General features: G+C 60.8%; 106 protein-coding genes, 5 tRNA genes, 1 rRNA gene, 1 pseudogene and 1 riboswitch (1 of these 114 running past the window's edge). Of the genes and pseudogenes, 82 read left to right on the top strand and 31 right to left on the bottom strand.

What is annotated here, in order from left to right; translation table 11 throughout:
• Positions 1–87 precede the first annotated feature (87 nt).
• The 51 genes from rrf (at position 88) to bfr (ending at position 36,930) form a co-directional block, all read left to right on the top strand.
• A 5S ribosomal RNA gene (rrf, locus tag PFU01S_RS13890) occupies positions 88–203 on the top strand.
• Between the two features lie 224 nt (positions 204–427).
• Positions 428–1,387 carry a bifunctional biotin--[acetyl-CoA-carboxylase] ligase/biotin operon repressor BirA gene (gene birA / locus PFU01S_RS13885; RefSeq protein ID WP_027915761.1) on the top strand — a complete coding sequence of 320 codons (960 nt, stop codon included), beginning with the start codon at positions 428–430 and terminating at the stop codon, positions 1,385–1,387.
• Complete coding sequence (locus PFU01S_RS13880) at positions 1,377–2,126, top strand: pantothenate kinase (protein ID WP_027915760.1); 750 nt, start codon at positions 1,377–1,379, stop codon at positions 2,124–2,126. Before birA ends, PFU01S_RS13880 begins: the two co-directional genes overlap by 11 nt.
• A gap of 7 nt (positions 2,127–2,133) precedes the next feature.
• Positions 2,134–2,559, top strand: a complete 426-nt coding sequence (locus tag PFU01S_RS13875) for a hypothetical protein (RefSeq protein ID WP_028687945.1) — start codon at positions 2,134–2,136, stop codon at positions 2,557–2,559.
• Positions 2,560–2,711: 152 nt separating this feature from the next.
• Positions 2,712–2,795 (top strand) — tRNA-Tyr (locus PFU01S_RS13870).
• A gap of 24 nt (positions 2,796–2,819) precedes the next feature.
• Positions 2,820–2,893: transfer RNA gene (locus tag PFU01S_RS13865), tRNA-Gly, on the top strand.
• A 29-nt stretch (positions 2,894–2,922) separates the two neighbouring features.
• A tRNA-Thr gene (locus PFU01S_RS13860) sits at positions 2,923–2,998 on the top strand.
• A 78-nt stretch (positions 2,999–3,076) separates the two neighbouring features.
• Complete coding sequence (gene tuf / locus PFU01S_RS13855) at positions 3,077–4,270, top strand: elongation factor Tu (RefSeq protein WP_038411791.1); 1,194 nt, start codon at positions 3,077–3,079, stop codon at positions 4,268–4,270.
• A gap of 54 nt (positions 4,271–4,324) precedes the next feature.
• Positions 4,325–4,400 (top strand) — tRNA-Trp (locus PFU01S_RS13850).
• A gap of 44 nt (positions 4,401–4,444) precedes the next feature.
• The gene (gene secE, locus PFU01S_RS13845; protein WP_028687922.1) at positions 4,445–4,813 is read left to right on the top strand and encodes a preprotein translocase subunit SecE; all 369 of its coding nucleotides are present in this window, start codon (positions 4,445–4,447) and stop codon (positions 4,811–4,813) included.
• A 9-nt stretch (positions 4,814–4,822) separates the two neighbouring features.
• Complete coding sequence (gene nusG / locus PFU01S_RS13840; RefSeq protein ID WP_003255501.1) at positions 4,823–5,356, top strand: transcription termination/antitermination protein NusG; 534 nt, start codon at positions 4,823–4,825, stop codon at positions 5,354–5,356.
• Positions 5,357–5,475: 119 nt separating this feature from the next.
• Positions 5,476–5,907, top strand: coding sequence for a 50S ribosomal protein L11 (rplK, locus tag PFU01S_RS13835; protein ID WP_027915748.1), 432 nt, complete (start codon positions 5,476–5,478; stop codon positions 5,905–5,907).
• Positions 5,907–6,602, top strand: a complete 696-nt coding sequence (gene rplA / locus PFU01S_RS13830) for a 50S ribosomal protein L1 (protein WP_027915749.1) — start codon at positions 5,907–5,909, stop codon at positions 6,600–6,602. The genes rplK and rplA overlap by 1 nt, the downstream gene beginning before the upstream one ends.
• A 197-nt stretch (positions 6,603–6,799) precedes the next feature.
• The gene (rplJ, locus tag PFU01S_RS13825) at positions 6,800–7,300 is read left to right on the top strand and encodes a 50S ribosomal protein L10 (protein WP_016715872.1); all 501 of its coding nucleotides are present in this window, start codon (positions 6,800–6,802) and stop codon (positions 7,298–7,300) included.
• 78 nt (positions 7,301–7,378) lie between these two features.
• On the top strand, positions 7,379–7,744 hold the full coding sequence (rplL, locus tag PFU01S_RS13820; RefSeq protein WP_003255496.1) for a 50S ribosomal protein L7/L12: 366 nt from the start codon (positions 7,379–7,381) through the stop codon (positions 7,742–7,744).
• A gap of 219 nt (positions 7,745–7,963) precedes the next feature.
• The gene (gene rpoB, locus PFU01S_RS13815) at positions 7,964–12,037 is read left to right on the top strand and encodes a DNA-directed RNA polymerase subunit beta (RefSeq protein WP_023535525.1); all 4,074 of its coding nucleotides are present in this window, start codon (positions 7,964–7,966) and stop codon (positions 12,035–12,037) included.
• Positions 12,038–12,101: 64 nt separating this feature from the next.
• On the top strand, positions 12,102–16,301 hold the full coding sequence (rpoC, locus tag PFU01S_RS13810; RefSeq protein ID WP_023535526.1) for a DNA-directed RNA polymerase subunit beta': 4,200 nt from the start codon (positions 12,102–12,104) through the stop codon (positions 16,299–16,301).
• A gap of 211 nt (positions 16,302–16,512) precedes the next feature.
• Entirely contained in the window at positions 16,513–16,884 is a 372-nt protein-coding gene (gene rpsL, locus PFU01S_RS13805; RefSeq protein WP_003255492.1) for a 30S ribosomal protein S12, read from the top strand.
• 106 nt (positions 16,885–16,990) lie between these two features.
• Positions 16,991–17,461 (top strand): 30S ribosomal protein S7, encoded by a 471-nt coding sequence (gene rpsG / locus PFU01S_RS13800; RefSeq protein WP_003246741.1) that lies wholly within the window; start codon positions 16,991–16,993, stop codon positions 17,459–17,461.
• Positions 17,462–17,491: 30 nt separating this feature from the next.
• Positions 17,492–19,636 carry an elongation factor G gene (fusA, locus tag PFU01S_RS13795; protein WP_023535524.1) on the top strand — a complete coding sequence of 715 codons (2,145 nt, stop codon included), beginning with the start codon at positions 17,492–17,494 and terminating at the stop codon, positions 19,634–19,636.
• A gap of 31 nt (positions 19,637–19,667) precedes the next feature.
• Entirely contained in the window at positions 19,668–20,861 is a 1,194-nt protein-coding gene (gene tuf / locus PFU01S_RS13790) for an elongation factor Tu (RefSeq protein WP_038411791.1), read from the top strand.
• Positions 20,862–21,002: 141 nt separating this feature from the next.
• Positions 21,003–21,314, top strand: a complete 312-nt coding sequence (gene rpsJ / locus PFU01S_RS13785) for a 30S ribosomal protein S10 (protein ID WP_003186070.1) — start codon at positions 21,003–21,005, stop codon at positions 21,312–21,314.
• 80 nt (positions 21,315–21,394) lie between these two features.
• Positions 21,395–22,030, top strand: coding sequence for a 50S ribosomal protein L3 (gene rplC / locus PFU01S_RS13780; protein WP_003257089.1), 636 nt, complete (start codon positions 21,395–21,397; stop codon positions 22,028–22,030).
• A gap of 12 nt (positions 22,031–22,042) precedes the next feature.
• A complete protein-coding gene (gene rplD, locus PFU01S_RS13775; RefSeq protein WP_003255485.1) occupies positions 22,043–22,645 on the top strand; it encodes a 50S ribosomal protein L4 in 603 nt (200 codons plus the stop codon).
• Positions 22,642–22,941 carry a 50S ribosomal protein L23 gene (gene rplW, locus PFU01S_RS13770; RefSeq protein ID WP_003255484.1) on the top strand — a complete coding sequence of 100 codons (300 nt, stop codon included), beginning with the start codon at positions 22,642–22,644 and terminating at the stop codon, positions 22,939–22,941. The genes rplD and rplW overlap by 4 nt, the downstream gene beginning before the upstream one ends.
• A gap of 14 nt (positions 22,942–22,955) precedes the next feature.
• Positions 22,956–23,780 carry a 50S ribosomal protein L2 gene (rplB, locus tag PFU01S_RS13765; RefSeq protein WP_027915105.1) on the top strand — a complete coding sequence of 275 codons (825 nt, stop codon included), beginning with the start codon at positions 22,956–22,958 and terminating at the stop codon, positions 23,778–23,780.
• 16 nt (positions 23,781–23,796) lie between these two features.
• Positions 23,797–24,072, top strand: a complete 276-nt coding sequence (gene rpsS / locus PFU01S_RS13760; protein ID WP_003255482.1) for a 30S ribosomal protein S19 — start codon at positions 23,797–23,799, stop codon at positions 24,070–24,072.
• Between the two features lie 11 nt (positions 24,073–24,083).
• Positions 24,084–24,416 carry a 50S ribosomal protein L22 gene (gene rplV, locus PFU01S_RS13755; RefSeq protein WP_003103908.1) on the top strand — a complete coding sequence of 111 codons (333 nt, stop codon included), beginning with the start codon at positions 24,084–24,086 and terminating at the stop codon, positions 24,414–24,416.
• Positions 24,417–24,429: 13 nt separating this feature from the next.
• Positions 24,430–25,116, top strand: coding sequence for a 30S ribosomal protein S3 (gene rpsC, locus PFU01S_RS13750; RefSeq protein WP_023535026.1), 687 nt, complete (start codon positions 24,430–24,432; stop codon positions 25,114–25,116).
• A 12-nt stretch (positions 25,117–25,128) separates the two neighbouring features.
• A complete protein-coding gene (rplP, locus tag PFU01S_RS13745; protein ID WP_003255479.1) occupies positions 25,129–25,542 on the top strand; it encodes a 50S ribosomal protein L16 in 414 nt (137 codons plus the stop codon).
• Positions 25,542–25,733, top strand: a complete 192-nt coding sequence (gene rpmC / locus PFU01S_RS13740; protein ID WP_002555481.1) for a 50S ribosomal protein L29 — start codon at positions 25,542–25,544, stop codon at positions 25,731–25,733. Before rplP ends, rpmC begins: the two co-directional genes overlap by 1 nt.
• A gap of 2 nt (positions 25,734–25,735) precedes the next feature.
• On the top strand, positions 25,736–26,002 hold the full coding sequence (gene rpsQ, locus PFU01S_RS13735; RefSeq protein ID WP_023534981.1) for a 30S ribosomal protein S17: 267 nt from the start codon (positions 25,736–25,738) through the stop codon (positions 26,000–26,002).
• Positions 26,003–26,025: 23 nt separating this feature from the next.
• Positions 26,026–26,394, top strand: a complete 369-nt coding sequence (gene rplN / locus PFU01S_RS13730; RefSeq protein WP_002555479.1) for a 50S ribosomal protein L14 — start codon at positions 26,026–26,028, stop codon at positions 26,392–26,394.
• A gap of 11 nt (positions 26,395–26,405) precedes the next feature.
• The gene (gene rplX, locus PFU01S_RS13725) at positions 26,406–26,720 is read left to right on the top strand and encodes a 50S ribosomal protein L24 (protein WP_003255476.1); all 315 of its coding nucleotides are present in this window, start codon (positions 26,406–26,408) and stop codon (positions 26,718–26,720) included.
• 20 nt (positions 26,721–26,740) lie between these two features.
• Positions 26,741–27,280 (top strand): 50S ribosomal protein L5, encoded by a 540-nt coding sequence (rplE, locus tag PFU01S_RS13720; RefSeq protein ID WP_023535025.1) that lies wholly within the window; start codon positions 26,741–26,743, stop codon positions 27,278–27,280.
• A gap of 13 nt (positions 27,281–27,293) precedes the next feature.
• Positions 27,294–27,599 carry a 30S ribosomal protein S14 gene (rpsN, locus tag PFU01S_RS13715; protein WP_023534988.1) on the top strand — a complete coding sequence of 102 codons (306 nt, stop codon included), beginning with the start codon at positions 27,294–27,296 and terminating at the stop codon, positions 27,597–27,599.
• Between the two features lie 209 nt (positions 27,600–27,808).
• Positions 27,809–28,201, top strand: a complete 393-nt coding sequence (gene rpsH / locus PFU01S_RS13710; RefSeq protein ID WP_008089805.1) for a 30S ribosomal protein S8 — start codon at positions 27,809–27,811, stop codon at positions 28,199–28,201.
• A gap of 12 nt (positions 28,202–28,213) precedes the next feature.
• Complete coding sequence (gene rplF / locus PFU01S_RS13705; protein WP_009681972.1) at positions 28,214–28,747, top strand: 50S ribosomal protein L6; 534 nt, start codon at positions 28,214–28,216, stop codon at positions 28,745–28,747.
• Between the two features lie 10 nt (positions 28,748–28,757).
• Positions 28,758–29,108 carry a 50S ribosomal protein L18 gene (rplR, locus tag PFU01S_RS13700; RefSeq protein ID WP_008089801.1) on the top strand — a complete coding sequence of 117 codons (351 nt, stop codon included), beginning with the start codon at positions 28,758–28,760 and terminating at the stop codon, positions 29,106–29,108.
• A 3-nt stretch (positions 29,109–29,111) separates the two neighbouring features.
• Entirely contained in the window at positions 29,112–29,612 is a 501-nt protein-coding gene (rpsE, locus tag PFU01S_RS13695) for a 30S ribosomal protein S5 (protein ID WP_003255465.1), read from the top strand.
• Positions 29,613–29,614: 2 nt separating this feature from the next.
• A complete protein-coding gene (rpmD, locus tag PFU01S_RS13690) occupies positions 29,615–29,791 on the top strand; it encodes a 50S ribosomal protein L30 (protein WP_023535007.1) in 177 nt (58 codons plus the stop codon).
• 3 nt (positions 29,792–29,794) lie between these two features.
• Entirely contained in the window at positions 29,795–30,229 is a 435-nt protein-coding gene (gene rplO / locus PFU01S_RS13685) for a 50S ribosomal protein L15 (protein WP_023535012.1), read from the top strand.
• Positions 30,230–31,561, top strand: a complete 1,332-nt coding sequence (gene secY, locus PFU01S_RS13680) for a preprotein translocase subunit SecY (protein WP_003257108.1) — start codon at positions 30,230–30,232, stop codon at positions 31,559–31,561.
• Positions 31,562–31,589: 28 nt separating this feature from the next.
• Entirely contained in the window at positions 31,590–31,706 is a 117-nt protein-coding gene (gene rpmJ, locus PFU01S_RS13675) for a 50S ribosomal protein L36 (protein WP_002555468.1), read from the top strand.
• Positions 31,707–31,837: 131 nt separating this feature from the next.
• Complete coding sequence (gene rpsM / locus PFU01S_RS13670) at positions 31,838–32,194, top strand: 30S ribosomal protein S13 (protein WP_009681976.1); 357 nt, start codon at positions 31,838–31,840, stop codon at positions 32,192–32,194.
• Positions 32,195–32,212: 18 nt separating this feature from the next.
• Positions 32,213–32,602: a 30S ribosomal protein S11 gene (gene rpsK, locus PFU01S_RS13665; protein ID WP_003255454.1), complete on the top strand. Its 390-nt coding sequence runs from the start codon at positions 32,213–32,215 to the stop codon at positions 32,600–32,602.
• A gap of 15 nt (positions 32,603–32,617) precedes the next feature.
• Entirely contained in the window at positions 32,618–33,238 is a 621-nt protein-coding gene (rpsD, locus tag PFU01S_RS13660; protein ID WP_003257114.1) for a 30S ribosomal protein S4, read from the top strand.
• A 22-nt stretch (positions 33,239–33,260) separates the two neighbouring features.
• Positions 33,261–34,262 (top strand): DNA-directed RNA polymerase subunit alpha, encoded by a 1,002-nt coding sequence (locus tag PFU01S_RS13655; RefSeq protein ID WP_003255452.1) that lies wholly within the window; start codon positions 33,261–33,263, stop codon positions 34,260–34,262.
• A gap of 42 nt (positions 34,263–34,304) precedes the next feature.
• Positions 34,305–34,691, top strand: coding sequence for a 50S ribosomal protein L17 (gene rplQ, locus PFU01S_RS13650; protein ID WP_003255451.1), 387 nt, complete (start codon positions 34,305–34,307; stop codon positions 34,689–34,691).
• A 171-nt stretch (positions 34,692–34,862) separates the two neighbouring features.
• The gene (locus PFU01S_RS13645; protein ID WP_027915106.1) at positions 34,863–36,302 is read left to right on the top strand and encodes a catalase; all 1,440 of its coding nucleotides are present in this window, start codon (positions 34,863–34,865) and stop codon (positions 36,300–36,302) included.
• 163 nt (positions 36,303–36,465) lie between these two features.
• Positions 36,466–36,930 carry a bacterioferritin gene (bfr, locus tag PFU01S_RS13640; RefSeq protein ID WP_023534970.1) on the top strand — a complete coding sequence of 155 codons (465 nt, stop codon included), beginning with the start codon at positions 36,466–36,468 and terminating at the stop codon, positions 36,928–36,930.
• A 95-nt stretch (positions 36,931–37,025) separates the two neighbouring features.
• On the opposite strand, the gene uvrA is transcribed toward bfr, so the two are convergent.
• On the bottom strand, positions 37,026–39,860 hold the full coding sequence (gene uvrA / locus PFU01S_RS13635; RefSeq protein WP_028687678.1) for an excinuclease ABC subunit UvrA: 2,835 nt from the start codon (positions 39,858–39,860) through the stop codon (positions 37,026–37,028).
• Between the two features lie 129 nt (positions 39,861–39,989).
• Here uvrA and PFU01S_RS13630 point away from each other — a divergent pair, with 129 nt between their 5' ends.
• From PFU01S_RS13630 to PFU01S_RS13620, 3 genes are all read left to right on the top strand, one after another.
• Positions 39,990–41,384: an MFS transporter gene (locus PFU01S_RS13630; RefSeq protein ID WP_023534992.1), complete on the top strand. Its 1,395-nt coding sequence runs from the start codon at positions 39,990–39,992 to the stop codon at positions 41,382–41,384.
• A gap of 9 nt (positions 41,385–41,393) precedes the next feature.
• Complete coding sequence (locus PFU01S_RS13625; protein WP_023534972.1) at positions 41,394–41,945, top strand: single-stranded DNA-binding protein; 552 nt, start codon at positions 41,394–41,396, stop codon at positions 41,943–41,945.
• Between the two features lie 217 nt (positions 41,946–42,162).
• Positions 42,163–42,609 carry a hypothetical protein gene (locus PFU01S_RS13620; RefSeq protein ID WP_050438003.1) on the top strand — a complete coding sequence of 149 codons (447 nt, stop codon included), beginning with the start codon at positions 42,163–42,165 and terminating at the stop codon, positions 42,607–42,609.
• A 4-nt stretch (positions 42,610–42,613) separates the two neighbouring features.
• Here the strand turns inward: PFU01S_RS13620 and PFU01S_RS21800 are convergent.
• Positions 42,614–42,967 (bottom strand): annotated as a pseudogene (locus tag PFU01S_RS21800) (transposase); the annotation flags it as partial.
• 165 nt (positions 42,968–43,132) lie between these two features.
• On the opposite strand from PFU01S_RS21800, the gene fdnG reads away from it, so the two are divergent.
• The 7 genes from fdnG (at position 43,133) to PFU01S_RS13580 (ending at position 52,333) form a co-directional block, all read left to right on the top strand.
• Complete coding sequence (gene fdnG, locus PFU01S_RS13610; RefSeq protein ID WP_140174981.1) at positions 43,133–46,201, top strand: formate dehydrogenase-N subunit alpha; 3,069 nt, start codon at positions 43,133–43,135, stop codon at positions 46,199–46,201.
• On the top strand, positions 46,201–47,151 hold the full coding sequence (gene fdxH / locus PFU01S_RS13605; RefSeq protein WP_028687677.1) for a formate dehydrogenase subunit beta: 951 nt from the start codon (positions 46,201–46,203) through the stop codon (positions 47,149–47,151). The genes fdnG and fdxH overlap by 1 nt, the downstream gene beginning before the upstream one ends.
• A complete protein-coding gene (locus PFU01S_RS13600) occupies positions 47,148–47,804 on the top strand; it encodes a formate dehydrogenase subunit gamma (protein WP_027915110.1) in 657 nt (218 codons plus the stop codon). Before fdxH ends, PFU01S_RS13600 begins: the two co-directional genes overlap by 4 nt.
• A gap of 4 nt (positions 47,805–47,808) precedes the next feature.
• Positions 47,809–48,729 (top strand): formate dehydrogenase accessory protein FdhE, encoded by a 921-nt coding sequence (gene fdhE, locus PFU01S_RS13595; RefSeq protein ID WP_028687676.1) that lies wholly within the window; start codon positions 47,809–47,811, stop codon positions 48,727–48,729.
• 155 nt (positions 48,730–48,884) lie between these two features.
• On the top strand, positions 48,885–50,312 hold the full coding sequence (selA, locus tag PFU01S_RS13590) for an L-seryl-tRNA(Sec) selenium transferase (protein WP_028687675.1): 1,428 nt from the start codon (positions 48,885–48,887) through the stop codon (positions 50,310–50,312).
• Entirely contained in the window at positions 50,309–52,216 is a 1,908-nt protein-coding gene (selB, locus tag PFU01S_RS13585; RefSeq protein ID WP_027915113.1) for a selenocysteine-specific translation elongation factor, read from the top strand. The genes selA and selB overlap by 4 nt, the downstream gene beginning before the upstream one ends.
• 21 nt (positions 52,217–52,237) lie before the next feature.
• Positions 52,238–52,333 (top strand) — tRNA-Sec (locus tag PFU01S_RS13580).
• A 3-nt stretch (positions 52,334–52,336) separates the two neighbouring features.
• Here the strand turns inward: PFU01S_RS13580 and PFU01S_RS13575 are convergent.
• Entirely contained in the window at positions 52,337–53,323 is a 987-nt protein-coding gene (locus PFU01S_RS13575; RefSeq protein WP_028687674.1) for an asparaginase, read from the bottom strand.
• Between the two features lie 134 nt (positions 53,324–53,457).
• Positions 53,458–54,900 (bottom strand): alanine/glycine:cation symporter family protein, encoded by a 1,443-nt coding sequence (locus tag PFU01S_RS13570; protein ID WP_028687673.1) that lies wholly within the window; start codon positions 54,898–54,900, stop codon positions 53,458–53,460.
• Between the two features lie 178 nt (positions 54,901–55,078).
• On the opposite strand from PFU01S_RS13570, the gene PFU01S_RS13565 reads away from it, so the two are divergent.
• The 3 genes from PFU01S_RS13565 to PFU01S_RS13555 all read left to right on the top strand — a co-directional run bounded on the left by PFU01S_RS13565 (position 55,079) and on the right by PFU01S_RS13555 (position 57,850).
• Positions 55,079–55,888: a helix-turn-helix domain-containing protein gene (locus PFU01S_RS13565; protein ID WP_028687672.1), complete on the top strand. Its 810-nt coding sequence runs from the start codon at positions 55,079–55,081 to the stop codon at positions 55,886–55,888.
• 149 nt (positions 55,889–56,037) lie between these two features.
• Positions 56,038–56,922, top strand: coding sequence for a sugar nucleotide-binding protein (locus PFU01S_RS13560; RefSeq protein ID WP_033695074.1), 885 nt, complete (start codon positions 56,038–56,040; stop codon positions 56,920–56,922).
• The gene (locus tag PFU01S_RS13555; protein ID WP_028687671.1) at positions 56,915–57,850 is read left to right on the top strand and encodes an NAD-dependent epimerase/dehydratase family protein; all 936 of its coding nucleotides are present in this window, start codon (positions 56,915–56,917) and stop codon (positions 57,848–57,850) included. Before PFU01S_RS13560 ends, PFU01S_RS13555 begins: the two co-directional genes overlap by 8 nt.
• An 88-nt stretch (positions 57,851–57,938) precedes the next feature.
• On the opposite strand, the gene PFU01S_RS13550 is transcribed toward PFU01S_RS13555, so the two are convergent.
• From PFU01S_RS13550 to PFU01S_RS13530, 5 genes are all read right to left on the bottom strand, one after another.
• Positions 57,939–58,622, bottom strand: coding sequence for an OmpW/AlkL family protein (locus PFU01S_RS13550; protein WP_023534960.1), 684 nt, complete (start codon positions 58,620–58,622; stop codon positions 57,939–57,941).
• A 108-nt stretch (positions 58,623–58,730) separates the two neighbouring features.
• The gene (locus tag PFU01S_RS13545; protein WP_033737060.1) at positions 58,731–59,216 is read right to left on the bottom strand and encodes a DUF3299 domain-containing protein; all 486 of its coding nucleotides are present in this window, start codon (positions 59,214–59,216) and stop codon (positions 58,731–58,733) included.
• A 135-nt stretch (positions 59,217–59,351) separates the two neighbouring features.
• Positions 59,352–60,617 carry an ABC transporter permease gene (locus PFU01S_RS13540; protein WP_027915120.1) on the bottom strand — a complete coding sequence of 422 codons (1,266 nt, stop codon included), beginning with the start codon at positions 60,615–60,617 and terminating at the stop codon, positions 59,352–59,354.
• Positions 60,617–61,327 (bottom strand): ABC transporter ATP-binding protein, encoded by a 711-nt coding sequence (locus PFU01S_RS13535; protein WP_028687669.1) that lies wholly within the window; start codon positions 61,325–61,327, stop codon positions 60,617–60,619. The genes PFU01S_RS13540 and PFU01S_RS13535 overlap by 1 nt, the downstream gene beginning before the upstream one ends.
• Positions 61,328–61,906: a DUF2796 domain-containing protein gene (locus PFU01S_RS13530; RefSeq protein ID WP_027915122.1), complete on the bottom strand. Its 579-nt coding sequence runs from the start codon at positions 61,904–61,906 to the stop codon at positions 61,328–61,330.
• A gap of 127 nt (positions 61,907–62,033) precedes the next feature.
• Between PFU01S_RS13530 and PFU01S_RS13525 the strand changes: the two genes are divergently transcribed.
• Positions 62,034–62,393: a hypothetical protein gene (locus PFU01S_RS13525; RefSeq protein ID WP_028687668.1), complete on the top strand. Its 360-nt coding sequence runs from the start codon at positions 62,034–62,036 to the stop codon at positions 62,391–62,393.
• A gap of 187 nt (positions 62,394–62,580) precedes the next feature.
• On the opposite strand, the gene trxA is transcribed toward PFU01S_RS13525, so the two are convergent.
• The 3 genes from trxA to PFU01S_RS13510 are packed head-to-tail and all read right to left on the bottom strand — an operon-like array spanning position 62,581 to position 64,597.
• The gene (trxA, locus tag PFU01S_RS13520; RefSeq protein ID WP_027915124.1) at positions 62,581–63,453 is read right to left on the bottom strand and encodes a thioredoxin; all 873 of its coding nucleotides are present in this window, start codon (positions 63,451–63,453) and stop codon (positions 62,581–62,583) included.
• A gap of 31 nt (positions 63,454–63,484) precedes the next feature.
• Positions 63,485–64,144 (bottom strand): class I SAM-dependent methyltransferase, encoded by a 660-nt coding sequence (locus PFU01S_RS13515; protein ID WP_027915125.1) that lies wholly within the window; start codon positions 64,142–64,144, stop codon positions 63,485–63,487.
• Complete coding sequence (locus PFU01S_RS13510; protein ID WP_028687667.1) at positions 64,145–64,597, bottom strand: YbaY family lipoprotein; 453 nt, start codon at positions 64,595–64,597, stop codon at positions 64,145–64,147.
• A 105-nt stretch (positions 64,598–64,702) separates the two neighbouring features.
• On the opposite strand from PFU01S_RS13510, the gene nrdR reads away from it, so the two are divergent.
• The 12 genes from nrdR (at position 64,703) to PFU01S_RS13450 (ending at position 73,414) form a co-directional block, all read left to right on the top strand.
• Positions 64,703–65,167, top strand: a complete 465-nt coding sequence (gene nrdR / locus PFU01S_RS13505; protein WP_027915127.1) for a transcriptional regulator NrdR — start codon at positions 64,703–64,705, stop codon at positions 65,165–65,167.
• A gap of 2 nt (positions 65,168–65,169) precedes the next feature.
• Complete coding sequence (gene ribD, locus PFU01S_RS13500; protein WP_028687666.1) at positions 65,170–66,300, top strand: bifunctional diaminohydroxyphosphoribosylaminopyrimidine deaminase/5-amino-6-(5-phosphoribosylamino)uracil reductase RibD; 1,131 nt, start codon at positions 65,170–65,172, stop codon at positions 66,298–66,300.
• Between the two features lie 40 nt (positions 66,301–66,340).
• Positions 66,341–67,006: a riboflavin synthase gene (locus PFU01S_RS13495; protein WP_023534964.1), complete on the top strand. Its 666-nt coding sequence runs from the start codon at positions 66,341–66,343 to the stop codon at positions 67,004–67,006.
• Positions 67,007–67,024: 18 nt separating this feature from the next.
• Complete coding sequence (ribBA, locus tag PFU01S_RS13490) at positions 67,025–68,116, top strand: bifunctional 3,4-dihydroxy-2-butanone-4-phosphate synthase/GTP cyclohydrolase II (protein ID WP_027915129.1); 1,092 nt, start codon at positions 67,025–67,027, stop codon at positions 68,114–68,116.
• A 92-nt stretch (positions 68,117–68,208) separates the two neighbouring features.
• On the top strand, positions 68,209–68,685 hold the full coding sequence (gene ribH / locus PFU01S_RS13485; protein WP_023534949.1) for a 6,7-dimethyl-8-ribityllumazine synthase: 477 nt from the start codon (positions 68,209–68,211) through the stop codon (positions 68,683–68,685).
• Positions 68,682–69,182, top strand: a complete 501-nt coding sequence (nusB, locus tag PFU01S_RS13480) for a transcription antitermination factor NusB (RefSeq protein WP_027915130.1) — start codon at positions 68,682–68,684, stop codon at positions 69,180–69,182. The genes ribH and nusB overlap by 4 nt, the downstream gene beginning before the upstream one ends.
• Positions 69,183–69,200: 18 nt before the next feature.
• Complete coding sequence (gene thiL, locus PFU01S_RS13475) at positions 69,201–70,175, top strand: thiamine-phosphate kinase (RefSeq protein WP_027915131.1); 975 nt, start codon at positions 69,201–69,203, stop codon at positions 70,173–70,175.
• A complete protein-coding gene (locus PFU01S_RS13470; RefSeq protein ID WP_023535011.1) occupies positions 70,172–70,675 on the top strand; it encodes a phosphatidylglycerophosphatase A family protein in 504 nt (167 codons plus the stop codon). Before thiL ends, PFU01S_RS13470 begins: the two co-directional genes overlap by 4 nt.
• 13 nt (positions 70,676–70,688) lie before the next feature.
• Positions 70,689–71,429: a substrate-binding periplasmic protein gene (locus PFU01S_RS13465; protein ID WP_028687665.1), complete on the top strand. Its 741-nt coding sequence runs from the start codon at positions 70,689–70,691 to the stop codon at positions 71,427–71,429.
• 133 nt (positions 71,430–71,562) lie between these two features.
• Positions 71,563–72,180: a GTP cyclohydrolase II gene (gene ribA / locus PFU01S_RS13460; RefSeq protein ID WP_023534989.1), complete on the top strand. Its 618-nt coding sequence runs from the start codon at positions 71,563–71,565 to the stop codon at positions 72,178–72,180.
• Complete coding sequence (locus PFU01S_RS13455) at positions 72,177–72,596, top strand: hypothetical protein (RefSeq protein ID WP_027915133.1); 420 nt, start codon at positions 72,177–72,179, stop codon at positions 72,594–72,596. Before ribA ends, PFU01S_RS13455 begins: the two co-directional genes overlap by 4 nt.
• Entirely contained in the window at positions 72,596–73,414 is an 819-nt protein-coding gene (locus PFU01S_RS13450) for a cobalamin-binding protein (protein ID WP_028687664.1), read from the top strand. Before PFU01S_RS13455 ends, PFU01S_RS13450 begins: the two co-directional genes overlap by 1 nt.
• Here the strand turns inward: PFU01S_RS13450 and PFU01S_RS13445 are convergent.
• The 8 genes from PFU01S_RS13445 to PFU01S_RS13410 form a co-directional block, all read right to left on the bottom strand.
• Entirely contained in the window at positions 73,386–75,257 is a 1,872-nt protein-coding gene (locus PFU01S_RS13445; RefSeq protein ID WP_028687663.1) for a TonB-dependent receptor domain-containing protein, read from the bottom strand. The two genes, PFU01S_RS13450 and PFU01S_RS13445, sit on opposite strands and share 29 nt — an antisense overlap.
• A 176-nt stretch (positions 75,258–75,433) precedes the next feature.
• Positions 75,434–77,329, bottom strand: a complete 1,896-nt coding sequence (gene dxs, locus PFU01S_RS13440) for a 1-deoxy-D-xylulose-5-phosphate synthase (protein ID WP_028687662.1) — start codon at positions 77,327–77,329, stop codon at positions 75,434–75,436.
• A gap of 118 nt (positions 77,330–77,447) precedes the next feature.
• Positions 77,448–78,335, bottom strand: coding sequence for a farnesyl diphosphate synthase (locus tag PFU01S_RS13435; protein WP_028687661.1), 888 nt, complete (start codon positions 78,333–78,335; stop codon positions 77,448–77,450).
• Positions 78,332–78,574: an exodeoxyribonuclease VII small subunit gene (locus tag PFU01S_RS13430; RefSeq protein WP_023534977.1), complete on the bottom strand. Its 243-nt coding sequence runs from the start codon at positions 78,572–78,574 to the stop codon at positions 78,332–78,334. Before PFU01S_RS13430 ends, PFU01S_RS13435 begins: the two co-directional genes overlap by 4 nt.
• A gap of 126 nt (positions 78,575–78,700) precedes the next feature.
• Positions 78,701–79,351 carry a 3,4-dihydroxy-2-butanone-4-phosphate synthase gene (gene ribB / locus PFU01S_RS13425; RefSeq protein ID WP_023534985.1) on the bottom strand — a complete coding sequence of 217 codons (651 nt, stop codon included), beginning with the start codon at positions 79,349–79,351 and terminating at the stop codon, positions 78,701–78,703.
• Positions 79,352–79,431: 80 nt separating this feature from the next.
• A riboswitch (FMN riboswitch) is annotated at positions 79,432–79,573 on the bottom strand.
• Positions 79,574–79,631: 58 nt separating this feature from the next.
• Positions 79,632–80,552 (bottom strand): alpha/beta hydrolase, encoded by a 921-nt coding sequence (locus tag PFU01S_RS13420; RefSeq protein WP_028687660.1) that lies wholly within the window; start codon positions 80,550–80,552, stop codon positions 79,632–79,634.
• Positions 80,553–80,632: 80 nt separating this feature from the next.
• Positions 80,633–81,979, bottom strand: coding sequence for a HAMP domain-containing sensor histidine kinase (locus PFU01S_RS13415; protein ID WP_028687659.1), 1,347 nt, complete (start codon positions 81,977–81,979; stop codon positions 80,633–80,635).
• Positions 81,979–82,671 carry a response regulator transcription factor gene (locus PFU01S_RS13410; RefSeq protein WP_027915140.1) on the bottom strand — a complete coding sequence of 231 codons (693 nt, stop codon included), beginning with the start codon at positions 82,669–82,671 and terminating at the stop codon, positions 81,979–81,981. The genes PFU01S_RS13415 and PFU01S_RS13410 overlap by 1 nt, the downstream gene beginning before the upstream one ends.
• Before the next feature lie 183 nt (positions 82,672–82,854).
• Here PFU01S_RS13410 and PFU01S_RS13405 point away from each other — a divergent pair, with 183 nt between their 5' ends.
• On the top strand, positions 82,855–85,029 hold the full coding sequence (locus PFU01S_RS13405) for a TonB-dependent siderophore receptor (RefSeq protein ID WP_028687658.1): 2,175 nt from the start codon (positions 82,855–82,857) through the stop codon (positions 85,027–85,029).
• 298 nt (positions 85,030–85,327) lie between these two features.
• On the opposite strand, the gene PFU01S_RS13400 is transcribed toward PFU01S_RS13405, so the two are convergent.
• The 8 genes from PFU01S_RS13400 to exaC all read right to left on the bottom strand — a co-directional run bounded on the left by PFU01S_RS13400 (position 85,328) and on the right by exaC (position 94,012).
• Positions 85,328–86,029, bottom strand: a complete 702-nt coding sequence (locus tag PFU01S_RS13400; RefSeq protein WP_028687657.1) for a LexA family transcriptional regulator — start codon at positions 86,027–86,029, stop codon at positions 85,328–85,330.
• Between the two features lie 182 nt (positions 86,030–86,211).
• Positions 86,212–86,739, bottom strand: coding sequence for an inorganic diphosphatase (gene ppa / locus PFU01S_RS13395; RefSeq protein WP_023534987.1), 528 nt, complete (start codon positions 86,737–86,739; stop codon positions 86,212–86,214).
• A 92-nt stretch (positions 86,740–86,831) separates the two neighbouring features.
• A complete protein-coding gene (locus tag PFU01S_RS13390) occupies positions 86,832–87,647 on the bottom strand; it encodes a M90 family metallopeptidase (protein WP_028687656.1) in 816 nt (271 codons plus the stop codon).
• 15 nt (positions 87,648–87,662) lie between these two features.
• Positions 87,663–88,310, bottom strand: a complete 648-nt coding sequence (locus tag PFU01S_RS13385; RefSeq protein ID WP_023535016.1) for a DedA family protein — start codon at positions 88,308–88,310, stop codon at positions 87,663–87,665.
• Between the two features lie 295 nt (positions 88,311–88,605).
• Complete coding sequence (eutC, locus tag PFU01S_RS13380; protein ID WP_027915146.1) at positions 88,606–89,424, bottom strand: ethanolamine ammonia-lyase subunit EutC; 819 nt, start codon at positions 89,422–89,424, stop codon at positions 88,606–88,608.
• 12 nt (positions 89,425–89,436) lie between these two features.
• Positions 89,437–90,831 carry an ethanolamine ammonia-lyase subunit EutB gene (locus tag PFU01S_RS13375; RefSeq protein ID WP_027915147.1) on the bottom strand — a complete coding sequence of 465 codons (1,395 nt, stop codon included), beginning with the start codon at positions 90,829–90,831 and terminating at the stop codon, positions 89,437–89,439.
• Between the two features lie 46 nt (positions 90,832–90,877).
• Entirely contained in the window at positions 90,878–92,326 is a 1,449-nt protein-coding gene (gene eat / locus PFU01S_RS13370; RefSeq protein WP_027915148.1) for an ethanolamine permease, read from the bottom strand.
• 165 nt (positions 92,327–92,491) lie between these two features.
• Positions 92,492–94,012 carry an acetaldehyde dehydrogenase ExaC gene (exaC, locus tag PFU01S_RS13365; protein ID WP_028687655.1) on the bottom strand — a complete coding sequence of 507 codons (1,521 nt, stop codon included), beginning with the start codon at positions 94,010–94,012 and terminating at the stop codon, positions 92,492–92,494.
• Between the two features lie 254 nt (positions 94,013–94,266).
• Here exaC and PFU01S_RS13360 point away from each other — a divergent pair, with 254 nt between their 5' ends.
• From PFU01S_RS13360 to PFU01S_RS13345, 4 genes are all read left to right on the top strand, one after another.
• On the top strand, positions 94,267–96,213 hold the full coding sequence (locus PFU01S_RS13360) for a sigma-54-dependent Fis family transcriptional regulator (RefSeq protein WP_028687654.1): 1,947 nt from the start codon (positions 94,267–94,269) through the stop codon (positions 96,211–96,213).
• Between the two features lie 65 nt (positions 96,214–96,278).
• A complete protein-coding gene (mpl, locus tag PFU01S_RS13355; RefSeq protein ID WP_027915151.1) occupies positions 96,279–97,628 on the top strand; it encodes a UDP-N-acetylmuramate:L-alanyl-gamma-D-glutamyl-meso-diaminopimelate ligase in 1,350 nt (449 codons plus the stop codon).
• On the top strand, positions 97,625–98,254 hold the full coding sequence (gene ubiX, locus PFU01S_RS13350; protein ID WP_028687653.1) for a flavin prenyltransferase UbiX: 630 nt from the start codon (positions 97,625–97,627) through the stop codon (positions 98,252–98,254). Before mpl ends, ubiX begins: the two co-directional genes overlap by 4 nt.
• A complete protein-coding gene (locus tag PFU01S_RS13345) occupies positions 98,251–98,538 on the top strand; it encodes a YceK/YidQ family lipoprotein (RefSeq protein ID WP_027915153.1) in 288 nt (95 codons plus the stop codon). Before ubiX ends, PFU01S_RS13345 begins: the two co-directional genes overlap by 4 nt.
• A gap of 35 nt (positions 98,539–98,573) precedes the next feature.
• Here PFU01S_RS13345 and PFU01S_RS13340 read toward each other — a convergent pair whose 3' ends face one another.
• From PFU01S_RS13340 to PFU01S_RS13330, 3 genes are all read right to left on the bottom strand, one after another.
• Positions 98,574–99,218, bottom strand: a complete 645-nt coding sequence (locus tag PFU01S_RS13340) for an oxidoreductase (RefSeq protein ID WP_023534952.1) — start codon at positions 99,216–99,218, stop codon at positions 98,574–98,576.
• Between the two features lie 27 nt (positions 99,219–99,245).
• Positions 99,246–100,979, bottom strand: coding sequence for a C13 family peptidase (locus PFU01S_RS13335; protein WP_028687652.1), 1,734 nt, complete (start codon positions 100,977–100,979; stop codon positions 99,246–99,248).
• 186 nt (positions 100,980–101,165) lie between these two features.
• Positions 101,166–101,317: the 3' portion of a 2,3-butanediol dehydrogenase gene (locus PFU01S_RS13330; RefSeq protein ID WP_248694607.1), read on the bottom strand. Its footprint extends 916 nt past the window's final position; only the last 152 of its 1,068 coding nucleotides appear in the window; the start codon falls outside the window, past its right edge; its stop codon occupies positions 101,166–101,168.

Here is a 101,317-nt window from a genome sequence, read left to right as displayed (position 1 = left end):
GATGAACCGAAAGTTCGCAACGCATCACAAACATCACATATCCGAATTCGCTGGGCTGTCCAACAGGACATTCTGGCTACAGAATTTCTTGACGACCATAGAGCATTGGAACCACCTGATCCCATCCCGAACTCAGTAGTGAAACGATGCATCGCCGATGGTAGTGTGGGGTTTCCCCATGTGAGAGTAGGTCATCGTCAAGATTCATTTCGCAAAACCCCTATCTGCGTATGCAGGTAGGGGTTTTGTCTTTGCGTCTCAGACAAACCCGCCGGCATTGCTCCTGTGAAGGGCGCGAGGGCCGGCGGTCTGGTATCTGAGCGGGAGCTGTGCAGCGCACCCGGCTGCCCCCAATCGCAAGCCCTTGTCCTATGCAAGGCAATCCCCCATAGCTATCATGCCAGCCTCATTCGAAGTCGAGACGCGCATGCTGAAGTTGTTGAATCTCCTCAAGGATGGCCGATTCCATTCCGGAGAAGCTCTGGGGGCGGCTCTGGGCGTCAGTCGCAGTGCGGTGTGGAAGCAGCTGCAGCACTTGGAAAGCGAGCTGAACCTCAGTATCCACAAGGTACGTGGCCGTGGCTATCAGCTAGCTTCACCGTTGGTGCTGCTGGACGGTGCGGCGATCGCGGGCCATGCAGAGGCGGCGCCCTGGCCCACATTCATCCATGAGTCCATCGATTCGACCAATGCCGAAGGTATGCGCCTGGCGGCTAACGGGCAACTGGCGCCCTTCGTGGTATTGGCGGAGCAGCAGAGTGCCGGTCGCGGGCGACGCGGTCGGCAATGGATCAGCCCTTTCGCGCAAAACCTATACTTCAGTCTGGTGCTGCGCATTGACGGTGGCATGCGTCAGCTTGAGGGGCTGAGCCTTGTCGTGGGATTGGCGGTCATGCGCACATTGCAGACATTCGGGGTAAAGAATGTAGGCGTGAAGTGGCCTAACGACGTGCTGGTCGATGGTCAGAAGATAACGGGCATTTTGCTTGAGCTGATCGGTGATCCGGCAGACGTATGCCATGTGGTTCTGGGAATTGGCATAAACGTGAATATGCAGGCCAATACGCAGGTGGATCAACGATGGACCTCCATGCGTCGAGAATTAGGAGCGTCTGTAGACCGCAACCATTTAGTGGCGGTGCTGAGCCACCACTTGGAGCATGAGCTGGGGCGTCACCGCCGTTATGGGTTTGCGGCTTTTCAGGAAGAGTGGGAGCAAGCGCACCTCTGGCAGGGGCGCAATGTAACGCTCATTGCCGGAGCCACCCAGGTACAAGGAGTGGTCGCGGGCGTGGACGGGCAGGGCGGTTTGCGCATGCGCGTGGATGGCGTGGAGAAAGTCTTCAGCGGCGGCGAGCTTAGTTTGAGGTTGAGTGATGATTCTTGAGCTCGATTGCGGTAACAGCTTCATCAAATGGCGGGTAATTCATCTTCACGATGCAATGATTGTGGGTGGCGGGATCGTGGATTCCGACCAGACACTCATGGACCAGATCAGAGTGCTGGCAGGCGTTCAGATTACGGCTTGTCGTATCGTCAGCGTGCGCAGTGAGGAAGAAACCGACGCCTTGACGACCCTGATTGCCCAGGTATTTGCCGTCCAGGCTCAAGTCGCACAGTCAGCGCCGGAGATGGCGGGCGTGCGCAACGGCTATGCGGATTATCAGCGCCTCGGGATGGATCGTTGGCTGGCAACACTGGGCGCATTTCACCTGGCCAAGGGCGCTTGCCTCGTCATTGACCTGGGCACTGCGGCCAAAGCAGACTTCGTCGCCGCAAACGGCGAGCATCTAGGCGGCTATATCTGTCCAGGCATGCCGCTGATGCGTAGCCAACTGCGCACGCACACGCGCCGTATTCGCTATGACGATGCATCCGCCGAGCGTGCATTGGTCAGCTTGACCCCGGGTCGCTCGACGGTGGAGGCGGTCGAGCGAGGCTGCGTGCTGATGCTGCAAGGCTTCGTACGCACACAACTTGAGCAGGCGCGTGAAATATGGGGTGAGGATTTTACTGTTTTCCTGACGGGAGGGGACGCCCCGCTAGTCAAGGACTCGTTGCCTGACGCGCGCGTGGTGCCTGACTTGGTCTTTGTAGGCTTGGCCATGGCCTGCCCACTGAATTGAGGTGCCTATGCGCTGGTTGTTCTTGTTGCTGCTGATCCTTAACGGTGTGTACTACGTCTGGAATCAACAGGAGGCGCCGCTCAAGGTCAAGGATGTAACGCCGCTTTCGCTTTATAAAGGCAGTCAGCAGGACATTCGCCTATTGCGGGAAGCAGGCGTGGCGGCACCTGAGCGACGTCGCGAGGAGTGCCTCATAGTCGGAGGCGCAATGACGCCCGATACGCTTGAGTCGCTTCGTCAGCGGCTGACCAGCCTGGACATCGCCACGGCCCAGGTCCGAGGGCAGGTCGCAGGTGCCCAAGGGCGTTGGCTGAAAGTAGAGCCTGCAAGTGAGCGTTTGTTGGACCCAGCGACCCTCGACTCGCTTTCCAATGATTTCAAAGACTTAAAACATCAAATTATTTTCTGCCAGGGTATTGCAACTGGTGAATAGCTTGATAGAATGGCGCCCGCTTCGCAGGGAACACCACTCAGGTGGTTGAGTTGCAAGCAGTGTCACAGTAGCTAAGTTTCAGATTTGATTGAAAAAATTTGAAAAAGCGCTTGACACTAGGACGGCAGATGAATAAAATGCCGGCCACATCTGGAGGGATTCCCGAGCGGCCAAAGGGGACGGACTGTAAATCCGTTGCGAGAGCTTCGAAGGTTCGAATCCTTCTCCCTCCACCAGTTTTAGCGAGAGCCGCAAGCCTCGCGGGTATAGTTTAGTGGTAGAACCTCAGCCTTCCAAGCTGATGATGCGGGTTCGATTCCCGCTACCCGCTCCAAGTTTGCTGGTTATTGCACAATGTGTTTCGCTCTTGTAGCTCAGTTGGTAGAGCACACCCTTGGTAAGGGTGAGGTCAGCGGTTCAAGTCCGCTCAAGAGCTCCATATAAACAAGGCAGATATGAAAATATCTGCCTTTGTTTTATCAGCGCAAGACTATTTCTTCTGCGGAGGATTGTATCGATGGCTAAGGAAAAGTTTGATCGTTCCCTTCCCCACGTTAACGTCGGCACTATCGGCCACGTTGACCACGGTAAGACCACTCTGACCGCAGCTCTGACTCGCGTCTGCTCCGAAGTATTCGGTTCGGCAGTCGTTGAGTTCGACAAGATCGACTCGGCTCCGGAAGAAAAAGCGCGCGGTATCACCATCAACACCGCTCACGTTGAGTACAACTCGACAATTCGTCACTACGCTCACGTTGACTGCCCAGGTCACGCTGACTACGTGAAGAACATGATCACCGGTGCTGCCCAGATGGACGGCGCGATCCTGGTTTGCTCGGCCGCCGATGGTCCGATGCCACAAACCCGTGAGCACATCCTGCTGTCCCGTCAGGTTGGCGTTCCGTACATCGTGGTCTTCCTGAACAAGGCTGACCTGGTAGACGACGCTGAGCTGCTGGAACTGGTCGAGATGGAAGTTCGCGACCTGCTGTCCACCTACGACTTCCCAGGCGACGACACCCCGATCATCATCGGTTCGGCTCGTATGGCGCTGGAAGGCAAAGACGACAACGAAATGGGCACTACCGCTGTTAAGAAGCTGGTAGAAACTCTGGATTCCTACATCCCTGAGCCAGTTCGTGCCATCGACCAGCCTTTCCTGATGCCGATCGAAGACGTATTCTCGATCTCGGGTCGTGGTACCGTTGTAACCGGTCGTATCGAGCGTGGTATCGTCCGCGTGCAGGATCCGCTGGAAATCGTTGGCCTGCGTGACACCACCACCACCACCTGCACCGGTGTTGAGATGTTCCGCAAGCTGCTGGACGAAGGCCGTGCTGGCGAGAACTGCGGCGTTCTGCTGCGTGGTACCAAGCGTGACGACGTTGAGCGTGGCCAGGTTCTGGTCAAGCCAGGTTCGGTCAAGCCGCACACCAAGTTCACCGCAGAAGTCTACGTTCTGTCGAAAGAAGAAGGCGGTCGTCACACTCCGTTCTTCAAAGGCTACCGTCCTCAGTTCTACTTCCGTACCACTGACGTGACCGGTAACTGCGAACTGCCGGAAGGCGTTGAAATGGTAATGCCAGGTGACAACATTCAGATGACTGTTACCCTGATCAAGACCATCGCAATGGAAGACGGTCTGCGCTTCGCTATCCGTGAAGGCGGTCGTACCGTCGGCGCCGGCGTCGTAGCCAAAATTATTGAATAAGTAGTTGATTTACTTGATTGGGCCGGTATAATAGCCGGCCTGATACAGCGTTACAGGTCAGTAGCTCAATTGGCAGAGCGACGGTCTCCAAAACCGTAGGTTGGGGGTTCGATTCCCTCCTGACCTGCCATTTCACCTCGGTGTGATGGCTTTCTTCTTACAGGATCCTCCTCGATGACCCCCAAAACTGAAGCCCAAGAATCGCGTTTTGATCTGTTCAAGTGGCTGGCTGTAGTGGCTTTGGTGGTTGTTGGTGTAGTGGGTAATCAGTATTACTCCGCTGCTCCAATTCTGTACCGCGTACTCGCACTTCTTGCTCTGGCTGCTGTTGCAGGCTTCGTTGCCTTGCAGACCGCGAAGGGTAAGTCGTTCTTTATGCTGGCCAAGGAAGCGCGTACCGAGATTCGTAAAGTCGTATGGCCGACCCGCCAAGAAACCACCCAGACCACGCTGATTGTTGTGGCTGTCGTGCTGGTTATGGCTCTGCTGTTGTGGGGGCTCGATTCCCTGCTCGGCTGGGCGGTCTCCTTGATCGTAGGCTAAAGGTGCCCCGTGGCTAAGCGTTGGTATGTTGTGCATGCTTACTCGGGTTACGAGAAGCATGTGATGCGCTCCCTGATCGAGCGCGTCAAGCTGGCTGGCATGGAAGACGGTTTCGGCGAGATCCTGGTTCCGACCGAAGAAGTCGTTGAAATGCGTAATGGCCAGAAGCGCAAGAGTGAACGCAAGTTCTTCCCGGGCTACGTGTTGGTCCAGATGGAAATGAACGAAGGGACTTGGCACTTGGTCAAGGATACCCCGCGCGTGATGGGCTTTATCGGTGGTACGGCAGACAAGCCCGCACCCATCACTGATAAAGAAGCTGAGGCAATCCTGCGTCGCGTTGCCGACGGCAGTGACAAGCCGAAGCCTAAGACGCTGTTCGAGCCAGGTGAAGTGGTTCGAGTCATTGACGGTCCGTTCGCAGACTTCAATGGTAGTGTCGAAGAGGTTAACTACGAAAAGAGCCGCCTGCAGGTTGCAGTGCTTATTTTCGGTCGCTCTACGCCTGTGGAGCTCGAGTTCAGCCAGGTCGAAAAGGTCTAGGCGGACGAAGCATCCCATACCCCGCAGCCCTGTGTGCTGCGGGGTTTTGTCGTCACTGGGATAAAACGCAAGTCATCCGGGGAGCCAATAGGCGTTCGTACCCGATATTGGAGTAGCTCATGGCTAAGAAGATTCAGGCTTACATCAAGCTGCAAGTTAAGGCCGGCCAGGCCAACCCAAGCCCACCCGTTGGTCCAGCACTGGGCCAACATGGTGTGAACATCATGGAATTCTGCAAGGCCTTCAACGCCCGTACCCAGGGTCAAGAAGCCGGCCTGCCGACTCCAGTGATCATCACTGTATACAGCGACCGTAGCTTCACCTTCGAGACCAAGAGCACCCCTGCCTCGGTTCTGCTGAAGAAAGCTGCTGGCCTGACCAGTGGTTCGGCTCGCCCGAACACCGTTAAAGTCGGTACCGTTACCCGCGCTCAGCTGGAAGAAATCGCCAAGGCTAAACAAGCCGACCTGACTTCCGCTGACCTGGACGCAGCTGTACGCACCATCGCTGGCTCTGCCCGCAGCATGGGCTTGAACGTGGAGGGTGTGTAATGGCTAAGCTGACCAAGCGCCAAAAGGCAATCGCCGAAAAAATCGAAGCCGGCAAGGCCTACAACTTCGAAGAAGCGGCAACTCTGCTGGCTTCCCTGCCAGCCGCCAAGTTCGTCGAGTCTTACGACATCGCGGTAAACCTCGGTGTAGACCCACGTAAATCCGACCAGGTCGTTCGTAGCGCTACCGTGCTGCCACACGGCACTGGCAAGACTGTACGTGTTGCTGTCTTCACCCAGGGTCCAGCTGCTGAAGCCGCTCTGGCTGCCGGCGCTGACCGCGTAGGTATGGACGATCTGGCTGCTGAAATGAAAGGCGGCGACCTGAACTATGACGTCGTCATCGCATCGCCTGATGCCATGCGTGTCGTAGGTCAGCTGGGTCAGGTTCTGGGCCCACGTGGCCTGATGCCTAACCCGAAGGTTGGTACCGTAACTCCAGACGTAGCCACTGCCGTGAAAAACGCCAAGGCTGGTCAGGTTCGCTACCGTACCGACAAAAACGGTATCATTCACACTTCCGTTGGCAAAATCGGCTTCGAAGCCGGCAAGCTGAAGGAAAACGTTGAAGCACTGATCGCTGACCTCAAGCGTATCAAGCCAGCTTCTTCGAAAGGTATCTACGTCAAGCGCGTTACCCTGAGCACCACTATGGGCCCAGGTCTGGTCATCGATCAGAGCTCGCTGGACGTGTAAGAACATGGTGGTGTGACCTGTCACGCCACCAGCAAAAATTGGGGTCCCTGCCTGGCGGGGGCTATCCAAGACCGTAGGCGGCGCAAGCCTTAAAACACCAGCCCACGCAGATGGTGCTCCCGATTCGTTACCGAATCAGACACCAAAACGACATCCGGCTTCGGCCAGATGAAACGGTAAAAACCAGGAGTAAACCCGTGGCAATTAAACTCGAAGACAAGAAGGCCATCGTCGCTGAAGTCAACGAGGCTGCCAAAGTCGCTCTGTCCGCTGTCGTGGCCGATGCCCGTGGTGTGACTGTAAGCGCAATGACCGGACTCCGTAAAGAGGCCCGCGAAGCTGGCGTATACGTGCGTGTCGTACGTAACACCCTGCTCAAGCGCGCTGTTGAAGGCACCGAATTTTCGATCCTCAACGATGCGTTCAAAGGCCCGACCCTGATTGCTTTCTCCAACGAACACCCGGGCGCTGCTGCTCGTCTGTTCAAAGAGTTCGCCAAGGGTCAGGACAAGTTCGAGATCAAGGCAGCTGCGTTTGACGGCAATTTCATTGCAGCGAACCAGATCGACGTGTTGGCTACCCTGCCGACCCGCGACGAAGCTATTGCAAAACTGATGAGCGTGATCCAAGGCGCTACCAGCAAGCTGGCTCGTACTCTGGCAGCCATTCGCGACCAGAAAGAAGCTACCGCTGCCTAAGGCAAGCGAAACTCTTTCAAAATCATTCGTTTAATTTGATGGCTGCGTAGGCTGTCACCCCAATACAGGATTTAAGTCATGTCCCTGACTAACGAGCAAATCATCGAAGCAATCGGCCAGAAAACCGTTCTGGAAGTTGTTGAGCTGATCAAAGCTATGGAAGAAACCTTCGGCGTTACCGCTGCTGTTGCCGCTGCTGGCCCAGCTGCTGCTGCTGCCGTTGTTGAAGAGCAGACCGAGTTCAACGTTGTTCTGGTTGAAGCTGGCGACAAGAAAGTGAACGTGATCAAGGCCGTTCGCGAACTGACCGGTCTTGGCCTGAAAGAAGCCAAAGAGAAAGTCGATGGCGCTCCTCAGGTTGTAGCTGAAGGCGTTTCGAAAGAAGCCGCTGAAGACGCTAAGAAGAAGCTGGAAGAAGCAGGCGCTAAAGTCGAGCTGAAGTAATCTCGACCTTGCGACGCCAGTCCGAGCGTTGAGCAAAGGGCTGATGGCTGGTGGCTTATGCCACCGGCCTTTTTCCGTTATTGGCGGTCGGTCAGGCCGGCCCCGATAACAAGCTGCAAGACACCCATGTGGGTGGCGCAAACCAAGGGTTTGCACGATTTTCTGGCTGCTCCCGCCGGGAGAAGCCAAACAAGCAGGTGACCAAGCTGGGGAACGCTGATGGCTTACTCATACACTGAGAAAAAACGTATCCGCAAGGACTTTAGCAAGTTGCCGGACGTGATGGATGTGCCTTACCTCCTGGCCATCCAGCTGGATTCGTATCGCGAATTCCTGCAAGCGGGAGCATCCAAGGATCAGTTCCGCGACGTCGGTCTGCATGCGGCCTTCAAATCGGTATTCCCGATCATCAGCTACTCCGGCAATGCTGCCTTGGAGTACGTAGGCTATCGCCTGGGCGAACCCGCCTTCGATGTGAAGGAATGTGTCCTGCGTGGCGTGACCTTCGCGGTCCCACTGCGGGTCAAGGTGCGCCTGATCATCTTCGACAAGGAATCGTCGAACAAAGCGATCAAGGACATCAAAGAGCAAGAAGTCTACATGGGTGAAATTCCCCTGATGACTGAGAACGGTACCTTCGTAATCAACGGTACCGAGCGTGTGATCGTTTCCCAGCTGCACCGCTCGCCGGGTGTGTTCTTCGACCACGACCGTGGCAAGACTCACAGCTCGGGCAAGCTGCTGTACTCCGCTCGCATCATTCCTTACCGCGGTTCCTGGTTGGACTTCGAGTTCGACCCGAAGGACTGCGTATTCGTGCGTATCGACCGTCGCCGCAAACTGCCGGCTTCCGTCCTGCTGCGCGCGCTGGGCTACAGCACTGAAGAAGTGCTGAACACCTTCTACACCACCAACGTGTTCCATGTTTCCGGCGAGAACCTCAGCCTGGAACTGGTGCCACAGCGTCTGCGTGGTGAAGTCGCGGTCATGGACATCCATGACGAAAACGGCAAGGTCATCGTCGAGCAAGGCCGCCGCATCACCGCGCGCCATATCAATCAGCTCGAAAAAGCCGGTGTCAAACAGCTCGACGTGCCGATGGAATACGTCCTGGGCCGTACGACTGCCAAGGCCATCGTGCACCCTGCAACCGGCGAGATCATTGCCGAGTGCAACACCGAGCTGACGACCGAACTGCTGGTCAAAGTCGCCAAGGCACAGGTAGTCCGTATCGAGACCCTGTACACCAACGACATCGATTGCGGTCCGTTCATCTCCGATACCTTGAAGATCGACACCACCAGCAACCAACTGGAAGCTCTGGTCGAAATCTACCGCATGATGCGTCCAGGTGAGCCGCCGACCAAGGATGCTGCCGAGACCCTGTTCAACAACCTGTTCTTCAGTGCCGAGCGTTACGACCTGTCCGCCGTCGGCCGTATGAAGTTCAACCGTCGTATCGGTCGCACCGAAATCGAAGGTTCGGGCGTGCTGAGCAAGGAAGATATCGTCGAGGTTCTGAAGACCCTGGTCGATATCCGTAACGGCAAAGGCATCGTCGACGACATCGACCACCTGGGTAACCGTCGCGTACGTTGCGTCGGCGAAATGGCCGAGAACCAGTTCCGTGTAGGCCTGGTGCGTGTAGAGCGTGCGGTCAAGGAACGTCTGTCGATGGCTGAAAGCGAAGGCCTGATGCCTCAGGACCTGATCAACGCCAAGCCGGTTGCGGCGGCGGTGAAAGAGTTCTTCGGTTCCAGCCAGCTTTCGCAGTTCATGGACCAGAACAACCCGCTCTCCGAGATCACCCACAAGCGCCGTGTTTCCGCACTCGGCCCTGGCGGTCTGACCCGTGAGCGTGCTGGCTTCGAAGTTCGTGACGTACACCCGACCCACTACGGCCGCGTGTGCCCGATCGAAACCCCTGAAGGTCCGAACATCGGTCTGATCAACTCCCTGGCTGCGTATGCTCGCACCAACCAGTACGGCTTCCTGGAAAGCCCGTACCGTGTGGTGAAGGAAGGCGTTGTCAGCGACGACATCGTATTCCTGTCCGCCATCGAAGAGGCCGATCACGTGATCGCCCAGGCTTCGGCCGCGATGAACGACAAGAAGCAGCTGATCGATGAGCTGGTCGCTGTGCGTCACCTGAACGAATTCACCGTCAAGGCGCCGGAAGACGTCACCCTGATGGACGTTTCGCCCAAGCAGGTAGTCTCGGTCGCCGCGTCGCTGATTCCATTCCTCGAGCACGACGACGCCAACCGTGCGTTGATGGGCTCGAACATGCAGCGTCAGGCTGTACCGACCCTGCGTGCCGACAAGCCGCTGGTAGGTACCGGCATGGAGCGCAACGTTGCCCGTGACTCCGGTGTCTGCGTAGTTGCCCGCCGCGGTGGCGTGATCGACTCGGTCGACGCCAGCCGTATCGTGGTCCGTGTAGCGGATGACGAAGTGGAAACCGGCGAGGCAGGTGTAGATATCTACAACCTGACCAAGTACACCCGTTCGAACCAGAACACCTGCATCAACCAGCGTCCGCTGGTGAGCAAAGGTGACAAGGTGCAGCGCGGCGATATCATGGCCGATGGCCCGTCCACCGACATGGGTGAGCTGGCGCTGGGTCAGAACATGCGCATCGCGTTCATGGCGTGGAACGGCTTCAACTTCGAAGACTCCATCTGCCTTTCCGAGCGTGTGGTTCAGGAAGATCGCTTCACCACGATCCACATCCAGGAACTGACCTGTGTGGCCCGTGACACCAAGCTTGGCCCAGAAGAGATCACTGCAGACATCCCGAACGTGGGTGAGGCTGCACTGAACAAGCTGGACGAAGCCGGTATCGTTTATGTAGGTGCCGAAGTTGGCGCTGGTGACATCCTGGTCGGCAAGGTAACGCCAAAAGGCGAAACCCAGCTCACCCCTGAAGAAAAACTGCTGCGCGCGATCTTCGGCGAAAAAGCCAGCGACGTTAAAGACACTTCCCTGCGCGTGCCTACCGGCACCAAGGGTACTGTCATCGACGTTCAGGTCTTCACCCGTGATGGCGTCGAGCGTGACAGCCGTGCGCTGGCCATCGAGAAGATGCAGCTCGACGAGATCCGCAAGGACCTCAACGAGGAATTCCGCATCGTCGAAGGCGCGACCTTCGAGCGTCTGCGCTCTGCGCTGGATGGTCAGGTGGTCGACGGTGGTGCAGGCCTCAAAAAAGGCACTGTCATCACTGATGAAGTCCTCGCCGGTCTGGAGCACGGTCAGTGGTTCAAACTGCGCATGGCCGAGGATGCACTGAACGAGCAGCTGGAAAAAGCTCAGCAGTACATCGTCGACCGTCGCCGACTGCTGGACGACAAGTTCGAAGACAAGAAGCGCAAGCTGCAACAGGGCGATGACCTGGCACCAGGCGTTCTGAAAATCGTCAAGGTTTACCTGGCAATCCGCCGTCGCATCCAGCCGGGTGACAAGATGGCCGGTCGTCACGGTAACAAAGGTGTCGTCTCGGTGATCATGCCGGTCGAAGACATGCCGCATGACGCCAATGGCACACCGGTCGATGTCGTACTGAACCCGCTGGGTGTACCTTCGCGTATGAACGTGGGTCAGATTCTGGAAACCCACCTGGGCCTCGCGGCCAAGGGTCTGGGTGAAAAGATCGATCGCATGATCGAAGAACAGCGCAAGGCCGCAGAGCTGCGCGTGTTCCTGACCGAGGTCTACAACGAGATCGGTGGTCGTCAGGAAAGCCTCGACGAGTTCAGCGATGAAGAAATTCTCGCCCTGGCTCACAACCTGAAGAAAGGCGTGCCAATGGCAACGCCAGTATTCGACGGTGCGAAAGAGAGCGAGATCAAGGCCATGCTGAAGCTGGCCGATCTGCCTGAGAGCGGCCAGATGGTGCTGTTCGATGGCCGTACCGGCAACAAGTTCGAGCGTCCTGTGACCGTTGGTTACATGTACATGCTGAAGCTGAACCACTTGGTGGACGACAAGATGCACGCGCGTTCCACTGGTTCTTACAGCCTGGTTACCCAGCAGCCGCTGGGTGGTAAGGCGCAGTTCGGTGGTCAGCGTTTCGGGGAGATGGAAGTGTGGGCGCTGGAAGCATACGGCGCGGCATACACCCTGCAAGAAATGCTCACAGTGAAGTCGGACGACGTGAACGGCCGTACCAAGATGTACAAGAACATCGTGGATGGCGATCACCGTATGGAGCCGGGCATGCCCGAGTCCTTCAACGTGTTGATCAAAGAGATCCGTTCGCTCGGTATCGATATCGATCTGGAAACCGAATAACACGTGACGTGAAGGGGAGTGGGGCAGGCAGTGCCCGCTCCCTGCTCCGCCAGGAGGAAAGGCCTTGAAAGACCTACTGAATTTGCTGAAAAACCAGGGTCAAGTCGAAGAGTTCGACGCCATCCGCATCGGTCTGGCGTCACCAGAGATGATCCGTTCGTGGTCGTTCGGTGAAGTTAAGAAGCCGGAAACCATCAACTACCGTACGTTCAAACCAGAACGTGACGGCCTGTTCTGCGCCAAGATCTTTGGCCCAGTCAAGGACTACGAGTGCCTGTGCGGTAAGTACAAGCGCCTGAAGCATCGTGGCGTTATCTGCGAGAAGTGCGGCGTTGAAGTTGCCCTCGCCAAGGTCCGTCGTGAGCGCATGGCTCACATCGAGCTGGCTTCGCCTGTCGCACACATCTGGTTCCTGAAGTCGCTGCCGTCCCGTATCGGCTTGCTGATGGACATGACCCTGCGTGATATCGAGCGCGTGCTCTACTTCGAGAGCTACGTCGTTATCGATCCAGGCATGACTACGCTTGAAAAAGGCCAGCTGCTCAACGACGAGCAGTACTTCGAAGCGCTGGAAGAGTTCGGTGACGACTTCGACGCCCGCATGGGTGCCGAGGCTGTCCGCGAGCTGCTGCACGCTATCGACCTGGAGCACGAGATCGGTCGCCTGCGTGAAGAGATTCCGCAGACCAACTCGGAAACCAAGATCAAGAAGCTGTCCAAGCGCCTGAAGCTCATGGAAGCCTTCCAGGGCTCCGGCAACCTGCCTGAGTGGATGGTCCTGACCGTCCTGCCAGTGCTGCCGCCGGACCTGCGTCCGCTGGTACCGTTGGATGGCGGCCGCTTCGCGACCTCCGACCTGAACGACCTGTACCGTCGGGTGATCAACCGTAACAACCGTCTCAAGCGCCTGCTGGATCTATCGGCGCCGGACATCATCGTGCGCAACGAAAAGCGCATGCTGCAGGAAGCGGTCGACGCCCTGCTGGACAACGGCCGTCGCGGTCGCGCCATCACTGGCTCGAACAAGCGTCCGCTGAAGTCCCTGGCCGACATGATCAAAGGTAAGCAAGGTCGCTTCCGTCAGAACCTGCTCGGTAAGCGTGTGGACTACTCCGGTCGTTCGGTCATTACCGTAGGCCCGACCCTGCGTCTGCACCAGTGCGGTCTGCCGAAGAAAATGGCCCTGGAGCTGTTCAAGCCGTTCATTTTCGGCAAGCTGGAAATGCGTGGTCTGGCGACCACCATCAAGGCTGCCAAGAAGATGGTCGAGCGCGAGCTGCCAGAGGTGTGGGACGTTCTCGCCGAAGTGATTCGCGAACACCCCGTATTGCTGAACCGTGCACCGACCCTGCACCGTCTGGGTATCCAGGCATTCGAGCCGGTCCTGATCGAAGGCAAGGCCATCCAGCTCCACCCGCTGGTCTGCGCTGCGTACAACGCCGACTTCGACGGTGACCAGATGGCCGTTCACGTGCCGCTGACGCTGGAAGCTCAGCTCGAAGCGCGTGCGCTGATGATGTCGACCAACAACATCCTGTCGCCAGCCAACGGTGAGCCAATCATCGTTCCGTCGCAGGACGTCGTACTGGGTCTGTACTACATGACCCGTGAGGCCATCAACGCCAAGGGCGAGGGTCGTGTCTTTGCCGACCTGCAGGAAGTCGACCGCGTATTCCGCGCTGGCGAAGCTGCCCTGCACGCGAAAATCAAGGTTCGTATCAACGAGACCGTGAAAGACCGTGATGGCAGCGTCACCAAGAACACCCGCATCGTCGACACCACCGTTGGCCGTGCGCTGCTGTTCCAGGTTGTACCTGCTGGCCTGCCTTACGATGTCGTCAACCAGCCAATGAAGAAAAAGGCGATCTCCAAGCTGATCAACCAGTGCTACCGCGTGGTTGGTCTGAAAGAGACCGTCATCTTCGCTGACCAGCTGATGTACACCGGTTTCGCCTACTCGACCATCTCCGGTGTTTCCATCGGTGTGAACGACTTCGTCATTCCGGATGAGAAGGCGCGCATTATCGGTACGGCTACCGATGAAGTGAAGGAAATCGAAAGTCAGTACGCCTCCGGCCTGGTCACCCAGGGCGAGAAGTACAACAAGGTCATCGACTTGTGGTCCAAGGCGAACGACGAAGTGTCCAAGGCGATGATGGCCAACCTCTCGAAAGAGAAGGTCATCGACCGCGAGGGCAATGAAGTCGACCAGGAATCGTTCAACTCGATGTACATGATGGCTGACTCGGGTGCGCGTGGTTCTGCTGCCCAGATCCGTCAGCTGGCGGGTATGCGTGGTCTGATGGCCAAGCCGGACGGCTCCATCATCGAGACGCCGATCACCGCGAACTTCCGTGAAGGTCTGAGCGTACTCCAGTACTTCATCTCGACTCACGGTGCTCGTAAGGGTCTGGCGGATACCGCACTGAAGACCGCGAACTCCGGTTACCTGACCCGTCGTCTGGTAGACGTGGCGCAGGACCTGGTGGTGACCGAGATCGATTGCGGCACCGACCAAGGCCTGGTCATGACCCCGCACATCGAAGGCGGCGACGTTGTCGAGCCGCTGGGTGAGCGTGTTCTGGGTCGTGTCATCGCCCGTGACGTGTTCAAGCCGGGCACCGAGGACGTCATCGTTCCTGCCGGTACGCTGGTAGACGAGAAATGGGTCGAGTTCATCGAGCTGAACAGCATCGACGAAGTGGTCGTGCGCTCGCCGATCAGCTGCGAAACCCGCTTCGGTATTTGCGCCAAGTGCTACGGTCGTGACCTGGCGCGCGGTCACCAGGTGAACATCGGTGAAGCGGTCGGCGTCATCGCCGCCCAGTCCATCGGTGAGCCTGGTACCCAGCTGACCATGCGTACGTTCCACATCGGTGGTGCTGCAAGCCGGACCTCGGCTGCTGACAGCGTTCAGGTGAAGAATGGCGGTATGGTACGTCTGCATAACCTGAAGCAGGTTGAGCGCGCAGACGGTAACCTGGTTGCCGTATCGCGTTCGGGCGAGTTGGCCATTGCCGACGAATTTGGTCGTGAGCGTGAGCGTTACAAGCTGCCGTACGGCGCTGTGATTTCGGTCAAGGAAGGTGACAAGGTCGAAGCTGGCGCCATCGTCGCCAAGTGGGACCCGCACACCCACCCGATCGTGACTGAACTCAAAGGTACCGTGACCTTCGTGGGCATGGAAGAAAACATCACCATCAAGCGTCAGACCGATGAACTCACCGGCCTGACCAACATTGAAGTGTTGGACGTCAAGGATCGCCCTGCCGCAGGCAAGGAAATCCGTCCGGCCATCAAGATGGTGGATGCGTCTGGTAAGGACCTGTACCTGCCGGGTACCGATGTACCTGCCCAGTACTTCCTGCCGGCTAACGCCTTGGTTGGCGTGGCCGACGGTGCACAGATCGGTGTCGGTGACGTTATTGCGCGTATTCCGCAAGAAACGTCCAAAACCCGTGACATCACCGGTGGTCTGCCACGTGTTGCCGACTTGTTCGAAGCGCGTCGTCCGAAGGAAGCGTCGATTCTGGCTGAAGTCAGCGGTACCATCGCCTTCGGTAAAGAAACCAAGGGCAAGCGTCGCCTGGTGATCACTCCGACCGACGGTAGCGATCCTTACGAAGAGCTGATTCCGAAGTGGCGTCACCTGAACGTCTTCGAAGGTGAGCAGGTAAACCGCGGCGAAGTTATCTCCGACGGCCCAAGCGATCCGCACGACATCCTCCGTCTGCTGGGTGTCAGCGCACTCGCCAAGTACATCGTCAACGAGATTCAGGACGTTTATCGTCTACAAGGCGTTAAGATCAACGACAAGCACATCGAGACCATCCTGCGCCAGATGCTGCGCAAGGTCGAGATTTCCGAGTCGGGCGATTCCAGCTTCATCAAGGGCGACCAGATGGAACTGACTCAGGTACTGGTAGAGAACGAGCGTCTCGCCGGCGAGGACAAGTTCATCTCCAAGTTCACCCGTGTGCTGCTGGGTATCACCAAGGCGTCGCTGTCGACCGAGTCGTTCATTTCCGCGGCTTCCTTCCAGGAAACCACCCGCGTACTGACCGAAGCGGCCGTGACTGGCAAGCGCGACTACCTGCGTGGTCTGAAAGAGAACGTGGTCGTGGGTCGCCTGATCCCGGCTGGTACGGGTCTGGCTTACCACAGCGAGCGCAAGCGTCGCCGTGATGCAGACAAGCCGCTGCGTGTGAGCGCCAGTGAGGTGGAAGCCGCACTGACCGAAGCACTGAACTCCAGCGGTAACTGAGTACAGGGCAGGGCCCCGGTTTACCCCGGACGGTCGTCGGCGACATGAAATGTTGCCGATGATCGGGCGGGGAGGGCCGGGGCCTTGTCTTGACTGGGTGCAAGATCCTCTTTAGACTTTTGTACCCTTAAATTTGGTGAGGCTCCGTCTCGCCAATTTTTGGCTTTCTTGCAAGACAATAGAGTCGCAAGACAATCAGTGGAGCTAGTAGATGGCAACTATCAACCAGCTGGTACGTCAGCCGCGTAAGCGTTCGGTCGAGAAGTCCGACGTTCCTGCGCTGCAGAACTGCCCGCAACGTCGTGGCGTGTGCACCCGTGTGTACACCACCACGCCGAAAAAACCTAACTCGGCACTGCGTAAAGTATGCCGTGTGCGTCTGACCAACGGTTTCGAGGTTTCCTCGTACATCGGCGGTGAAGGCCACAACCTGCAAGAGCACAGCGTCGTCCTGATCCGTGGCGGCCGTGTAAAAGACTTGCCAGGTGTTCGTTACCACACCGTTCGCGGCTCTCTGGATACCTCGGGCGTTAAAGGCCGTAACCAGGGTCGTTCGAAGTACGGTACCAAGCGTCCGAAGTAATCGGCCGTTTGCAGACATCCATTTTTTTGAGTCGATAAGAGTAAGGTCGGGCGGGGGTCGTAGACCCAGGTCCCGGGCTAACCTGAAGACCGTTTGAGGGCTTATCATGCCAAGACGTCGTGTAGCAGCAAAACGTGAGATCCTTGACGATCCTAAGTACGGATCGCAGATTCTCGCCAAGTTCATGAACCACGTGATGGAAAGCGGCAAGAAGGCCGTAGCCGAGCGCATCGTTTATGGTGCCCTGGATACCGTCAAAGCACGCAAGAACAGCGACCCCCTGGAAATCTTCGAGAAAGCTCTCGACGCCATCGCTCCGCTGGTCGAAGTTAAGTCCCGTCGTGTCGGCGGTGCCACTTACCAGGTTCCGGTTGAAGTTCGTCCATCCCGTCGTAACGCTCTGGCAATGCGCTGGCTCGTAGACTACGCCCGTAAGCGCGGCGAGAAGTCGATGGCCCTGCGCCTGGCCGGTGAACTGCTGGATGCTGCCGAAGGCAAGGGTGCTGCAGTGAAGAAGCGTGAAGACGTTCACCGTATGGCTGAAGCCAACAAAGCGTTCTCGCACTACCGCTTCTAATTCAAGCATCAATCACTTTGCGAGGGCTTTATGGCTCGTACTACAGCAATTAACCGCTACCGTAACATTGGTATCTGTGCCCACGTTGACGCGGGCAAGACCACCACTACCGAGCGGATCCTGTTCTACACAGGTCTGAGCCACAAGATGGGCGAGGTGCACGACGGCGCCGCGACCACCGACTGGATGGTGCAGGAGCAGGAGCGCGGTATCACCATTACCTCCGCTGCCGTGACCACCTTCTGGAAAGGTTCTGTTGGTCAGTACGACAACTACCGCGTAAACGTCATCGATACCCCCGGCCACGTTGACTTCACCATTGAAGTAGAACGTTCGCTGCGCGTACTCGACGGCGCGGTCGTTGTGTTCTGCGGCACCTCCGGTGTCGAGCCTCAGTCCGAAACCGTATGGCGTCAAGCCAACAAGTACGGTGTTCCACGTGTTGTTTACGTGAACAAGATGGACCGTGCCGGTGCCAACTTCCTGCGCGTCGTAGGTCAGATCAAGAACCGTCTGGGTCACACCCCGGTTCCGGTTCAGCTGGCCATCGGTTCGGAAGATAACTTCCAGGGTCAGGTCGACCTGATCAAGATGAAGGCTATCTACTGGAACGACGACGACAAGGGCACCACCTACCGCGAGGAAGAAATTCCTGCGGACATGCTTGAGCTGGCTGAAGAGTGGCGCAACAACATGGTTGAAGCTGCCGCTGAAGCCAACGAAGAGCTGATGAACAAGTACCTGGAAGGCGGTGAGCTCACCGTTGACGAGATCAAGGCAGGCCTGCGCGCGCGCACCCTGGCCAGCGAAATCGTTCCAGCTGTTTGCGGTTCGTCGTTCAAGAACAAGGGTGTTCCCCTGGTTCTCGACGCCGTCATTGACTACCTGCCTGCTCCTACCGAGATTCCTGCCATCCAGGGTATCAACCCGGACGACAAGGATCTGGACAAGGAAGACCCGGCGGTTCGTAAAGACGAGCGTCACGCCGACGACAACGAGCCGTTCTCGGCTCTGGCGTTCAAGATCGCGACCGACCCGTTCGTAGGTACTCTGACCTTCGTTCGCGTCTACTCGGGTGTTCTGAGCTCCGGCGACTCCGTGATCAACTCGGTCAAAGGCAAGAAAGAGCGCGTTGGTCGTATGGTGCAGATGCACGCCAACCAGCGTGAAGAGATCAAGGAAGTGCGCGCTGGCGACATCGCCGCTCTGATCGGCATGAAAGACGTGACCACCGGTGAAACCCTGTGCAACGCCGATCATCCAATCATCCTTGAGCGTATGGACTTCCCGGAGCCGGTAATCTCCCTGTCCGTCGAGCCGAAAACCAAGGCCGACCAGGAGAAGATGGGTATCGCACTGGGCAAGCTGGCCCAGGAAGACCCGTCGTTCCGCGTCAAGACCGACGAAGAAACCGGCCAGACCATCATCTCCGGTATGGGTGAACTGCACCTGGACATCCTCGTTGACCGCATGAAGCGCGAATTCAACGTCGAAGCCAACATCGGTAAGCCTCAGGTTTCGTACCGCGAGAAGATCACCAAGTCCAACGTCGAGATCGAAGGCAAATTCGTTCGTCAGTCGGGTGGTCGTGGTCAGTTCGGTCACTGCTGGATCCGTTTCTCGGAGCCGGAAGTGGACGAGAAAGGCAACATCACCGAAGGTCTGGTGTTTACCAACGAAGTCGTTGGTGGTGTGATTCCGAAGGAATTCATCGCCCCGATCCAGAAGGGTATCGAAGAGCAGATGAAGAACGGCGTCGTTGCCGGCTATCCTCTGATCGGCCTGAAGGCCACGGTATTCGACGGTTCGTACCACGACGTCGACTCCAACGAAATGGCGTTCAAGATCGCTGCATCGATGGCAACCAAGCAGCTGGCCCAGAAGGGCGGCGGCGTGGTTCTCGAGCCGATCATGAAGGTCGAAGTTGTAACCCCGGAAGACTACCTGGGTGACGTGATGGGTGACCTGAACCGTCGTCGTGGTCTGGTACAGGGTATGGATGAGTCGGTCTCTGGCCGCGTCGTCCGCGCTGAAGTTCCGCTCGGGGAAATGTTCGGTTACGCGACCGACGTTCGTTCCATGTCTCAGGGTCGCGCAAGCTACTCCATGGAATTCTCCAAGTACGCTGAAGCTCCGTCGAACATCGTCGAAGCTCTCATTAAAAAACAAGGCTGATTCAGCCCCTTTAGGCTAGGAGTTCACTGTCGTGGCTAAAGAAAAATTTGATCGTTCCCTTCCCCACGTTAACGTCGGCACTATCGGCCACGTTGACCACGGTAAGACCACTCTGACCGCAGCTCTGACTCGCGTCTGCTCCGAAGTATTCGGTTCGGCAGTCGTTGAGTTCGACAAGATCGACTCGGCTCCGGAAGAAAAAGCGCGCGGTATCACCATCAACACCGCTCACGTTGAGTACAACTCGACCATTCGTCACTACGCTCACGTTGACTGCCCAGGTCACGCTGACTACGTGAAGAACATGATCACCGGTGCTGCCCAGATGGACGGCGCGATCCTGGTTTGCTCGGCCGCCGATGGTCCGATGCCACAAACCCGTGAGCACATCCTGCTGTCCCGTCAGGTTGGCGTTCCGTACATCGTGGTCTTCCTGAACAAGGCTGACCTGGTAGACGACGCTGAGCTGCTGGAACTGGTCGAGATGGAAGTTCGCGACCTGCTGTCCACCTACGACTTCCCAGGCGACGACACCCCGATCATCATCGGTTCGGCTCGTATGGCGCTGGAAGGCAAAGACGACAACGAAATGGGCACTACCGCTGTTAAGAAGCTGGTAGAAACTCTGGATTCCTACATCCCTGAGCCAGTTCGTGCCATCGACCAGCCTTTCCTGATGCCGATCGAAGACGTATTCTCGATCTCGGGTCGTGGTACCGTTGTAACCGGTCGTATCGAGCGTGGTATCGTCCGCGTTCAGGATCCGCTGGAAATCGTTGGTCTGCGTGACACCACCACCACCACCTGCACCGGTGTTGAGATGTTCCGCAAGCTGCTGGACGAAGGCCGTGCTGGCGAGAACTGCGGCGTTCTGCTGCGTGGTACCAAGCGTGACGACGTTGAGCGTGGCCAGGTTCTGGTCAAGCCAGGTTCGGTCAAGCCGCACACCAAGTTCACCGCAGAAGTCTACGTTCTGTCGAAAGAAGAAGGCGGTCGTCACACTCCGTTCTTCAAAGGCTACCGTCCTCAGTTCTACTTCCGTACCACTGACGTGACCGGTAACTGCGAACTGCCGGAAGGCGTTGAAATGGTAATGCCAGGTGACAACATTCAGATGACTGTTACCCTGATCAAGACCATCGCAATGGAAGACGGTCTGCGCTTCGCTATCCGTGAAGGCGGTCGTACCGTCGGCGCCGGCGTCGTAGCCAAAATCATCGAGTAATCACTCGACCGATTGAAAAGGCCCCCGCTCAGCGGGGGCTTTTTTTATTGGGTTGACACCAAATGGGGGCATCTATAGAATCACGCCTCCTTTTAGCGGGCGTAGTGCGTCCGTTGGGAACAGCCTGGAGTCTGAAATCCAATGCAAAATCAGCAAATCCGTATCAGGTTGAAGGCTTTCGACCATCGCCTGATCGACCAATCCACCCAGGAAATCGTGGAAACCGCGAAACGTACTGGTGCACAAGTGCGTGGTCCAATTCCACTGCCTACCCGCAAAGAGCGTTTCACCGTTCTGGTCTCCCCGCACGTCAACAAAGACGCGCGTGATCAGTACGAGATTCGCACTCATAAGCGTGTTCTGGACATCGTCCAGCCAACGGATAAAACCGTTGACGCGCTGATGAAGCTTGATCTGGCGGCAGGTGTGGAAGTACAGATCAGCCTCGGCTAAGACTTCGGTCTGGTCGTGTAACGCTCTGAAATGGGCGGCCATAGCGGGTGAAAGCCCCGTACACTCATGAGGTTTACAACATGACTATTGGTGTAATCGGTCGCAAGTGCGGTATGACCCGCATTTTCACCGAAGAAGGTGTCTCCATTCCGGTCACGGTCATTGAGATCGAGCCGAATCGCGTCACCCAGTTCAAAACTGAAGAAACCGATGGCTACCGTGCAGTGCAAGTCACTGTCGGCGAGCGTCGTGCTTCGCGCGTGACTGCCGCTCAGGCAGGCCACTTTGCCAAGGCCAACGTTGCTGCTGGTCGCGGTGTTTGGGAGTTCCGTCTTGAAGAAGGCGATTTCCAGGCTGGCGATCTGATCAAAGCTGAACTCTTCACTGCAGGCCAGCTGGTAGACGTTACTGGTCAGTCCAAAGGTAAAGGCTTCGCCGGTACCATCAAGCGCTGGAACTTCCGTGGCCAGGACAACACCCACGGTAACTCCGTGTCGCACCGTGTCCCAGGTTCCATCGGCCAGTGCCAGACTCCTGGTCGTGTGTTCAAGGGCAAGAAGATGTCCGGTCACATGGGCGCCGAGCGCGTGACTGTTCAGTCCCTGGAAGTTGTTCGCGTAGACGCTGAGCGCAACCTGTTGCTGGTCAAGGGTGCCGTTCCAGGCGCTACTGGCGGCGACGTGGTTGTACGTCCAGCTGTCAAGGCTCGCGGTTAAGGGGAAACTGACATGCAACTTAATGTAAATGACGCTCAGGCGATCGAAGTTTCCGAACTGACTTTCGGTGGCGAATTCAACGAGACGCTGGTACACCAAGCAGTCGTGGCCTACATGGCCGGCGGCCGTCAGGGCACCAAGCAGCAAAAGACCCGTTCCGACGTGGCTGGTGGCGGTAAGCGCCCATGGCGTCAGAAGGGTACTGGCCGTGCTCGTGCTGGTACCACTCGTGGTCCGATCTGGCGTGGCGGTGGTGTAACCTTCGCAGCTCGCCCTCAAGATCACTCGCAGAAGCTCAACAAGAAGATGTATCGCGCAGCTCTGCGCTCCATCCTCGCTGAGCTGGTGCGTAGCGACCGTCTGGTCGTGGTTCAGGACTTCGCTGTTGAAGCACCGAAAACCAAAGATCTGCTGAACAAGCTGAACGGCATGGGTCTGAGCGATGTGTTGATCGTTTCCGACGCTGTTGATCAGAACCTGTACCTGGCTGCTCGTAACCTGCCGCACGTCGACGTTCGTGACGTACAAGGTTCCGACCCGGTCAGTCTGATCGCATACGAGAAAGTGTTGATCACTGTCTCGGCCGTGAAGAAATTCGAGGAGCTGCTGGGATGAACCAGGAACGCGTATTCAAAGTCCTCCTTGGCCCGCACGTTTCCGAGAAGGCTACCGTTCTGGCTGAGAAGAAAGGCCAGTTCGTATTCAAGGTTGCTACTGACGCAACCAAGCTGGAAATCAAGAAAGCTGTCGAAGGCCTGTTCAACGTAAAAGTTGAAAACGTGTCGACCGTTAACGTTCTGGGTAAAACCAAGCGTACCGCACGTGGTCTGGGCAAGCGTAATGACTGGAAGAAGGCGATCGTCTCCCTTCAGCCAGGCCAAGATCTCGATTTCAGCAGCAGTGCTGAGTAAGGAAGGGGTGCATCATGGCAATCGTTAAATGCAAACCGACTTCCCCTGGCCGCCGTTTCGTGGTCAAGGTGGTCAACAAGGAGCTGCATAAAGGCGCTCCTCACGCACCGCTGCTCGAGAAAAAATCGAAGTCTGGTGGTCGTAACAACAATGGCCGCATCACTACGCGTCACGTAGGTGGTGGTCATAAGCAGCATTACCGTCTGGTCGACTTCCGTCGCAACGACAAAGATGGCATCCCAGCCACTGTCGAGCGTATCGAATACGATCCAAACCGTACTGCTCACATCGCCCTGCTGTGCTACGCAGACGGTGAGCGTCGCTACATCATCGCCCCTAAAGGCGTGAGCGCTGGCGACCAGCTGATCGCAGGTGCCCTGGCCCCAATCAAGGCCGGTAACTCCCTGCAGCTGCGCAACATTCCAGTAGGTAGCACCATTCACGGCATCGAACTGAAGCCGGGTAAAGGTGCACAGATCGCTCGTTCCGCTGGTGCTTCGGCTCAGCTGATCGCTCGTGAAGGTGTCTACGTGACCCTGCGTCTGCGCTCTGGTGAAATGCGTAAAGTCCTGGCTGAGTGCCGTGCGACCCTGGGCGAAGTCTCGAACTCCGAGCACAGCCTGCGTTCGCTGGGTAAAGCTGGTGCCAAACGCTGGCGCGGCGTTCGCCCAACCGTTCGTGGTGTTGCCATGAACCCGGTTGACCACCCACATGGTGGTGGTGAAGGTCGTACCTCCGGTGGTCGTCATCCGGTATCGCCATGGGGCTTCCCAACCAAGGGTGCTAAAACCCGTGGTAATAAGCGTACCGACAACATGATCGTCCGTCGTCGCAAGTAACTAGAGGGATACGACAGTGCCACGTTCTCTGAAAAAAGGTCCTTTTATCGATCTTCACCTCTTGAAGAAGGTCGAAGTGGCGGTGGAGAAGAACGATCGCAAACCAGTTAAAACCTGGTCGCGTCGCTCGATGATCCTGCCACAAATGGTCGGTCTGACCATCGCGGTTCACAACGGTCGCCAGCATGTTCCAGTTCTCGTGAACGAAGACATGGTCGGCCACAAACTGGGCGAGTTCGCCGGTACCCGCACCTATCGCGGGCACGTGGCTGACAAGAAAGCCAAGCGTTAAGGGGTAAGGAAATGGAAGTAGCCGCTAAGTTGTCGGGCGCTCGAATCTCCGCCCAGAAAGCCCGCTTGGTCGCCGACCAGATCCGCGGGAAGAAGGTGGGCGAAGCGCTCAACCTGTTGGCCTTCAGCAGCAAAAAAGCCGCTGAAATCATGAAGAAAGTCCTCGAGTCGGCCGTAGCCAACGCCGAACACAACGAAGGCGCAGACGTTGATGACCTGAAGGTCTCCACCGTCTTCGTCAACGAAGGGCGTTCGCTGAAGCGCATCATGCCACGTGCCAAAGGCCGTGCTGATCGCATCGTCAAGCGGTCTTGCCATATCACTGTCAAGGTTGCGGACAAGTAACGGAGTCGATCAGATGGGTCAGAAAGTACATCCCACTGGCATTCGCCTGGGAATCGTCAAGGAGCACACCTCCGTCTGGTACGCAGACGGTGCTACTTACGCAGATTACCTGTTGAAGGATCTGAAAACGCGTGAGTACCTCCACGACAAACTAAAAAGCGCGTCCGTAAGCCGTATCGATATTCATCGTCCGGCTCAAACTGCACGCATCACCATCCACACCGCTCGTCCAGGTATCGTTATCGGGAAGAAAGGTGAAGATGTCGAGAAGCTGCGCCAGGACCTGACCAAGCAGATGGGTGTGCCTGTGCACATCAACATCGAAGAGATCCGCAAGCCGGAACTCGACGCCATGCTGGTTGCGCAAAGCGTAGCTCAGCAGCTGGAACGCCGCGTTATGTTCCGTCGCGCCATGAAGCGCGCCGTACAGAACGCCATGCGTATTGGTGCCAAGGGCATCAAGATCCAGGTGAGCGGTCGTCTCGGCGGCGCTGAGATTGCTCGTACCGAGTGGTATCGCGAAGGTCGTGTGCCTCTGCACACCCTGCGTGCCGATATCGACTACAACACCTACGAAGCTCACACCACTTACGGTGTGATCGGTGTGAAGGTTTGGATTTTCAAAGGCGAAGTTATTGGTGGTCGCCAAGAAGAACTGAAACCACAAGCACCAGCGCCTCGTAAAAAAGCTGCTAAGTAAGGGGTACGCCAAATGTTGCAACCTAAGCGTACAAAATTCCGCAAGCAGATGACTGGCCACAACCGTGGTCTGGCACTGCGCGGTAGCAAAGTCAGCTTCGGCGAATTCGCCCTGAAAGCTGTTGCTCGCGGTCGCCTCACCGCCCGCCAGATCGAGTCCGCACGTCGTGCGCTGACCCGTCACGTAAAACGTGGCGGCAAGATCTGGATCCGTGTATTCCCGGACAAGCCGATCTCCAAGAAACCTCTCGAGGTTCGTATGGGTAAAGGTAAGGGTTCCGTTGAGTACTGGGTTGCCCAGATCCAGCCAGGCAAAGTCCTGTACGAGATCGAGGGTGTTTCTGAAGAGCTGGCGCGCGAAGCTTTCGCTCTGGCCGCTGCGAAGCTGCCTCTCGCCACCTCCTTTGTTAAGCGGACGGTGATGTGATGAAAGCGAATGAACTTCGTGAAAAATCCGCACAGCAACTGAACGAGCAACTGCTCGGCTTGCTGCGCGACCAGTTCAATCTGCGTATGCAGAAAGCAACTGGCCAGTTGGGGCAGTCGCACCTGCTCTCGCAAGTCAAGCGTGACATCGCTCGCGTGAAGACTGTGCTCAACCAGCAGGCAGGTAAGTGATCATGGCTGAAGCTGAAAAAACCGTCCGTACGCTGACTGGCCGTGTCGTCAGCGACAAAATGGACAAGACCATCACCGTTCTGATCGAGCGTCGCGTTAAGCACCCGATCTACGGTAAATACGTTAAGCGTTCGACTAAGCTGCACGCGCACGACGAAACCAATCAGTGCAAGATCGGCGACAAGGTTTCCATTACCGAAACCCGTCCGCTGGCCAAGACCAAGTCCTGGGCACTGGTTGAAGTCCTCGAACGCGCTGTTGAAGTCTAAGGGCTAGGGGTCGGAGAAATTTTATGATTCAGACTCAATCCATGCTCGATGTGGCCGATAACAGCGGCGCTCGTCGCGTCATGTGCATCAAGGTGCTCGGCGGTTCTCACCGCCGTTACGCCGGCATCGGTGACATCATCAAAGTTACCGTCAAGGAAGCAATTCCGCGCGGTAAGGTCAAAAAAGGCCAAGTGATGACTGCTGTTGTCGTGCGCACCCGTCACGGTGTTCGTCGCGCTGACGGTTCCATCATTCGTTTCGACGGCAACGCTGCTGTTCTGCTGAACAACAAGCAAGAGCCGATCGGCACTCGCATCTTCGGGCCAGTGACCCGTGAACTTCGTACTGAGAAGTTCATGAAGATCGTCTCGCTCGCCCCTGAAGTGCTGTAAGGAGATCCGACATGCAAAAGATTCGTCGTGACGACGAGATCATCGTGATCGCCGGCAAAGACAAAGGTAAGCGCGGTAAGGTGCTGAAGGTTCTCGCTGACGACCGTCTGGTCATCGGTGGTGTGAACCTGGTCAAGCGTCATACCAAGCCTAACCCGATGGCGGGCGTTCAGGGCGGTATCGTCGAAAAAGAAGCGCCTCTGCACGCTTCCAACGTTGCCATCTTCAACGGTGAAACCAACAAGGCTGACCGCGTTGGTTTCAAAGTAGAAGACGGTAAGAAAATTCGTGTCTTCAAGTCGACCCAAAAAGCGGTTGATGCTTGAACACTGCTAGGTAGAAGACCATGGCACGACTGAAAGAGATTTACCGGAACGAGATCGCTCCTAAGCTTAAGGATGAACTTAAGCTGTCGAACGTGATGGAAGTTCCGCGCGTTACCAAAATCACCCTGAACATGGGTCTGGGCGAAGCGATCGGTGACAAGAAGGTCATCGAGCACGCTGTTGCCGACCTGGAAAAGATCACCGGTCAAAAGCCGGTCGTGACTTTCGCTCGCAAATCCATCGCTGGCTTCAAAGTCCGCGAAGGCTGGCCGATCGGCGTCAAGGTGACCCTGCGTAGCGACAAGATGTACGAATTCCTGGACCGCCTGCTGGCGATCTCCCTGCCTCGGGTTCGCGACTTCCGCGGCCTGAATGCCAAGTCCTTCGACGGTCGTGGCAACTACAGCATGGGCGTGAAAGAGCAGATCATCTTCCCGGAAATCGACTACGACAAGATCGATGCTCTGCGCGGTTTGGACATCACCCTGACCACCACTGCTCGTTCGGACGACGAAGGCCGCGCTCTGCTGCGTGCTTTCAAGTTCCCGTTCCGCAACTGATTGGAGTAGGAAAATGGCCAAGAAGAGCATGAAAAACCGTGAGCTGAAGCGTCAGCAAACGGTAGCCAAGTACGCTAAAAAGCGCGCTGAGCTGAAAGCGACCATCGTCAATCTGAACGCCTCTCCTGAAGAGCGTTTCGCTGCCGTTGTCGCTCTGCAGAAGCAGCCTCGCGATGCTAGCGCTGCACGCCTGCGCAACCGTTGCCGCCTGACCGGTCGTCCTCACGGTGTATACCGTAAGTTCGGCCTGGGCCGTAACATGCTGCGTCAAGCGGCAATGCGTGGCGACGTACCAGGTCTGGTCAAGGCCTCCTGGTAATCGCTGCAGGTTGAGTCGTCGGCGTAGGGGGTTAATCTTCCGACCGCCGGTGACGCTTCCCACGAACAAGCCCCTACATGGGGCTTGTTTCGTTTCTGGCTTGTGTCTAGAATGACCGGCTCACCTGAGCCTGGGCTTCTTGCCCTGCCTGTTCAGGTGGTTGTGATAGCCGCAAGGCTAATAATTCTTGTATCAGGAGCATCTAGCCCATGAGTATGCAGGACCCGTTAGCGGACATGCTAACTCGCATCCGTAATGCCCAGATGGCTGAAAAGTCCGTCGTAAGCATGCCTTCCTCCACCCTGAAGGTCGCGGTTGCCAAAGTTCTGAAAGATGAAGGTTACATCGCTGGTTACCAGGTAACTGGTGAAGCCAAGCCTTCCCTGTCGATCGAACTCAAGTACTTCGAAGGCCGTCCGGTCATCGAGGAACTGAAGCGCTCCAGCCGTCCAGGCCTGCGCCAGTACAAGTCCGTCACAGATCTGCCGAAAGTACGTGGCGGCCTGGGCGTGTCTATCGTCTCCACCAACAAAGGTGTGATGACTGACCGCGCTGCGCGCGCTGCCGGTGTCGGCGGCGAAGTTCTGTGCACAGTGTTCTAAGGGGAGATAGGCATGTCTCGCGTCGCTAAGAACCCCGTTAAGCTGCCAGCAGGCGTCGAAGTAAAATTCGCCGGCCAGCAGCTTTCGGTGAAGGGTGCCAAGGGCACTCTCGAACTGAACGTTCACTCGTCTGTTGAAGTTACCGAAGAGTCCGGCGAACTGCGCTTCGTCGCTCGCAACGGTGATCAGCAAGCTCGCGCCATGGCCGGTACTACCCGCGCTCTGGTGAACAACATGGTCCAAGGCGTAAGCCAAGGCTTCGAGCGCAAGCTCCAGCTGGTCGGTGTTGGTTACAAGGCACAGGCAAAAGGCACCGTCCTGAACCTGGCTCTGGGCTTCTCGCATCCAGTGGACTACGAACTGCCAGCCGGTATCACCGCAGAAACCCCAAGCCAAACCGACATCCTGATCAAGGGTATCGATAAGCAGCTGGTGGGTCAGGTGGCCGCTGAAATCCGCGATTTCCGTCCGCCAGAGCCTTACAAAGGCAAGGGTGTGCGTTACGCGGACGAAGTAGTCCGTCGTAAAGAAGCCAAGAAGAAGTAGGGCCTAGCAAATGACCGACAAAAAAGTTACTCGACTGCGTCGCGCTCGCAAAGCACGTCTCAAGATGCACGAACTCGAAGTCGTGCGCCTGTGCGTGTTCCGCTCCTCGCAGCATATCTACGCCCAGGTCATTTCGGCCGACGGCAGCAAGGTTCTGGCAAGCGCCTCGACCTTGGACAAAGACCTGCGTGATGGCGCCACTGGCAACATCGACGCGGCCACTAAGGTTGGCAAGCTGGTAGCTGAGCGTGCGAAAGCCGCCGGTGTATCTCAAGTTGCCTTTGACCGTTCCGGCTTCAAGTACCATGGCCGCGTCAAAGCGCTGGCTGATGCTGCTCGTGAAGGCGGGCTGGAGTTCTAAGTTATGGCAAATAACGATCAAAAGCGCGACGAAGGCTACATCGAGAAGCTGGTTCAAGTTAACCGCGTTGCCAAAACCGTAAAAGGCGGCCGTATCTTCACCTTCACCGCGCTGACCGTGGTGGGTGATGGCAAGGGTCGTGTTGGCTTCGGCCGTGGCAAGTCGCGCGAAGTACCTGCCGCGATCCAGAAAGCCATGGAAGCTGCTCGTCGCAACATGATTCAGGTAGACCTGAAGGGCACCACTCTGCAGTACGCCACCAAGGCCGCCCACGGCGCCTCGAAGGTTTACATGCAGCCTGCCTCGGAAGGTACCGGTATCATCGCCGGTGGCGCAATGCGTGCTGTCCTGGAAGTTGCTGGTGTTCAGAACGTTCTGGCCAAGTGCTACGGTTCGACCAACCCAGTGAACGTGGTTTACGCCACCTTCAAGGGTCTGAAAGCCATGCAATCTCCTGAATCCATTGCTGCCAAGCGCGGCAAGAGCGTCGAGGAGATCTTCTGATCATGGCAACCGTTAAAGTAACGCTGATCAAAAGCACCGCCGGCCGTCTGCCTAACCACATTCTGTGCGTTAAAGGCCTGGGTCTGCGTCGCATCGGTCACACTGTAGAAGTCCAAGATACTCCCGAGAACCGCGGGATGATCAACAAGGCTTACTACATGCTGAAGGTCGAGGGTTAATCAATGAAACTCAATGATCTGAGTCCAGCGCCGGGTTCCCGTCGCGAGAAGCATCGTCCGGGCCGTGGTATCGGTAGCGGTTTGGGTAAGACTGGTGGCCGTGGTCACAAAGGTCAGACCTCCCGTTCCGGTGGCACCATCGCTCCGGGCTTCGAAGGCGGTCAACAGCCGCTGCACCGTCGTCTGCCGAAGTTCGGCTTCGTTTCCCTGAAAGCCATGGACCGCGCAGAAGTGCGTCTGTCCGAGTTGGCCAAAGTGGACGGCGACGTGATCTCCGTGCAATCCCTGAAGGATGCCAACGTGATCGGCCAGAACGTACAGCGTGTGAAAATCATGCTGTCTGGCGAAGTCACTCGCGCAGTCACCATCAAGGGTATCGCAGCCACCAAGGGTGCGCGTGCGGCTATCGAAGCAGCTGGCGGCAAGTTCGAGGAATAAATGGCTAAGCAAGGTGCTCTCTCTTCGCTCGGTAAGGGCGGGATGTCGGAACTCTGGGCTCGTCTGCGCTTTCTGTTCATGGCGATCATCGTCTATCGGATAGGTGCGCATATCCCGGTTCCCGGCATCAATCCGGACCGTCTGGCGGATCTGTTTCGGCAGAATGAGGGGACCATTCTTAGCTTGTTCAACATGTTTTCCGGTGGCGCGCTTGAGCGCATGAGCATCTTTGCATTGGGGATCATGCCGTACATTTCGGCATCGATCATCATGCAGCTGATGACCGCGGTCAGTCCGCAACTGGAGCAGTTGAAGAAGGAAGGTGAAGCTGGCCGTCGCAAGATCAGCCAGTACACCCGCTACGGCACCGTTATCCTGGCGCTGGTCCAAGCCATTGGCATGTCCATTGGCCTGGCCAACCAGGGCGTGGCGTTTTCTGTAGGCCTCGGCTTCCATGTCGTTGCCGTCTCCACCTTTGTGGCAGGCGCAATGTTCATGATGTGGCTGGGCGAGCAGATCACCGAGCGCGGTGTGGGCAACGGTATCTCGATGTTGATTTTCGCAGGTATCGTTGCCGGTCTTCCGAGAGCAATCGGGCAGTCTTTCGAGTCTGCACGCACGGGTGATATCAACATTTTCGCCCTGGTCGCTATCGGTTTGCTGGCAGTAGCGATCATCGGTTTCGTGGTGTTCATCGAGCGTGGTCAGCGGCGTATTGCCGTTCATTACGCCAAGCGCCAGCAGGGCCGCAAGGTCTTCGCTGCGCAGACCAGCCACTTGCCGCTGAAGGTGAACATGGCGGGGGTTATCCCGGCCATCTTCGCGAGCAGCATCTTGCTGTTTCCGGCTTCGCTGGGTGCCTGGTTCGGTCAGTCCGAAGGTATGGGCTGGCTGCAGGACATCTCGCAGTCGATCGCTCCTGGTCAGCCGTTGAACATTCTGCTGTTTAGTGCAGGGATCATTTTCTTCTGCTTCTTCTACACAGCATTGATGTTCAATCCGAAAGACGTAGCGGAAAACCTGAAGAAGTCCGGTGCCTTTATTCCGGGTATCCGTCCTGGTGAGCAGTCGGCGCGCTACATTGATGGCGTTCTGACTCGTCTGACCATGTTCGGTGCTCTTTACATGATGGCCGTCTGCCTTCTGCCCCAGTTCCTGGTGGTGGCAGCAAATGTGCCGTTCTACCTTGGCGGGACCTCGTTGCTGATTGTGGTAGTGGTTGTGATGGACTTCATGTCCCAAGTACAATCGCACCTCGTTTCGCACCAGTACGAATCCCTGATGAAGAAAGCCAACCTGAAAGGCTACGGTGGCAGCGGTTTGCTGCGCTGATAAGCCCCTAAGGTTCGAGGAGTCGGTAATGAAAGTTCGTGCATCGGTGAAAAAGCTGTGCCGCAACTGCAAGATCATCCGTCGCGAAGGCGTCGTACGAGTGATTTGCAGCGCGGAACCGCGTCACAAACAGCGCCAAGGCTGAGTGTGATTCGCGCTTCAAACCCAGCAGCTAGTGTGCTGCTGGGTTGATTATTTGTTTCTACAGCGATATTATCTCGCGCCCTATTTCTTGGCTTCCGGGGCGTAGGTAGCTGTCAATTGGAGTCCCACTGAATGGCCCGTATTGCAGGCGTTAACATTCCAGATAACAAGCATACTGTTATCTCGCTGACCTACATCTATGGTGTCGGTCGCACTACTGCACAGAAAATCTGTGTAGATGCTGGTGTAAATCCAGCCGCTAAGATCAAGGATCTGAGCGACGAGCAAATCGAAACCCTGCGTGGCGAAGTCGCGAAGTTCACCACCGAAGGTGACCTGCGCCGTGACGTAAACATGAAGATCAAGCGCTTGATGGACCTGGGTTGCTACCGCGGCCTGCGTCATCGTAAAGGTCTGCCGGTTCGCGGTCAGCGCACCAAGACCAACGCACGCACCCGTAAGGGCCCGCGTAAGCCGATCCGCAAGTAATCGCCCAGGAATATAGACATGGCAAAACCTGCTGCTCGTCCTCGTAAAAAAGTCAAAAAGACAGTGGTTGATGGCATCGCCCACATCCACGCTTCTTTTAACAACACCATCGTGACCATCACCGACCGTCAGGGCAATGCTTTGTCCTGGGCGACCTCCGGTGGTTCGGGTTTCCGTGGTTCGCGCAAATCCACCCCGTTCGCAGCCCAGATCGCTGCTGAGCGTGCTGGTCAAGCTGCGCTGGAATACGGTCTGAAGAACCTCGACGTAAACGTCAAGGGTCCAGGTCCAGGTCGTGAGTCCGCCGTTCGTGCATTGAACAGCTGCGGCTACAAGATCGCCAGCATCACCGACGTGACGCCAATCCCGCATAACGGGTGCCGTCCGCCGAAGAAGCGTCGCGTGTAATCAGGAGACAGATAAATGGCACGTTACATTGGTCCAAAATGCAAACTGTCTCGTCGTGAAGGCACCGATCTGTTCCTGAAGAGCGGCGTTCGCGCTCTGGAATCGAAGTGCAACATCGAAGCAGCCCCAGGTATCCACGGCCAGCGCCGTGGCCGTCAGTCCGACTACGGTACCCAGCTGCGCGAGAAACAAAAAGTCCGTCGTATCTACGGTGTTCTGGAGCGTCAGTTCCGCGGTTACTACCAGGCCGCTGCCTCGAAAAAAGGCGCAACCGGTGAGAACCTGCTGCAACTGCTCGAGTGCCGTCTGGATAACGTCGTTTACCGTATGGGCTTCGGCTCGACTCGTTCCGAGTCCCGTCAGCTGGTTTCGCACAAAGCGATCAGCGTCAACGGTAAGACTGTAAACATTCCATCCTACCAAGTTCGTCCGGGTGACGTGGTCGCGGTTCGTGAGAAGTCGCTGAACCAGCTGCGCATTGTTCAAGCCCTTGAACTGTGTGCCCAGCGTGGCCGCGTTGAGTGGGTTGACGTGGATGCTGCCAAAAAGTCGGGCGTTTTCAAGAACGTTCCTGCTCGCAGCGACCTGTCTGCCGACATCAACGAAAACCTGATTGTCGAGCTCTACTCCAAGTAAGGGCTAGAAAATAGGTGCATCCATGCAGATTTCGGTAAATGAGTTCCTGACTCCCCGCCACATTGATGTGCAGGTAGTCAGTCCGACCCGCGCCAAGATCACGCTCGAGCCTCTCGAGCGTGGCTTCGGCCATACCCTGGGCAACGCGCTGCGCCGCATCCTGTTGTCCTCCATGCCTGGCTGTGCAGTAGTCGAGGCCGAGATCGATGGCGTACTCCACGAGTACTCCGCGATCGAAGGTGTACAGGAAGATGTCATTGAAATCCTGTTGAACCTGAAAGGCCTGGCTATCAAACTGCACGGTCGTGACGAAGTTACGCTGACCTTGTCGAAAAAGGGTTCGGGGGTGGTTACCGCTGCCGATATTCAGCTGGATCACGATGTCGAGATCGTCAACCCCGATCACGTAATCGCGAACCTGGCGTCGAATGGCGCCCTGAACATGAAGCTCACTGTAGCTCGTGGTCGCGGTTACGAGCCGGCCGACTCCCGTCAGACCGACGAAGACGAAAGCCGTAGCATTGGCCGTCTGCAGTTGGACGCTTCGTTCAGCCCTGTGCGTCGTATCGCCTATGTGGTCGAAAACGCACGTGTTGAACAGCGTACCAACTTGGACAAGCTGGTCATTGATCTGGAAACCAACGGCACCCTGGATCCTGAAGAGGCTATCCGCCGCGCTGCGACCATCCTGCAACAGCAGTTGGCCGCGTTCGTCGACCTCAAAGGTGACAGTGAGCCTGTCGTAGTCGAGCAGGAAGACGAGATCGATCCGATCCTGCTACGTCCGGTTGACGACCTGGAACTGACTGTACGTTCGGCCAACTGCCTGAAGGCGGAGAACATCTACTACATCGGCGACCTGATTCAGCGTACCGAAGTAGAGCTGTTGAAGACTCCTAACCTTGGCAAGAAGTCCCTGACTGAAATCAAGGACGTCCTGGCCTCTCGTGGTCTGTCTCTCGGCATGCGCCTCGACAACTGGCCGCCTGCAAGTCTTAAGAAGGACGACAAGGCGACCGCCTGATCGTCGTAATCACCGAACGTAGTGTTTGGTAAGGAATGAATCATGCGTCATCGTAAAAGTGGACGTCACCTGAGCCGCACCAGCTCTCACCGCAAGGCTATGTTCCAGAACATGGCAGTGTCGTTGATCGAGCACGAGCTGATCAAAACCACCCTGCCGAAAGCCAAGGAACTGCGTCGCGTTGCCGAGCCGCTGATCACCCTGGCCAAGGAAGACAGCGTTGCCAACCGTCGTCTGGCTTTCGACCGTACCCGTTCGAAGTCCGCTGTTGGTAAACTGTTCAACGATCTGGGCAAGCGCTACGCCACCCGTCAGGGCGGCTACCTGCGCATCCTGAAGTGCGGTTTCCGCGCTGGCGACAACGCGCCAATGGCGTACGTCGAGCTGGTTGATCGTCCAGTCGGTGGTGCTGTAGAAGCTGCCGAGTAAGACGTTTTGTCTGCTACAAAGAACCGGGCCTAGTGCCCGGTTTTTTGTATTTCAGGTTATTAAAACTATCTATCACATTCAGTAATTCAATAAATTTCCAGGTGGGGCCAATTCTGCTGATAATCCTCTCAAGCCGATAAACAGGCATTTGAGACTGATCGAGGAGAGCCCATGAGCAAAACGCTTACTACCGCCAGCGGTGCCCCTGTAGCGGACAACCAGAACTCCCGTACCGCAGGTCAACGCGGTCCACTGCTGCTCGATGATTTCCACCTGATCGAGAAGCTGGCGCATTTCAACCGCGAAAACATCCCTGAGCGACGTGTGCATGCCAAAGGCTCTGGTGCCTACGGTACGTTCACGGTGACGCGCGACATTACTCACCTCACCAGTGCGAAACTGTTTGAGCAAATTGGCAAGCAGACCGAAACGTTTCTGCGATTTTCCACGGTAGGTGGGGAGCGTGGCTCGGCCGACACAGAGCGTGACCCACGAGGGTTTGCGGTCAAGTTCTATACGGAAGAAGGCAACTGGGACATCGTCGGCAATAACACGCCGGTGTTCTTCATCCGTGATCCACTGAAGTTTCCAGACTTCATTCACACGCAAAAACGCCATCCTCAGACCAATCTGAAAAATGCCCAGATGATGTGGGACTTCTGGTCTCATTCGCCGGAAGCGCTGCACCAGGTCACGATCTTGTTTTCGGACCGCGGTATCCCCGACGGTTATCGGCATATGCACGGCTTCGGCAGCCATACCTACAGCTTGATCAGCGCCGACGGTCAGCGTACGTGGGTCAAATGGCACTTCAAGACCCAGCAGGGCATCAAGAACCTGGCGCCTGCTGAAGCTGCGCGTCTGGCCGGCACCGATCCGGATTACGCCCAGCGCGACCTGTACGAGGCCATCGAGCGTGGCGACCACCCGCGCTGGACGGTGTGCATTCAGGTCATGGCTGAAGCAGAGGCCGCGAACCGTTCCGAAAATCCGTTCGACGTGACCAAGACCTGGTCGCAGAAAGATTACCCGCTGATCGAAGTGGGTGTACTGGAGCTCAACCGCAACCCACTGAACTACTTCGCCGAAGTCGAGCAGGCTGCATTCGGTCCGAGCAACATGGTGCCTGGGGTGGGGCTGTCACCTGATCGCATGCTGCAAGGCCGCGTGTTCGCCTATGCCGATGCGCACCGCTATCGGGTAGGCACCAACCATCAGCAATTGCCGGTGAATGCTCCCCGGTGTGCTGTCAACAGCTACCAGCGTGATGGCTCGATGGCGCTGGGTACCTACGGTGGGGCACCCAATTATGAGCCCAACAGCTACGCGGATGCTCCCAAGCAATCGCCGCGTCATGGTGAGCCTGGGCTTGCGCTGAATGGTTTGGCCGACCGGTATGATCATCGCGAGGACACCGATTACTTCAGCCACGCGGGCGCCCTGTTCCGGCTGATGAGCCAGGCGCAGCAGGAGCTACTGGTCAACAACATTGCGGGGGCCATGTCCGGAGTTACCGACGATGTCATCCAGCGTCAATTGCAATACTTCTTCAAAGCCGATCCCGCTTACGGGGCAGGTGTCGCAAAGGCGCTTGGGATGAATATCGCCTAAGTCGAAGTGATAAGAATAACCGCCCTCATTTGGGCGGTTTTTCAATGAATATCACTACCGTTTGCCCGATTTTTTCCAGTGAGTCGCGCGGTTTTCAGTGACCAAGCGCACAACGTGGTTCACACTATGCGGCATACACGCTTTCACATGGAGAACCCCGGCGATGCAAGGCCACCCAGACGTCATCAATTACCTCGTCATGCTGCTGAAGGGCGAACTGGCTGCACGTGACCAGTACTTCATTCACTCGCGCATGTACGAAGACTGGGGCCTGACCAAGCTCTACGAGCGCATCAACCATGAGATGGAAGAAGAGGCGCAGCACGCTGACGCTTTGATGCGCCGCATTCTCATGCTCGAGGGCACCCCGGACATGCGTGCGGACGATCTCGAAGTGGGAACCACTGTCCCTGAAATGATCGAAGCGGATTTGAAGCTCGAATACAAAGTGCGAGCGGCGCTTTGCAAGGGGATCGAGTTGTGCGAACTGCACAAGGATTATGTGAGCCGTGACATTCTGCGCGCGCAATTGGCCGATACCGAGGAAGATCACACCTATTGGCTCGAGAAGCAGCAAGGCTTGATCAAGGCGATCGGTCTGCAGAATTACCTGCAATCACAGATGTAATGCTTCGATTGCATTGTGCTTGGGCCTTGTAGTGGCTCTAGCATGAAAGCGATGAGCCGATAAGAAAGGGGCGCCTAGGCGCCCCTTCACGTTCATCACGCTCGGTCTCGCTCCAGCAGAGGCTTGAGGTAGTGCCCGGTGTAGGATTGTTTCATCTTGCTCAGTTCCTCGGGCGTACCGCATGCGATGATCTGCCCACCCTTTGAGCCGCCCTCTGGCCCGAGGTCCACCAGCCAATCGGCTGTCTTGATGACGTCCAGGTTGTGCTCGATGACCACCACGGTGTTGCCATGGTCACGAAGCCGGTGCAGAACGTCCAGCAGCTGCTGGATATCGGCGAAGTGCAGGCCCGTAGTAGGCTCGTCCAGGATATACAAGGTCTTACCGGTATCGCGCTTGGACAGCTCCCGTGACAGCTTCACGCGCTGGGCTTCGCCCCCCGAAAGCGTCGTCGCCGATTGACCTAGCTTGATGTAGGAAAGCCCTACGTCCATCAGGGTCTGGAGCTTGCGCGCCAATGCAGGCACCGCATCGAAGAACTCACGCGCATCCTCGATGGTCATTTCCAGCACCTCGTGGATGTTCTTGCCCTTGTACTTGATCTCCAGGGTTTCGCGGTTGTAGCGCTTGCTCTTGCACACATCGCAAGGCACGTAGATGTCCGGGAGGAAATGCATTTCCACCTTGATCAGGCCGTCGCCCTGGCACGCTTCGCAGCGCCCGCCTTTCACGTTGAACGAGAACCGGCCTGGGCCATACCCGCGCGAGCGTGATTCAGGCACCCCAGAGAACAGCTCGCGGATCGGCGTGAAGATCCCTGTGTAGGTGGCAGGGTTGGACCGGGGGGTGCGGCCAATGGGGCTCTGGTCGATATCCACCACCTTGTCCAGGTGCTGCAACCCGTCCATGCTGGCATGGGGCGCCGCTTCCAGGCTGCTCGCGCCGTTCAGGGCGGTGGCTGCGAGCGGGAACAGGGTGTTGTTGATGAGCGTGGACTTGCCGGAGCCTGAGACGCCGGTCACGCAGGTCAGCAGCCCGATGGGGATTTCCAGATCGACGTTCTGAAGGTTGTTGCCACGTGCGCCCTTGAGCTTGAGCTGCAGCTTTTTGTCGCGCGGTGTGCGCTTGGCAGGGACCACGATCTTTCTACGGCCGGACAGGTACTGGCCGGTTACGGAGTCCGGGTGGTCCATGACTTCCTGAGGCGTACCCTCAGCGACGATCTTGCCGCCATGCACGCCGGCCCCTGGCCCAATGTCCACCACGTAGTCCGCCAGGCGGATCGCATCCTCGTCATGCTCGACGACGATTACGGTGTTGCCCAGATCACGCAGGTGATTGAGGGTGGCGAGCAAGCGATCGTTGTCGCGCTGATGAAGGCCAATGGACGGCTCGTCCAGGATATACATCACCCCCACCAAGCCTGCGCCGATCTGGCTGGCGAGGCGGATGCGCTGAGCCTCACCACCGGACAGGGTTTCTGCGCTACGGTCAAGGGTGAGGTAGTCCAGGCCCACGTTCACCAGGAACTGCAACCGTTCGCAGATTTCCTTGAGAATCTTGGCCGCGATTTCGCCACGGCGACCGGTCAGGGTCAGCGTGCTGAAGTAGCCACTGGCGTCACCGATCGGCATGTTGGCGACCGCCGGCAGCGTCTTCTCACCGACCCACACATGACGCGCCTCGCGCCGCAGCCGCGTGCCACGGCAGTCCGGGCACGGCTGGGTGCCCAAGTACTTGGCCAGTTCCTCGCGTACGGTATTGGACTCGGTTTCGCGGTAGCGGCGTTCCAGGTTGGGGATGATCCCTTCGAACGGGTGCGAGCGCTTGACGATGTCACCCCGGTCGTTGAGGTACTTGAAGTCCACGCTGTGCTTGCCGCTGCCTTGCAGGATCACCTTCTGATGCTCCGGCGCAAGCTCGCCGAATGCTTCGTCCAGGCTGAAGTCATAATGCGCAGCCAGCGACCCCAGCATCTGGAAGTAGTAGACGTTACGGCGATCCCACCCGCGAATGGCGCCTTCGGCCAAGGTCAGTTCCGCATTGACCAGGCGCTTGGTATCGAAATACTGCTTAACGCCCAGGCCGTCACAGGTCGGGCAGGCACCGGCCGGGTTGTTGAACGAGAACAGCTTGGGTTCCAGTTCGCTGATCGCATGACCGCAAATGGGGCAGGCAAAGCGCGCCGAAAAAATGGTCTCTTCGCCTTTCTCGTCGTCCATGGGAGCGATCAGCGCGATACCATCCGCCAGCTTCAACGCGGTCTCGAACGACTCGGCCAATCGCTGCTGAAGATCGGCACGCACTTTGAAACGATCGACCACCACATCGATACTGTGCTTTTTCTGCTTGTCCAGCTTGGGCAACTCGTCCAGTTCGTAGAGTTTGCCGTTGACGCGGGCGCGGACGAAGCCTTGGGCGCGCAGCTCGTCGAACACCGCCAGGTGCTCACCCTTGCGCTCACGGATGACCGGGGCCAGGAGCATCAACTTGCTGCCTTCCGGGCGCTCCAGTACCAGGTCGACCATCTGGCTGACCGTTTGCGCTTCCAGTGGTATGTCATGGTCTGGGCAGCGGGGTGTCCCGACCCTGGCGTACAGCAGGCGCAAGTAGTCGTAGATCTCGGTGATGGTGCCGACGGTGGAGCGGGGGTTGTGTGAGGTGGATTTCTGTTCGATGGAAATGGCCGGTGACAGCCCTTCGATGGTATCGACGTCAGGCTTTTCCATCATCGAGAGGAACTGGCGGGCATACGCCGACAGCGATTCCACATAACGACGCTGGCCCTCGGCGTACAGCGTATCGAAGGCCAGGGATGACTTGCCCGAGCCCGACAGGCCGGTAATGACGATGAGCTTGTCCCGGGGCAGGGTCAGGTCGATGTTCTTCAGGTTGTGGGTACGTGCCCCACGAATCAGGATCTTGTCCACTGCGGCCTCGCTCGGCGGGCATAAACGAAGAATTATACGGCGCCCTGCCAGTACGCGGCAAAGCGTCGCGTAGATGCCGTCAAGCTGTCGGACTGATAGAATCGCCGCCGGTTCACACGAGATTAATCCATGCACGACACCCACAACGAGCGCATGAGCGGCAATGAAACCCGCGCCGCCGGCGGTCTGGCTCTGGTCTTCGCTTTTCGTATGCTGGGCATGTTCATGGTCTTGCCGGTCCTGGCCACCTATGGCATGGACCTGGCCGGCGCCACGCCCGCGCTGATTGGCCTGGCCATTGGCGCCTATGGCCTCACCCAGGCGGTGTTGCAGATTCCCTTCGGGATGATTTCAGACCGCATCGGCCGTCGACCCGTCATCTACCTGGGCTTGATCGTGTTTGCCCTGGGCAGCGTCCTGGCAGCCCAGGCCGATTCCATCTGGGGCATCATCGCAGGGCGCATCCTGCAAGGGGCCGGCGCCATTTCGGCGGCGGTGATGGCGCTGCTGTCGGACCTGACCCGGGAACAGCACCGCACCAAGGCCATGGCCATGATCGGGATGAGCATTGGTCTTTCCTTTGCAGTGGCAATGGTCGTCGGGCCTTTGCTGACAAGTGCCTTTGGCTTGTCAGGATTGTTCCTTGCAACGGCCGGCTTGGCCTTGGTTGGCATCGCGTTGATTGCCTTCGTGGTACCTGCCACGCACAACATTCTGCAGCATCGCGAATCGGGCGTTGCGCGTCAGGCCATCGGCCCGACCCTCCGTCACCCGGACCTTCTACGGCTGGATGTGAGCATCTTCATCCTGCATGCCATTCTCATGGCCAGCTTCGTCGCGCTGCCTCTGGCCTTCGTCGAGCGCGGCGGACTGCCCAAGGAACAACACTGGTGGGTCTACCTGACCGCGCTGTTCGTCTCATTTTTTGCAATGGTACCGTTCATCATCTACGGCGAAAAAAAGCGCAAGATGAAACGTGTGCTGGCCGGGGCCGTCAGCGTACTGCTGTTGGTCGAGCTATTCTTCTGGCAGTGGGCTGACGGTTTGCGCGGACTGGTGATCGGCACCGTGGTATTCTTCACCGCATTCAACCTGCTGGAGGCTTCGTTGCCTTCGCTGGTCAGCAAGGTGTCGCCAGCAGGTGGCAAGGGAACGGCGATGGGGGTGTACTCCACCAGCCAGTTTCTCGGTGCTGCGCTAGGGGGCATCCTGGGTGGCTGGCTGTTCCAGCATGGTGGGCTGAACACCGTGTTCCTTGGCTGCGCGATACTGTGTGCCATCTGGTTGGCCGTTGCCTTGAGCATGAACGAGCCACCGTATGTGACCAGCTTGCGCATGCCTTTGTCGCCGGAGGCCGCCAAGGATGCTGGCCTGGCTGCACGGTTGATGGCCGTGCCCGGCGTGACCGACGCCGTTGTGGTCTCGGAAGAATCAGCCGTCTATATCAAACTGGATACGAAAATTTTGGACCGTACGACCCTGGAGCGCCTGATCAATCCGGCCTCAGCGGCGTGCGAAGCCTAGGAGAACGTTATGGCCCGTGGGGTTAACAAAGTCATTCTGGTCGGTACCTGTGGCCAGGATCCCGAAGTCCGCTACCTGCCCAACGGTAATGCCGTGACCAACCTGAGCCTGGCAACCAGCGAGCAATGGACCGACAAGCAGTCGGGCCAGAAGGTCGAGCGTACCGAATGGCACCGTGTGTCGCTGTTCGGCAAGGTTGCCGAGATTGCCGGCGAGTACCTGCGCAAAGGTTCGCAGTGCTACATCGAAGGCAAGCTGCAGACCCGTGAGTGGGAAAAAGACGGCATCAAGCGCTACACCACTGAAATCATCGTTGACATCAACGGCACCATGCAGCTGCTGGGCGGCCGTCCGCAGAACCAGCAAGGCGGCGGCGACCCGTACAACCAGGGTGGTGGTAACAACTACAACCAAGGTGGCGGTCAGCAGCAACAGTACAACCAGCAACCTGCGCGCCAGCAGGCCCCGCGCCCGCAACAGCAACAGCGCCCGGCGCCGCAGCAGCCAGCGCCGCAACCGGCGGCTGACTTCGACAGCTTTGATGATGATATTCCGTTCTGATTTGAACGGTAGGGCATCGCGCTACAGTAAAAACCCGGGGCCATTGCTCCGGGTTTTTTTATACCTGGGGCAGGGTCAACTATTAAGTTTGTTGGCGAGTAAGAACAGTACTCAATGAACTTTCTCCTTCTGCCGTAGAGTCTTTCCCAAGTTTGCATGACACCGGCTATGCAGTGCCAATATTGCTTAGTATCTCAGCTTTAACAAGGAGAGGCTCATGCAATCAGGAACTGAACAGCGGGAGATAAAACTGACGGCGTCGACTGGGGACTATCACGTTTCGGGATTCAGCGAAGACTACGCGGCATTTCTCAAGGGTCGCGATAGAGGTGCTGAATATTCTGGCTCGTTCGTGATGGCGGTAGGTATCATCATCGCCTTGGTGGGCTTCGGTACGCTCGTTCTAGGCCCTGAAACGATTACGTACAACAGAGTGGCAGGCCCTACCTTGCTGCAGTACATACAGATGTACCCTGGGCCAATATTCAGTGTGGGTGGCGTCCTGTTTGCAATTGGTACCCGACTTCACGCCAGCAGCGAGGTCAGCCAGGAAGCGTTTCTACTGTCACGTTACAAGTTCATTGCTCCGGACGGCACATACGTCAATGACGACGTTAAACTTAGTTACTTGGGAGATGACAATTTTTCTATAACTACCCAATGATCTTTCAACTGACCACGCGGCCACTGCGGGGGCTACTGTCCGTCTCAATATCTGAGCGCCAGGTAGGGTACGGAGAAAGGCAACGTAAACACCGCATGGAGCAAGTCAGTGAGACCATCACGGCATGACTTCTGCGAGCTTGTCGAGACCCGTTCCAAGGGGGCGATCTTTTTTCAGCCAGCCGAACATGCGCTCGATGGACATGGTGTTGTCGGTATTTGCGCCGGTCGAACAACCTGGGCAAACCCGGCTTAGGCTTGCGCTTCATCGAGCGCTTCGGAATGACGGGCTGTATGCGGCACCGGTCGAAGTACTGACGCAACGCTTGTGCGTCATAGCCTTTGTCGGCGAGCAGCCACGTGCTGAGATGTATGATCTATCTTCAGCCTACCTGACCCACGTCATCGCACCTTTTCGATTCCTTGCTAGTCTTACCTGTTGGCGGTCATCAAACCGCCGTCACCGTGACTACCAAGAGGCGCCGGCCATGTTCCGTGCGTCCAAATCTGATCAGGAGTGCACGATGGATCTCAACCGTCGGCAATTCTTCAAGGTCGCCGCCGTCGGCCTTGGAGGCTCGAGCCTTGCGGCGCTGGGCATGGCCCCAACGCCTGCGTTCGCCGAGCAAGTGCGCCACTTCAAGCTGGCGCATACCAAAGAAACCCGTAACACCTGCCCCTACTGCTCGGTCGGCTGCGGCTTGATCCTGTACAGCCAGGGTGATGCAGGCAAGAACGTCAAGCAGAACATCATCCACATCGAAGGTGACGCCGACCATCCGGTGAACCGCGGCACCCTTTGCCCCAAAGGCGCAGGTTTGCTCGACTTCATCCACAGTCCAAGCCGTCTCAAGTACCCCGAGGTGCGCAAGCCGGGTAGCAACGAGTGGGTACGCGTCAGCTGGGACGAAGCGCTCGATCGCGTGGCCGCCTTGATGAAGGAAGATCGCGACGCGAACTTCATCGAGAAAAATGCCCAGGGGCAGACGGTCAACCGCTGGCTCACCACCGGTTTTCTTGCCGCTTCCGCCGCCTCCAGCGAGGCCGGCTACCTGACTCACAAGGTTGTTCGCGCAACAGGCATGCTGGGGTTCGATAACCAAGCACGTGTCTGACATGGCCCGACGGTGGCAAGTCTTGCCCCGACGTACGGCCGTGGCGCCATGACCAACCACTGGTCCGATATCGCCAACGCGAATCTGGTCCTTGTGATGGGTGGCAACGCAGCAGAAGCGCATCCGTGCGGCTTCAAATGGGTGACCGAGGCCAAGGCGCACAACAAGGCGCGGCTGATCGTGGTCGACCCAAGGTTTACCCGTACCGCTTCGGTGGCCGATTACTACGCGCCCATCCGCACCGGTACCGACATCGCGTTCATGGGCGGGTTGATCAATTACCTGCTGAGCAATGACAAGATCCAGCACGAATATGTGCGCAATTACACCGACGTATCCTTCATCGTCAAGGACACCTATGGCTTCGAGGATGGCCTGTTCAGCGGCTATGACGAGAGCAAGCGCATTTATGCCGACAAGTCGGGCTGGGGTTACGAGCTGGGCGAGGACGGTTTTGCCAAGGTAGACCCGACACTTCAGCACCCACGCTGTGTGTTCCAGCTGATGAAGCAGCACTACAGCCGCTACACCCCAGAATTGGCGAGCATGACCTGTGGCATGCCGCAGGACGCCATGATGAAGGTTTGGGAAGAGATCGCCACCTGCTCGGCGCCGGGCAAGACCATGACGATCCTGTATGCGCTGGGGTGGACGCAACATTCGATCGGCGCGCAGATCATCCGCAGCGCGGCGATGGTGCAGCTGTTGTTGGGCAACGTGGGCATGCCAGGTGGGGGCGTGAATGCCTTGCGGGGTCACTCCAACATTCAGGGCCTGACCGACCTGGGGTTGCTGTCCAACTCGCTGCCGGGTTACCTGACACTTGCCGGCGACGCCGAGCAGGACTACGCCGCGTTCATCGACAAGCGTGCGTCCAAGCCGCTGCGCCCGGGGCAGCTGTCCTACTGGCAGAACTACGGCAAGTTCCACGTCAGCCTCATGAAGGCCTGGTACGGCCCCAACGCCACCGCCGACAACAACTGGGGCTACGATTGGCTGCCCAAGCTCGACGTGCCTGCCTACGACGTGCTGCGCATGTTCGAGATGATGAGCCAAGGCAAGGTCAACGGCTACATGTGCCAAGGTTTCAACCCGATTGCCGCCCTCCCTGACAAGAACCGCGTGACCGCGGCACTGGCCAAGCTCAAGTGGTTGGTAGTCATGGACCCGCTGGCCACCGAGACGTCCGAGTTCTGGCGCAACGTGGGGCCGTTCAACGATGTGGACACGGCCGGTATCCAGACCGAGGTGATCCGCCTGCCCACCACCTGCTTCGCTGAAGAGGACGGCTCGCTGGTCAACAGCAGCCGCTGGCTGCAATGGCACTGGAAAGGCGCCGACGGCCCGGGTGAAACCCGCACTGACGTGCAGATCATGAGCGAGTTGTTCCTGCGCTTGCGTCAGCGTTACCAGAAGGAAGGGGGTACCTACCCCGATCCTCTGCTGAACATTCACTGGCCCTACAAGATCGCCGAAGAGCCGTCACCTGAGGAGCTGGCGAAGGAGATGAACGGCTGGGCCGTGACGGACTTCACCGACCCGACCGGTGCGACCGTCAAGTCCGGTCAGCAACTGTCGGGCTTCGGCCAGCTCAAGGATGACGGCAGCACGGCTTCGGGCTGCTGGATCTTCGCCGGCTGCTGGACCGAGCAGGGCAACCAGATGGCGCGCCGCGACAACAGCGACCCCTACGGCATGCATCAGGTCCAGAACTGGGCGTGGGCGTGGCCGGCCAACCGACGCATTCTCTATAACCGTGCTTCCAGCGACCCGCAGGGCAAGCCTTGGGATCCGGAGAAGAAGCGTCTGGTCTGGTGGAACGGCAAGGCGTGGGGCGGGACCGACGTGCCTGATTTCAAGGTCGATTCGCCGCCGGAAGCGGGCATGAACCCATTCATCATGAACCCCGAGGGTGTGGCGCGTTTCTTCGCCATCGACAAGATGGCCGAAGGGCCGTTCCCCGAGCATTACGAGCCTTTCGAAACACCGATTGGCATCAACCCCCTGCACCCGAACAACAAGAAGGTCGTCAGCAACCCGGCAGGCCGCATCTTCGATTCGGTGTGGGAAACCTTGGGCACACATGATGAATTCCCCTACGCGGCCACCACCTATCGCCTGACCGAGCATTTCCACTTCTGGAGCAAGCATTGCCGGCTCAACGCCATTGCCCAGCCTGAGCAGTTCGTCGAGATTGGTGAAGTCCTGGCCAATGAAAAAGGCATCAAGGCAGGCGACAGGGTGCGTGTATCGAGCAAGCGCGGGCATATCGATGCGGTTGCGGTAGTGACCAAGCGGATACGTCCGCTGCAGGTCAACAACCAGACGGTGCATCAGATCGGCATCCCGCTGCACTGGGGCTTCACCGGGTCCACGCGGCACGGGTACCTGACCAACACCCTGGTTCCGTTCCTGGGTGATGGTAATACCCAGACACCGGAGTCCAAGTCGTTCCTCGTCAAAGTGGAGAAACTCTGATGGCCAGCCAAGACATCATCGCCCGGTCGGCCACCACCACAGTGCCGCCTTCGGTACGCGAGCAGGAGCAGGTGGCCAAGCTGATCGACACCACCAAGTGCATCGGCTGCAAGGCCTGCCAGGTGGCGTGTTCGGAATGGAACGAGTTGCGTGACGAGGTTGGGCACAACCACGGGACTTACGACAACCCTCAGGACCTGAGCGCCGAAACCTGGACATTGATGCGCTTCACCGAGCACGAGCGCGACGACGGCAACCTGGAGTGGCTCATCCGCAAGGATGGCTGCATGCACTGCGCAGATCCCGGTTGCCTGAAGGCGTGTCCAAGCCCAGGTGCGATCATCAAGCACGCCAACGGCATCGTCGACTTCAACCAGGACCATTGCATAGGCTGCGGCTACTGCATCACCGGCTGCCCGTTCAATATCCCGCGCATTTCCCAGAAGGATCACAAGGCCTACAAGTGCACGCTGTGTTCCGACCGTGTCAGCGTAGGGCTGGAGCCAGCTTGCGTTAAAACCTGCCCGACCGGCGCCATCGTTTTCGGCAGCAAGGACGAGATGAAGGTGCATGCCGATGAACGCATCGTCGACCTCAAGTCCCGAGGCTACGAGAACGCTGGGCTGTATGACCCCGACGGGGTAGGGGGCACCCATGTGATGTACGTATTGCACCATGCCGACACACCTAAGCTGTATGCCGGGCTCCCGGACCAGCCGGTGATCAGCCCGCTGGTGGGGCTGTGGAAGGGCTTCACCAAGCCGCTGGCCTTGCTGGCCATGGGGGCGGCGGTGCTGGCCGGCTTCTTCCACTACGTACGGGTCGGGCCGCAACGTGTCGAGGAGGACGAGCAGCCTGTAGCGTCCGACACCAGCGTGCACCAAGTCGACCCGGCAGTGCATGTGTTCGATCCGAACAAGCCTGATGGGCAAGGGGAGCAGCGGCCATGAACGACAACAAGCCTATCCTGCGTTACACCGCCAACGAGCGCAGCAACCACTGGGTAGTGGCGATCCTGTTCTTTCTGGCGGGCCTGTCGGGGCTGGCGCTGTTTCATCCCGCCTTGTTCTGGCTAAGCAATCTGTTCGGCGGCGGTCCATGGACACGCATCCTGCACCCGTTCCTGGGTGTGGCGATGTTCGTTTTCTTCCTGGGCCTAGTGGTGCGTTTCTGGCGTGCCAACTTCATTACCGCCAACGACCGCCTGTGGTTGCGCAGAATCGATCGGGTCATGCGCAACCAGGAGGACGGTGTGCCTGCCATCGGCAAGTACAATGCCGGCCAGAAACTGCTGTTCTGGACGCTGCTAGTGTGCATGCTGATCCTGATGGTCAGTGGCGTGGTGATCTGGCGTGCTTACTTCAGTCACTACTTCGACATCGGCGCCATACGCCTGGCCACCTTGCTACACGCCTTCGCGGCGTTCGTGCTGGTGCTCAGCATCATCGTGCACATCTACGCCGGCATCTGGATCAAGGGGTCGGTAGGCGCCATGCTGCATGGCTGGGTCAGCCGGGCCTGGGCGCGCAAGCACCATGAACTGTGGTATCGCGACGTGACCGGTGACAAAACGCCGACCGAGCACCGACGAAAAGAAGGATGAACGCTTGAGTACCGTACTTGAACCTGGGCAGATCGAAGCGTCGGCCGTCATGCCGCCGTTTCTGCACCTGCCACCAGGCAACCTCTTCGACGTGCGAGCGGCTCGCCTGGAGCGCTTGGCCCAGGGCCATGCCATGGGCGACTACCTGCTGTTGATCGCGCGGCTTTGCCGCATCCAACAGCAGCTTGTGGATAACCCGCCGAGTGCGCTGCCTGTTGCCGAGGACCGTCAGCGTCTGTGCATAAGTCACGGGCTGCCGCCCCTGGCTGCTGACAGCCTTGTGCGCGAAGGCGCATGGCTGGCGTGGTTGCAGGCGCTGCTCGATCATATCGATGAGTCGGGCCAGGGGGCCCTGCAAGATGCACTGCACAGGCTGCGCATCAGTGACGATACCCAGCGCAAAGGTTGGGCAATTGCCCTGCTCAGCGGCCAGTACGATGCAGTGCCCCCTGCACTGGTGCCGTTCGTGGGCGCAGCCTTGCAGGCGGCCTGGTCAAGCTGGTTGCTGGCGCTGCCAAGCACCGAACTCAAGCCCGCTGCCAGCCTTGCCCAATGCCCGGCATGCGGCTCGCCGGCCATGGCGGGCGTGGTACGCAACCGTGGCAAGCACAACGGCTTGCGTTACCTTGCCTGTTCGTTGTGCGCCTGTGAGTGGCACGTGGTGCGGGTCAAGTGCGTGTACTGCGACTCCAGCAAAGACCTGCGCTACAGCGCGCTCGACGATGACCGTCACGGACCCGGCAAGGCACCGCTGCGTGCCGAGTGTTGCCCAGGGTGCAACAGCTACCTCAAGCAGCACTACCTGGAAAACGACGCAGCAGCCGAAGCGTTGGCCGACGACTTGGCCAGCCTGGCCCTGGACATGCGCCTGGACGAGGAGGGGTACCATCGTCTGGCACCCAACCTGATGGTCTCGCCCGGCTAGCGGTTGATTGTCTACACTGTGAGACCGAGTTGCCTTGCCCAGGCAAGCGTCCTTGACACGGGTTTCGAAGGTTCCCGGACCTGCGGATGCCTGCGTTACCGTCGCTTGCCTGCCACAAGGCCAGCAGACAATGGACCCGTCCAAGGTAGTACCGCATGCCCTCCAGCTTAGCCAGCGTCACGCCTCGCCTGCCTTCCATCGATACACTCCTGCGCCACACCGCCTGTCTTGCGCTCATCGAGCGTTACGGCCGTGAAGCTGTTCTGTCGACCTTGCGCCACTTGCTGAATGATCTGCGCGACCTTGTCCGCAATGGCCAGCTGAATGCTGCCGAGGTGGCGCCGGAGGTACTGCTGGGCCGCGCCGGCGAACGCCTCGACGTCCAGCAACGCAGCCAGGTTCGCCGCGTGTTCAACCTCACCGGCACGGTGTTGCACACCAATCTGGGCCGCGCCTTGCTGCCCGAAGAAGCCATCGAGGCCATGGAGTGCGCAGCGCGCTACCCGCTGAACCTCGAGTTCGACTTGAGCACGGGCAAGCGCGGTGATCGCGATGACCTGATCGAAGGGTTGATACGCGAACTGACAGGCGCCGAGGCCGTCACCGTGGTGAACAACAATGCAGCCGCTGTGTTGCTGGCGCTCAACAGCTTGGGCGCCCGCAAGGAAGGCATCATCTCCCGTGGCGAGCTGATCGAGATCGGGGGCGCCTTCCGCATACCCGACATCATGGCCCGGGCCGGCGTCAGGCTGCACGAGATCGGCACCACCAACCGCACCCACGCCCGCGACTACGAGGCGGCCATCAGCCCGCGCACTGGGTTGCTGATGCGCGTGCACTGCAGTAATTACAGCATCCAGGGCTTTACCACCCAGGTACCCACCCCGGAGCTGGCCCGCATTGCCCGCCAGCACACCCTGCCGCTACTCGAGGACCTGGGCAGTGGCAGCCTGCTGGACCTCACGCGCTGGGGGCTACCCGCCGAACCGACGGTGCGCCAGGCACTGAGCGATGGCGCCGACATTGTCACCTTCAGTGGCGACAAACTGCTGGGCGGTCCGCAGGCAGGGATCATCGTCGGGCGTAAGGACTTGATCGCCAGGATCAAGAAGAACCCGCTCAAGCGCGCCCTGCGCGTGGACAAGATCACCTTGGCCGCCCTGGAGGCCGTATTGGCGCTGTACCGCAACCCTGATCGCCTGGCCGAGCGCCTGCCCAGCCTGCGCCTGCTCACGCGTGCCCAGGCGGAGATTCACACCCAGGCCCTGCGCGTGGCGCCCGCGATGCAAGCCTGCCTGGGCGAGCAGTGGCGCGTCAGCGTAGAGCCGACGCTGGGCATGATCGGCAGCGGCAGCCAGCCTGTCGCCCGCTTGCCCAGCGCCGCCTTGTGCCTGCGTCCACAGGTGTCCAAGCGGCTGCGCGGGCGCAGCTTGCATGCTTTGGAGCGAGCGCTGCGTGAATTACCGGTGCCTGTGCTTGGGCGCATCGACGACGATGCGTTGTGGCTGGACTTGCGCCAGCTGGACGATGAACCCCAATGGCTGGCGCAGCTGCCAAGCCTGCAGTTGGGGGCCTTGCAGTGATCGTCGGTACCGCCGGGCACATCGATCACGGCAAGACGGCGCTGCTGCAGGCGCTCACCGGCCAAGCCGGGGACCAGCGTCAGGAGGAACAGGCCCGCGGCATGACCATCGACCTGGGTTATCGCTACGCGTCGCTGGCCGAGGAGGCGCCACTGACTGGCTTCATCGACGTGCCGGGCCACGAGCGGTTTGTCCACAACATGCTGGCCGGTGCCCACGGCATCGACCTGGTATTGCTGGTGGTGGCGGCAGACGATGGCGTCATGCCGCAGACCCGCGAGCACCTGGCGATCATCGAACTGTTGGGCATTCCCCAGGCGCTGGTGGCCATCAGCAAGTGCGACCGGGTCGAGCCCGCACGCGTGGAAGCGGTGAAGCAGCAAGTCAGCCAACTGCTGGCGCCTGGCCCGTATGCCGATGCGCTGCACTTTCCCGTATCCAGTACCGTTGGTACCGGCATCGACGCCTTGCGCCAGGCCCTGCTGGCGGCAGCGCCCCATGCCCGCCGTCGCAGTGTGGCCGGAGGCTTTCGTCTTGCCGTGGACCGGGCGTTCGCCGTTACGGGCGCGGGGGTAGTGGTGACCGGCACGGCGCTTGCGGGGCGGGTGACTGCTGGCGACACGTTGCTGCTGGGCAAGGCTGGCAAACCGGTGAGGGTGCGCGGGTTGCATGCTCAGAATCAGCCCGCGCTGGTGGCTGAGGCAGGGCAGCGTGTGGCGCTCAACATCGTCGCCGAGCGCCTGGCGGTGGACCAGATACGCCGCGGCGATTGGCTGGTGCCGCAGTGGTTGCACGCGCCTAGCACACGCATCGATATCACCTTGAGCCTGCTGCCTGGCCAAGCCCGTGCCTTAGAGCACTTCAGTGCAGTGCACGTGCACCTGGGTACTCAGGACGTGACAGCCAGGGTGGCTTTGCTCGAGGGGCAGAGCTTGGCGGCGGGGCAGCGCATGTTCGCACAGTTGCTGCTCAACGCGCCGTTGCAAGCGGTGCATGGCGACCGTCTGGTGCTGCGCGATCAGCGCGCTCAGTACACGCTGGGCGGCGGCACGGTCCTGGACCCGTTCGCCCCCAGTCGTCAACGCCGCAGCGTCGAAAGGCTGCAACAGTTGCAGGTGCTGCGCGACTGTACAGGTCTTGAGCAGGCCTTGCCGGGTTTGCTGGCCAGCGCACCGGGTGGGCTAGATCCACAGCGCCTGGAGCGGCAGTTCAATCGCCTGCGTGACAGCTGGCAGTTACCCGACGACGTACGCGTGATCGCCACCCGCCAAGGCCAGTTGTTGTTCGCTGCAAGCCAGTGGCAGGCGCTCAAGCAACGTGTGCTGGCCCAGCTGGCGGCCTTTCACGAGCAGGAGCCCGATCAATTGGGCCCGGACCGTGACAGGCTGCGCCGTTTCGCGGCGTTGCCACTGGACAGGCCGGGGTTCGTCAGTTTGCTCGAGCAGTTGCTGGCCGAAGGCGCCGTAGCCGGCAGCGGCCCCTGGCTGCATTTGCCTGATCATCAGGTTCAGCTCAGTGCCGCGGATGAGGCGCTCTGGGCGCGCCTGCAGCCAAGGTTGCAGGCTGGCGCTTACGATCCGCCTTGGGTAAGGACATTGGCGAGCGAGGAAAAATGCGCCGAGGCCGATGTACGCCTGCTGCTGCGCAAGCTGGCGCGACTGGGGTTGGTGCATCAGGTGGTGCGGGACCTGTTCTACCCAGAGTCGACCCTACGCCGCATGGCAGAGCTGCTACAGCATCACATAGGTGACACGCCGGTAGTGCAGGTTGCTGCATTTCGCGATATGTTGGGCATCGGTCGCAAGCGCAGTGTGCAGATTCTAGAGTATTTCGACCGCATCGGTCTGACCCGCAGGGTCGGCGATCAGCGGTACATTCGCAGTGACAGTGCCCTGGCCCGCTAGCAGGCCAGGCACCGATTTCAAGGAAGGCAATCGCGCCCGGTGGCGCGGCCGGGCTTCAAACCCGGTTGGGGACGGCATCCGTTCCCGGGCAGGTTCGACTCCCGCTGCCTTCCGCCACTTCTAGCGTTCGCCGCACAAGTCCAGGGCAAACCAGTGCTCGGCCTCTTTCACGTCCAGCCCGGCACCCAGTAGCGCGAACATCTTGCCAAGGGCCGCCTCCCGCGTCATGCCGCCCCCGCTGACCAGGCCTGCTGCCCGCAGGCGGCTACCGGCGGCATAGGTATCGAACACCACGTCGCCTTCCGGGCACTGGGAAATGGCCACCAACATGACGCCACGCTGGCGTGCAGCACGCAAGGTGTCGAGCAGCGCCTGATCATCTGACGGCCCAGTGCCGCTGCCATAGCATTCCAGCAACAAGCCCTGCACGCCGCTGCCGAGCAAGGCTTCCAGATGACCTGCCTGCAAGCCAGGGAACACCGGCACTACCGCAAGGTTCACGCGCTGACGGGGCTGCTGGTAACCCAAGTGCGCCGGCAAGGGGGCTACGTGCTCACTCTGGCGATGGCGCGGCAAGGCCGCAAAGGCATCGAACGCTTCGCTGCGCAGCTTCGAGGCGCGGCAACCGTGCAGCAGCTTGCCCGCGAAGTACAGTTGCACACCCGCTTCGAGGGGATGATCGAACTGGCGCAGTGCGCCGCACAGGTTGTCCCAGGCGTCGCTGCCAGGTGCCCCTGCCGGCAGCATCGAGCCGGTCAGCAGGATGGGAACCGGCAGCCCCAGCAACAGGAACGACAGTGCCGCTGCACTGTAGGCCAGGGTGTCGGTGCCATGCAGCACCAGTACCGCATCATGGCCACGGACACGCACGGCATCGACGATCGCATCACGCATCGCCAGCCAGTTGTGCTGCTGCATGTTGGCACTGTCGAGCAGTGGGTCCAGTTCCTGGAGTGTCCAGGTGACTTCGGGGGCGTCTGCCATCATGGCGAAGTGATCGCGCATGCGGGACTCGAAGCCGCCGGATGGGGCCAGGCCTTCCGGCGTTTCGAGCATGCCGATGGTGCCACCGGTGTAGAGCACGAGGAGGTTCTTTACTGCGCGCATGGAAAGCGTCCGTAGCGATGAACGGGAAAGAAGAGCCGCGCTTTGCAGGGAAGGCTAGTGGGGCCGCAATGCGGCCCCTGGTGACTCAACCGACTGGCACAACCCTCGCTGGGGCGGCTGGCGATGTCAGCCTATCAGCGCAGCGGCTGAGCCTGGCCGACAGCTTTGTCAGCGGCTGTTTCCACCTGCGGGTTGGCAGGCCATGCAGTGCGGTCCAGGTCCAGGTCGGCGAACTTGGCCGAATCGAACACAGGCTGCTTGATGCCAGCCTTGCGCTGGTCATCGTAGTCGCGCATCACACGCAGGCCGACCTTGAACAGCAGGGCCAAGGCCATCAGGTTGACGAAGGCCAGGCACGTCATGGTGATGTCAGCGAAGGCGAACACGGTGGTCAGGTCCTGCATGGAGCCCCACACGACCAGCGCCAGCACCAAGGCACGGAAGCCCATCAATACTGCCCGGTTACGGGTGAGGAACTGCAGGCTGTTCTCACCCAGGTAGTAGTTGTAGAGGATGCAGGTGAACACGAACAGCGACAGGGCCACGCTGACGAAGATACGGCCCCAGTCGCCTACCACGGCAGCCAGCGAGTTCTGGGTCAGGACAATGCCATCGCCCTCGAAGCCAGGGGTGTAGAAGCCCGACAGCAGGATCAGCAGCGCGGTGCAGGTGCAGATCACGAACGTATCGAGGAACACGCTGAACGCCTGTACCACACCCTGGGCACCTGGGTGCTTCACGGCTGCGACGGCGGCCACGTTCGGTGCGCTGCCAAGGCCGGCTTCGTTGGCGAATACGCCACGCTTCACGCCCATGACGATGGCGCTGCCCAGCAGGCCGCCAAACGCCGGGTCAAGACCGAAAGCGCTCTTGAAGATGGTTTCGAGCATGGCCGGCACGTGTTCGATCTGGGTACCGATCACGTACAGGGTCACGCCGATGTAGGCCAGGGTCTTGATCGGTACGAGCAGGTCGGACACCGCCGCGATGCGCTTGATGCCACCAATGAAGGTGATGGCCAACAGCACTGCCAGCACGATGCCGGTGTGGCGCGGGTCGAAGTGGAAGGCGTTTTGCAGCGAGTGGGTCACGGTGTACGACTGCAGGCCGATGAAAGCGAAGCCATAGGTGACCAGCAGCAGAATCGAGAAGACGATCGCCATGCCCTTGTACTTCAGGCCATGCTGAATGTAGTAGGCCGGGCCGCCACGGTACAGGCCGTCGCCGTCGGCGCGCTTGTACACCTGGGCCAGGGTACATTCGAAGAAGCTGCTCGACATGCCCACCAGCGCGGTGACCCACATCCAGAACACGGCACCTGGGCCGCCCAGCGTCACGGCGATGCCGACACCTGCAATGGTACCGGCGCCCACGCGGCCGGCCAGGCTCAGCATCAGGGCCTGGAATGAACTCAGTTGGCCTGCCTGGCCACGCAGCGATTCCTTGAACACACCGAACATGTGTACGAAGTGGCGGAACTGGACGAACCGGGAACGGAGGGTGAAGTAGCTACCCAGCCCCACGATCAGCACGATGAGCAGTTTCCCCGAGAGGAAATCGTTGAGTACTTCGAGCATTGGAAAATGACCTCGATTCTTATTCTTCGTGTGGAAAGACCAGCGGCCGGCAGGCGTACCGCTATTCGTTGGGGCGCATGGTTGGCCATGACAAGAGTCGTTACAATTTCGCGGTTTGGTCTTAATTGATGCGACTTGATGCTAAACTGGCGTCATTCGCGTCACGTAGGCCTTTGTCATGAGCGAGCATTTCGCTACCAATCTCAAGCTGGCTTGCAGCCACTACCGCTCTATCTCCGAAGTTTGCCGCCAACTGTCGATCAATCGCGCCCAGTTCAACAAATACCTGAGCGGCCAAAGCCGCCCGACGGCTTACAACCTCAAACGCATTGGCGATTTCTTCGGGGTGGAGGAATACGAGCTCGACCTGCCCGCCGATCAGTTTTCACGCTTGATCGGCGCGCGAGTGCCGTCTTCGGTCGAGCAAACCGGCGATCCGATCAGCGAGCTGTTTCGGCCTCTGCATGATCACGCGGGCAACCTGTCGCGTTACTGCGGGTATTACTTCGAGTACTCCAACTGCATGTCGGTGCCGGGTACGGTCCTGGTGTCGCTGGTGCATCTGTGGGAGGAGGGCGGTCGCTTCCTGTTCGAGCGCCAGGAGCGTCAGGAGCGGTCTACCGCGACAGACCAGCACGCCGAAGTGCGCTGTCGTTACCTGGGGGCTGCCTTCCAGTTGCAGGACCGGGTGTTCCTGATCGACTACGAATCGCTTACCTTCAACGAAATGAGCCAGACCATTCTCATCCCAAGCTTCAAGAGCCGTATCACCCGCCTCAATGGCCTCAAGGCCGGCGTGTCCAGCGGGGACCGGCGCAATCCTGCCTGTACCCGAGTGGTGTGGGAGTACCTGGGGCAAGAGATCAATCGCATCAACGCGTACCGCCAGGTGAAACTGTACCGGCCTGATGATCCACGCATAGATGAAGACATCCGCGAGCGGCTGGATGTGGGCCCGCTCAGGAATGGGTTGTTTGAAGTCGAGTAGGGGGAGCCGCGTCATGCGTGGTAGAGGATGAGGTCGGCCACGGCGCAACCTTCTCCGCCGCAATGATCATACGGCCCCACGTTGGACTTCCCCGCCCGGAAACCGCAAAATGGCTGCTTTCTCTTACAACCTCCGGATCTGCTGACTCTATGCGTATGCGCCTAATGCTGTTGGGTGGTGGCAATGCCCTCGGGCAAGCGCTGATTCGTCTTGGGGCCGAGGAGGACATCGCTTTCATGGCGCCGCGCCCTCCAGAGGAGGGCTGGGCGCCTGCCAGCCTCACCCAGTTGCTCGACGATCATCGCCCCGACGCCGTGGTCAACCTGGCGTATTACTTCGACTGGTTCCAGGCCGAGTCGGTCAGCGAGCAGCGTCTGGCGCTTCAGGAGCGCGCGGTGGAGCGGTTGGCAGAGTTGTGCCAGCACCACCAGATCACACTGGTCCAGCCCTCGAGCTACCGTGTGTTCGATGGCTCGCGTGCCACCGCCTACAGCGAGAAGGACGAGCCATTGCCGCTTGGCCTGCGTGGGCAGGCCCTCTGGCGTATCGAACAAAGCGTGCGTGCGGCCTGCCCGCAACATGTGCTGTTGCGCTTCGGTTGGGTGCTGGACGAAAGCATCGATGGCCTGCTTGGCCGTTTCCTGACGCGCGCCGAGCTCCCCCAGGAATTGCTGCTGGCCGATGATCGCCGTGGCAACCCGACACCCGTCGACGATGCGGCCAGGGTCATTCTCTCGGTGCTCAAGCAGCTGGACTGCAATTCGCCGCTGTGGGGGACCTACCACTACGCCGGGAACGAAGCGACCACCCCCGTGGCGCTAGGCCAGGCGATTCTCGCCGAGGCCGGCCAGCATCGTCAGCTCGCGGTACAGACGCCAACGCCGCAGGCTCATGCCGCGCGCCCGGATGCCAGCGAAGAGCCGCAGAACGCCGTGCTGGCCTGCAAGAAAATCCTTCATACCTTCGGTATCAAGCCCCGTGCCTGGCGTGCAGGCTTGCCGCCTCTTCTGGACCGGTTCTATCGCCATGGCTGATGCCCCCATCCTGATCACCGGCGGTGCCGGCTTCATCGGCTCCCACCTGAGTGACGCCTTGCTGGCGCGTGGCTACGCCGTGCGCATCGTCGACGACCTCTCCACGGGCAAGCGCGACAACCTGCAACTGGACCACCCCCTGCTTGAGCTTGTCGAGGGGGACGTTGCCGACGCCGAGCTGGTCCAGCGCGCTGCGGCGGGCTGCCAGGCCGTGGTGCACCTGGCTGCGGTGGCCTCGGTGCAGGCTTCGGTCGACGACCCGGTGCGCACGCACCAGAGCAATTTCATCGGCACGCTCAACGTGTGCGAAGCCATGCGTGTTCACGGGGTGCGCCGCGTGTTGTTCGCGTCCAGTGCAGCGGTCTACGGCAATAACGGTGAAGGCCAGTCCATCGCCGAAGACACACCCAAGGCGCCGCTGACACCGTATGCCGTGGACAAGCTGGCCAGCGAGCAGTACCTGGAGTTCTATCGACGCCAGCATGGCCTTGAGCCTGTAATCTTCCGGTTCTTCAATATCTTCGGGCCGCGGCAGGATCCTTCCTCGCCTTATTCGGGCGTCATCAGCATCTTCAGCGAGCGTGCAGTGCAAGGCCAGCCAATCACCGTGTTCGGTGACGGCGAGCAGACGCGGGATTTCCTGTATGTAGGTGACCTGGTGCAGGTCATGGTCCAGGCGCTCGAACAAGCGCAGGTCGAGGAAGGGGCCGTGAACATCGGTCTCAACCAGGCCACGTCGCTGAACCAGATGCTCGCTGCGCTCCAGCAGGTGGTGGGCAGCTTGCCAGCAGTCAGCTACACCACGCCGCGGTCGGGCGACATCCGCCATTCGCGTGCGGACAACAGGCGGTTGCTGGCTCGTTTCGACTTCCAGCGGGCCACCTCGATGGCGGAGGGGCTGGCCCGGTTGCTGGGCAAGCTCCGTTAGCAATCGAGGGGCGCTCTATTGGGCGTTCAGCAAGACGGTAACGAAAAAGGGGCGGCCTTGGCCGCCCCGTGCGTTTTGCAGCGGTCGATCAGAACTTGTAGCCCAGGCCGACCATGTAGACCCAAGGGTCAACGTCCACGTCGACCTTGGTCTTGCTATAACCCAAGGCGCTCGGGCCGTTCACGCTGGCCTTGGTGTCGATGTCCACGTACCAGACGGCGGCGTTGACCAGCAGGTTGTCGGTGATCATGTAATCCATGCCCAGCTGGCCGGCGAACCCGACCGAATCCTGCAGTTTCAGATTGCTGAACCCTTGCTGCTTGCGGTTGCTGCTCAGGTCTTCATCGAAGAACAAGGTGTAGTTGATGCCCACGCCCGCATAAGGTTGGAACTTCGACGACGCCTCCATCGGGTAGTACTGCAACGAAAGGGTCGGCGGCAGCTGCTTGATGTCGGCCAGCTTGCCATCCAGCCCGCCGCCCAGCCCTTTCACGCCTACCGTGTGCTTGAACGGCGTGGCTGCCAGCAGTTCCAGGCCAACGTGGTCGGTGAGCATGTAGGCGAATGCCAGACCCAGCTGGGTATCGCTGTCCAGGGTCGCCTTGGTGCCTGCCACCTTGTTGCCGTCGAACTTCAGGTCGCTGCTGCTCTCGTTGGGCGCAGTGGTGATGGCGCCTGCACGTACGATGAAATCACCAGGCTGATACGCGTGCGCAGCCGGGGCGGCGAGTGCCAGGGCCACGAGTGAGGCACCGAGCAAGGACTTGTTCATGGAAGCTCCCAAAGGACGTTGATAATCGTGTAGTCCAATGGTACGGATGCGATTAAACAGAAAGTTTGACCCAGCTCAACGAAGCGTCTGCACCGGCCTTCGGAAGGCTCATCTGAGTTCGTAGGCGTAGATCTTCTCGGCTTCCATCTGGTAACCCGCCTCAGCCAGTTCGCTGCTCGAAGGTTTGACGTGCATCGTGCCCTCTATCCAATAGGGCTGGTACAGATCCTCTACCCGTACGCCCATTTCACTGACGATGTGCACAATCTGGTTCGACGGGGGCGGGGGCACATGGATGCACGCGCCGTAGTACGGCACCAGCAGAAATTCGGTGGTGCGGCCTTGCTCATTGACTTCCAGCGGCACGATGTAGCCCGGCAGCTTGATCTGCTGGCCATCGAGGCTGTTCACCACCGGTGCAGCGGGCGCCTGCTGGCGCGCGGCTGGGGCGGACTCGGCAGACAGCGCATCGCTGAGCTGCGACATGTCATGCAGGGGTGCCAGTTGCGGTGCGACGACCGGTGCGCCCTCGGGGATCAGGGCGGGCCAGTCGAGCTCCCGGGGCTGCGATGCCCACGCAGGCACCGCGAGCATCACGAGCAGCGAACACAGCAGGCGCCGGGCGGGGCTGCTGATTGACAGGCCGGCGCCAAAACGGCCAGTCCATGCGCTTGCTAGCGCGTCGCGAGCCACGAAGCAGGTGGTGAGAAATCGCATCATCACAGGCTCTCAAAGGTGGATCGACAAGCCATCTGCCAACGACTGTCGATAGGCTCGCCATGCCGGAACGCTGCCCATCAACAGCGCTGCGCCAAGGATGATAGCCAGCAACGACCATTCATGCGTGCTGGGCCAGGCCAGTGGCAGGTACAAGCCATAGTTGGCCTGCACGTAACCCTGGGCCAGGGCGATACCGGCGTACAGCAGGCCAAGCCCGGCAACGATTCCGGCAGTCGCCAGTGCCAGGGCCTCAAGCACCAGCAGCCCGGCGATGTGCCATGGCCGTGCACCGACCGAGCGCAGGATCGCCATTTCCCGGCGGCGCTCGTTCAGGCTGGTGAGAATCGCCGTGAGCATGCCAATCAGGCCAGTGAGCACGACGAACAGCGACACCACGAACAGGGCCTGTTCGGCAGTGCCCATCAGGCTCCACAACTCCTGCAACGCCACCCCTGGCAAAATCGCCAACAGCGGCTCGTTCCGGTACTCATTGATTTCGCGCTGCAGGCTGAAGGTGGCGATCTTGTTGTTCAAACCCAACATGAACGCCGTGATCGCAGCGGGTTGCAGGTCCATGCCACGCGCCTGTTCTGCACTGATGCGTCCCGCACCTCGGGCCGGCACGCCGTTGTGCCAGTCGATATGGATGGCCTCCATGCCGGCCAGGCTGATGTGCAAGGTGCGGTCAACCGGCGTGCCGGTGCGCTTGAGTACACCGACCACGGTAAAGGGTTTGTCGTCGTGCTTGACCAGGCTGATCGCCGCCACGCCATGGGCCAGCACCAGTTTGTCGCCCAGCTTGTAGTGCAAGGCATCGGCAACCTCTGCACCCAGTACCACCTCGAAAGGATCGTCGGCAAATTCCCGACCCTGGCGCAACGTCAGGTGCTGCTTGCGCCCGTACTGATAGTGGTCGAAATAGGCGCCGGTGGTGCCCATCACCCGGTAGCCGCGGTGCGAGTCGCCCAAGGAGATGGGGATCGCCCACTTCACCCGTGGGTCCTGGGCGTAGTGCTGGTAGCTGTCCCAGCGGATGTTGTTGGTGGCATTGCCGATGCGAAACACCGAGTACAGCAACAGGTTCACCGAGCCTGAACGCGCCCCCACAATCAGGTCAGTACCACTGATGGTGCTGGCAAAGCTGGCGCGGGCTTCGGTGCGCACCCGCTCGACGGCCAGCAGCAGGCACACCGACAAGGCGATGGCGAACGCGGTGAGAAAGGCGGTGAAGCGGCGGTTGGCCAGGCTGGCCAAGGCAAGACGAAGCAGGTACATCATGCCTCCCGGGGTTTAGCGGCGCGATTGAGCTCGGCCAGGGACAGGTGACGGTCGAACAGCGGGGCCAGGCTTTGGTCATGACTGACGAACAGCAAGCTTGAGCCTGCTGCGCGGCATTCGTTGAACAGCAAGGCGATGAACGCTTCGCGGGTATCGGCATCCAGCGCTGATGTGGGCTCATCGGCGATCACCAGCTCGGGCTGGCCGATCAAAGCGCGGGCGGCGGCGACGCGTTGCTGCTGGCCGATCGACAGGCTGTCGGCTCGCCGCGCCAGCAACTGCCTATCGCCCAGGCCCAGATGGGCGAGCAATTCGCTGGCGGCCTGGTCGACGCTACCGTGGCGCTCGATGGCACGCTGGGCGCGGCTGCGGGAGAAACGACAGGGCAGCTCGACATTTTCCCGTACCGAGAGAAACGGCAGCAGGTTGAATTGCTGGAAGATGTATCCGGTGTGGTCCACACGGAAACGGTCACGGGCACCTTGGCCGAGTAAGGCCAGGTCCTGCCCAAGCAGTTGGATTCGCCCACGGGCTGGCCGGTTGACCCCGCCGAGCAAGCCCAGCAGGGTGGTCTTGCCACTGCCGCTGGGGCCCTTGAGAAACACGGCTTCACCGGCTTGCAGGTCAAAGGCGGGGATATCCAGCAACGGCGGTTGCCCCGGCCAGGCGAACTCCACGCCTTGCAGGTGGATCAGCGGCTGGTTCATTCAGAGTGTGACCACGGCCTTGGTTGGCGCGGTTTCCACTCCCTTCTGGCCGTTCGGGCCGATCAATTGCACATTGATTTTCTGCGTGGCGGGGAAGGCCTTGAACAGCGGCGACAGGTCGATCTGGGTGAGCTTTTCGGGCGCTGCGCAGGTGAATTGGTAATGGGCGTTGATGTCGCTGTGGACGTGGCCTTTCTCGTGCTCGTCGCCATCGTCGTCAGCCTTGGCCGCATCCCCGAACAGTGGGCTTTGCAGTTCTTGCTGGTCTGGCGTGCAACCAGCGGCCGCCGTCAGGGCGAACAACTTCAGGGGCTGTTCCAATTGCTGACGCACGGCGGCTACCTTGGCCTTGTCGGCATCGCTGCTGGCCATGTGCTCGAAGCCGACCAGGTTCATCGCCGGGCTGTCCAGCTCAAGCTCTAGGGTTTTGCCGTCGAGCACGGCATTGAGCTTGGCCACACCATGCTCATGGGCGGCAAGCGTGCCATGGCCGTGATCATGCTCATGTTCATCGTGGGCATGGGCCATCATGGCCAGGGGCAAGCAGGCGAAGGGCAGGGCTAGCAGCAGACGACGCATGGATGACTCCAGGAGCAGGTCAATAGAAGTGGTTATGTTATAACGATTGTTTGGCGGGCCGCCAGCCTCGTGGCTCAGGTTTCATGTTGCGGTAGCATGGCGACAATGACTTGAGTGAGGACCTACAGTGAGAATTCGTGGAACGATCGGTGAGTGGCCGGTGGACTTGACCATTGAGCTTGATCCCCAGGAATGGGCGCAGTTGGCGCGGCCAACCGAACAACTCCCCGCTTCGACACCCCAGCCAGCTGCCGCGATGCCTCCCGCAGCGACGAAGGATGACGGGCCATGGCGGGTAGCCTGCGAGTTGTTGCGCACGGCTGGCCGTATGGAGGGGCCAGAGCTGCTTGAGCAACTGCAGGGCGTCACGGGGGACTTTAGCGCAGCCAAGCGGTTGCTGGTGCGGTTGCGGCACCATGGGCAGGTACGGGTGTTCAGTGAGGGCGAAACGCCGGTGTATGTATGGCAGACCGACGAAAAGGCGTAGATGACCTTCAAAGGCGTGACAGGTGTACCTATGGCCGGCTCGCGGGTCATGGATGAACAGCCCAGGCAACGGGTGCTGTGCAGTCATCGTCAAGCTGTAGCCCTCATCAGCCTCCAGCCATTCTTAGCCCTCGGCGGGCATGAGCAAGGCGGCGTGCCTCACTCGTGCCTTTCACGCCTGCTAAGCGTCAGTACATCGCAGCGAACAGCTTACGGCGATACGTACCCACCAGCGGATGGGCACTGCCGAGCAACTCGAACACCTGCAGCAATGCCTTGTGCGGTAGCCCATTTTCGTAACCGCGATTGCGCTGGAACAACTTGAGCAGGCTTTCAAGCGCGGGCTCGTACTGCTGGCGTGCCAGCTGCTGGATGCACAGTTGGTACGTGGCCTCGTCATCTTGTGGGTTCTGTGCCAGACGGCTTTTCAGGTCTGCAACCTCCGGCAGGCTGGCGGCCTGGCGCAGGAAAGTCAGTTGCGCCTTGGCGCCGGCCAGGGCGGCCTTATGGTCCTCGGTCTTGACCGCGTCTAGCACCACCTGGGCCTCGCCCAGCTCACCGCGCTCGGCCAGGCAGCGGGCGTACAGGATCAGGCCTTCGGCGTTGCTATTGTCTTCTGCAAGCAATTGCTGCAGCACCGCTTCGGCTTCGCCAAAACGGCTTTCGGCGAACAGCGCCTGAGCCTGTTCCAGCGGCGAGGCGGTGGGTGGCGCCGGCAGTTGCACATGTGGCTCGAGCATGGTGCGGATCGCCGATTCCGGCTGAGCACCGGCAAAACCGTCGACCGGCTGGCCATCCTTGAACAGCACCACGGTTGGCAGACTGCGGATGCCGAATTGCGCCACGACCTGTTGCTCGACGTCGCAGTTGATCTTGGCCAGCAGCAGTTCGCCCTGGTACTCCTCGGCAATTTTTGCCAGAAGCGGCATCAGCGCTTTGCAAGGCGCGCACCATTCGGCCCAGAAATCGACCAGCACTGGCTTGTGGAATGAATTCTCGATCACCAGCTGCTGGAAGGTGGCATCGGTGGCATCGAAGATATAGGGGGTGTCCTGGGTCATCGCGACTCTCGCAAATCCGTGAATGGCACCACTATAAAGGCTCGCGGCTGGCGTGGTACAGGCTGACCCGGCGGAATTCGTGCGGCTCGGCCAAGTCCGGCAGGGTCAAGGCGTCGAGCACCCCAAGTGGTCGGTACAACGGGTGGCTGAAGTCCCGTACGCGAGAGTCGGCCACCAGTGCCTGTCGGCCCCGGTCGAGGAAGGTATCGAGCAGCGGCAGGTTGGCGCGGTCGTAGAGTACATCGGCCACCAGGATCAGGTCGAAACGGTCATCCTCGGCAAAAAAGTCGCTGCTGTAGCCCAGTTCCACCTGGTTCAAGGCGGCGTTGGCACGGCAGGCGTCCAAGGCCAGCGGATCAAGGTCGCAGGCCACGACCTCCAGCGCACCTGCACGGGCAGCGGCGATGCCGGCGATACCGGAACCGGCGCCAAAATCGAGCACCCGCTTGCCGGCTACCCACTCCCGGTGCTCGGCCAGGTAGCGCGCCATGGCCAGGCCACTGGCCCAGCAGAAGCTCCAGTACGGCGGATCTTCGAGAATGCGCCGGGTTTCTTCGCTGCTAAAAGCGCGGTCCATGTTCTGATCATCGATCAGCCATAATTTCAACGCACAGTCAGGCAGGTCGCTGATCACCAGCCGTGCCTCGCCAATCAGGCCGCTCAAGGCCTGTTGCAACGCCACTGGCGCCACTTACGGTGCCTTTTCGAACTGCAGCGGGCCGGTGGCCTGGGTCTGTGCCTGGGTGATGCGCAGCGGCGGCAAGTGCATGATCAACTGGCCTGAGCGGCTGGCTCGTCCACGCAGCTCTACCCTGGCGCCGGCCGGAAATGCCTCGGGGTTGAAACGCAGCTGGTAGGGCAAGGCCTGGCCGGTACCCGGCAAGGTGCTACTGGCCAGTAGCTGTTGCGGCCTGTCGCGGTCATCGATCACCAGCAGGGCAAGTTCTACCTCTGCGCCGGCGGGGATGCCCAGCAACGTGCCGCTCAGCTCGCGCTGATAGGCCGGCAAGGGGCCAAGCGGCTGGGCCTTTTTGGACACTTTGGCGGGCGCCGGAGCAGGCGGTTGTTCGGTCTTGGGCTGGTCACTGCCGCAGGCGGTGAGCAGGGCGGCGCAGCACAGCACGGCAAGCGCTCGAAGTGGCATGGGGTAGTCCTTCAGGGGCAGAATTGCATGGATGTTAACCCCTTTGGCTTGTCTTGCCAGTGGGATGCGCTACCATGGCCCTCCCTTTTTTTGTTGCCTGCCACCATGCACTGTCCCTTTTGCGGTGCCAACGACACCAAGGTCATCGACTCGCGCCTGGTCGCCGAGGGCGAGCAAGTGCGGCGCCGTCGCGAATGCGTCGCCTGCGGCGAGCGCTTCACCACCTTCGAGACCGCCGAGCTGGTACTGCCCCGGCTGATCAAACAGGACGGTACTCGCCAGCCCTTCGACGAAGACAAGTTGCGGGCCGGCATGCAGCGTGCGCTGGAAAAACGCCCTGTCAGTGTCGAGCGCCTCGAGGCCGCCCTGGCCCACATCAAGAGTCGGCTGCGCGCCACCGGCGAGCGCGAGGTCAAGTCGCTGGTGGTGGGCGAGCTGGTGATGGGCGAGTTGCGCAAACTCGATGAAGTCGCCTACATCCGCTTCGCCTCGGTTTATCGGCGCTTCCAGGACCTTGACGAATTCCGCGAAGAAATCGACCGCCTGGCCCGTGAGCCGGCCAAAGAGTGAGCATGCAAACCCCCGCAGCTGTGCTTGACGCCCATTACATGGCCCGCGCCCTTGAGTTGGCGCGCAAGGGGCTCTACACCACCCACCCCAACCCGCGTGTGGGTTGCGTCATCGTCCGTGATGGCGAGGTGGTGGGCGAGGGCTGGCATGTGCGCGCCGGGGAGCCCCATGCCGAGGTGCATGCGCTTGCCCAGGCAGGCGAGCGTGCGCGGGGCGGCTGTGCCTATGTCACCCTCGAACCCTGCAGCCACCATGGCCGTACGCCGCCGTGTGCCGAAGCCTTGGTCAAGGCCGGTGTGGCGCGCGTAGTGGCCGCCATGCAGGACCCCAATCCCCAGGTGGCTGGGCGGGGCCTGCAGCGACTTGCCCAGGCCGGTATCGACGTGGCCAGCGGGGTGCTCGAAGAGCAGGCGCGGGCACTCAACCCCGGGTTCCTCAAGCGCATGGAACAGGGGTTGCCGTTCGTGCGCGCCAAGCTGGCCATGAGCCTGGATGGTCGTACCGCCATGGCCAGCGGCGAAAGCCAGTGGATCACCGGCCCTGCGGCGCGTTCTGCCGTGCAGCGTCTGCGCGCGCGCTCCAGCGTGGTGCTGACCAGTGCAAGCAGCGTACTGGCTGACGGTGCCCGCATGACGGTGCGTGGCGCCGAGTTGGGCCTGGACGCCGAAACCACCGCGCTTGCCCTGAGCCGGGCACCGCTGCGGGTGCTGGTCGATGGCCGTTTGCGCTTGCCCTTGCAGGCGCCCTTCTTCCAGGCCGGCCCCGCGCTGGTGGTGACCGCCGTCGCAGATGACCCACGTTATGCCGCTGCCGGCCATGAACTGCTCAGCCTGCCGGGCGACAATGGCCATGTGGACCTGCGTGCCCTGCTTCAAGCTCTGGCCGCCCGTGGCGTCAACGAAATCCTGCTGGAAGCCGGCGCCGGCCTGGTCGGGGCCTTCGCCCAGCAAAGCCTTGTCGACGAGTACCAGCTGTTCATGGCAGGCACCTTCCTTGGCTCAAGCGCACGCCCGCTGCTGGACTGGCCACTGAACCGCATGAGCGAGGCACCGCGGCTGAAGATCACCGACATGCGCGCAGTAGGCGATGACTGGCGGGTCACAGCCGTGCCGCTGCCTGCGCCCGGCGTATAATGCGCGGCTTGCCCCGCGCACACCGTTTTGAGGAAGACCCATGTTCACCGGCATCATCGAATCCATCGGCACTATCCGCAGTCTGACGCCCAAAGGTGGCGACGTGCGCGTGCACGTCGACACCGGCAAGCTTGACCTGGGTGACGTCAAGCTCGGCGACAGCATCGCCGTCAATGGCGTTTGCCTGACGGCGGTGGAATTGCCTGGCAACGGCTTCTGGGCCGATGTGAGCGTGGAGACCCTCAAGCGCACGGCTTTCGTCGACTTGAAAAGTGGCAGCAAGGTCAACCTTGAAAAAGCGCTGACGCCAACCACCCGCCTGGGGGGACACCTGGTCAGCGGTCACGTCGACGGTGTCGGCGAAATCATCTCGCGCAGCGATAACGCCCGCGCCATCCAGTTTCGCGTGCGTGCGCCGCGAGAACTGGCCAAGTACATCGCCCACAAGGGTTCGATTACCGTCGATGGCACCAGCCTGACGGTCAACGAGGTCAATGGCGCCGAATTCGAGCTGACCATCGTCCCGCACACCCTGTCCGAAACCATCATGGCCGACTACCGCGCAGGGCGTCGGGTAAACCTTGAGGTCGACCTGCTGGCCCGTTACCTGGAGCGCTTGCTGCTGGGCGACAAGGCGGCCGAGCCGAGCAAGGGCAGTGGCATCACCGAAAGTTTCCTGGCCGCCAACGGCTTCTTGAAATCCTGATTGAGAAGGGGGTGCCGCGTGGCGCTCAACAGCATCGAAGAACTGGTCGAAGACATCCGCCAGGGCAAAATGGTCATCCTGATGGATGACGAAGACCGTGAGAACGAAGGCGATATCATCATGGCAGCCGAATGCTGCCAGCCCGAGCACATCAACTTCATGGCCAAGCACGCCCGTGGCCTGATCTGCATGCCGATGACCCGCGAACGTTGCGAAACCCTCAAGCTGCCCCTGATGGCGCCGCGCAATGGTTCAGGCTTCGGCACCAAGTTCACCGTTTCGATCGAGGCGGCCGAGGGTGTCACCACCGGCATTTCCGCCGCCGACCGTGCCCGCACCGTGCAAGCGGCTGCCGCCAAGGACGCCAAGGCCGAAGACATCGTCAGCCCTGGGCACATCTTCCCGCTCATGGCTCAGCCAGGCGGTACGCTGGCTCGCGCCGGGCACACCGAGGCAGCCTGCGACCTGGCACGCATGGCCGGGTTCGAGCCCAGCGGCGTGATCTGCGAGGTGATGAACGACGACGGCACCATGTCGCGCCGCGCCGAACTGGAAGTGTTCGCTGCCGAGCACGGCCTGAAGATCGGCACCATCGCCGATCTCATTCACTACCGCATGATCCACGAGCGCACCGTGCAGCGGGTTTCCGAGCAGTCGGTGGAAAGCGAGCTGGGCGAGTTCAACCTGGTCACCTACCGCGATGCGGTTGAAGGTGACGTGCACATGGCCTTGACCCTGGGCGCCATCTGCGCCGAAGAGCCCACCCTGGTGCGCGTGCACAACATGGACCCGCTGCGCGACCTGCTGCTGGTCAAGCAGCCGGGTCGCTGGAGCCTGCGCGCCGCCATGGCCGCCGTGGCCGAAGCCGGAAGCGGTGTGGTGCTGCTGCTGGGGCACCCGCTCGATGGCGATGTGCTGCTTGCGCATATTCGCGAAAGTGCAGGCGATGCACCGGCCAAGACCCCGACCACCTACAGCACCGTGGGTGCCGGTTCGCAGATCCTGCGTGACCTCGGCGTGCGCAAGATGCGCCTGATGAGTTCGCCGATGAAGTTCAATGCGATATCCGGATTCGACCTGGAAGTTGTAGAATACGTGCCCTCCGAGTGACTTGAGGCGGCAATGACGCCCTGCAGCTCGAGTCCATACCCCTGTCGAGGCCGCCAGCAAGCGGCCTTGCGTTTGAAGATGAGAATATCGCAATGACCCTGAAGACCATCGAAGGTACCTTCATTGCCCCCAAAGGTCGCTATGCTTTGGTGGTTGGCCGCTTCAACAGCTTCGTCGTCGAAAGCCTGGTAAGTGGTGCCGTTGATGCCCTGGTACGCCATGGTGTCAGCGAGAACGACATCACCATCATCCGTGCGCCTGGTGCGTTCGAGATTCCGCTGGTTGCCCAGAAGGTCGCCCAGCAAGGTGCTTACGACGCGATCATCGCGCTGGGCGCTGTAATCCGTGGCGGCACCCCGCACTTTGAATACGTGGCGGGCGAGTGCACCAAGGGCCTGGCTCAGGTGTCCATGGAGTTCGGTGTTCCTGTGGCGTTCGGCGTACTGACCGTCGACTCCATCGAACAGGCCATCGAACGTTCCGGCACCAAGGCCGGCAACAAAGGTGCAGAAGCTGCCCTGTCTGCCCTGGAAATGGTAAGCCTGCTGGCGCAGTTGGAGGCCAAGTGATTAGCGACGAAAGCGATCGTTTCAACCCGCGCGATCCCAAGCCTGCGGATGCCGGCAAGCCATCGAAAAGCGCCAAACGCCGTGAAGCCCGCAAGCTCGCGACCCAGGCACTGTATCAATGGCACATGGCGCATCATTCGTTGAACGAGATCGAAGCGCAGTTTCGGGTCGATAACGATTTTGCAGATGTCGACGGCGCCTACTTCCGTGAAATCCTGCATGGCGTTCCGGCCATCAAGGGCGAAATCGACGGTGCGCTCGAGCCCTGCCTGGACCTGAGCCTTGACGAACTCGACCCGGTCGAACTGGCCGTGTTGCGTCTGTCCACCTGGGAGTTCATCAAGCGCATCGACGTGCCTTACCGCGTTGTGATCAACGAAGGCGTCGAGCTGGCCAAGGTCTTCGGCGCCACCGACGGTCACAAGTTCGTCAACGGCGTGCTCGACAAACTGGCACCGACGCTGCGCGAAGCCGAAGTCAAGGCGAACAAGCGCTGATTGCGGCGCAGCCTGGCCATGGGTGAGTTCGAGCTGATCAACCGTTACTTCGCCTCCGCACACTGTGCAGTGCACGGCGAGGGCGAAGGGGTGGCGCTGGGCATCGGTGACGACTGTGCTCTGCTGGATCTGCCTCCCGGTGAGCAGTTGGCCGTCTCGACCGATACTCTGGTAGCTGGTGTGCATTTCCCTGCCGTCTGCGACCCGAAGCTGCTGGGTCAGCGCTGCCTGGCAGTCGCCGTCAGTGACCTGGCCGCCATGGGCGCTACCGCGATCGGTTTCACGCTGGCCCTCACCCTGCCTGACGTCAGCCACGCGTGGTTGGAGGAATACTCGGCAGGGTTGAGCCGCATGGCTCACCGTTGCCGCATGAGCCTGATTGGCGGGGACACGACCCGGGGTCCGCTGAGCATCACCGTGACGGTGTTCGGCCGTGTGCCGGCCGGGCAGGCATTACGCCGCACTGGCGCCCAGCCGGGCGACCTGCTGTATGTCGGTGGCGTGCTGGGCAAGGCCGCTGGCGCCTTGCCTCTGGTGCTCGGGGAGCGCCAGGCGCCGCCGGACGTGGCAGAGCCGCTGCTGGCCCACTATTGGGCGCCCATGCCGCAGCTCACCCTCGGTGCCTTGCTCAGAGGGCACGCCACGGCGGCACTGGATATTTCCGATGGGTTGCTGGCCGATTGCGGTCATATCGCCAAGGCCTCTGGCGTGGCGCTCGAGGTGAACCTGGCGCAGGTGCCAGTGTCCCCCGAAGTGGAGGCGTTCCTGGGCCGCGAGGCAGCCGTGCAGGCAGCGCTCGCCGGTGGCGACGACTACATACTGGCGTTCACGGCACCTCCGGACGCCTTGACGCACCTTGCGCACTTTGGCTTCATCCAGGTCTACCCCATTGGCCGCGTGCTGCAAGGGCAGGGCGTGTCCCTGCGCGATGCGCACGGTCAGGACATCACGCCTCGGCAGCGGGGCTATCAACACTTTAGGGAGATACCGTGACCGACCACCCCAATCAGGTGCCTGCGGAGTTCGTTCCGCCATCGGTCTGGCGCAACCCTTGGCACTTCATCGCGTTCGGGTTCGGCTCCGGCACCTTGCCCAAAGCGCCCGGCACCTGGGGCTCGCTGGTGGCGATACCCTTCATTCCGCTCTGGCAGATGCTGCCCGATTGGGGGTATTGGCTGGTACTCGGGATCACCATGCTGTTCGGCTTCTGGCTGTGCGGCAAGGTGGCCAATGACTTGCGCGTGCATGACCACGAAGGCATCGTCTGGGACGAAATGGTCGGCATGTGGATCACGCTGTGGTTGGTGCCCGATGGCTGGCAGTGGCTGTTGGCGGGTTTTTTGATGTTCCGTTTCTTCGACATCCTCAAGCCTTGGCCCATTCGCTGGATCGATCGTCACGTGCATGGCGGCGTTGGCATCATGCTCGATGACGTGCTGGCCGGCGTCTTCGCCTGGTTGGGCATGCAGGTTCTGGTATGGGCTGTCGCGTAGAACGGGGGCTGCCATGGTGCTGAAGGGTGTGCTACTGGCATTGTTGATGGCCGCTGCCCCATGGGCGGCTGCCGGCGACAGCCAGCCTGGCCAGATTCGCCTGGTCAGCGAGGAGTGGGTCGACTACACCAACGCAGATGGCACCGGTGTGGCCTGGGACGTGATGCGCAAGGTGTTCCAGCCCGCAGGGATCGAGGTCGTGCCGCAGAGTGCGCCGTATAGCCGTGCCATTGGCCTGGTCAAACGTGGCGAGGCTGACGCCTGGGTTGGCTCGTACAAGGACGAAAGTGAAGACAACCTCTACCCTCGCTGGCACTTCGACGTCGACCATATCTACGCCCTGGGGCTTGCCAGCAAGCCGGCCCCCACACTGGCAACCATAGGCGATTATCGCCTGGCCTGGGTGCGTGGCTATGCCTATGGGAAATACCTGCCCCGCGTGCGGGAGTACCGTGAAATCCAGCGACGCGAAGGCATTCTGCCCATGCTGGAGCATGACCGGGTGGACTTCTATGTCGACGCCATGACCGAAGTGGACTACGTCATCGGGCAAAGCTCGCAACCTGATCGATTCCGGCGCACCCATGTGGTCGAGCTGCCCATGTACCTGGCGTTTGCCCGCAGTCAGCGGGGTGAGGCACTGCGTGATGTGTTCGACAAACGCATGGCCGAACTGGTGCGCAGCGGCGAACTCAAGCCGATATTCGAACGTTGGAAACAGCCGTATCCTTTCGATGCCAGTACCAAACCGTAGCGCGTGGTACATGCCCGCAACCGCTACGCATCGAGGTTTTCGATAATAACCGGCGGTATACTGCGGGAGCACTGCCTGTAAGCTGCTGATACAATCGGTCCATTGAAATTCCCACTTATCCCAGGAGCACAACGTGCCCGTTGTCTTTGTTGCCGCCTCTAAACTCCCGACGCCTTTCGCGACTTTCACCATGCACGGCTTTCTGGATGAAGCCACTGGCCGCGAGCATGTGGTGCTCAGCCTGGGTGATATCGCCGATGGGCAGCCGGTACTGGGGCGCCTGCATTCCGAATGCCTGACCGGCGATGCCTTGTTCAGTCAACGCTGTGATTGCGGGTCGCAACTCGAAGCTGCCCTCCAGGCGATCGCCCGAGAAGGTCGTGGCGTGCTGCTTTACCTGCGCCAGGAAGGCCGTGGCATTGGCCTGCTGAACAAGATCCGCGCCTACGAACTGCAGGACGGAGGGGCGGACACGGTCGAAGCCAACGAGCGCCTCGGGTTTGCTGCGGATCAGCGCGACTATGCCATCTGCCTGCCGATGCTCGAGCACCTGGGTGTCAAGGCGTTGCGCTTGATGACCAACAACCCGCGCAAGGTCAAGGCCTTGACCGACATGGATATCGTGGTGGCCGAGCGTGTGCCGCTACACACCGGGCACAACCCGCACAACAGCCATTACCTGGCAACCAAGGCCGGCAAGCTGGGCCACATGCTGGGCAATGAACACCAGGGCGAGGTGCCCCAGGCGTGACCCGCGCCGAGGTCAAGCGGCGCCTCGCCCTGGCTTGGTGGCAGTACCTGGCGGTGGGGCTTGTGCCGCTGCCGGTCATGGCCTGGGCCTTTGGCGGTGGCGAGGCGATGATTCCCATGTTGGCCATGCCGCTGTTCATCGCTGGCGCAGCCACGTTGTTTCTCACCTTGCCGCGCTTCGGTGCCTACAAGCGCGCGCTGATTGCCACCTCCAAGGCGCTCGGTACCGAAGCCGAGCCTGCTGCGTGGATCGAACTGGCTCGCGTGCGGCGCCTGGCCATGACCTATGCCTGCTTCCCCGCCTGGGTAGCCGCCGTGTCGGTACTGGTGGGCCTGGAAACCGTCCCACAGGTGCTACTGGCCTTGTCCACCGTGGTCTTGCTCTACTTGTACCGTCTGCCGTCTCAGCTCGGCTGATGCGTCGGCTCATAGCGGGGCTGGCGCTACTGGCCTGCAGCCTGGCGAGCGCTGGGCCACTACGCGTCGTCAGCCTGGCACCGTCGTTGACGGAAATCATGCTCGAACTGCAGGCAGGCGACCTGCTGGTGGGGGTGCTCGATGGGGGTGAACGGCCACCGGCGTTGCGAGCGTTGCCCTCGGTGGGGCGCTATGGCCAGCTGGACATGGAGCGTTTGCTCAGTCTGCGCCCTGATCTGCTGCTGCTGTGGCCGGGCAGTGTACCGCCCGCGCAGCGCGACCAGCTCAAACGTCTGGGCATCCCTGCCTTCAGCGCAGAGCCCCACAGCATCGAGCAGTTGATTGGCCAGATCGAAGAAATCGCTGAACACGTAGGCCACGCTGACCAAGGCCGCCGCTACGCTCGCGCCCTGCGTGCACGATTGAAAACACTGCGCCAGCAGTACCGTCGCGACAGGCCCCTGCAGGTCTTCTACCAGGTCTGGGATCGCCCCTTGTACACCTTGGGTGGTCAGCAAGTGATCAGCGATGCACTGGCCGTCTGTGGTGCGCGTAATGTCTTTGCGGATTTGAACCCGGCAGCGCCCCAGGTGAGCGTAGAGTCGGTCATTGCGCGCGACCCCGACATCATCCTGGCCGCCGATGCGCAACAGTTGGCCAGTTGGAAGGCCTGGCCGACGCTGCGCGCGGTGGCGCAAGACGGGTTACTGGTGGTGCCGGACAACGGCATCGAGCGCCCCAGTGGGCAGATGATCGAAGCGACGGCTCGTCTGTGCGAACTGCTGGCCGCTAGAGCGCCGGTGCCCACGTCACGCTGAACAACAGCGTGCGCCCTTCTTCCTGGTAGGCATGGGGGCTGCCCTCGTAGCTGTACAGGGCGCGGCTGTAGCCACGGTCGAACAGGTTGTCCAGCTTCGCCTCCACGGTCAGCGCCTCGGTGGCTGCCCAACTGCCGCGCAGGCCCAGCAACCCATATCCACCCAAACGGTTGCGGTTGGCTTCATCATCGTAGCTGCTGCTGACAGCCTGTACGCTGGCACCGATGCCGAAGGGTCCCACACGGCGGTCCAGGTCCAGGCTCAGGGTGCGGCGTGCCCGTCGGGCCAATGTATGGCCACTGTCGCGGTCACGTGGGTCGATCATTGCCAGGCCCAGCTGGCTGCTCCATTCGCCCCACTGTTGGGCCAGGGCCAGCTCTACGCCGTCGACGCGCGCCGAGGCCACGTTGCGGGGAATGGCGTCCTGACCGAACACGATCGCATCGCGCAGGTCGGTGCGGTACAGGGAAGCCTCCAGGCGGGTGTCGGTAGACAGCTGGCTGCGCCACTGCACTTCATAGGTCCTGGCGTGCTCGGGGTCAAGGTCAGGGTTGCTGAACTGCGGGTAATACAGGTCGTTGAACGTCGGGGCCCGGAAGCCTTCGCTGTAGGACAGCACCACATCATTGCGATCATCGAGCGCAACGCTCACGCTGCCACTCCAGGTGGTGTGAGTGCCGAACTGCTCGTTGCGGTCCTGGCGTACGCCCGCTTCGGTGGAGAACAGCGGGCCTTGATAGCGGTGCTGAAGAAACACCGCCCGGTTCCAGCGGCTGTCCTTCTCGAAGTCGGTACTGGCGTGCACGCGGTCCTGATACCAGTCGGCGCCGGCGAGCAGGCTGTGCTGGTCGTTCAGGGCCAGGTCGTTCTGCCAGGTCATCTGGTCGCGGTAGGTGTTGAACACAAAGCGTTCTGAGCTCAACGTGTCGCGCTTGTCGTCACGGTTTTCGCTGTGCGCCACCTCCATCCGCGTGTGCCAGTTGTCGGTGAGCTGGGCGTCGAGGTAACTGCCCAGGCTGGCGACGGTGAAGTCGGTGTACGGCTGTTGGCCGACGCTTTGGAAGGTGACAGGGTCGAAGCCGCCGAATGGATTGTCGTATTGACTGCGGCCCTGACTGTGCAGCAGGTTCAGGCCGACTTCGATGCGCTCGCCGAGCGTCTGGCTCAGGCTGAAGTTGAGCGATTTGTTGCGGTAAGCGTCATGGTCGGCGTCACTGCTGAACGACGGTCCGGTTGAATCGATGCCTGCCGTTTCGTCCAGGCTTGCGCCCAGGTTGAAGCGCGTTGAGCCATCGGCGCCCGACACACCCAGGCTGCGCTGGAAGGTTTTTCGGCTACCGGCAGCCAGGCGCACGCGCGGGTGCAGGCCGTCACCGAGGCTCCGTCGGGTGAACACTTGGATGACCCCGCCAATGGCATCGCTGCCATATACCGCCGACCGAGAGCCGCGAAGCACTTCGACACGCTCGATCTGGTCGACGTTGAGAAACTGCAGGCCGCTGTCGCCTGAGGTCGCGTTGGCGATGCGTACACCATCGACCAGCACCAGCGTTTGCGCGGTCTTGGTGCCGCGAATGAAAAGGCCTGGCAAGCTGCCGCGCCCGCCGGTCGGTGCCACTTGCACGCCCGGCACGCGGCTGAGCAGGTCCATGACGCTACTCGGTTGCAGGCGGTCGATATCGGCTCGGGTAAACACGGTGTTCGCAGCACTGGTGGCGGTGCGCGATTCGACCTGGCGGCTGGCACTGATGAGCACGTCAGGCAGTTTCAGGGCGTCGTCGCGTTCGGACGCCAGCAAGGGTAGAGGGAGGCAAAGCAGGATGGCAAGGGTCGGGTTTTTCACGGGCGGTACATATCTGCGAAGTCTGCGCACTCCAACACAGCGGAGCCCAGCGCAGAAAGGCCCTTGCCCTCAGAGTCGCCATGAACGAAAAAGAAGCCGGCAATCACAGACCCCGTTGGGTAAATGACTGCCTGCTCGTTTGGCTGAGCACCCGGGCTGCAGCGCAGCCCTGCACATCAAAGCCCCAGCTTGACCATGCGGGCCTTGACGCTAGCTTCGATGCCCGCTGCATCCAGCCCACACTCTGCCAGCATCTGCGCGGGCTTGGCGTGTTCCACATAAAGGTCCGGCAAGCCCAGGTGCAGCAACGGCTTGACCACCGCTTCCCTGGCCAGGCACTCACCAACGGCAGCACCGGCGCCGCCCATGATGGCATTTTCTTCGATGGTCACCAGCAGTTCGTGGCTACCTGCCATTTCCAGCACCAAGTCTTCATCCAGCGGCTTGACGAAGCGCATGTCGACGACCGTGGCGTTGATCTGTTCGGCTACTTGCAGGGCTTCGGCCAGCTGCACGCCAAAGACCAGCAGCGCGACCTTTTTACCCTGGCGACGCACCACGCCCTTGCCAATCTCCAGCGGTTCCAAGCCCTCGTCGACAGCAGCGCCAGGGCCTGTACCGCGCGGATAGCGCACGGCAGCCGGGCCGTTATAGAGGTGGCCCGTACTGAGCATCTGGCGCAACTCGCTTTCGTCACTGGGGGTCATCACCAGCATGCCAGGGATGCAGCGCAGGTAGGACAGGTCATAGCTACCGGCATGGGTCGGGCCGTCTTCACCCACCAGACCGGCGCGGTCGATGGCGAACAGCACGTCCAGGTTCTGCACGGCCACGTCATGAATCAACTGGTCATAGGCCCTCTGCAGGAAGGTCGAGTAGATAGCCACTACCGGTTTGCTACCTTCGCAAGCCATGCCCGCCGCGAGCGTAACGGCATGCTGCTCGGCAATCGCCACGTCGAAATAGCGTTCAGGGTAGCGTTCGCTGAACGCCACCAGGTCGGAGCCTTCCTTCATGGCCGGCGTGATGCCGACAAGGCGATCGTCGGCGGCGGCCATGTCGCAGAGCCACTGGCCGAACACGGCGGAATATTTCGGTCCGCTGGCCTGTTTCGGCGCAACCGGCTTGTCCACAGGCTCGAGCTTGGTGATGGCGTGGTAGCCGATCGGGTCGATCTCGGCCGGGGCGAACCCCTTGCCCTTTTTTGTCACCACGTGCAGGAACTGCGGGCCTTTGAGGTCGCGCATGTTGCGCAGGGTGGCGATCATCGTGGGCAGGTCGTGACCATCGATGGGACCGATGTAGTTCCAGCCCAGCTCTTCGAACAGCGTGCCGGGTACCAGCATGCCCTTGGCATATTCTTCGGTACGCCGCGCTATTTCCCACGCACCTGGCAGGCGCGACAGCACTTTCTTGCTGCCTTCGCGCATGCTGGAGTAGGTGCGGCTGGAGAGGATCTTGGCCAGGTAGTTGGACAAGCCTCCCACATTGCGCGAGATCGACATGTCGTTGTCGTTGAGGATCACCAGCATGTCGGCGTTGACTTCCTGGGCGTGGTTCAACGCCTCGAACGCCATGCCTGCGGTGAGTGCGCCGTCGCCGATGACCGCAATCGACTTGCGAGCGCTGTTTTGCAGGCGCGCCGCGATGGCCATGCCAAGGGCTGCGCTGATCGATGTGCTGGAGTGTCCGACGCCGAAGGTGTCGTACACGCTTTCGCTGCGGCGCGGGAAGGCGGCTACGCCGTCCTTCTGGCGCAGGCTGAGCATGCGGTTGCGGCGCCCGGTCAGAATCTTGTGCGGGTAGGCCTGGTGGCCCACGTCCCATACCAACCGGTCATCGGGGGTATCGAAGACGTAGTGCAGGGCGATGGTCAGCTCTATGACGCCCAGGCCGGCACCGAAGTGCCCACCGGTCTGGCCCACGGTATACAGAAGTTCCTGGCGCAACTCGTCGGCCAGGGTCTCCAGGTCGGCTTCGGCCAGACGGCGCAAGCCATCTGGCGTGTCAGCGCGGTCGAGCAGCGGCGTGACCGGGCGTTCGCGGGGGATCTCTTGAAACGTCGTGGGCATCAGGCGAGTCGTTATAGGTGTATTAAGACGCGGCAGTTTACCCCATTGTAGGAAAAGCTGCCCATTCAGACGGGTGACGCGCTGGCGGCTTAACAGCCATCACGCGGTACTCGCCAGGTCAGTTGCGGCGTTCGACGATGTAGCACGCCAGGGCTCGCAGTGGCTCGGCCTTTTCGTCGAACCTTTCCAATGCGACCAATGCCTGGTCGCGCAGTTCGATCGCGTAGGCCTTGGCCGCCTCCATGCCCAGCAGGGCGGGGTAGGTCGGCTTGTCGCGGGCGATGTCGGCGCCCTGGCGTTTACCCAGTGTAGCCGTATCGCTTTCCACATCGAGGATGTCGTCCTGAACCTGGAAGGCCAGGCCGATGGCCTGCGCATACACCTGCAAGGCATCGAGCTGCGCCTGGTCGGCGCGGGCACTGGCCAGCCCGCCCAGGCGGACGCTGGCCTCGATCAGTGCACCGGTCTTGTGCCGGTGCATGAACGCCAAGGCTTGCTGGTCCAGCTTCATGCCCACCGAGCCCAGGTCGATGGCTTGCCCGCCCACCATGCCAGCGGGGCCGGCGGCCGAGGCCAAGGCCTGCACCATGGCCAGGCGAAGTGCGTCGGTCTGGGGGCTCAGGCGGGGGTCGAGCAATGCGCTGAAGGCCAGGCTTTGCAGGCCGTCACCGGCAAGAATGGCACAGGCCTCGTCGAACGCCTTGTGCGTGGTCGGCTGGCCGCGGCGCAGGTCGTCGTCATCCATGGCCGGCAAGTCGTCGTGGACCAGCGAGTAAGCGTGGATGAGCTCGACGGCGCAAGCGGCGCCGTTGGCATGCTCCGCCGGAGCGCCCAAGGCCTCGCAGGCCGCGTAGGCGAGCAGCGGGCGTACGCGTTTGCCGCCGTTCATCACGCTGTAGCGCATTGCGGCGTACAGGCGTTCAAGCTCGGCCGTGGGGGCGATGAACAGCGGCTCGAGTGCGCCATCGACGCGTGCCTGGCAGGCGGACTGATAGGCACCGATCATGCCTCGGGCTCCACGTCGAAGGGCTGGGCAGTCAGCTCGCCATCGCGCTCCAGCAGAACCTGCACCTTCTGTTCGGCCTGAGCCAGTGCGCCTTGGCAATCACGCGTCAGGGCAATGCCTTGTTCGAAAGCGGCAAGCGAGTCCTCCAGGGACAACTCGCCGTTCTCCAGGCGCTCGACCAGTGCCTGCAACTCGGCAAGGGATTGCTCGAAATCAAGGGAAGCTTTTTTGCGGGCCATGGCGGCAGTCTCGGCGGTAGTCTGAACGCCGCGACACTAGCAGAGCGGGGCGGGGTGAGCAAACCGCCATTGGCACGGCAGCGCCGGGTTGGCGCTACCGTTCAGGCCCTGGCGTGGCCAGGTCGATCAGATCGCCGCAGCCGTTTGCGCCTGCAGCGCCAGTCGATACTGCGCCAACTCGTCGATGGTCAGCATGGGAAGGTTGTACTGGCGTGCATAGACGGCCACTTCCTCACCGCGAGCCATCGTGCCGTCAGGGTTCATCAATTCGCACAAGACGGCTGCCGGCCGCAGTCCGGCCAGGCGGGCCAGGTCAACCGACCCTTCGGTGTGACCGCGACGCGTGAGCACACCGCCATTGCGCGCGCGCAGCGGAAACACATGCCCAGGGCTGACGATATGCCGTTGCTCGGCCGAAGAGCGCAGTGCAGCGGCAATCGTGGTGACCCGGTCCTGGGCGCTTACGCCAGTGCTGATGCCCTCGGCAGCTTCGATGGTGACCGTGAACCCGGTGCCGTGGCGGGCCTGGTTGTTCTGGACCATGGGTGCCAGTTGCAGCTCATCGACCGTTGCCTCGTCCAGGCACAGGCAGACGATACCGCTGCAATCGCGGATCATCATGGCCATGGTCTGCAACGAAATGTTCTCGGCAGCGGCAATGATGTCCGCTTCATCTTCACGGTCGTCATCGTCAAGCAGCAGCACAGGGCGACCGGCCTTGAACGCGGCGATGGCGGCGGTGACATTGGGAAAGTGCACAGGGTGCAAGGTAGACATGAAACGCTCCTCGTAAGTGATCGATGAACGTCTCGGGGCGAGCAAAATGCGTGCGCAAGGGTGCCCGTGGGGCCCCTGCCTGACGCCTTCTTTCATCCGGACTATGACCGTCGGCCCTGGAATCTCACCAGGTCTGCTGACCTCCGGCATGACCGGAGCGCTCGCGGGCTCATCTTTCGATTTACCGCCGGTGGGGACTTTCACCCCGCCCTGAAGACCGGGCAAGCATACCGCACCCTGTGCCTGGGTTGGCAACCCGCCGTTATGATCTAGACCGCTGTCAGCGGCTGGGCGAGGTGCCCTGCGGTGCTGCTTTGCTCAAGGTGTCGATCACCCAGTGCAGCGACGCCGGAAGCATCGGCCCATGCCCAAGGCCGTCGAACTGCTTGAAAGACACCTGCACGCCCTTGAGCTGGGTCAGGCTGGCGGCGAGGCTCCGTGCCGTCTGATCGGCGTGGGGCTGGGCCGGTTCGCGGGGGCTGGCCGGCTCCAGTGAGCCGCGCATCAACAGCACCTGCGGTTGGGCATCCCCCAACCGCGCCGGCAGGCTTGCCGCTTCGCGCAGGATCGCGCCGTCATGCCACCACAGCGATGGGCTGGCCGCCGCATAGACGGCGAATGACTTGGGCCGGGTGAAGAGGGCATGGAGCACGGCCAGGCCGCCATACGAGTGCCCCCACAGCGTCTGCTGCTGGGGGTCGATGCTCACCAGTGCTGCCAGCCCCGAGCGCATGCGGGTCTCCAGCAGGTCAAGAAAGGCATCCACCCCGCCGCTGGGTAACCCGGTGAGTGGGTCGCGTTGCTCTGTCTGCCCGGCCAGCGCCGGCGTGTAGTCGTAGGTTCGGCTGGTTCTGTCGATGCGCTGGCGGGTCTGGTAACCCACGGCGACCAGTACGGGGGCCTGGCCGGCGGCCAAGGCATCGAGTCGTTGTGGGTCCAGTGCGCTCAGGGCTGCATTGCCGTCGAGCATCCACAACACAGGGTAGCCGGTTGCGGGGGCGGCGCGCTTGGGCAGTCCTATCCACAGCCGGTAGTGACGCGCGCCGTCTGCCGAGTCGAGGTCCAGGTGGGTGAATCGATAGGCCAGGTCCTGGCGTGCCAGCAGCGTCGTATCCATCGGCTGGTCATGCTCGGGCTGGGCCGTGGCGGCACCGGTCACAAAGGCCAGCACAAGCGCCAGGCCCCGGATCATTCTGTTCATCAGGCATCTCTTCACGGCATTGCAGGCGCTGCAACTCAAGCAGCCAGATGATAATCAGCCTTTGACATGCGTAAAGCGCCTTAACTTTCTAAACCGTTGACGCTGGCCGGCAGGGTAAGGTGCAGGCGTAAGCCTGGGTGAGCATTGCAGGCCCAGAGTCTGCCACCCTGCAATTGGACGGCGCGGCGGGCAATGGCCAGGCCCAGTCCGAAGCCTGCGCCGCTGGCGGTCAGCCGCTGGTACGGTTGGAAAATGCGCTCAAGCGCGGCCTCAGGCACGCCGGGGCCTTGATCGCGCACGCACAGGTGCCAATGCGTACCCTCGCGCCAGCCCTCCAGGCAGACGGTTCCCTCGGGCGGAGAGTGCCGGATGGCGTTTCGCAGCAGGTTCTCCAGCGCCTGGGCCACGCTGTCCAGGTGCACCTGGACCACGCAGTCCTGCCCGAGTGTGCACGGCAGGCGTGCGGGGCTCCAGCCGCTTTCGAAGCAGATGTCCTGGCACAGCGCCTCCCACAGTGATGCCATCAGTACCGGTTCGGTGGCCAGGACGGGCTGCTCGGTATCCATCCAGGCCAGGTCGAGGGTGTCTTCCAGCAGTTTCTGCATATGGCTCGTTTCATAATCCATGCGCGCGCGTAACTGGGCGGCGGGCAAGTTGCTGTCATGGGCAATACGCAGGCGTGCCAGCGGCGTGCGCAGTTCGTGGGACAGTGTGCGCAGCAGCAGCCGCTGCTGTTCCAGGCTCTGGCGCAAGCGATTGGCCATGTGATCGAAGGCCTGCGCCAGTTCGCCCAGCTCATCGCGCCGGTCTTGCAGGGGCAGGCCTGGGCTGTCCAGGTCGTTGGCCCGCAGCGCATCGGCGCGGTCACGCAGGCGGTTCAACGGGGCGACAAGGTGACGGTAAAGTGCCAGCCCCATCAGTAGGGCCAGCAAGGCCGGCGCCACACCGTGGGTAACCAGGTGAGTCCAAGGCGTCAGCCCGGTGGGCAGCAGCCGCTCGGGCAGTTGCATCACCAGGCGACCGTGCTCGGGATGGCGCGGGAAGGTAATGCTGACGTAAGGCAGTTCGCCTTGCAGGCGGCGGCTCATGGGCCAGTTCAGCTTGCGCATGAAGGTCAGGTGACCCGCTTCCTCGGCTGTGAGCTGTGTGGTCCCCAGGCTTTGCAGGTAAGGGCCGACGACGGCTGCCCAGGTGTCCTCGGCCCTTTGCACCTGCTTACGCCAGGTCTCGACCCCCACGGCGCCTCCTTGCTCCCAGGCGAGCTCGGCCTGCCGGGCATAGCGGGCCAGGTAGTCCTGGTCGGCCTGAGCCAGGAAATAGGTGCTGCGTTCCACCGTCAGGCCCCAGGTCCAGATCAACCAGGTGAGCAGCAGGCAGAAGCTGACCTGCAGCAGGGCCAGCTTCCACAGCAGCGGATGACGCCGCATCAGGCCGGGCTCTGCACGACCAGGACATAGCCCTGACCACGCACAGCCTGGATGAGCAGATGCTGTATGCCAATGTCCGCCAGCTTGCGGCGCACGTTGCACACATGCACATCCAGGCCCCGATCCAGGCGCGTGTAGCCACGGTGCAGGACGGTCTGGTACAGGAAAGGCTTGCTCAGCGGCTCCCCGGCATGGGCGTGCAGCGTGATCAACAGGCGGAACTCCGAGCCAGTCAACCCCGCCGGCATGCCGTTGTGCATGACGTCCTGGGCCGCGTGGTCGAATACGGGCTCATCAGCGCGGGTTGCCAGGGGCGGCGTGCTGTGGAAGGCGACCCGGCGCAACAGTGCGTCTACCCGCGCATCCAGTTCCGCCAGGCTGAAGGGCTTGGGCAGGTAATCGTCGGCGCCGCGGGTGAATCCGGTGATGCGGTCCTGCTCGGCACCCAATGCCGACATGAGGATCACCGGTACGGCCTGCTTGCGCCGCAGTGCATCGAGCAGGCTCAGGCCATCGAGACCTGGCAGCATGATGTCCAGCAGCGCTAGGTCGAATGCGCATCGCCGGGCATTGGCCAGCGCCGCTTCTCCCGTCGCGCATGCATGTACCTCGAAGCCACGGTCGATGAAATGGCGGTAAAGGTCGTGGCGTAAGCGTGGGTCGTCTTCGACCAGCAGCAAGGAGGTGGGCACGGCGAGCCTTGAATGAGAATTTATATCAGTTGCAAATCATCCCACCGGACTCGGCCCTAGGCAATGGCCCCAATGTGTTAAGAAGGTTAATGCTGCTGCATGCCCTGTACCTGCTCCGGTATCGTTCGCAAAAAGCAATATGTTTCGTTTGCGAATTACTATCATATGGGCGAAGGGTGCGGCATGAATGTTTTCAGTGGGGCAGGGCGCGCGCGGCGCGTGCGGGGATGGCTGGTGGCAGGGCTGGTGGCGCCGTTTTCACTTTCGGCGTTGGCGCAAGACGTAGCCGTGGTGGTCAATGCCGATGACCCCCTTGACCTGCCTGCATTGACCATCGAAGGCAATCGGCTATACGACATGCTGCCCTCCGAAGCCACTGGCGGGTACAGCGTGGACGCCGCCACCGTGGGCACCAAGACGCCAGCCGCCTTGAAGGACATCCCGCAGTCGATCACCGTCTATACCCAGGATTACGTCAAGGATCGGCAGTTTGTCCACCTCGATGACCTGGCCAAGTACACGGCCGGCTTGCGTACCCTGACCAACGACAGTGGTCGGTCGTCGATCTACGCCCGTGGCTATGAGTACAGCGAATTCAACATCGACGGCCTGCCAGCACCGATGGCGAGCATCTTCGGGACCGTGCCATCGCTTGTGGCCTTCGACCGTGTCGAGATCATGCGTGGCCCGGCCGGACTATTCAGCAGCACCAGCGAACTGGGCGGTATCGTCAATATGGTGCGCAAGCGGCCGACGGCGGACTTTCAGGGGCATGTCGAGGGTTACTACGGCACCTGGGATACCAATCACCAGGAACTGGACCTGAGCGGGCCGCTGGACGAAAACGGACGGGTGCGCGGTCGCTTCATCGCCTCGCGCGACGACACCAATGGCGAAGTCGACTACAACGCCAACACCAGCAACAGCTACTACGGCGCGCTCGATGTCGACCTGGACGAGGCCACCACCTTGTCGTTCGGCCTGATCCACGAGGTCAAGAACATCACGCCGCACAACGGCTACCCGGCAACGCTGGACGGCAAGGTCCCTGACTTCAGCCATTCCCGCTTTTTGGGCGCAGACTGGAACGCGTTCGACGGCAAGACCACCGATCTGGTCGCTGAGCTGACCCATCGATTCGACAACGGTGGTTATGGCCGCATTGCTGCCCGCGGGTCGCACCGCGATACCAACTATCTCTACGCCTTCACGGCCACGAACCCTACCACGGGCAAAAACTCCGAACGCGCCAGTGCACGTGATTTCACCCAGGACACCTACGCGGTCGATGCCAGCTACAGCCAGCCCTTCGAAACCTTTGGCCAGGTCAGCGAGTTCGTCGTCGGCAGCGATTACAAGAACTACGATACCGAGTACCTGAACGGGGCCACGACGCTGGGCAACATCAACGTCAACACCTACTCGCCCAAGCAGTTCGCTAAACCAGCTGCGAACTACACGACCGAGACGGGCATGCAGGAAGAGGAGTACGGCTTGTATTCCAAGGTGACCTTCCGCCCGGTCGAGCGCCTGGCGTTGATTGCCGGTGGGCGGTTCAGTTGGTACCGCGGCGATTTCTACACCACGACCCTCAAGAGCGGTGTCACTGCGGACGACAGCAAGCAGGTCGATGGTCATTTCACACCCTATGCGGGGGCAGTCTATGACCTTTCCGAAAACCATGCGCTGTATGCCAGCTATTCCCAGGTGTTCAAGCCGCAATCGGCAACCGATGGCGACGGCCGGGTACTCAAGCCACGCGAAGGCGAGCAGTACGAAGTGGGCATCAAGAGCAGCTACTTTGGTGGCGCGCTCAACACGCGCCTGTCGGCGTTTCGCCTGACCGACGAAAACCGCGCCACCACCCGTTACGACAGCGAAGGCGTTGCGACCAATGACTCGGTGGCTGCGGGCAAGACACGGGTCAAGGGCGCGGAAGTGGAAGTCAGCGGCAAGCTGACCGATAACTGGGAGCTGCTAGGCGGCTACACCTGGATGGACACCGAAACCGTGAAGGGCGATGCCGAAACCACGTTCTTCATCATGCCGCGCCACCAGGCGTCGCTGTGGAGCAAATACACCATCAGCCGTGGCGCGCTCACCGGGCTGGCCATCGGTGGCGGCGTTTCGGCAATGAGCAATTTCCACTCGGAAAACGGCGGGGTACGCATCGACGCGCCGGGTTATGCCACCGTGGACGCCATGCTTTCCTACCCGGTGACCTCCAGGCTGACTGCCACCGTCAACGTCAACAACCTGTTCGATCGCGATTACCTGTCGCGGGTGGGTTCGACTTCCACGTTCAACTTCTACGGCCCGTCGCGCAGCGTGCTGGTGGGTGCGCGTTACGATTTCTAGAGGCGTGTACCGACGGGTAATGCGGCGCCGCCTGAGCGTCTCGCCGCATTTTCCTGGCTGAAAAACAGGCATTAAAAAGCCGGCTTGTGGCCGGCTTCTCGGGGACGCTTCCGACTAATTTATGGTAAGCCGCAATCGCCTTAACGGTGTGGCCAAAAGAGGCCTGAAAGAGATGGCTGATGCCCGTATGGGGTATCGCCGAGCCCTCTGGACTGCGGCTTGGGCCGGTCGGGGCTGATGTGCGCGTAGCATACAAGGGCATGCACCTGATGCCCAGCAAAAAATGGCACAGGGTGTTTCAGCCAGGCCGCTGCCGTCGAAAATGGGACCAGTGATAGACCCATCCCAGGATATCTAGCCCTTGCGCCTGGCGCTGGCTGGGGGTCAAGCGCTCGACGGCATAGTTGTGCCGGTCATGGCTGTGTAGGTAAAGCGTGCCGTGCTCACCCATGGTCAGGTTGTGCACGCGCAACGCACCATTGATCAGCAGGGCATAGGTTTCGCCCTCCACGATCTGGGTCATGCTCATGTCGATGGCCAGGGTCGCTTCGACGGGGATCAAGGGGGCCATGTTGCCGCCTGGCATGGCCATGCAGATGGACGTGTCGTGTTTGACACCCAGCATTCGCAGTGCGTTGGCCGGCAGGCGCAAGGCACGCCCCGACACCTTGCACAGCAGGCCATTGCGCACCTCGTGGAACGGCACGTGCACTACGCGCCCGCGATGAACCGCACGCGGAATGGGAGCATCTATCGGCACAGGGCGTGGCGGACAGGTGCGCAGGATGGCATTGGGATGCTTGGCGCCTTCACCCGTGCGCAGCCAGCGACGGTGCACGCAGAACAGGTCGGCAAGCTCGTCCAGGCGAGCCAGCGGGACCCCGCGATTGAACCAGTTGTTGACGTGCTGAGGCGTCACGCCGCGCTGTGCGGCGAAGTCGGCAGGGGTCAGTCCGCATTCCTGAAGAAGGGCTCTTAAACGTTCACCAGATGTGTTCATGGGGAAAGTTTAGCGGCACGGTGCCACCAAGGGTATGAACAAGATGTTGATGGGCAAAGGGGAAACGTAGGGCAGTCAGACGCGGGTGTAGGACGTTGTAGGACGCTTGCGCCGCGATTGGCTGTAAAGCGTATTGCGCGCCAAAAAAAACCCGCCGAAGCGGGTTTTTCGTGCAATCAGGATCAGCCTTTGTAGGCTTCGACCGACTTGGTGATCGCAGCGCGGGCGGCGTCAGCGCCGTCCCAGCCTTCGATCTTGACCCACTTGCCTTTCTCGAGATCTTTGTAGTTGGCAAAGAAATGCTCGATCTGCTGGATCAGCAGGGCAGGCAGGTCGGTGTACTCCTTCACGTCCACGTACAGCTGCGACAGCTTGTCGTGGGGGACTGCGATGACCTTGGCGTCGCCGCCGCCATCGTCGGTCATGTTCAAGACACCCACCGGGCGGGCGCGGATGACCGAACCTGGGGCCACTGGGTAAGGGGTAACCACCAGCACGTCCAGCGGATCACCGTCGTCAGCCAGGGTGTTGGGGATGAAGCCGTAGTTGGCCGGGTAGAACATAGGGGTGGCCATGAAACGGTCGACGAACAGCGTGTCGCTGTCCTTGTCGATCTCGTATTTGATCGGCGCGTGGTTGGCCGGGATCTCGATGGCGACGTAGATGTCGTTCGGCAGGTCTTTGCCCGCCGGAATCTTGCTGTAGCTCATTGGGCAGTGCCCCCGTGTTTGACCAAAAAAGTGGCGGCGATTATAGGCATATTCCGACGGGGCATGCCACGTCTGGCCCAATGAACCGGGCGCTAGACGGGGGGATGGCGATAGTCGGGATGCTCGCTTTGCAACCGGGTCAGGCGTGCAAGCGGGTTCTGCCGGTAGAACAGCGACAGTTGCTGGTAGACCTCGGGGTAGGCCTGGTGCAGCAGGTCGGGGGCGCTGAAGAAGTACTCGCTGGTTACGGCGAAGAACTCGGCGGGGTTTTCGGCGGCATAAGGGTCGATCGGCGTGTCGGCTTCCGGGTCCCGATCGAGTTGCCGGTTGAGGTCGTCGAAGGCGTGTTGCATGGCATTCGCCCAGCGTTGCACAGGCATGTCGCTGTGCAGGGGAGGCAGGCCATTGGCATCGCCATTGAGCATGTCCAGCTTGTGCGCCAGCTCATGGATGACCAGGTTGTAGGCTTCCCAGCCGCCGCTGCCGAATACGCCATTGCAGGCCAGGATGATCGGGCCCTGCTGCCAGGCCTCGCCACTGTGTTCGCCGTCCCAGGCGTGCTCCACGCCGCTGGCGTCCCGGTGGCGCTGCGGGCTTTTGAAGTCGTCGGGGTAGAGGATGATTTCGTGAAAGCCCTGGTACCAGTTCAGGTCGCCCAGGTGGAGTAACGGCAGTTGAGCTTGCGCTGCCAGTACCAGGCGTTGCTCATCGTCGAGCTCGACGCCTGGCAGGCACGTCAGGTGCTTTTCGTTCAGGAACAGGATGCTGGCCTCGCGCAACCATTGGTCTTCGGCCTCGTCGATACCGTCCAGTATGGGCAAGCGCTCGCGTACGGCTTGCCACTGCTGGACGCTGATCGGGAAGCGCGCCAACGTGCGCTTGCGCCGCCAGGCGCTGAACGACCACATGCCCGCTCAAGCGCCTCAGTGCGCTTTGGCCGTGCGGCCCAGGCGGGTGCGCAGCAGGCCGAGAATCATCGGGACCAGCGACAGCAGGATGATGCCCACTACCATCAGCGACAGGTGCTGCTTGATGAATGGCACGTTGCCGAAGAAGTACCCCAGCGTGACCAGGCCACCTACCCAGAGCAACGTACCGGCAATGCTGAAACCGAGAAAGCGCGGGTAGTGCATGCGGGCAATACCGGCCACGAACGGCGCGAACGTGCGCAGGATGGGCAGAAAACGCGCCATGGTGACCGTCTTGCCGCCGTGACGCTCGTAGAAGTCGTGAGTGCGCTGCAGGTAGTCGCGGCGGAAAATCTTCGAGTTCGGGTTGCTGAACAGGCGCTCGCCGGCCGTTCGCCCGATCACGTAGTTGGTGCTGTCGCCCAGGATGGCAGCGATCATGAGCAACCCGGCCAGCAGGACAGGGTCCATGCCGCCGCCGGCAGCGACTGCACCGGCGATGAACAGCAAGGAATCGCCTGGCAGGAAGGGCATCACCACCAGGCCAGTTTCGCAAAATATGACAGCAAACAAAATGGCATAGATCCAGGGCCCGTAATTGGTAACCAACAGATCAAGGTACGCATCGAGATGCAGGATGAGGTCCAGCGGGTTGAAATCCATGTACAGCACCTGTGGTCTGGGTCGAAGGCTCGGTTACCTGGAGGAGTGAAATTTCACACATGACAAGTGGGCCATTATACGGCGAAGTGAGGATCACGCCCGCACAGTTTGTAGCGAGGGATTACGGCAGTAGGAAGGCGTAAGCCGCGTTGTAGTAAGGCAGACAGACACTGAGGCCATGGGCATCGTTCATCGTCCACGTTCGACGCACGGAGGCTTCGACGAGCGTGTTCAGTCGCCCGTCTGTAGCGCGCAGCAGGGCAGCGGGGGCACCGCCATCCTCCTGCGCAGGTGCTCAGCCCTTGCCCAGCAGAAAATTACCTTTCTGGCTGGCCAGTTCGTCACTTTCCAGGCTGTGAACTTCAGCCTCATCCTTGAGGTTCACGCCTGACAGCTGGCGCCGACAGGCTTCACGCATCAGGTACAGCAGCCGATGCGCGGCCATGCCGTAGCTCAACCCCTCCAGGCGAACATTGGAAATGCAGTTGCGGTAGGCATCGGTCAGCCCGACCCTCGGGGCGTAGGTGAAGTAAAGCCCCAGGCTGTCCGGTGAACTGAGCCCTGGCCGCTCACCGATCAGCATCACGGTCATGCGAGCCCCGAGCAGCTCGCCGACCTCGTCTGCCACCGCCACGCGTCCTTGCTGAACCAAGGAGATGGGCGCGCAGGTCCAGCCTTCGGCATTGACCTGCTCCTCAAGGCGCGTCAGAAACGGGAGTGTATGACGGTGTACCGCCAAGGCAGACAGCCCGTCGGCAACCACGATTGCCAAATCGACCCCGCCGGGGTTGGCCTGGGCATGCTGGCGCAAGGTGGCGACCGAATCCTCGTTCAGGCGCCGGCCCAGGTCGGGCCGCTGCAGGTATTGATGACGGTCGCTTGCGGCGCTGTGCAACACGAGGCTGTCGCGCCCGCGTTGATCGAGCTGTGCGGTCAGCTCAGCCACGTCGAATGGAAGGTGCACGGCGTCCCGAGCCTGGGCATGGGCGAACTGGAAGTCCAGTTGCGCACTGGTCGGAAGGCTGGTGCCCACGCGCCCCAAGGCGATACGCGCGGGGGTGAGGTTGCGCAGGGCCAGCCAAGGGTTTTCGGGGGTGGGGGTGCGGTTGTCCATGATCGGCGATTCCTATGCAAGCTGTGCCAAGGCCTGCCGGAAGGCTGGCGGCAGGTTGTCACCAAAGCGTATCCGGCCGTCGGCCTGGGTGAAGATGCCGGTCCGTGCCAGCCATGCTTCGAACTCAGGCCCAGGCTTGAGGCCCAGGGTTTGGCGGGCATACAGGGCGTCATGGAACGACGTGGTCTGGTAGTTGAGCATGATGTCGTCCGAGCCGGGAATGCCCATGATGAAGTTGATCCCGGCGACCCCCAGCAGCGTCAGCAGCGTGTCCATGTCGTCCTGATCGGCTTCGGCGTGGTTGGTGTAGCAGATGTCGCAGCCCATCGGCACGCCCAGCAACTTGCCGCAGAAGTGGTCTTCAAGGCCCGCGCGAATGATCTGCTTGCCGTTGTAGAGGTACTCCGGGCCAATGAAACCGACCACGGTATTGACCAGAAACGGTTTGAAGTGGCGGGCGACGGCATAGGCGCGGGTTTCGCACGTCTGCTGGTCGACACCATGGTGGGCATTGGCCGACAGCGCACTGCCTTGGCCGGTTTCGAAATACATCAGGTTCTGCCCCAGAGTACCGCGCTTGAGCGACAGCCCTGCTTCATACCCTTCCTGCAACACGTTCAGGTTGATGCCAAACCCTGCATTGGCCGCCTCGGTGCCGGCGATGGACTGGAAGACCAGGTCCAGTGGCACGCCCCGGTTGACCGCCTCGATCGAGGTGGTGACATGGGTGAGCACGCAGGACTGGGTCGGAATGTCGTAGCGCTGGATGATGGCATCGAGCATTTCCAGCAGCGCGCAGATGGAGGCGGTGCTGTCCGTGGCCGGGTTGATGCCGATCATGGCATCGCCATTGCCGTACAGCAGGCCGTCGAGAATGCTCGCCGCGATACCGGCCGGTTCGTCGGTAGGGTGGTTGGGCTGCAGTCGCGTCGACAAGCGCCCGCGCAGGCCCATGGTGCCGCGAAACTGGGTGACGACACGGATCTTCTGGGCCACCAGCACCAGGTCCTGGACGCGCATGATCTTCGATACGGCAGCGGCCATTTCCGGCGTCAGGCCCGGCGCCAATGCGCGCAGGCTGTTTTCGTCGGCCTGCTCGCTCAACAGCCAGTCACGCAAGCCGCCCACGGTCAGGTGGCTGACCGGTGCGAACGCCTGTGCATCGTGGGTATCGATGATCAAGCGGGTGACTTCGTCGTCTTCGTAGGGGATCAGCGCTTCGCTCAGAAAATGCGAGAGCGGAATGTTGGCCAATGCCATTTGCGCAGCCACACGCTCGCCATCGCTTGAAGCCGCGACCTCGGCGAGGTAGTCGCCGGAGCGTGCCGGGCTGGCCTTGGCCATCACTTCCCTGAGGCTGTCGAAGCGATAGACCAGGTTGCCTACGGTGTGTACGAAACTTGCCATGCAGATTCTCCAAAGCCGCGGGGCGCCCCGCGGCGAGTGTCGTCGATCAGTGCAAGGCCTCTTCGGCCTTCTGGATCGCGGCGAATTCCTCTTCTGGCGTGCCCGCTACCAAGTGGTGACGGCTGTAGAACGCAAAGTACGCAATCAGCACCGCATAGATCACGGCAGCGCCAATCACCACGCGCGGGTCGACCAGGAAGCCGGCGACCACGGCGATGCAGGCCAGCACCAGGGCCAGGCCCGAGGTGAAGATGCCGCCTGGGGTGCGGTAAGGGCGCTCCATTTTCGGGCGACGGATGCGCAAGGTGATGTGCGCCGCCATCATCAGTACATAAGACAAGGTAGCCCCGAACACGGCAACCAGGATGAGCAAGTCGCCTTGACCTGTCAGCGACAGGGCAAAACCGATGATGCCTGGGATCACCAACGCCATGACCGGTGCCTTGCTCTTGTTGGTCTCGGACAGTTTGCGCGGCAGGTAACCGGCTCGCGACAGCGCGAAGATCTGGCGCGAGTAGGCATAGATGATCGAGAAGAAGCTGGCGATCAGGCCTGCCAGGCCCACCAGGTTGACGAAGCTGCCCATCCAGGTGGAACCGCCGTAAGCCTTGGCCAGCGCCTCGACCAGCGGATTGCCGGAGGCCTTGAGTGCTTCGGAGCCTGCGCCGCCGGGGCCGACGATCAGGATCAGCAGGGCGAACGCCACCAGCACCAGCATCGCGCCAATCAGGCCGCGTGGCAGGTCGCGCTTGGGGTTCTTGGTTTCTTCGGCAGCCAATGGCACGCCCTCGACTGCCAGGAAGAACCAGATCGCATAGGGAATGGCTGCCCACACGCCTACATAGCCAAACGGCAGGAAGCTGCTGGCCCCTGCGGCATCGGTGACGGCGATGTCGAACAGGTTGGCTGCATCAAAATGGGGCACCATGGCCACGAGGAACACGGCCAGTGCAACGGCGGCGATGGCGGTGATGATGAACATCAGCTTGAGCGCCTCGCCCACGCCAAAGATGTGGATGCCGATGAACACCACGTAGAACGCCAGGTAGATCATCCAGCCGCCGATGCCGAACAACGACTGGCAATAGGCGCCGATGAAGGTGGCAATGGCCGCCGGCGCGATGGCGTACTCGATCAGGATGGCGGTGCCGGTCAGGAACCCGCCCCAGGGCCCGAAGGCGCTGCGGGCGAACCCATAGCCACCGCCGGCAGTAGGGATCATCGACGACAGTTCGGCCAGGGAGAAGCACATGCACAGGTACATGGTGGCCATCAGCAGGGTAGCGAGGAACATGCCGCCCCAGCCACCCTGGGCCAGGCCGAAGTTCCAGCCGGCGTAGTCGCCGGAGATGACGTAGGCAACGCCTAGGCCGACCAGAAGCACCCAGCCGGCGGCGCCTTTCTTGAGTTCACGCTGTTGGAAATAGTCGGAACCGACTTTCTCGAAATCTACGGAAGAGCCTGCCGGGCTACCGGCTGGTTGTTCGCTTGGCATGGTTTCACCTGTTCTTTTTCTTGGTGGCCGGAAGGGGTTCGGGCCGATGGTGATCTGTACTGCAGGAAGCGAGCCAGAGCGGTTGGTGCATGACAACCGCCCTGAACAGAGGGCCAGTCAACGCCGGCCTTTGCACCGTAACCGGTGAAAAGACCGGCGCAGGGCTTAGAAGAAGCCCAGTGGGTTGATGTCGTAGCTCACCAGCAGGTTCTTGGTCTGCTGGTAGTGATCGAGCATCATCTTGTGGGTCTCACGGCCAACACCGGACTTCTTGTAACCCCCGAAGGCCGCATGCGCCGGATACAGGTGGTAGCAGTTGGTCCACACACGCCCGGCCTTGATGCCGCGGCCCATGCGGTAGGCACGGTTGATGTCGCGGGTCCAGACCCCGGCGCCCAGGCCGAACTCGGTATCGTTGGCAATGGCCAGGGCTTCGGCCTCGTCCTTGAAGGTGGTCACGCTCACCACCGGGCCGAAGATTTCCTCCTGGAACACGCGCATCTTGTTGTTGCCCTTGAGCAGGGTCGGCTGGATGTAGTAACCGGTGGCCAGCGCGCCTTCGAGTTTCTCGACCTTGCCCCCGGTCAGCAGCTCGGCGCCTTCCTGCTGGGCGATCTCGAGGTAAGACAAGATCTTCTCGAACTGCTGTTGCGAGGCCTGTGCACCGACCATGGTGTCGGTGTCCAGCGGGTCGCCGCGCTTGATCTGCAGCACCTTCTTCATCACCACTTCCATGAACTGCGGGTAGATCGACTCCTGGACCAGGGCTCGGGATGGGCAGGTGCACACCTCGCCCTGGTTGAAAAATGCCAGGACCATGCCTTCGGCAGCCTTGTCGATGAAGCTCGGTTCGGCCTGCATGATGTCTTCGAAGTACACGTTCGGCGATTTACCGCCCAGCTCCACCGTCGACGGGATGATGTTCTCGGCCGCGCACTTCATGATGTGCGAGCCCACGGGCGTGGAGCCTGTGAAGGCAATCTTGGCGATGCGCTTGCTGGTGGCCAGCGCCTCGCCCGCTTCACGGCCATAGCCTTGCACCACGTTCAGCACGCCCTTGGGCAGCAGGTCGCCGATCAGCTCCACCAGCACGGTAATGCCCAGTGGCGTCTGTTCGGCGGGCTTGAGCACCACGCAGTTGCCTGCTGCCAGCGCCGGCGCGAGTTTCCAGGCGGCCATCAGGATCGGGAAGTTCCACGGGATGATCTGACCGACCACCCCCAGCGGCTCATGGATATGGTAGGCCACGGTGTTTTCGTTGATTTCCGCAGCGCCGCCTTCCTGGGCGCGGATGCATCCGGCGAAGTAGCGGAAGTGGTCGACGGCCAGCGGGATGTCGGCATTGAGGGTTTCCCGCACGGGTTTGCCGTTGTCCCAGGTTTCGGTGATGGCCAGCACTTCGAGGTTCTGCTCGATACGGTCGGCGATGCGCAGCAACACGTTGGAGCGGTCCTGGACGGACGTGCGGCCCCAGGCATCGGCAGCGGCGTGGGCAGCGTCCAGGGCCTTGTCGATGTCTTCGGCGGTGGAACGGGGGAATTCGGCAATCGGCTGCCCGTCCACGGGCGATGTGTTGGTGAAGTACTCACCCTTTACCGGAGGAACGAACTCACCACCGATGTAGTTGCCGTAGCGGCTTTTGAAGGAAACCTTCGCGCCTTCGGTACCGGGATGTGCATAACGCATGGTGTGTCTCCTGGCTATTGTGTTTGTGTGGAGTGCAAAGCGTAGAGCAAAGGTTGGGCCATCGTTTTGCGCTTCAATGAAATCAAGCAGTTGGCGCCGCACAGCGCCCACTGGCCACCCGCGATGTGCCGTGTTCGATACAGGCTTGAGTGACACTGTGTACCGTCGATGACACGCCTTGTGGCGGGTGCATTGCAAACCGGCCTGCTGTGGAGGATGCTGGCTTTAGCCTCTATCTGCGGAGAACCACAATAATGCAGAGCAATCCATTTACCCGGCATGCCAGGCAAGTGCACACGGTCGCCCATGGCGGCGGTGTCGAAGGCGGCAGCGACCCGTCCATTGCCCGCTCCTGGCTGCGCTGCCTGGAGGACTATCATCTGGATCCCGCGCTGGCCGAAGCCCCGGTGGTCCTCGAGCATGGCCGCCTGCTGGAAAGCCGCGAACGCATGCGCCAGGTGCTGCAAATCGCCGATCAGGAAATGAACAGCCTGCACCAGCAGCTTTCCGGTGCCGGCCATGCGGTGCTGCTCACCGATGCCCGTGGTGTGATCCTCAATTGCGTCACCGCTCCTACCGAGCGGCGCAGCTTCGAGCAGGCCGGGCTGTGGCTGGGCGCTGACTGGAGCGAGGCGCGAGAGGGCACCAACGGCATCGGCACCTGCCTGGTCGAACGCCAGGCGTTGACCATTCACCAGCACGAACACTTTCGTGGGCGGCATACGGGGCTGACCTGTTCGGCCAGCCCGGTGTTCGACCCTCACGGGCACTTGCTGGCCGTGCTGGATGTGTCTTCAGCGCGGCCCGACGTCTCGCGCCAAAGCGAATTCCACACCATGGCCATGGTGACCCTGTCGGCCAAGATGATCGAAAGCTGCTATTTCATGCGCCAGTTCGAACACCACTGGCTGCTGCGTTTTCACCTGCAGGCCGAGTCGGTCGGGCTGTTCAGCGAGGGGCTGCTGGCAGTCGACGGCGATGGCCGTATCTGCGCGGCCAACCAGAGTGCGCTGAACCTGCTGGGCCGCGTGCGCGCCGGCGTGGAAGGGCAGACCCTGGAGCAGTTTTTCGCCTGCACCCATGACGAGCTGTTCAGCCGTGCCATGCCCGATGGCAGCGCAGCCTGGCCGCTGCTGACCCTGGACGGGCGGCAGGTGTTCGCCAGCCTGCGTGGCCAGGCACGTACGCCGGTCTGGACCGTGCCCGCCGGGCATGCGCGCCGCGTCGTCCGGCAGCCTGCGCAGGTCTGCCTGCTGGACCCGGCACTGCAACACGATTTTCGCCGCAGTGTGCGGGTGTTCGAGCGCAATGTACCGCTGCTGCTGAGTGGAGAGACGGGCTGCGGCAAGGAAGCCTTCGCCCAGGCCGTGCATCAGGCCAGCGAACGCCGGGACAAGCCCTTCGTGGCCATCAACTGTGCATCCATCCCCGAAAGCCTGATCGAAAGCGAGTTGTTCGGCTATCGGGCCGGCAGCTTCACCGGGGCGCGCAAGGAGGGCATGCGCGGCAAGCTGCTGCAGGCCGACGGCGGCACCTTGCTGCTCGACGAGATCGGCGACATGCCCTTGGATCTGCAAACGCGGCTGCTGCGCGTGCTCGAAGAGCGGCAGGTGGTGCCAATCGGCGGCGAGCCGCAGGCTGTGGATGTACGCATCATCAGTGCCACCCACCGGGACCTGTTGCAACGAGTGGCCCAGGGTACATTCCGTGAAGATCTTTACTACCGCCTCAATGGGCTCGAAGTCGCATTGCCTGCCGTGCGCGAGCGCAGCGACAAAGCGCAGTTGCTGGACGTGCTGCTGCGCCAGGAAACCCAGGGCCAGCTGATCGAGCTCGAACCCAAGGCGCGTCAGGCACTGCTGGACTACCCCTGGCCTGGTAACGTGCGGCAGATGCGCAACGTGCTGCGCACCCTGGCAGCCTTGTGCGACGAGGGTCGCGTCACGCTGGCAGACTTGCCTGCCGTGGTGCGCACGCCGCGTGGGCAAGACGCCGCGCCCGTGGCCATGTCGGGCTTGCCGAATGAGGGTTCATCGGTACCTGGGAACAAGACCACATTGGAGGCGGCCGAACGCCATGCGCTGCTGGCCGTTCTCGAGGCCCGGCATTGGCAGCTTACCCGGGTAGCTGAACATCTGGGCATCAGCCGTAACACGCTGTATCGCAAACTGCGCAAGCATGTCATCAGTCGGCCCTTGTAACGAAACAGCGGGTGCGATTTGTCGCGCCCTGGGCTACCCTGCCTCGAAGTTTTGCGAGGTCGACCATGCACATTCACATTCTCGGTATTTGCGGCACTTTCATGGGCTCGCTGGCGGTGCTGGCCAAGGAACTTGGCCACCGCGTCACCGGATCGGACGCCAACGTCTATCCGCCGATGAGCACCCAGCTCCAGGCCCAGGGCATCGAGCTGACTCAGGGATATGACCCTGCCCAGCTGGAGCCGGCTCCCGATCTGGTCGTCATTGGCAACGCCATGTCCCGTGGCAACCCGGCGGTGGAGCATGTGCTCAACAAGGGCCTGCCTTATGTGTCGGGCCCGCAGTGGTTGGCCGACCATGTGCTGCAGGGTCGCTGGGTGTTGGCAGTCGCCGGTACCCACGGCAAAACCACCACCAGCAGCATGCTGGCCTGGGTGCTCGAGCATGCCGGCATGAGCCCTGGGTTCCTGATCGGTGGGGTGCCGCAGAATTTCTCCGTATCGGCGCGGCTGGGTGATACGCCGTTCTTCGTGGTCGAAGCGGACGAGTACGACAGCGCCTTCTTCGACAAGCGCTCGAAGTTCGTGCATTACCATCCGCGCACGGCAATCCTGAACAACCTGGAATTCGACCACGCCGACATTTTCCCTGACCTTGCCGCCATCGAGCGTCAATTCCATCACCTGGTGCGCACCATCCCCAGCGAAGGGCTGGTGATCCATCCCACGTCCGAACACGCGCTGGCCCGGGTCATCGAGATGGGCTGCTGGACGCCCGTGCAGACCACCGGTGACGGCGGTCAGTGGCAGGCACGCCTGCTCAGCCCGGACGGATCGCGTTTCGAGGTGCTGTTCGACGGGCACGTGCAAGGCGTGGTGGAGTGGGCTCTGACCGGTCAGCACAACGTGGCCAACGCCTTAGCGACCCTGGCGGCCGCTCGTCACGTTGGCGTGGCACCGGCGATGGGCATCGAGGGCCTCAGTGCGTTCAAGAGCGTCAAGCGGCGCATGGAAAAGGTCGCCGAAGTGCAAGGCGTGACCATCTTCGATGATTTCGCCCATCACCCCACGGCCATCGCCACCACCCTGGACGGCCTGCGCAAGCGCGTGGGTGATGCAGCGGTGATCGCCGTCATCGAGCCGCGCTCCAATTCGATGAAACTGGGCGCGCACCGCGATGGCCTGCCTGAAAGCGTCAACGATGCTGACCAGGTGATCTGGTATGCCCCGGCCAACCTGGGTTGGGACCTGGCAGCCACGGCCGCGCAATGCAAAGTCCCCAGCGTAGTGGCCGACAGCCTCGAGGCGATCATCGAGCAGGTCAAGCGCCAGGCGCGACCCGGTACCCAGGTGGTGATCATGAGCAACGGCGGCTTTGGCGGCCTGCACGGCAAGCTGGCCGAGGCGCTCAAGTGAACGGGCCGCAACGCATTACCCTGGCGATGACCGGGGCGTCGGGTGCGCAGTACGGCCTGCGCCTGCTCGATTGCCTGGTGCGCGAAGATCGGGAGGTGCACTTTCTGATTTCCAAGGCGGCACAGCTGGTCATGGCGACCGAAACCGACGTCCTGCTGCCTGCCAAGCCGCAGGCGATGCAGGCGTTTCTGACCGAGTACACCGGGGCTGCCGACGGGCAAATTCGGGTGTACGGCAAGGAAGACTGGATGTCGCCCGTGGCCTCGGGTTCCGGCGCACCGGCGGCCATGGTCGTGGTGCCATGTTCCACCGGCACGCTGTCGGCGATCGCCACCGGTGCGTGCAACAACCTGATCGAGCGGGCTGCCGATGTCACCCTCAAGGAGCGTCGGCAGTTGATCCTAGTGCCTCGTGAGGCGCCGTTTTCTACCATTCACCTCGAGAACATGCTCAAGCTGTCGCAGATGGGTGCGATCATGCTACCGGCCTCGCCTGGCTTCTATCATCAGCCACAGACCATCGACGATCTGGTCGACTTCGTGGTGGCGCGCATCCTCAACCTGCTGAACATCCCTCAGGACATGCTGCCGCGTTGGGGTGAACATCACTATGGGGTGGATGATTGAAAAGAGGGCTGGCCGGGACATTGGCTGTGTTGATGCTTGGTGGGTGCGCCACGGTACGCACCCTGGATGGCACCAAGCCAGGGGCGCCCGTGGTCTATGCAGGCACCCGGCTGGATTGGTATGCGATCAGCGGTGGCTGTTGCCCCCAGGCCCGCTTCGGCGTCGAGGCGCCTCGGTTCGCCTCCCTCGATCTGCCGGCGAGTTTTCTGCTCGATACCTTGTTACTGCCGTTGACCCTGCCAGCTGCCGCCGGCATCTACTATCACGGCAGCGGCGGCTTCTGAGGGCTGCACCTAGCCGCTTGCGAGCAGGCAGCGGCTCAGTTTTTCCCCAACTTGCGCAACTCGTCCGACTCCACGATCCGGATACCGTCCTCTTCCTCCAGCGCCAGGCGCCACAGCGCTCGCGCCAGGGTGCAGGCCTCTATGCCCCGGTACTTGCCAGGAATCAGCTTGGAAAAGGGAGCGGCCAGGGTTTCAGTGAGCCTTGGCTCGGTGCGTTCCCCGAGCAACAGCGACGGGCGGACGATGGTCAGTTGAGGCCAGTCCTGGGCTTTGAGGGCTTCTTCCATCTCACCTTTGACGCGGTTGTAGAAGATCGAGGATGTCGGGTCGGCACCCACGGCACTGATTACCAGCAAGTGCCTGGCCCCCATCTCGCGGGCTCGCTTGCTGAAGGCCACCACCATGTCCAGGTCCACGGCCTTGAATGCAGACTCCGAGCCTGCCTGCTTCAATGTCGTGCCCAGGCAGCAGTAGGCAATGTCCACGCGGCCCTCCAGCTGGGGTAAAAAGACAGCCGGATCGCCCACGGGGTTTTCCAAGTGTGGATGTTCTGCCAAAGGCCGGCGTGTAGGCGCCAGCACCCGGGTGATGGTGGGCTCGTTGAGCAGGCGGTCGAGCAGGTGCTCGCCAGTCAGGCCGGTCGCTCCGGCAAGCAAGACATGCTGAGGCGTCAAGTACATGATGTCTCTCCCTTGTTACACACAAGCTTAGTGGGTGCGCGGCGTTTTCGCCTGTGCCCCCACCGCGGCCTGTGTCGTATTGCGCAAGGCCTCTTCGGCTTGATGCCGGCGTAGGCGCTGCCAGTGCTCCAGTACGTTTGGCGGTGCCCACAGCTGCGGTTCGGACGCTTCGAAGCCTTCGTTTCGTTCACGTTCGGCAACGCGGGTGCGCGCCAGTTCAAACGCCTGTTTCAGATCGTCCGTCTGGTTCAGCGCCTGCGCGAAAAGGGCATCGCCAAAATAGGTGAAGTCGGCTTCTTCCGAGCAACCGAAGGAAACCCGGTCGGCTCGGGCTGCTGTCATCAGAAGTGTGCGCGAGTCCTTCAGGGCATCGATGTAACCACCGGAATAACACGCGGAAATGACGATGACCTTGTCACGATTTTTCAAGGGGGCCAGTGCATCGGCCAACTCGTCGGCGGAAATATCGGCCAGTTGCAGGCGTGGTTGATCGAGGACCAGTTGGTGGTCCTGACTGCCGTGGCTGGTGAGGTAGATAAACAGCAGGTCTTCCGGGCCGCTGCGCTCGGCCAGGGTGCTGGCTGCGCGGGTGATGCTTTGCCGCGTGGCCATGGGGCGCGTCGCCATGAAGTCGCGATGGTTGACCAGCGTCACCTGCCCTTTGGCACCAAAGCGTACCTTCAGCAGGTTGCTCACGTAATCGGCTTCGCGCAGAAAAACGCTCTGCTGCCCGTCGCCACCCACCACCAGGCTGTACAGCTCGACCGCCGGCTGGGACCGGGGCACGGCGGCCAAGGCTTCCTTCAGCAAGCGCCCTTGATTGAGCAGTGCCATGTCGAGCGGGTCCGGCAGCAAGGTGCCGTGTTCATCGCGGACCCGAACGCCATTGGCCCAGATACCGCCTTGTACCTTGCCGTCAGCCAGCGTCAGGCGCCCCTGCCCGTGGTAGGCATCATCGAGCATGTGGCCCACATATTGACTGCCATCCGCCAGTTGCAGGCTGCCCTGGCCCGACATGCGCCAGTCGAGGAAGGTGCCTTTGTAATGGCTGCCATCGCTGCCCAGCATTTCACCCTCGCCGCTGAGCGAACCGTCCTTGAACTGACCGATCCACACGTCGCCTTCGGCGTTTTCATAGCGCCCGCGGCCTTCGAGGCGGTTGTCCTTGAACTCGCCGATGTACTGCTCGCCTTCGACGCTGTCGTAGGTGCCAGTGCCTTGCAATTGGCCATCCACGAACCTGCCGCTGAACTGATTACCGCTGGCGTCGCTGCGCACGCCGGCGCCGTTGGGCTTGCCCTTGGCGAACAGGCCCCGGTAGCGACTGCCGTCGGCCAGCTCCAGTTCGCCTGCGCCGTCGTAGAGGTCGTCCTTGAACTGCCCGCGGTAGGTTTGCCCGGTCTGCTTGAGGGTGCCTTCGCCATCGCGCCTGCCATGGCGGAAGGTACCCGCATAGTGGCTACCCGGAGTGGTCAGGTCGCCAAGCCCTTCGAACAGGCCAGCGGCGAACTGGCCGCGGTAGACTTCGCCGTTCTGCCCATGCCATTCCCCCTGACCGTGCCACAAGCCGTCCTTGAAGCCGCCGGCATACCAGCTGCCATTGGGGTAATCGATACGTCCTTGGCCCTGCAGCAAGCCGTCGACCACCTGGCCACGGTAGCGGCCGCCGTCCGGCAGGCGTGCATCGGGTGGGCTCAGGGATTCGCCATCCCCACAGGCAGCGAGCAACAGGAGCAGGGTCAGGGGAAGCAGTGGACGCATGGCGAGGACCGGGCAGTGAGTGCGCCGATTATGACTCAGATCGGGCGCCTGAAACAGCGAGTGGTGCGGGCGGGGCGAGGGGGCTTTGCGCCACGTTTGCAAGCTGTGGGGGCCTTGGGTAGAAGCGGCCTTGCCGGGGCGCCGGACCGGCAAGGCCGCTCTAGAGGGAGCTTCGATACCGTGCGCTTAGCGACCCAATCCCGGCGACACAATGATCTTCACGTTTTCCTCCTTGTTGTTAACCAGTTCCTCGAACCCCAGCTCGACGATTTGCTCCAGCCCGATGCGGCCGGTCACCAGCGGGCGTATGTCCAGCCGACCATCGGCGATGAAGGCGA

Origin of the sequence: Pseudomonas fulva NBRC 16637 = DSM 17717 (assembly GCF_000730565.1) — a bacterium.
GTDB classification, from domain to species: domain Bacteria; phylum Pseudomonadota; class Gammaproteobacteria; order Pseudomonadales; family Pseudomonadaceae; genus Aquipseudomonas; species Aquipseudomonas fulva.
The sequence above is the reverse complement of the archived record's forward strand: the minus strand, read 5'-3'. Positions and strand labels throughout refer to the sequence as shown.

Excerpts from the sequence above, each read along its gene's own strand:
- birA (WP_027915761.1), top strand. The coding sequence starts at position 428 with ATGCTGAAGTTGTTGAATCTCCTCAAGGATGGCCGATTCCATTCCGGA.
- PFU01S_RS13880 (WP_027915760.1), top strand. The coding sequence starts at position 1,377 with ATGATTCTTGAGCTCGATTGCGGTAACAGCTTCATCAAATGGCGGGTA.
- PFU01S_RS13875 (WP_028687945.1), top strand. The coding sequence starts at position 2,134 with ATGCGCTGGTTGTTCTTGTTGCTGCTGATCCTTAACGGTGTGTACTAC.
- tuf (WP_038411791.1), top strand. The coding sequence starts at position 3,077 with ATGGCTAAGGAAAAGTTTGATCGTTCCCTTCCCCACGTTAACGTCGGC.
- secE (WP_028687922.1), top strand. The coding sequence starts at position 4,445 with ATGACCCCCAAAACTGAAGCCCAAGAATCGCGTTTTGATCTGTTCAAG.
- rplK (WP_027915748.1), top strand. The coding sequence starts at position 5,476 with ATGGCTAAGAAGATTCAGGCTTACATCAAGCTGCAAGTTAAGGCCGGC.
- rplA (WP_027915749.1), top strand. The coding sequence starts at position 5,907 with ATGGCTAAGCTGACCAAGCGCCAAAAGGCAATCGCCGAAAAAATCGAA.
- rplL (WP_003255496.1), top strand. The coding sequence starts at position 7,379 with ATGTCCCTGACTAACGAGCAAATCATCGAAGCAATCGGCCAGAAAACC.
- rpoB (WP_023535525.1), top strand. The coding sequence starts at position 7,964 with ATGGCTTACTCATACACTGAGAAAAAACGTATCCGCAAGGACTTTAGC.
- rpsL (WP_003255492.1), top strand. The coding sequence starts at position 16,513 with ATGGCAACTATCAACCAGCTGGTACGTCAGCCGCGTAAGCGTTCGGTC.
- rpsG (WP_003246741.1), top strand. The coding sequence starts at position 16,991 with ATGCCAAGACGTCGTGTAGCAGCAAAACGTGAGATCCTTGACGATCCT.
- fusA (WP_023535524.1), top strand. The coding sequence starts at position 17,492 with ATGGCTCGTACTACAGCAATTAACCGCTACCGTAACATTGGTATCTGT.
- rpsJ (WP_003186070.1), top strand. The coding sequence starts at position 21,003 with ATGCAAAATCAGCAAATCCGTATCAGGTTGAAGGCTTTCGACCATCGC.
- rplC (WP_003257089.1), top strand. The coding sequence starts at position 21,395 with ATGACTATTGGTGTAATCGGTCGCAAGTGCGGTATGACCCGCATTTTC.
- rplD (WP_003255485.1), top strand. The coding sequence starts at position 22,043 with ATGCAACTTAATGTAAATGACGCTCAGGCGATCGAAGTTTCCGAACTG.
- rplW (WP_003255484.1), top strand. The coding sequence starts at position 22,642 with ATGAACCAGGAACGCGTATTCAAAGTCCTCCTTGGCCCGCACGTTTCC.
- rplB (WP_027915105.1), top strand. The coding sequence starts at position 22,956 with ATGGCAATCGTTAAATGCAAACCGACTTCCCCTGGCCGCCGTTTCGTG.
- rplV (WP_003103908.1), top strand. The coding sequence starts at position 24,084 with ATGGAAGTAGCCGCTAAGTTGTCGGGCGCTCGAATCTCCGCCCAGAAA.
- rpsC (WP_023535026.1), top strand. The coding sequence starts at position 24,430 with ATGGGTCAGAAAGTACATCCCACTGGCATTCGCCTGGGAATCGTCAAG.
- rplP (WP_003255479.1), top strand. The coding sequence starts at position 25,129 with ATGTTGCAACCTAAGCGTACAAAATTCCGCAAGCAGATGACTGGCCAC.
- rpmC (WP_002555481.1), top strand. The coding sequence starts at position 25,542 with ATGAAAGCGAATGAACTTCGTGAAAAATCCGCACAGCAACTGAACGAG.
- rpsQ (WP_023534981.1), top strand. The coding sequence starts at position 25,736 with ATGGCTGAAGCTGAAAAAACCGTCCGTACGCTGACTGGCCGTGTCGTC.
- rplN (WP_002555479.1), top strand. The coding sequence starts at position 26,026 with ATGATTCAGACTCAATCCATGCTCGATGTGGCCGATAACAGCGGCGCT.
- rplX (WP_003255476.1), top strand. The coding sequence starts at position 26,406 with ATGCAAAAGATTCGTCGTGACGACGAGATCATCGTGATCGCCGGCAAA.
- rplE (WP_023535025.1), top strand. The coding sequence starts at position 26,741 with ATGGCACGACTGAAAGAGATTTACCGGAACGAGATCGCTCCTAAGCTT.
- rpsN (WP_023534988.1), top strand. The coding sequence starts at position 27,294 with ATGGCCAAGAAGAGCATGAAAAACCGTGAGCTGAAGCGTCAGCAAACG.
- rpsH (WP_008089805.1), top strand. The coding sequence starts at position 27,809 with ATGAGTATGCAGGACCCGTTAGCGGACATGCTAACTCGCATCCGTAAT.
- rplF (WP_009681972.1), top strand. The coding sequence starts at position 28,214 with ATGTCTCGCGTCGCTAAGAACCCCGTTAAGCTGCCAGCAGGCGTCGAA.
- rplR (WP_008089801.1), top strand. The coding sequence starts at position 28,758 with ATGACCGACAAAAAAGTTACTCGACTGCGTCGCGCTCGCAAAGCACGT.
- rpsE (WP_003255465.1), top strand. The coding sequence starts at position 29,112 with ATGGCAAATAACGATCAAAAGCGCGACGAAGGCTACATCGAGAAGCTG.
- rpmD (WP_023535007.1), top strand. The coding sequence starts at position 29,615 with ATGGCAACCGTTAAAGTAACGCTGATCAAAAGCACCGCCGGCCGTCTG.
- rplO (WP_023535012.1), top strand. The coding sequence starts at position 29,795 with ATGAAACTCAATGATCTGAGTCCAGCGCCGGGTTCCCGTCGCGAGAAG.
- secY (WP_003257108.1), top strand. The coding sequence starts at position 30,230 with ATGGCTAAGCAAGGTGCTCTCTCTTCGCTCGGTAAGGGCGGGATGTCG.
- rpmJ (WP_002555468.1), top strand. The coding sequence starts at position 31,590 with ATGAAAGTTCGTGCATCGGTGAAAAAGCTGTGCCGCAACTGCAAGATC.
- rpsM (WP_009681976.1), top strand. The coding sequence starts at position 31,838 with ATGGCCCGTATTGCAGGCGTTAACATTCCAGATAACAAGCATACTGTT.
- rpsK (WP_003255454.1), top strand. The coding sequence starts at position 32,213 with ATGGCAAAACCTGCTGCTCGTCCTCGTAAAAAAGTCAAAAAGACAGTG.
- rpsD (WP_003257114.1), top strand. The coding sequence starts at position 32,618 with ATGGCACGTTACATTGGTCCAAAATGCAAACTGTCTCGTCGTGAAGGC.
- PFU01S_RS13655 (WP_003255452.1), top strand. The coding sequence starts at position 33,261 with ATGCAGATTTCGGTAAATGAGTTCCTGACTCCCCGCCACATTGATGTG.
- rplQ (WP_003255451.1), top strand. The coding sequence starts at position 34,305 with ATGCGTCATCGTAAAAGTGGACGTCACCTGAGCCGCACCAGCTCTCAC.
- PFU01S_RS13645 (WP_027915106.1), top strand. The coding sequence starts at position 34,863 with ATGAGCAAAACGCTTACTACCGCCAGCGGTGCCCCTGTAGCGGACAAC.
- bfr (WP_023534970.1), top strand. The coding sequence starts at position 36,466 with ATGCAAGGCCACCCAGACGTCATCAATTACCTCGTCATGCTGCTGAAG.
- PFU01S_RS13630 (WP_023534992.1), top strand. The coding sequence starts at position 39,990 with ATGCACGACACCCACAACGAGCGCATGAGCGGCAATGAAACCCGCGCC.
- PFU01S_RS13625 (WP_023534972.1), top strand. The coding sequence starts at position 41,394 with ATGGCCCGTGGGGTTAACAAAGTCATTCTGGTCGGTACCTGTGGCCAG.
- PFU01S_RS13620 (WP_050438003.1), top strand. The coding sequence starts at position 42,163 with ATGCAATCAGGAACTGAACAGCGGGAGATAAAACTGACGGCGTCGACT.
- fdxH (WP_028687677.1), top strand. The coding sequence starts at position 46,201 with ATGGCCAGCCAAGACATCATCGCCCGGTCGGCCACCACCACAGTGCCG.
- PFU01S_RS13600 (WP_027915110.1), top strand. The coding sequence starts at position 47,148 with ATGAACGACAACAAGCCTATCCTGCGTTACACCGCCAACGAGCGCAGC.
- selA (WP_028687675.1), top strand. The coding sequence starts at position 48,885 with ATGCCCTCCAGCTTAGCCAGCGTCACGCCTCGCCTGCCTTCCATCGAT.
- PFU01S_RS13575 (WP_028687674.1), bottom strand. The coding sequence starts at position 53,323 with ATGCGCGCAGTAAAGAACCTCCTCGTGCTCTACACCGGTGGCACCATC.
- PFU01S_RS13570 (WP_028687673.1), bottom strand. The coding sequence starts at position 54,900 with ATGCTCGAAGTACTCAACGATTTCCTCTCGGGGAAACTGCTCATCGTG.
- PFU01S_RS13565 (WP_028687672.1), top strand. The coding sequence starts at position 55,079 with ATGAGCGAGCATTTCGCTACCAATCTCAAGCTGGCTTGCAGCCACTAC.
- PFU01S_RS13560 (WP_033695074.1), top strand. The coding sequence starts at position 56,038 with ATGCGTATGCGCCTAATGCTGTTGGGTGGTGGCAATGCCCTCGGGCAA.
- PFU01S_RS13555 (WP_028687671.1), top strand. The coding sequence starts at position 56,915 with ATGGCTGATGCCCCCATCCTGATCACCGGCGGTGCCGGCTTCATCGGC.
- PFU01S_RS13550 (WP_023534960.1), bottom strand. The coding sequence starts at position 58,622 with ATGAACAAGTCCTTGCTCGGTGCCTCACTCGTGGCCCTGGCACTCGCC.
- PFU01S_RS13545 (WP_033737060.1), bottom strand. The coding sequence starts at position 59,216 with ATGCTCGCGGTGCCTGCGTGGGCATCGCAGCCCCGGGAGCTCGACTGG.
- PFU01S_RS13540 (WP_027915120.1), bottom strand. The coding sequence starts at position 60,617 with ATGTACCTGCTTCGTCTTGCCTTGGCCAGCCTGGCCAACCGCCGCTTC.
- PFU01S_RS13535 (WP_028687669.1), bottom strand. The coding sequence starts at position 61,327 with ATGAACCAGCCGCTGATCCACCTGCAAGGCGTGGAGTTCGCCTGGCCG.
- PFU01S_RS13530 (WP_027915122.1), bottom strand. The coding sequence starts at position 61,906 with ATGCGTCGTCTGCTGCTAGCCCTGCCCTTCGCCTGCTTGCCCCTGGCC.
- trxA (WP_027915124.1), bottom strand. The coding sequence starts at position 63,453 with ATGACCCAGGACACCCCCTATATCTTCGATGCCACCGATGCCACCTTC.
- PFU01S_RS13510 (WP_028687667.1), bottom strand. The coding sequence starts at position 64,597 with ATGCCACTTCGAGCGCTTGCCGTGCTGTGCTGCGCCGCCCTGCTCACC.
- nrdR (WP_027915127.1), top strand. The coding sequence starts at position 64,703 with ATGCACTGTCCCTTTTGCGGTGCCAACGACACCAAGGTCATCGACTCG.
- ribD (WP_028687666.1), top strand. The coding sequence starts at position 65,170 with ATGCAAACCCCCGCAGCTGTGCTTGACGCCCATTACATGGCCCGCGCC.
- PFU01S_RS13495 (WP_023534964.1), top strand. The coding sequence starts at position 66,341 with ATGTTCACCGGCATCATCGAATCCATCGGCACTATCCGCAGTCTGACG.
- ribH (WP_023534949.1), top strand. The coding sequence starts at position 68,209 with ATGACCCTGAAGACCATCGAAGGTACCTTCATTGCCCCCAAAGGTCGC.
- thiL (WP_027915131.1), top strand. The coding sequence starts at position 69,201 with ATGGGTGAGTTCGAGCTGATCAACCGTTACTTCGCCTCCGCACACTGT.
- PFU01S_RS13465 (WP_028687665.1), top strand. The coding sequence starts at position 70,689 with ATGGTGCTGAAGGGTGTGCTACTGGCATTGTTGATGGCCGCTGCCCCA.
- PFU01S_RS13450 (WP_028687664.1), top strand. The coding sequence starts at position 72,596 with ATGCGTCGGCTCATAGCGGGGCTGGCGCTACTGGCCTGCAGCCTGGCG.
- dxs (WP_028687662.1), bottom strand. The coding sequence starts at position 77,329 with ATGCCCACGACGTTTCAAGAGATCCCCCGCGAACGCCCGGTCACGCCG.
- PFU01S_RS13435 (WP_028687661.1), bottom strand. The coding sequence starts at position 78,335 with ATGATCGGTGCCTATCAGTCCGCCTGCCAGGCACGCGTCGATGGCGCA.
- PFU01S_RS13430 (WP_023534977.1), bottom strand. The coding sequence starts at position 78,574 with ATGGCCCGCAAAAAAGCTTCCCTTGATTTCGAGCAATCCCTTGCCGAG.
- ribB (WP_023534985.1), bottom strand. The coding sequence starts at position 79,351 with ATGTCTACCTTGCACCCTGTGCACTTTCCCAATGTCACCGCCGCCATC.
- PFU01S_RS13420 (WP_028687660.1), bottom strand. The coding sequence starts at position 80,552 with ATGAACAGAATGATCCGGGGCCTGGCGCTTGTGCTGGCCTTTGTGACC.
- PFU01S_RS13415 (WP_028687659.1), bottom strand. The coding sequence starts at position 81,979 with ATGCGGCGTCATCCGCTGCTGTGGAAGCTGGCCCTGCTGCAGGTCAGC.
- PFU01S_RS13405 (WP_028687658.1), top strand. The coding sequence starts at position 82,855 with ATGAATGTTTTCAGTGGGGCAGGGCGCGCGCGGCGCGTGCGGGGATGG.
- PFU01S_RS13400 (WP_028687657.1), bottom strand. The coding sequence starts at position 86,029 with ATGAACACATCTGGTGAACGTTTAAGAGCCCTTCTTCAGGAATGCGGA.
- ppa (WP_023534987.1), bottom strand. The coding sequence starts at position 86,739 with ATGAGCTACAGCAAGATTCCGGCGGGCAAAGACCTGCCGAACGACATC.
- PFU01S_RS13390 (WP_028687656.1), bottom strand. The coding sequence starts at position 87,647 with ATGTGGTCGTTCAGCGCCTGGCGGCGCAAGCGCACGTTGGCGCGCTTC.
- PFU01S_RS13385 (WP_023535016.1), bottom strand. The coding sequence starts at position 88,310 with ATGGATTTCAACCCGCTGGACCTCATCCTGCATCTCGATGCGTACCTT.
- eutC (WP_027915146.1), bottom strand. The coding sequence starts at position 89,424 with ATGGACAACCGCACCCCCACCCCCGAAAACCCTTGGCTGGCCCTGCGC.
- PFU01S_RS13375 (WP_027915147.1), bottom strand. The coding sequence starts at position 90,831 with ATGGCAAGTTTCGTACACACCGTAGGCAACCTGGTCTATCGCTTCGAC.
- eat (WP_027915148.1), bottom strand. The coding sequence starts at position 92,326 with ATGCCAAGCGAACAACCAGCCGGTAGCCCGGCAGGCTCTTCCGTAGAT.
- exaC (WP_028687655.1), bottom strand. The coding sequence starts at position 94,012 with ATGCGTTATGCACATCCCGGTACCGAAGGCGCGAAGGTTTCCTTCAAA.
- PFU01S_RS13360 (WP_028687654.1), top strand. The coding sequence starts at position 94,267 with ATGCAGAGCAATCCATTTACCCGGCATGCCAGGCAAGTGCACACGGTC.
- mpl (WP_027915151.1), top strand. The coding sequence starts at position 96,279 with ATGCACATTCACATTCTCGGTATTTGCGGCACTTTCATGGGCTCGCTG.
- PFU01S_RS13340 (WP_023534952.1), bottom strand. The coding sequence starts at position 99,218 with ATGTACTTGACGCCTCAGCATGTCTTGCTTGCCGGAGCGACCGGCCTG.
- PFU01S_RS13335 (WP_028687652.1), bottom strand. The coding sequence starts at position 100,979 with ATGCGTCCACTGCTTCCCCTGACCCTGCTCCTGTTGCTCGCTGCCTGT.